Source organism: Terrimonas alba (genome assembly GCF_042434975.1).
GTDB classification, from domain to species: domain Bacteria; phylum Bacteroidota; class Bacteroidia; order Chitinophagales; family Chitinophagaceae; genus Terrimonas_B; species Terrimonas_B alba.
This window is the reverse complement of sequence record NZ_JBHMQM010000009.1, coordinates 57,672-173,014: the sequence shown is the minus strand read 5'-3', so window position 1 is coordinate 173,014 and position 115,343 is coordinate 57,672. Positions and strand designations below refer to the sequence as shown.

Genomic DNA, 115,343 nt, shown 5'->3' with positions numbered 1-115,343 from the left:
GGTGTCTGGCCAGTCACTCAATAGTTTTATCCGCTTTGTACGTTTAAAAAAGGCGGCTGAGCTTTTGATCAGTACGGAAATGAATGTGAATGAAACAGCAACCATGGTTGGGTTTCAAAGTATAAAATATTTCCGGGCGCAGTTCAATAGCCTTTTTGGATTAAATCCTTCCGACTACATCAGGAAGTTCAGGAAGCCATTTCATAATAACCAGACCCTGGATCATAGCGTGAGGAAATAGATTCCCGGAATTGTCAAAATAGCAGTTATCTCTAAAAATTTCATGCAGTCTGAATCATTTGTTCCCTCAAAAGGGTGATATGGCAATGTTACCAACCTGCTATAAAATCTCATGACCGGACAGCGATCATTTTCCCGTTTTAATTTCTAATACGAGAATGAACCTCTTCCAGAACCCAATTTAAGCGTAAATCTTTCGGTCTTTAAGTTTAAAATTCAGAATTTGTACCCCTTTTTTGGATAATCAGGAACCCAGGCTAACTGATAGCGCAGTCTAAATTTGGTTTTGTATCACTGATATCAGCCAGGAGACGGTAGCAGGTTAAGGAGGATGTTCATTTAGACAACCAATGATTCAATTTTTTAAACTCTGACAAACTGTCGCTTCTTTTCCTACAAACTGTTCTGGCTTCTATCTCCATTTTTAATTTAAAACACGACTGCAAAATGAATTGCTTGCCAACGAATGAGAAAGGCGTTGTTGCGCCACCCCGTAAGCACAAACAGGCGCCGCTTATGCTCTGTTTGTTTTTGTTTTCTTTTTTATCCCTTTCAGCATTTGCACAAATCACCGTTACCGGACGGGTAACTTCGGGCGACACTTCCCTGGCGGATGTAACTGTACAGGTAAAAGGCGAGTCGACCGGCACGTCCACCAATGCGGAAGGAAGGTTTTCTATTACTGCTCCGGCAAAGGCTACACTTGTATTCTCGCACGTCAATTATGGCTCAACAGAGATTGCAGTGAATAGCAGAACTACGATTAATGTTGAACTGACGCCTACCAACGCTACACTAACCGATGTAGTGGTGGTTGGTTATAACAGTCAGCGTAAAGCGACGGTGACAGGTTCTATTTCTACCGTGAAGGGAGCGGAATTGGTAAAGAGTCCGCAGCCCAACCTTTCCAATTCACTTGCCGGAAGGTTTTCGGGAATGATTATCAACAATAGAAGCGGCGAGCCTGGATATGATGGCTCGGGAATTTTAATCCGCGGTTTTGGTACATTAAATAATAACAATGTACTAATTGTTGTGGATGGAGTGCCTGGCCAGATTGGCGGCCTGGAGAGACTGAATCCTAATGATATTGAAACCATATCTGTTTTAAAGGATGCTTCTGCTGCCATTTATGGTAACAGGGCGGCTAATGGTGTTATATTAATTACCACTAAACGTGGTAAAACCGGTAAACCAACCATTTCAGCAAGCTTCAACCAGGGTTTTTCTTCTCCAACCCGCTTGCCCAAGATGGCCGATGCTGCTACTTATGCAACTATTGTTAATGAAGTAGCTTATTATAATAACCAGGCAGGAGGTTTGAATCAACAATACAGCGCAGAGGAAATTCAAAAGTTCGCCAATGGTTCAGATCCGCTGAATTATCCTAATACCGATTGGCAGGAAGCTGCACTCAAGAATACAGCCTTGCAAAACCAGGCGAATGTTTCTGTTTCAGGTGGTTCTGAGAATATAAAATATTTTCTTTCTGCGGGTACTTTATACCAGGATGGGATTTATAAAAACGGAGCGACCAACTACAAGCAATACAGCTTCCGGTCCAACATTGATGCCAGCATAACAAAGGATTTTAAAGTCAGCTTATATCTTTCCGGCAGAGAGGAAGACAGGAAATTTCCTACTTCAGGCGCAGGCAGCATTTTCCGTTCTATCTACAGGGCCTATGCAACCTTACCCGCTTTTTATCCAAATGGATTGCCCTCCCGTGGTATTGAAGGATCGAATCCGGCAGTGATGTCAACCGATATAGGTGGATTGGTAAAAAATCCGGGACAGGTTTTCAATGGAATCCTAAAAGCCAGTTATAATATTCCAGCCGTAAAAGGATTATCAATTGATGGTTTTGCTGCTATTGATAAATCATGGTTTTTCACAAAGACATTGTCAAAGCCTTATTTGCTTTATTCTTATGACAAGAGTACAAACACCTACACACCAAGTACTGTAGGCGGCTCAAATAATCGTGCTACACTTTGGGAAGGACAAGTAAATCAAACCCAAATCACTTCAAACATCAAATTGAATTATCAAAGAAATTTTGGTTTACACAGCGTCAACAGCTTTGTTGGCTATGAGCAAAGTGAAATAAAATCTGAGAACTTCAATGCTTTCAGGCAAAACTTTCCTACTCCTGAAACACCTGAATTATCCCAGGGCGGTACCGCTGCTACCGATAGAGACAATGCGGGGAGCAGTTATAACTTTACAAGACGGAGTTTTATAGGAAAGATAGCTTACGATTATAACGAGAAATACCTGGCTGAAGTGCAGATGCGTGCAGATGGTTCGTCAACTTTTCCTGACGGAAGCCGGTATGGTTATTTTCCTTCTGTTTCTGCAGGATGGAGAATTTCAAAAGAATCATTTTTCAATGTTCCGTTCATAAATGATCTTAAGCTGAGAGCTTCTTATGGTTCGCTTGGAAATGATAACGTAGGATTGTTCCAATATCTCAACAATTATTTATTCGATGACGATTTGGTATTGGGATCATATACTCAATCAGGGGTGGTCCAAAATATTGTCCCAAGTATTGCGCTGGTCAAACTGGCCAATCCAAATATTCATTGGGAAGTTGCTAAAAAAATGGATATTGGTTTGGAAGGAACTTTCCTGAAGAACTTCTCCTTTGAGTTTATTTATTTCCAACAAAAACGTTCCAACATTCTTTGGACAAGAAATGCCTCCATACCTTTTGTTTCCGGTATTGTAAATCCTCATGGATCAGATCCTCTTGTCCCTTCTGAAAATATTGGCAAACTAAACAGCAATGGTATTGAAGCCACACTTGGGTACAATAACAAGGCAGGCGCATTTACCTATGGTATTTCGGGTAATATCACTTATGCAAAAAGTGAGATCATCAATATTGATGAAGCTTCAGCCGTATTGCCTCATCAAAGACAAACAGGGGGTCCTATGAATACCTATCTCCTGTATAATGCAATAGGCATTTTCCGTTCGGAAGATGATATCAACAAGTATCCGCACTTAAGCGTAGCAAAGCCGGGAGATCTTATTTACGAGGATTATAATGGTGATGGAAAAATTAGTGCTGACGACCAGGTGAGAACAAAGTACGGCAACATACCAGAAATCACTTATGGTGTTCTGATGAATGCCGGTTATAAAAACTTTGATTTTTCTGCAGTATTTGCAGGGCAGGCACATGTAAATCAATACGTATTGCCTGAATCTGGAACCATTGGTAATTTCTATAGTAGTTGGGCCGACAACCGCTGGAGTCCTACCAACACAAACGGAACCTATCCAAGAGTTGACACAAGAACTTCTTCTTCTGTAAATGGCGGATCGTACAACAGCACTTTCTGGTTGCAGAATGCTTCATTTCTTCGTTTGAAAAATGTGGAATTGGGCTATAATCTTTCACCTGAATGGCTGTCAAGAATAAGAATGCAATCGTTGAGATTGTATGCGAATGCATTCAACCTCTTCACCATTACAAAGCTGAAAGATGTTGACCCGGAAGGTAACAGTGGCAGCGGCCAGTTTTATCCGCAACAAAGAATTATCAACGTGGGAGTAAATGTTCGGTTCTAACTATTAAACAAAATGTATTATGAAATGAGCCATAAAATTTTCGAGCTATTATTCACATCAGCGATGAAAATTTAACGGCGAATTCCATCTGACATTTTTAAAAATTAAAAAATTTACAGATGAAAAATAAGTTTCTCAATCATATACTTATTGCTGCAGGATTGATGTCATTGGTTTCCTGCAAAAAAGATCTTCTCGATGTCACGCCAACCGACCGGGTTTCGGAAGCGGCCCTGCTAGCAGACTCTTCTATTTTTGAGTCTTTTGTGACGAACAGATATATCGGTATAAGATTACAAGATAAAGAGGGTGATGGAACCAATCCCGGATTTGGACGGGGCTTTGAATATGCTATGTGGAGCTCTTTAACCGATGAATCGATCTATAACAATGACGATAACACCTGGCTAATTCAAAGAGGTTTGCTGGCCCCTGAAAACACGGGTATTGCCGGTACCATCTGGGGAAGAAGCTATCGTAGCATACGTGAATGCAATTGGGCACTCAGTAATCTTGAACAAGTGCAAATGAGCGATGCACACAAAGCACAGCTCAAGGCCGAACTGCAATTCATTCGTGCATTTCGCTACCAGGACCTGATCAGGAACTATGGTGGTGTAGTGTTGATGGGTGATAACGTGTATAACCTTTCAGATAATTTGCAGGATGAAGCACTGTTTAAAAGAAGCAGTATCAAAGAATGCATTGACTATGTGTTGGCACAATTAGACGAAGCAGCAGCAAATCTTCCGGTAAATAATGACGGCTCATGGCTGCTTGGAAGAGCCACCAAAGGCGCAGCATTAGCACTCAAGTCAAGACTTACTTTATATGCGGCCAGCCCTTTATACAATGTTGGTACATGGCAGGATGCGGTGGCTGCAGCACAAGCTGTTATTGGTTTAGGTAAGTATGGTTTGTACACAGGAGGATATGGCAACCTGTTTTTAGATGCCAATAATAATGAAACCATTTTTGCACGACTGTATACCAAAAATGCAGGTCATACCCACCTGGAAATCGCCAATGGACCTAATGGATATGGTGGATGGGGTGGAAACCTTCCATTGCAGAACCTGGTGGACGATTATGAAATGGACAATGGAAAACCGATCACTGATCCTACGTCAAATTACGATCCGCAAGATCCTTATGTAAATCGTGATCCGCGTTTTTATGCAACGATATTATATAACGGTGCTATCTACAGGGGCAGAGCGCTTGAAACATTTACTCCAGGTGGTAAAGACAGTAAAGATGGTAATGACAACTGGAACACTTCTAAAACCGGCTATAATCTGAGGAAGTTTATGAATGAAGCCTATCCGTTGCAAAACCCATGGGGTAATGCAGGCTTTCAACCCTGGTACTATTTCCGCTATGCGGAGATCCTCCTGAATTTTGCAGAAGCTGCTAATGAAGCAGGCGGACCTGATGCGGTTCCGGCGGGTGCTACTTTGTCTGCTCGTGCTGCTATCAACATGGTCAGAAGCAGGGCGGGTGTAAATATGCCTGCGGTTTCAGCCGTGTCGCAAAGCGAAATGAGAACAGCGATCCGTAATGAGAGAAGAATAGAACTGGCATTTGAAGAACATCGGTTCTATGATGTACGCAGATGGAAGATAGCGGAAGAAACAGAGAGCAAACCTGCATTGGGCATTAGTATTACGATGAGTGGTGGTACATTGACCTATGCCAATAAGGTAGCCCTGGATGGTCGTGCATTTAATCCACGCATGTATTGGCTACCCATTCCAAGAGCGGAAATACAGGCTTCCGGAAATAAGATTGAACAGAACACAGGGTATTAATAGTTTTTTCATACGCAAGCAGTCTCTCTGGATATATGGCCCCGCTATTGCCGGGGCCATCCCCAGGGATTAAGCTTAAGTTGCTGACTGAAGAGTTCAATGGAAATTTTATAAAACCTTAGTTATGTATTCTTGCCGTTACCAGGCAATCAGTGATATGAAAAAACGAACTGCAATCCTCCTATACTCCTTTCTGGTATTGATATATAGCTGTTCAAAAAAAGATATAGCTAAAACCGATACAACCCCACCAACGCCAATTCCGGCAACACCAGTTGCAATGGCGGGAGTCAATTGGGCAGATGGCCGTGATAATTTTGTAGATGGATGGGTGATTCCATCCGGTCTTGAAGCAGGCGATGATTACAACATCGTATCAGCAAAAGCCGATGCCGTGTTGAGTGGCTTTCAAACAAACATGCCCGGAGTAAATACCGTTCGTTTACCTATCAACCCTCCATCAATATTGGAAGTATGGTGGAACCGCTACACAGGTGCTATTGATAAAGCAATAAGCAAGAATATGAATGTTATCCTGGCTTGCTGGGAATCGGCATCGTCACGCAACGGCTTAATTGATAATACTACTGCTTTCTGGAATATGTGGGATACTGTTGTAACAAAATATAGCAATAGTGCAAAAGTATTTTTCGAAGTATTCAACGAACCTCATGGCTATTCGCTGCCTGCATTAACCGATATATATGTGCAGTTTCTTTCGAGGTATCCTAATGTACCAAGAGAAAGAATTTTATTAGGTGGAACGGGTTATTCCGAAAACGTAACGGACATTGGAGCAGATAGCAGATTTTCCGGTTGTCTCCTTGCTTTGCATAATTATGCTTTTTGGGCGACACGTAGTTTATCCGATTGGCAATCTGACTGGAGAAGCCGGTTTGGCAGTTTTGCTTCAAGAACAATAGTTACAGAGTTTGGCGCTGGTATGACTACGGGAAAAGATTATTCCGGGTTGGTAAATAACGATAATGAAATTGCTTACATACAGGGTTCAACCAATGTATTCAGAACTGATAAGATATCCAGTGTTTATTGGCCGGGCTTAAGAGATAATGATTCGTACAGTATTCAAACCCGCAGTGGAAGCGGGGTAAATATTGCACTTACTACAACCAATATATCAGGAGTGTCGAGAATAAGATATGGCTGGGGATTATAATAAACTGTCTCATCGTCTTTGTGTTAACTTCGGAACGTTCTGATAATGATTTTCCATGATAGAGTAAATTGAAATGACAATTACATTCAACATCAAACGCATCATTTTATTCGTTGCTATTTTGGTTGCTGTTGATGCACAGAGCCAGGAAAGCAATGCGTCAGTAATAATGTTTGATCCGTCAAAGACATATCAGGCCATTGATAATTTTGCAGCATCAGATGCCTGGTCTTGCCAGTTTGTGGGTAATTGGCCTGAAGAAAAGAAGAATGCAATTGCCGATTTACTTTTTAGTACTGATACATTAAAAGATGGAGCCCCCAAAGGAATTGGATTGAGCATGTGGCGATATAACATTGGCGCCGGAAGTGCCAACCAGGGAATAAAAAGCGGAATCAAAGACGAGTGGCGTCGGGCCGCATTTCTTGAAAATGACAGCAATGAGGCCACAGCTCGTATCAAGGCGCAAAACTGGTTTTTGTTAGCTGCTCAAAAAAGAGGTGTAAATCAATTCCTGGCATTTTTTAATAGTCCGCCTGTTCATCTTACTATCAATAAAAAAGCATTTGCATCAAAAGGCCACACTAACATAGATGGCAATCGTTATAAAGATTTTGCAACTTACGCTGTCGAAGCAATTAGCCAGGTAAAAAAAGCGACCGGTGTTTCGTTCAACTACATTAGTCCCGTAAACGAACCGCAATGGGACTGGAGTGATGGCAAACAGGAAGGATGTCCCTATAATAATGCAGAAATAGGCAAATTAGTAAATGTCTTCAATGGTGAATTTCTTAGAAGCAATTTGACAACCAAGATTATCGTTCCTGAATCGGGACATTTAAAATACTTGTTGAAAAGTGATGATAAGCCGGGCAAAGACAATCAGGTGAATGCATTCTTCAATTCTTCATCTGCTGATTATGTCGGCAATCTCCCTGCGATTAAAGGAGTGACTGCCGCCCATAGTTATTTTTCAACTTCTCCTTATCGGGATGCAGTTGCCTTAAGAACACAGATCAGGGACAGTATTTTCAAAATAAAAGGATTGGAGCTCTGGCAAACAGAATATTGTATTCTCGGCGACAATGCAGGAGAGATAGATGGAGACAAAAAAGACCTTGGTATCGATCCGGCATTATACGTTGCCAAAGTGATTTATGAAGACCTTGTGTGGGCCAATGCATCTGCATGGCAATGGTGGTTAGCAATATCGCCGTATAACTACAAGGACGGTTTAATCTACATTGATAAAAATAAAACCAACGGCAATTATTACGATAGTAAGATTTTGTGGGTGTTGGGTAATTACAGTTTCTTTGTTCGGCCGGGTATGAATAGAATTGAAGCTTCAACTACCGCAAAAGAATTGTTTGTTTCAGCGTTTAAAGACAGTAAAGATAGATATGTAATAATAATTGTAAACCCATCTGCTGAAAAAAAGCCCATCTCTTTTAAAAAAGAAAATGTTGCATTGTCTGCAGATAAAATGCTTGTCACGTACACAACAGATGCAACAAACAATCTTAAAAAAAGTAGCGTACCCATAAATAAATTAATCATCCCTGCAAAAAGCGTGGTTTCGGTAATCCTTGATTGATTACAGCCTCTTGCAGGTGATATTACACATGACCATAAAGAACACGATAGTATTTCTTCTTTTTGCTTGCAGTGTTACAGCCTGCAGACAAACTGCGCTGCAACAGTTCTCCGACGTTTCGGAAAGTAGCGGTATCAGTTTCGCTAATAACATAACCGAAACGGAAAATCAAAATATATTCACCTATGAATACATGTACAACGGCGCCGGGGTTGCCGTTGGTGATATAAACAATGACGGTCTGCAGGATATTTTCTTTACTGCTAATCAAGTTTCCGATCAGCTATATCTTAATAAAGGCAATCTTCAGTTTGAGGATATCACTAAACCTGCAGGGGTAGAAGGTAAGCCAGGCTGGAAGACGGGTGTATCGATGGCAGATGTAAATGGTGATGGGTTGCTGGATATTTATGTTTGTTACTCAGGTAATGGCGAGCCGCAGAGCCGGAGCAATCAATTGTTCATTAACAAGGGCGTGCAGAAAGGTATCCCTGCTTTCAAGGACGAAGCTGTCGAATATGGTTTAGATGCTCCCGGCACCAATAGCACACAGTCACTTTTTTTTGATTATGATCGCGATGGTGATCTGGATATGTTCCTGCTCAATCATGCCACCATGTTTTACTCACCGCTTGTAAATACCTATAAGTTGCGGCATAAGCGGCATCCTTATTTTAGTAATTATTTGTTTCGGAATGATAGCGGGCATTTTACCAATGTTTCTGATTCATCGGGAATAGCAGGAGGTGGAAACAATTTTGGTTTGGGTGTAGTAGCGTCTGATATCAATAATGATGGGTGGCCCGACTTATATATGACCAATGATTATGAAGAGCAAGACTTTCTTTTGCTTAATAACCAGGATGGAACGTTTAGAGAGGTTACCAAAGAGGCATTAAAACATATTTCTAAATACGGAATGGGTTGCGACGTGGCCGATTGCAATAATGATGGCCGCATGGATATTATAGTACCTGATATGTGGCCCGAAGATAATTATCGCCAGAAAGTATTGCGCGGCCCTGATGAATACGATAAGTACAATATACTGGTCGATAGCGGTTATATGCATCAGAATATGCGCAACACGCTGCAATTAAATAATGGTAATACTGAAAATGATTTACCGCGATTTTCAGAGATAGGGCAATTAGCAGGTATCGCTAACACAGACTGGAGTTGGGCATCCCTGTTTGCCGACCTCGATAACGATGGAAGTAAAGATCTATACATTACAAATGGTTTCTGGCGGGATTATTCGAACATGGATTTTCAAACCTACCAGGTGCAGGAATTCAGAAAATTGTATGGCTTTAATGCTCCGCTATGGCAACTAATAGACAGTATTCCGCAAACTAAACTTTCGAATTATGCCTTTCATAATAAGGGAGATCTTACGTATGAAAATGTAACCGCACAATGGGGCTTGCATACTTCTAATGTATCGAATGGTGTAGCGTATGCTGATTTGGACAATGATGGCGACCTTGACCTTGTTGTAAACAATATGGGTGAACGGGCTTCGGTTTATCGCAACAATAATCTTGCAGGTGGAAATTATCTCAACATTCAGTTGAAGGGTATTGCAGGAAATACATGCGCAACAGGCGCCCGTGTTGATGTAGAGACATATACGAGTCAACGGCAGACAGTGGAGCAGCAAACCGTACGTGGTTATCTTTCTTCGGTGTCATCCATACTACATTTTGGTTTGGGACGAGATTCCGTAATCAATACACTAACTATAAGATGGCCAAAAGGAAACTATACCCTACTGAAGAATATAAAAGCTAATCAAACGATAATTGTTGATGAGGCAACAGCCAATAAGGATAGTGTAGCTATTCATCAAGATAGTTCTCCGGTCTTTCAAGACATTTCAGCGACTTCGGGAATTGATTTTTTTCAAACAGAAAATGAGTTTGTTGACTTCAAACGTGAATCATTGCTTCCCTGGCAATTATCAAAGCAAGGGCCTAAAATGTCGAAAGGAGATGTGAATGGGGATGGATTGGAAGATATTTTTATAGGGGCCCCTAAGGAAGGCAAAGCATGTCTATACCTGCAAACGCAAAACGGCCAATTTAAATCCGCCGCTTCGCAGCCCTGGCAACAAGAAAATAATTGCGACCAGGCGCAGTCTATTTTCTTTGATGCTGACGGTGATAGGGATCTTGATCTGTATATCGTGAATGGTGGTAATGAAAACGAGGATAGAGCAGCATACCAGGATAAGCTATACCTGAATGATGGTGAAGCCGGATTTAAATTATCAAAAGATGCTTTACCTGCTATGCACAGTTCCAAAAGCTGCGTATCGATAGCTGATTATAACCGGGATGGTAAGCCTGATATCTTTGTTGGTGGCCGGGTTGTGCCTGGTGCATACGGTATCACGCCAATATCTTATCTCCTGCAAAATCAGTCAGAGAAAGGAGTGGTGAAGTTTGCGGATGTTACTGCTTCCGTGGCACCCTCGCTGCAGTATGCAGGTATGACCACCTCTGCCGTGTGGACCGACCTGAATAAGGATCAATTGCCTGATTTGTTGATTGCAGGCGAGTGGATGCCAATAAAAATATTTATTAATAAGGGAGGCAAATTAACTGATCAAACAAATAATTATGGTTTGCAGGAATCGAATGGCCTGTGGACCTGCATAATACCTGTGGATGTTGATAATGACGGAGACGAAGACTTTTTGTTAGGCAATCTTGCGCCCAACACGCAGTTTAGGGCATCAGCGAAGGAGCCGATGTCTTTATATGTGAATGACTTTTTCCATTTAGGTAAAGTCACACCATTGGTTTTCTACTATATTGGCAGCAAGTCTTACCCGTATGCTTCGCGAAATGAGTTATTGGAAGATATGCCGATGCTTAAATCCAAATTTTTTTACTACAAAGACTACGCGACCGCAGACCTCAATACCATTTTTACTTCAGAGCAACAGAAAGGGAAGCTGGAATTAAAAGTCAATGAGCTACAAAACTGCTGGCTTGAAAATACTGGCAATAGCCAATTGTTGTTGCGCCGGTTACCTGCGGCACTACAGTTTTCGCCCCTGCAGGGAGCGGTTGGTCTTGATGTAAACAATGATGGTGCAAAAGAAATTTTTACAGCAGGAAACTTTTATTCCTTTAGAGTGCAATTGGGACGAGAAGATGCAGGCAGAGGTGTTTTATTGCAATGGGATAAGCTGAAACACCAGTTGGTAGTATCGAAATTACAAATGGGTATCCAAGCTGATGGTGATGTAAGAGATGTATTGTTTGTACAAACAAGCAGGCACGAGCCTATAATTATTATTTCAAAAAATAATGATCGTGTGCAGGTAATCAAAACTGCGGTGAAACAAGAAGGTGATACTAATAAAAAATGAAGATTAAATATAGATTCTCTGCTAATTCAGTCAAATAACCTTAACCTACCTATTTAAACAGGAACAATATGAAGAAATTTATTCCATTGCTGATCTTTACGTTTTTTCTTTTCAATACGCTTTTTGCCCAACAGGCATCGCATACATTCAGTTTAGCTGATTCTGTTTTTTTGTTGGATGGTAAGCCGTTTCAAATAATATCCGGTGAAATGCATTATCCAAGAATACCCAGGGAAGCCTGGCGGGATAGAATGAAGAAAGCGAAAGCGATGGGCCTGAATACCATTGGTACATATGTATTCTGGAATATTCATGAGCCGCAACAGGGTGAATATGATTTTAAGGGTAACAATGATATTGTTGCTTTTGTAAAAACAGCGCAGGAAGAAGGACTTTGGGTTATCCTGAGACCAAGCCCTTATGTATGTGCTGAATGGGAATTTGGTGGCTATCCTTATTGGCTGCAGAATATAAAAGGACTGGAAGTAAGGAGTAAGGAATCGCAATATCTCAAGGCGTATAGAAATTACATCATACAGGTAGGAAAGCAGTTGGCTCCTTTGCAGGTAAATCATGGGGGTAATGTGTTGATGGTGCAGATTGAGAATGAATACGGTTCGTATGGAGCGGATAAGGAATACCTGGATATCAACCGGAGAATGTTTATTGAGGCAGGCTTCGATGGCATATTGTACACCTGCGATCCTGAGCCGGCTATCAAAGATGGTCATTTGCCTGGTTTTTTACCCGCCATCAATGCGATAGATAATCCTGCGAAAGTGAGAAAATTGATCAGCCAGAATCATAATGGCAAGGGGCCTTTTTTTATTGCAGAGTGGTACCCGGCATGGTTTGATTGGTGGGGTACAAAGCATCATACGGTACCGGCGGAATTATATTCGGGCAGATTGGATACTGTACTGCAAGCCGGCATATCCATCAACATGTATATGTTTCATGGCGGCACGACAAGAGGTTTTATGAATGGCGCTAATTACAACGATAAAAATCCCTACGAGCCACAGATCAGCAGCTATGATTATGATGCGCCGCTGGATGAAGCAGGCAATGTAACGCCCAAGTTTTTAAAATTCAGAGAAGCCATCGAAAAAAATTTACCACCCGGAGAGAAGTTACCAGAAATTCCAAACGCAAAACCTGCCATTGCTACTACTCCGGTTATATTTACCAACAATGCTTCCGTTTTTGATTTGCTTTCAAAACCTGTTTCCCATTCCACACCGCTCACATTTGAAGATTTAAAACAAGCCTATGGGTATGTACTTTATCGTACTACAATTAATAGCGGTGGCGGATCAAAGCAGTTATTAAAAATCAAAGATCTGCGTGACTATGGTATTGTATTCATCAACGGTAAACGTGCAGGTATATTAGACAGACGTTTATACCAGGATAGCTTATTGGTTGATATGCCCAAGGGTAAAGCCCAAATTGATATTCTGGTTGAGAACATGGGAAGAATAAACTTCGGACCTTATTTGTTGAAAAACAAAAAAGGCATTACGGAAAAGGTATTGCTTGATGGAAAAGAAGTAAAAGACTGGAAAATGTATTCTCTCCCTTTTGATGATATTAATACTCTTGAATCAAAAGCTGTATCTAAACTGGTAGCAGGTGTGCCCGTCGTAAAGAAAGGTTATTTCACGATTGATCAATCAGCCGATACCTATCTTGATTTTTCCAACTGGGGCAAGGGTGTTGTATGGGTGAATGGTCACAACCTGGGGAGATACTGGGAGATTGGGCCACAGCAAACTGTATATGTTCCGGTTGAATGGTTAAAGAAAGGCAGGAATGAGATCGTCGTGTTTGAGTTGATCAAACCCGGTCAAAATGTTTTACAAGGACTGGAAAAGCCAATACTCAGTAACTTAAAACAGGCATCAATAAATCAATCGAAATAGTTTCGGCGAACCCTATAAAATCAGCGAAGAAAACAGCTTTTACTGTTGTACTTTTCTGTTACCCTTTTCTTTCTAAACAAGAATTTCCAGTGGGAAACTCCCCACGAATGCTATTGTATGGATCAAAAGCTCTAATGTTTTACCATGAGCTGTCAACTCATATTCTACCGTCATCGCAGACCCTGGCTACCGGGTCTTTGGGTTTGTAGCCCCAAGGTACGAAGACTCGAACCAAATCCTGCAAGATTTAAGGGAACTGGGGACATTTCCGGACAATTCAGGTTATTAATGGGGCACCAAAAGTTCGAGGTTTTATGTATCTATCTACTCATTTAGTCAGGTCCGAACTGAAGCTAACTTAACTGTTCAATTCTTTGATCGCCGCTTTTATAAATCCCTCTTTATCTTTTTTCACTTCTTTCAACAATGCTTTTCTATCAGCCGGTATTGAAAAATATTTTTCGGCCCATAAGCTTATTTCAATCATTACAGGAACTAAGTCAATCCCTTTCCGGGTTAACCTATACAGCACTTTGGCTTTACTTTCCGGGTGATCTAATTTTTCAATAAGCTTGTTTTCTTCCAAATTTTGTAAACGGGTAGCTAAAATGTTAGTAGCTATTCCTTCGGGCGATTTTAAAAAGTCACCGTAGGTGCATTCTTTTGCGTCCATCAGATCCCTGATTATCAACAGGGACCACTTATCACCCCATATATCCAGAGAACTACTGATAGGGCAATCCGATCTCTTTTTTGTTTTCATTAAGAATATTTTTTTAAAAAATCACTTGCGTTTTGCAAGTAACATGTATATTGCACTTGCAATCTGCAAGTAAAATTACAAACTATTTAAAAATGAAACAAACAATTTTGATAACGGGGTCTTCTTCAGGCTTTGGCCTTCTTATCGCCAACAAACTTCACCAAAGCGGCTACCATGTAATCGGCACAAGCCGTAACCCTGAAAAGTATACGACGACGTTACCCTTCAAAATGATCGCATTAGATCTTGATTCAGAACAGTCAATTAATACTTTTCCCGAAAGGATATTCAAAGAAATAAGGCGCTTGGATATTCTGATTAATAACGCAGGTTTTTTAGTGTCGGGTATTGCAGAGGAAACACCTATTCAGTTAGGCAGGCAACAATTGGAAACTAACTTTTGGGGAACTATAAAAGTAACTAATGCTGTATTGCCTTTTTTTAGAAAACAAAAATCGGAAAAATAATAACTGTAGGTTCAATTGTAGGGCTTGTTTCATTTCCTAATGCCGCTTACTATGCTGCCTCAAAACACGCATTGGAAGGATATTTTAAATCACTCCGATACGAATTGAATGAGTTCAATATTGATGTGGCGATGATAGAACCTTCGGCCTTTAGAACAAGTATTCTGGGTAATTCATCATCACCTGTAGCTAAAATCGACGATTATAATACGTTAAGAAAAAAAATTGCAAAATTCACGAACGACTTAGTAGAACAAGCCGAAGACCCTTCAATTGTTGTAGGGAAAGTGCTTAAAGTAGTTCAAACTGATAAGCCTAAGTTCAGGAACATTGTTGGTAAGGGCACTTCTGCCTTGATTAATCTGCAGCACTTTGCTTATGGGATTTTAGGAAAAGGTGTTCTCAAAAAATTAAACAAATTTTAAAATAAAATAAAAATTAAAAAATGGAGTTACAAAATAAAACGGTCTTAATTACTGGTGGCACTGCCGGCATAGGTTTAGAAGCCGTAAAGCAATTTTTAAATGCAGGTGCTAAAGTCATTATCACAGGCAGGTCCCAAGCAAAATTGGACAAGGTAAAACAGCAATTTCCCAAGATTACTGCCATAAAAAGTGATGCCGCAAATGAGGTCGATGCTATTTCTCTTTTTCAGCAAGTTGAAAAATCGGGTGGCATTGACATTCTCTATAATAATGCAGGAGTTTTAAAAATATCCAACAATATGGGTATTAAAAGTGATAGCCATTTGGTAGATGCCGAATATGAAATGAATGTCAATTATTTCGGAGTGATCAGACTGAATAATCTTTTTATGGACATGCTGAAATCAAGAAAGGAAGGGGCTATTATCAATACAACTTCACTTCTTGCATATGTTCCTTCTGCAATTGAATCAACATATTCCGCTTCTAAAGTGGCACTGCGTTTCTATACAGAAACGCTTAGGAAACATCTTGAAATTCTTAACAGTAATGTGAAAGTGTTTGAGCTTTTGCCACCTGTCGTGAATACTGAAATGACGGCAACAAGAAACGATAAAAAGTTGACCCCCGAAAAACTTGTAAAGGCTCTTATTGCAGGTCTTAAGAAGAATCAGTTTACCATCAGAGTTGGCGACACTAAGTTGCTTTACATCGTCAATCGTCTTTTTCCAAAAGTGGCTTTTGGTTTGGTTAACTCAAAGAAGAATACAACGCAGTTGCTGCCACAAAATTTTAAGAGTTAAAAAGATTCTCAATTACAGAACATGTCCTGCAATTTTAAAAACCTGAATTATAAACAGGATATATCGAAAGATTTCGAAAAAACGTAAAAAACAATAAAGAATGAAAAAGTATTTTATATCGTTTGCTCTAATTGCTGGAATGATCAGTACATCAGTTGCTCAAACTAACAGTCTAAATATTGATACACTAAAATCAACAACTATAACTTATCAAAATGTAAAAACGGAAACCATTGATGTATGTGGAGTAAAGTTTGTTTATCGTAAGCTTGGCAGTGATGGTAATGGAATACCGGTAGTCTTCATTAATCATCTGGCAGGGGTTCTGGACGACTGGGATCCGGGACGAGATGAGTGAGGCTCATTTGTATTTAGAAAAAGGTAGAGCTGTCGGCAAAATTGCCATAAATATTTAAGTATAATCCAACGCAGATGTGTTGTTTACAAATCCGCATTAGATTTATTTGCATAAAGCACCTGAACCATAGATAAATTTAAAAATTAAGAAAGTGAAAGCATTTATTGTAAGCCGATACAGTAAAAAAGAAAAATTACAACTAACCGAAATAGCAGAACCTGTTGTAAAAGAAAGAGAGATTTTGGTTCAGGTACATTCAGCAGGTGTGAACCTTTTGGATTCAAAGATCAGGGATGGTGAATTCAAAATGATCCTGCCTTATAAAACTCCATTTACGTTGGGGCATGACGTGGCAGGCTTGGTAATCAAAGTTGGTTCAAGGGTTAAAAAATTCAAGGTTGGAGATGAGGTTTATGCAAGACCGGCAGACCATCGGATCGGGACTTTTGCCGAGTTGATAGCAATGAATGAAAAGGATGTTGCGATGAAACCAAAAAATCTTTCCATGGAAGAAGCAGCTTCCATTCCACTAGTTGGCTTAACAGCCTGGCAGGCATTAGTTGAAAAAGCAAATCTGAAAAAAGGACAAAAAGTTTTCATTCAGGCAGGCTCCGGTGGTGTAGGAACATTTGCGATTCAATTGGCAAAACATTTAGGCGCTTCTGTTGCTACAACAACAAGTAGCGCAAACATTGACATGGTAAAAAAATTGAGCGCAGACGTTATAATCGATTACAAGAAGGAAGATTTTGAGACGAGGCTAAAAGATTACGATGTGGTGCTGAATAGCCAGGATACAAAGACACTCGAAAAATCTCTGCGAATATTAAAACCTGGTGGAAAAGTTATTTCTATTTCTGGCCCGCCTGACCCTGAATTTGGAAAAGAAATTAATCTTAATTGGTTTTTGAAAATAGTGTTGAAAGTTTTGAGTGCTGGGATTAGGAAAAAAGCAAAACGTGTTGGTGTAAACTTTTCTTTTCTTTTTATGAGAGCACAAGGCGAACAATTAGGTCAAATCACAAAATTAATAGAGTCGGGAGTCATAAAACCTGTTATGGATAAAGTGTTTCCATTTGAACAGATTAATGAAGCTATGTCTTATGTAGAAACGGGTCGTGTGAAAGGTAAAGTTGTTGTCAAAGTGAGATAACATACTGACAGTATCTTTAATTTCCTCAAATCTCCAATTACGTTAATTCACTTAAACTTCAGACGCTGATCGTCTGCATAGTCTGGGTGCTATGATGATCGCTGTAGTGGTATGGCCCCGGGATTCGAATCAAATTCTACAAGGTTTAAGGGCACTGAGTGCATTTAATGCCTTTTGTGGGCATTTATGAATATTTGTGGGTATTTGTAGCCTCGACAGGAATCGAACCTGTATCTGGAGCTTCGGAAACTCTTATACTATCCATTGTACTACGAGGCCAAATTTTGTTGGATTTGCGTATCTAAATCTTTAAATCCTAAGAACTTATCATATCAACCCGGGTGCATTGCTGGCGAATATTTTCACCGCAATGGCGAGCAATATTACGCCAAAAAATTTTCTTACAGCAAGTAATCCTGCTGGGCCCAACAGGCGGGCAATTGCTCCCAGCGATTTTAAAACAATATAAATAATCAGCAAGTTCATTAAGATAGCGAGCAACAGGGTCGTTTCGCCGTAGTTGGCTTTTAGCGACATGATAGTAGTCAATGTACCAGATCCTGCTATTAAAGGAAAGGCAATGGGCACTACAGTCGCCGCTTTTATATCTTTTTCACTTTTAAAAAACTCAAGGCCCAATACCATTTCGAGTCCAAGAATAAAAATGACTATGGATCCGCCTACGGCAAAAGATCGTACATCCAATCCCAGTATTTTTAAGAGAGCTTCACCGACAAAAAGAAATACGACCATTAATCCACCGGAAATGATGGTTGCCCTGGCTTCATTGATACCACCCATTTTTTGTTTTAATGAAATGAGGATGGGGACCGAACCGATAATATCAATAACGGCAAACAATGTAAAAGTAACAGTAAGTAGTTCGCTGAAATTTATCGGCATGTAGAAAATGTTTCAGCAAATATAAAGGGCTGCTGTTAACATATATACGGTATGCATTCAGGGAGTTGTTTTTTCGCCGGGAGTCTTTCAGCCCCGTTGCGGCTATTAGTTGCTATAAAAAAAGTTAATCAGGCTGGCCGGTGTTGTTCAATCGCAGAAGGAATATTGGAAAGTATTTCATGTTGATAATCGCGGTTATGTAACATAATTTTTACAACGCAACCATAGTGTAATTTGAACACCGAAAATGAATCAATGAGCGGCGTACCGGTAATATAAGACAAAATGCTTCTAATCACACCACCATGCGTGAATATAGCCGCAGTCTTTTTCAGACTTACAATCCTGGTAAAACAATTGACTGTTCTTTCGTATAGCTTCACATAACTTTCACCACCTGGTACCCGGTGGCTTACAAAATCGTTCATCCAGGGATCTATTTCATCTTTGGCGATAGCATCCCAGTTTTTTAATTCCCACTCGCCGCAATGCAGTTCTTTCAAATCATCATCCAGCATCAATTCATGGTGTGGAAATAAACAGGCTGCCAGTTTGTGGCAGCGTTGCAACGGGCTGCTATACACTTGTTGAATACCGGCAGGTAAATAGCGGCGAATGATGGCCGCTTCTTCGTGAAAGGAAGAAGTGATATCCAGGTCAGCCTGTCCGTAGCAAATTCCTTTAGTGACTGCAGGCGTAGTATGGCGTATCAAATAGATCATAGCAGACAAGTTAACCAGTATTTATTGATGATAACAATAGATAACAAAAAAGTTATTTCTGTTACCTGCTGCACGGCGCCAAGACAATCTCCTGTATAGCCGCCGATCCATTTTTTAAAAAATTGCGCCAACCAAAAAGAAACAAGGATCATTGGCGGTATACCCGTCAAATATGGAAGCGGTAAAAAAATCATAGGGACCAGCATTGCCAGGAACGCAAACAATATTTCAACAAAACGGAGTTTGGCGGAGGCCAGCGGTTTGGATTTGGAAACATCTTCCTGGAATACGTAAGAGTAGTTTTGGATCAGCAACAATGGCATCCACCGGCTGGCCGTGTGTGCTGCTATGATGACAAGTGCAGGGTATGAAAATTTTTCGAATGAAGATAAGCCCCAATTGCTATTGGCGATTTGCAGGGTGATATGAACCAGGAGAAAATATTTCAGCAACAGTATCATGATCAAACCGGCTACCCCAAAGGTACCCAGCCGGCTGTCTTTCATAATGGCAAGGATTTTTTCTTTGGTCCATCCACCGCCGAAACCATCACATGAATCCGCAAAACCATCTTCATGAAAGGCTCCCGTGGTCACTAATCCTGCAATAATGCAAAGGACTGCGGCGATAGGCGTGGAAAGAAAATTTCCGGCTGCAAATGTTAATCCGCAAATGATGCCCACCACCCAACCAATCATGGGAAAATACTTTGCCGCTTTTTGAAGATAGTCGAGGTTGTGATCGGTGGTCTTAGGTACAGGCAGTCTTGTAAGAAACATAAGCGCTGTAAAAAAAATGCGGAGCTCTTTTTTCATGAATGTTCAGATAGTCTTTATCTTATTCTTTGTTACTTACACCAGCTGTTTCAAAGCTTGCCATTTCATTTAAAAAATTAACTGATGCCTGGATCAAAGGAATGGCCAATGCAGCACCCGTACCTTCGCCTAAACGCAAATCTAATTGCAACAATGGTTTTGCTTTTAAAAAATTGAGCATAGAGCGATGGCCGTTTTCATCGGAGCAGTGGGCAAAAACAAGCCCCCATTTCTTAAAGGGGGGGAAATCCGTATCATCTTCACCCAGTCCTTTAGCTATCAATAAGGCTGCAGTGGAAATAAATCCGTCCACCACTATGATCATTTTTCTTTTAGCGGCTTCAAGGTAGGCCCCAGCCATCATGGCTATTTCAAAACCGCCAAACGTTTGCAGCACATTGAGCACCTGCCTGCCGGCAGCCAAGGTTGAACATTGAGCAGTGTGCAGTGAATATTTCGTCCTGGCCAGTTTAAGCGTTTCTGTTTTCGTTTTCAATTGTTCATCATTCGCACCTGTTCCTCTGCCTATACATTCTTCAATGGGCATTTGAAGAACAGCACTCATGATCAGCGAGGCAGAGGATGTATTACCGATACCCATTTCGCCAAAGCCTATGCAGTTGCAACCCGACTGATGAATGGTAGCAACAATTTCTTTTCCCTTCTCAATGGCTATGCTGGTTTCTATTTCTGTCATGGCGGGCTCATCCAGGTAGTTTTTTGTGCCATAACCAATCTTTGCGTCGATAAAAACCTCACCCCCTAACCTCCTCTCCGGAGGGAGAGGGAGAACAGATGAATCAAAATCAAAATTTACCCCGGCATCCACAACTTTAAGGGCAATATTATTTTGCCTGCAAAAAACATTGATGGCCGCACCACCGTTTAAAAAATTCAGCACCATCTGTGCTGTCACTTCCTGGGGATAAGGATTTACCAAACCGGTTTTAGCGATTCCATGGTCGCCGGCAAAAACAACAATATGCGGATGGTTGATTTGAGGATTCAGCGTTTGCTGGATGGATCCCACCTGCAGGGCAATTTCTTCCAGTCTTCCCAACGCACCCGGCGGTTTTGTTTTCAGGTTGATTTTATGCTGCAAAGGCTGCTCAAGACTTACGGTTGTTGATTCTGCAGGAGTCATTTTTTAGATGGTTTTGGTGAAACTGTTGATCATTCATCTTTTGGCAGCAGGTCGCAAAAATAAAAACCGTATTGTGATGGTTGGTTCATAGGATTGCAGCTATCCTGCGTGTTTTTTGGTGCATCATATTTCCGATAAACTATTTCTCCTTTTGTAAAAGCTATGGGTTGTTTAAATATCGGCCCGTCAAATACGAAGGAATGGTATTCGCCGTTTTCACCACACAGATCCACGTTGGGCGGCAGGTCCCTGACAAATGATTCATCAATCAGGCGGCCACAAAAACTTTTGTCAAGGAATTTTTCATTTACACAAACAATGATGGCTTTAAAATCCAGTGATAGAAATTCCTGCATCAGTTCTTTGGTGTCTCTTTTCCACAAGGGAAAGAGGCACTGCATTTCTAATGTCTGCAGTTTTTCTTCACGATAGCGTTTCAGGTCTTCCAGGAAAATATCGCCAAAGATGGCATGCGTAAAGCCTTCATTCTTTAACTGCTGCACTTTTGTTGTCATCAGTTCTTCGTATTCATCCATGCCCGGTTGTTCCGGCAATTCAATTTTGTGCAAAGGAAGACCAATAGATGCAGCCTGCTGATCAAGCAGTTCATTTCTTACGCCATGCATAGAAATGCGGTTGTGCACTTTGTTTACACTGGTCAGTAATGCCCGTACCGGTATTTTTTGTGCAAATGCGTAATGCAGGCAAAGGCTTGAATCCTTGCCACCACTCCAATTCATGTATCCCTTAATTTCCTGAAGGGGGAATGAAAAATCATTCATTTCTTAACCTTTAATAGTTTGTGGAATACCGGATACCATGAACACTACCTTTCCCGCTTTAGCTGCCAAATATTGATTGGCCCATCCCTGCAGGTCGGTAAATTTTCTGCCTATTTCTGTTTCGGCATGTACGCCCATTCCTATTTCATTGCTGATGATAATATAGGTGCCGGGTTTTTCATACAGGGCATCAATTTGGCTTTTAAATAAGTCAAGTGATGAATCGATATTGTTTTTGGTATCAATAAAAAAATTAGTGAGCCAGAGTGTTACACAATCGATAATGCATGTTTTATTTTCTATCGGTAGTTCGCTTACATTTCTTTGCTCTTCATAGTTGATCCAACGTTCGTCTCTTTCGTTTTGATGACGCCTCACTCTTTTTTCAAAGTCATCATCCCATATTTTAGCGGTGGCAATATAAACAGGGTTATTGCTTAAAGATAAAGCCAGTTGTTGCGCATAGCTGCTCTTGCCGCTGCGTGCGCCGCCAGTGATCATCCATATCATTTCCAATACATTTTTTCTTTGAACATCCTATAACGATTCTTTAATTCCAGCAGGCAGTCCTTGCAAAGGCAATCATTGTATTTTTCACCAATGAATTTTTTTTCTTCTTCAGTAAAAGAGATGCCGCTGCATTGGCACTGGCTTACATTACCCACTTTGCATTCAAAACTGCGGTCACACCGCAGGCATTTCTTTTCTTCATGTTTACACATTTACCAATTGGGTTTGAAAAAGCGAAGAAATGTTACCCTTGCAGCTGATTTTGCAAGGCCATGTCGCAGATCATTTGCGTAGCTGCGGGAAGGAAGGAACAAACTTTACCCCCATCCGCCCGAAGTAAATTCGGGACAGGCTCTAAAGGAGAGTTATGATTCGTTGACATTCTTATGCAGATTGCAATGAATGATATTTCATTTTCATCCATTCAAATACTCCAAACATCACACCGCTATACAATAAAGTACCGATAAGAAAATTTCTTTCATACGGAATGGCGGCTACAAGGCTGGTGTAATAACCGGCCCAGTTTTTTGGGTACATGCTTCCTTCTAATAGTATACAGGCAGGACTGGTAACGATCCAGTGAATGAATACTGTTGCAATAGAAGCAATCACAATATTTTTAATTGTTATTTTTTTCAACAAAATTTTTCCTGTCAATACCATCAGGGCGAAAGCAGCGTATGTCCAGTACCAGCCGCTGTACATGATGCCAAACTTACCCTGGTGTACAACGGTATTAATAACAATATCACTTGCTAACAAGGTCAGCAGGGGAAACGCATAGGCCTTCCAGTTTTTTTGAAAATAAGCACCGCCAAATATGGCCATTGCACCTATAGGCGTGAAGTTGCTTAAGGGACTCAGTGTGGCCGCACCGGGTATACGCATAGCCGCCGCGGCTATCATCAACAGTAGCAGAATGATAAAGCGGGGGTTGATCTTTTGAAGTGACATAGCGATTGATTTTATTGAAAGTGAAAAAGAAACAGGCTTCTCATTCTGAAGCCTGTTCAAGTTACTATAATTTAAAACTAATACCACCCATTACATTAAATCCCTGTGTGCTGTATCCATACACTTCCTCGTAGTCCGCATTGGTGATATTCTTAAAGTCAACAAATAATTTCAGCCTGTTTGTTATCACCGCATACTCGGCGTAGGCATTCCATAACAGGTAACTTTTCAACTCCACTTCCCTGGCAGGCCAGCTGGTGAAATCCATGTCAGTCCGTTTACTATAGTTATACAAGTTGGTACTTACAAACAATTTTGGTGTAAGCTGATAACCGGCATTGATGCCAAAAGAATGTTTCGGTCTTCTTAGCAGGTTGAAATAGGATGTGTCTTTGCCCGCATTATTTGTAGTTACTTCTCCATCTGTAAAAGCATAATATAATTTTAGTTGGAGGTCTTTATTGATATGAAGTGTCGGCTCTATTTCTATACCCTGATCTTTTTGTTTATTAAGATTAATATAGCTGAAGGCAGGGCCATAGGCAATCACATCTTTGATATTCCTTGAAAAATAAACTGCTCTTGCATCTAATTTATTATCCAGCAAAGAAACCTGCACACCTCCTTCATAGGTTTTAGATTTTTCGGGTTTCAAATCAGGATTGGCCCCCCATTGGCCATACAGTTCGCTCAGGGTAGGAGCTTTGAATGCAGACGCTACATTGACAAACAATTTTACCTGTTCATTTAAAAGATAGGAAGGATTGATACTATACGTAAAATTGTCGCCAAACTTAGAATGCTTATTGTAACGACCGCCTATTTCCAAATTGAAGCCTGCAAGATTTTTTATAAAAAAAGAAAGATAGGGACTGGTGATATGAAACTTGGGTTTTTTTGGATTTGCATTGGTATCAAGCGATTGTTGTTTGCGGTAATCAAGACCAGCCAGTAACTGGAAGTGTTCCGCCAGGTTTACATGACCGTATAGTTCTGCGTTGTTACTCCGCCCTTCAAAAGTTGACGGGAAGGAACTTTTGAAATCACGGAAAATTTCGTCATAACCATATTGCGCTACCACAGCTCCTTTGCTGAAATCATATTGAGCGGCGGCACCAGTAGAAAGCAGCGATGATTTGTATTTGTTGTCGGCGTCTTTATAAGAATCATCATCGAAGCTCCCTTTATAAAAATTATAGCGGAAATAAGGCTTGATGTGTAGTCCTTTTATCACTTCACCATCTATGTTCAGGTACAAGCCATTTTGAAGAAACCCGTCCTTATCAAATGATTTTGCTTTCGTGGTATCTTTTGCTTCAGAGATCCCTTTTGTTTCGTGGTGCATAAAACCAATATTGTAGGAGACTTTATTAGCACTGCCACTCAATCCGGCATTGCTCTTAAATGTACCAAAAGAACCACCGGAAAAATTGCCAAACAGTTGGGCCGGCTTGTCAGCACCTTTGCGGGTAATGATATTTATAACACCGGCGATGGCGTTAGAACCATATAAAGTTGATTGGGCGCCTTTTAATATTTCAATACGTTCGATTTGTTCGATCGGGAAAAGGCGAAGATCAAAAGCGCCACCAACACCTGAAGGATCGGTAAGTGGTACGCCATTTATTAATATAACTGTGTAATCATTTTTGGCTCCGCGAAGAAAAACAGATTTGTCTTTGCCCGGGTTGCTGGTAGCACCATTGATCACGATGCCGGCCTGCTCGGTAAGTAACTGCGCCAGGTCCTTTCCCATACTTCTGTCCAGTACGGCACGGTTGATCACTGTAACTACTTTACCGGTCTCTGATGCTTTTTTAGAAAATTTGCTGGCGGTAACGATTACCTGGTTTAATGATTTGTACGTACTGTCTTCCTCCTGGCTCGTGGGGGCAAGTTGAGCAAATAGCTGGCTGCTGATACTGAGGGCAGCCACTACAAAAAAATTCTTTTTCATTTTTAAAAAAAGTTTTGCGTGACTGCTTCCGTGTAAGAGTTGTTGGCCCTTCGACTCTTCGACAAGCCTGTCTGCCGACAGGCAGGCTCAGAGCTCAGGATTAACCAACAACGGCGTGATAGAAATATAAACGTCCTGCGACTTTTACATTTCAAGCCTTTCACCCGAAAGCATTGAATGATTATTAACCAGCCTGGCAGGTCTTCTGGCTCACCCCAATCTAATTGCCTTCCCGTGTAAAAACAGTGGCACTCAGAATTAGATTTCCTAACTCCCTCCTGAGCTATGTCGAAGGATAGGGGTTAGGGGGTTTACAGCTACGGGGATAGCACCGGACTTTCACCGGTTTCCCTTTTAATGCCGACATTTATCGTCGGCAAACCAAACTGGCCGCAAATGTAGGGAGAGTAAGCTGTTATGCAATCAGAAATATTTCAAACCGCAAACCCGTTCAATTTTAAGTTGTCGCCAGCATAGTTCTTCTTTTCATCCATACAAAATCCCCACATACCGATACATTCAGCTATTTTTAAGGCAAAGCATGTTTTTTTGTATATGATCCAGTCAAAGAGCTACACGATTGTTACTCATATTGCTGCCTGGATATTATTTCTAAGCTTGCCTGTGTTATTTGTCACAAGTCAATCGGGTTATAACGGCATACTATCGACACTCGCTTCACCTTATACCTGGCTATTTTTCAGTACTTATATTTTTATTTTCTATCTCCATAGCTGGTGGTTGATACCGAAGCTTTACCTGAAGAAAAATTTTTTCCTGTATTCGAGTTCCCTGTTTATTATATTAATCGCCGTATGGTTGCTGAAGCCTTTTGACCGCATGGTGAGTAATCTTGGTCCGGGTACAGGGTTGGAGATGCCGAATCCCGGGCCACCACCACCTGTCGATGATTTCAAAGGGCCACCCCCTATGAGGCAGCCCGGCGATAAGCCACCCGGTTCACCAATGAATACAAGGGGTTTGCAAAAAATAGATGTGGTCAGCATATTTTTTTACTTCACCATCCTGGCCATGAGTATGGCCATACAGATCCGGGTAAGATTGCGGGCAACTGAGCAAAGGGCATTGCAGGCAGAAGCGGATAAGGCAAATGCTGAGCTATCGTTTTTGAAGGCACAGATCAATCCCCATTTTTTATTTAATACGCTCAACAATATTTATTCATTGGCAGCTTCTAAAAGCGATAATACGGCTGAAAGCATTTTGAAGCTTTCCAATATTATGCGCTATGTTACTGATGATGTGCGGGAGGAATTTGTTCCCTTGGAAAATGAAATGGACTTTATCAGGGACTATATTGACCTGCAACGATTGAGACTTGGTGATAAAATGAATGTCAACTTCATCGTGTCGGGTAAAACTACTGGTAAGAAAATCGCACCGCTTATACTAATGACATTCATTGAAAACGTATTTAAATATGGCATCAGCAACCGGGAGCCTTCGGCTATCGAGATTCAATTAACAACTGATGATCAGTCAATCCGTTTCTATTGCAGCAATAAGCTGTATGCAACGCAACGAAATGCAGAAAGCACAGGAATAGGTATTGAAAATACCCGGCAGCGATTGGAATACCTGTATGCAGGAAAATATGATCTGTCAATAGATAAGACAAATGGCAGGTTTTCCGTACAATTGGTTTTGCCTGGTTAAATTGCAATTAATCCCATCATTATGTCTTTAAAATGTGTAGCAATTGATGATGAACCGCTGGCCCTGGAGCTGATCAAAACCTATGTGGCCCGGTTTGCTGAATTAGAAATGCTGCAAGTCTTTGATGATGCTATTTCAGGCGCAGAATTTATTCGCAAAATACCGGTTGACATTTTATTTGTTGACATTAATATGCCTGACATAACCGGGCTTGACCTGGTACGGTCGTTGGAGAAAAAGCCGATCATTATTTTTACGACAGCCCATAAAAAATTTGCTCTCGACGGGTTCGAACTGGACGCCATTGATTACTTATTAAAACCGATTTCATTTGAGCGATTCTCAAAAGCGGTGAAGAAGGCGATAGAGTATTCCCGGTATAAAAATCAACAAACCAGTGAGCCCACTGAGAGTTTGTTCGTATACTCGGAATATCGGCTGATAAAAATTCCTTTTGCTGATATTGAATATATTGAAAGCGTTGAGGACTATATTAAAATACATCTCAGTAACGCCAGGCCCATTCTTACATTGATGCCTTTGAAGAAAGTGCTTGAAAAGCTACCCGCCGATAAATTCAGACGGATCCACAGAAGCTATATCGTGGCAATCGAAAAAGTAAATTCTATTCTCAACCGGAAAGTACAACTGTCTTCCTCCACGGAACTTCCAATTAGTGACAGCTATTCCAGCTTTATCAAAGAGTGGAAAAAATAAACCCCAGCGGATTTATCAGCACAAAAAACCGATTCGACGATACTTTTCCAACTCTCACCGACACTGTGTTTTATTTAACAAACTCCTAAAACGATAGGTGAACTTTTTTGCGTTTAGTAAAGGTAGCCGACGTTTAAGCTGCCCTTTACTAACTGCTATATTCTCCACGCCAAATCAAAACCAGGATGAATAAATTATCAAAGCAAGCAGTTAGTATCATTGTAATGAGTGTTGGGTATAGCCTGTTCGCTTATTCCCAACTCAACCCAAAACTTCAATTCGGCATCGGAGCCGGCACTTTCATTTACCAGGGTGATCTGACACCATCTGATTTGGGATCATATAAAACCATGAAACCACAATTAAACATTTTCGCTTCAAGATTTTTGAATTCTTCCTTTTCAGTACGAGCCAATCTTTTTATTGGATCGATAAAAGGAGATGATTCAAAGTATAATAAGCCAGCATACAGGCAGGAAAGAAATTTTAAGTTTCGCTCTTCGGTGGTTGAAATAAGTGGTATTGGAGAGTGGAGTATACTGGGAAGAAACTATGCCGGAAAAGGATTTTCTCCCTATTTGTTTGGCGGAGTTGGTTACAGTTTTTTGAGAATACGGAGAGACTGGTCCGGATTAAATACAGAATATTTTTCTGCCGAATCCTCTTTAATGGAGGGCCTGGCAGAAGATACTCAACATTCAGTGCCGCGGGGTTTAGTAGTGTTCCCGGTTGGCATTGGAACGAAGTATTATTTTTCTGATAAGTTCGGTATCAGTGCCGAAACATCTTACCGGATAAGTAGTACCGATTACCTGGATGGTTTCAGTCGTTCGGCAAATCCTGCTGAAAAAGATCATTACTACAGTCATAGCATTGGAATTGTTTACAGGCTGGGCAAAAAGAACACTTTCGATTGTCCTGTTATCAGGTATTGAAAAATTCACCGGGACAATCCGGTTATATACCGATACAACATACGAAACAGTAATCCGGTTACGTCAAATAAGTGAGTGGCGAAATGAAACAAGCGATACGGGTTGGTTATGTGCAATTGGTTGTTCCCAGGCCCTTCATTTCAAGGGCCTGTTTTTTCAAATAAAAATGATTTATCGGTACAAAAAGCCTGTTCGTCTATCGGAATTGATAACCGGGAGGAATAATTAAAATTCTAATTATTAAAACGAAAAACAATGGAGCAGTCAAGAAAAAAATTCCTGAGACAATTTTTCATTGGAGCTACATCGGTTCCGCTGATATTGCAAGCTTGTAAAAAAGAAGATCTTACTACCGACACAGACACAGGAACTGATACCGGTTCGGGGGGCGGCAGCGGAAGCTGCTCAGTATCGCCTTCTGAAACAGCCGGCCCTTTTCCAACTATCACTCCTTCATCATTGGTAAGATCCGATATCAAGGACGATAGGACAGGCGTCGCTTTTACGATCAAGATAACGATCAGGAATACAAATAATAGTTGTGCGGCATTAGCAAACGCCATTGTTGATATCTGGCATTGCGATAAGGATGGTTATTATTCCGAGTACGGTGGCACCGGAATGCAGTCCGTCAACTACACGGCTGTTCACTTTTTGCGTGGCCGTCAAACGACGGATTCAAATGGACTGGTCACCTTTACATCGATCTTCCCGGGGTGGTACTCCGGCCGTGCTACTCATATTCATGTACATATTTACAATGCTGCGGGCAATTCTTTATTGGTAACACAAATAGCTTTTCCGGAAGGAAGCAGTAGCGCAGTGGCAACGGTGAATGGCAGCGGCGGCGTTGCTTATGGCTATTCGAAAGGAATGACAGGATATACTTACAATGCGTCGGACAATGTGTTCAGTGATTCGGCAAGCGCTGAACTGGCAACTGTAACAGGAAGCCTATCCGGGGGATATACGCTTACACATACTATTAATGTAGCTGCCTGATATTTTTTTCTTAGAGTCAATCCGCAACCATAAGGCGTAAGGTTTTTACCTGCGCCTTCTTTATAATTTTAATATGGGTCAAAAGATCATCCGGCTTTGTTACCGGAAAATAATTGATTCGTCTTCACAAAAGATTTGGGATAAGTATGTCTTTGATAGTACTTATACTGAATTCCTGCTGGAGGCGCAATTTTATAATCAGCAAAAAAAATATAAAACTTTTGGTGAATTGATTCAGCATGTGCCGAATGCTGAAAAATTGCATTTCCTGGTGAGTGCATCGATAACGGGATACCTGAAGCAGCTTAATGAAACAGTGCCTGATATCGTCAATAATCTCGGCAGACAATTTCTGCCTTTCAAAAACTACAATTTTAAAATAATAAATTCTGACATAAAAAATAAGAATGATCACCAGGTGGCTATTAGTTTTTTCAGTGAGCCATTGATCTGGCATGATACCATTGGGGACTATTTACTTGTATCCGATATAAAGAAAAAGGCAAGCGAAGACGGTCAAAATACTGATATGGTAAAAATGCAACCATTTTTAAGCATTTATTCTTTAAAGACAGAACTGATATGATTCAACAAGAAGAGGCAAAAATATTCCTGGCAGATGAAAGAGGTGTGAGTGAAGCAGCATGGTTCCGGAGTTGCAGTACTTTCAATTTTGGCAAGTATTATAGTGAGCATAAACACCCCTTTGCGAATATCGATGTCGTAAATGATGACTCCCTGGATGCTGGCTGTTCGCTTCAAATGTTAGTGGAGAAAGATTATTATATCGTTCTGGTTCCTGTAATTGGCGCTATAAAATATAAAAGCTCCACAGGTGAGTGTAACCTTGTAGCTGCCGGTCAATCACAGTTCCTGGACGCAAAAAAGGGGGACAAGATTCAGATCAGTAATCCCTTTGATGAAGGATTGATCAATTTCCTGCAAATCTGGATCCGGCCCGGTCAGGAGGAAGTCATTCAAAATTCTGTGTTATTCAACTTTGATGTAAACAGGCTTAAGAACGATCTTCAAATTATTTCGCCTATAAGTTGTGCTCATTTTACAGCTTCCATTGGAAAATTTGATGGAAGAGTAGAAACTATCTATCAAGTAAAAAATGAAAAGGCTGGTTTATTTGTATTTGTAATTGAAGGCGCATTTGAAGTACAGGGCCGGCTATTGCATGCACGAGACGGACTGGCTTTATGGAACACAAGTTCTATAGAAATGGAAGCGCTGAGTAATGATGCCATCATCCTGGTCATTGAAACTTCAGAAGGACGATAATTTTATAATTTATTTAGAGGTCTGCCAGGTGGGTGCCGGGTGCTTTATACATATCCTAACAATTTAAACCCCGAATGCTGTGCATATAAACACATAGTGTTTTTCATTATCTTCAACTCATGGCAAAAAACAAGCTGGGTCTTTTCGATCTTACGATGATTGTTGTCGGGTTGGTAATTGGGATGGGTATTTTCAGAACTTCGTCAGATGCTGCGAATGCGGCGATTACTCCTTCTATTTTTTTTGTTGCGTGGTTTGCTGGTGGTATCGTGGCTCTTTGTGGTGCGTTAACTTATGCGGAAATAGGCTCCCGTTTTCCGGCCACAGGTGGCTATTACAAAGTGTTTGCAGAATGTTATCACCCTTCTATAGCCTTTGCCATCAATTGCATTATTCTAATTTCAAATGCGGCTTCCATGGCGGGTGTGGCCCTGATCGGAAGCGAATATATATCCCAGGTTATTTTTAAAACCGTTCCCGATAATACCACCCGGGCTTTCATAGCGATGGTCCCGATTGTTATCTTTTATATAGTAAATCTCTTAGGCCTCCGGCTGAGTTCTACGGCCCAAAATATTCTGATGATCATCAAGATCGGGATGCTGGTTTTACTGATCAGTTCGATATTCTTCATTGCACCGGAAGCTGGTTCTGCGACCTCAGCTGTCGTTAAAGAGTTTACGACGATGGACTACATCACATCATTTGGTGTTGCTCTCATTGCCGTTTCGTTTACCTATGGAGGATACCAGCAAACGATCAATTTTGGTGAAGAGATTCACGAACCGAGAAAGACAATTCCTAAAGGCATTTTTATCGGGATACTAATTATAATTTCTCTGTACCTCGCTGTAAGTTATGCCTACTATAATGCGATAGGATTTGAGCAATTGAAAACTTCCCGTGGTATCGCCTCCGTCGTGGCAGAGAAAATGTTTGGTCCGGCGGGAAGGACTGCTGCTTCTATATTGCTTTTTATTGCTGTGCTGGCGTATGTAAATGTATTATTGTTGAGTAATCCCAGGGTGATGTATGCCATGAGCCTCGACAAAATATTGCCCAAACCCTTTCAGAAAAAAGATGAAAAAAAGGATGTGCTTACTGTGAGCCTGACCGTATTTGCAGCCATGGGAATAATTGTGTTGTTTTTTGCCAACGAGTTTAACCAGATATTGGGATTCACTATTTTTTTAGATTCAATAGGAATGGCCACTTCCGCCGCTACTATTTTTATTTTGCGAAAGCGTACAAAACACCTGGACGGAACCGGAATTTATAAAATGAAATTGTATCCATTGTTGCCACTCATTTTTATCCTGGCTTATGTTTTTGTGGGTATTTCAATTGCATTTAATACGCCCAGGCTTGCTTTGATAGGAACAGCAGTTTTTGCCGCCTTCCTGGTTATTTATTTTTTAGTTACTCACCGGAAAAAAAATTCGAATGTCGCTTCCAACTGATATTTCTTACATATTGAATGAACTGGGCGAAGAAAGGGAAAATTATTTTAATGCAGTATCTCCCCCTATCATCCAGGCCAGCAATTTTACGTTTAAAAAAGTAGATGAATTATACAGCGCTTTCGAAAATGAAATGAGCGGTTATCTCTATAGCAGGGGATTAAATCCTACCGTGGAGATATTGCGCAAGAAATTAGCGGCATTGGATGGGGCCGAAGATTGTCTTATTTTCAATAGCGGTGCTGCAGCAATTTTTGCAGGCGTTTTAGCCAATGTGAAGGCAGGTGATCATATCGTCTCCGTAAGAGCTCCCTACACGTGGGCGCAAAAAATGTTTGATGAAATACTGCCAAGGTTTGGCGTTACCACAACTTATATTGATGGAACTGCCGTAGCAAATTGGCAATCGGCTACACAACCCAATACGAGTTTTTATTATTTGGAGTCACCGAATAGCTGGTTCTTCGAATTACAGGACATTCGTGCTGTTAGCGGCTTAGCAAAGACGAGAAATATTTTCACTTTTATTGATAACAGTTACTGCACGCCCTTGCAACAAAATGTAATAGAAATGGGAGTGGACCTCGCTATGCAAACAGCCACCAAGTATATTGGCGGGCACAGTGATACACTGGGTGGTGTATTGTCTGGCTCACATGCTGTTATCAAGAGGATTTTTGATAGTGAATACCTAAACATTGGTAGTGGTATTCAGCCTTTTAATGCATGGCTATTACTTCGGGGATTAAGGACTTTGCCGATGCGACTGGAAAGAATTAACAGATCTACCCGGAAGATTATTGAATACCTGAAGCAACATCCTTTGATTGAAAACATTATCTTTCCTCTTGATCCTGCTTTTTCACAATACCAATTGGCGAAAAAGCAAATGAAAGATGCGGGCGGATTAGTCACTTTTTCTTTAAAGGCCAGGACAAGGGGAGACATTGTTCTTTTTTGCGAGTCGCTAAAACATTTTATTATGGCCGTAAGTTGGGGAGGACATGAGTCATTGATAATTCCCAAATGCGCCAGTGTAAAGTTGGCCGAATTTGACGTAGCTAATGTGGCTCATCGTTCAGTCAGGATGTATGTGGGACTGGAGGAGCCTGATTACCTGATTGCTGATCTTGACCAGGCTCTACAAAAACTAGTATGATTTTTAACCTCCGTTTATCAAAAATCAATACGACGGCATTTGTTTTCAATTATTTTTGTCGAATGGTAACTCGCAGTATCAAGCTGGTCTTTTTCCTGTTCACATTCACCAGTTCTTTTGCGCAGCAAAAATGGGATTTGCGCCAATGCGTCGAATATGCGATGAAAAATAACATCTCTGTTCGGCAGGCAGATGTGCAGGCAAGAATAGCAGCATTAACATATCAGCAAAGTAAGCTGTCGCAATATCCATATGGCAACCTGCAAAATAGTGCCGGTTATCAATTTGGGCGATCGATCGATCCTTCCACCAACCAGTTTACTAATGATAAAATTTTATTTGCTAACCATTCGCTTAATGTGAACCTTGATTTGTTCAATTGGTTCAGTAAAAAAAATACAATAGCCGCTAACCGTTTCCAGGCGGATGCATATGTGCAGGGGGTTGAGAAGGCAAGAAACGATATTGCTTTAAACGTGGCTAATGCCTATTTGCAAATCGTGTTGAATGCGGAACAAATTAAGATCAGCGATGTGCAGGTAAAACAAAGCCTGGATCAGGCCAACAATATAGGGAAACGAGTAGATGCGGGAGCACTTCCTGAATTGAACCTTGCTGAAATAGAGACTCAGCTGGCCAATGACAGCTCAACGCTCCTTACTGCCAATGCAAACTACACTCTCTCAGTTTTACAATTAAAGGCACTACTTAATGTCGATGCCGATGTGCCGTTCGATGTAGAAATACCTCCCGTAGAGTTAATCCCTGTAGAGCCTTTAGCTGATTTGGATCCGGCTGCAGTTTATCAACTGGCGACGACCAATATGCCGCAGCAAAAAATCAACGAATTGAATTTACAGGCTGCTATAAAAGGCGTGGCAGCCGCCAAAGGAAATTTGTATCCCTCTTTCTCCTTATTTGGCGGACTGGATACCCGTTATTCAGATGCGCAAAAATTATTGCCTAAAGACTATGCAAGCACAATCATCCCAATTGGCTTTGTTGATATCAATGGATCAAATTATATCGTTCAAACGCAGCAATTGCTTCCTACAGGAACAACAAAAAATACCTATTTCAGGCAATTGAACAATAACTTTAGCCAATCAATCGGGCTGGGTCTCAGTGTTCCGATTTTTAATGGTGGCGTTGCGAGAACCAACTGGAAAAAAGCCCAACTCAATGTTACTAATGTGGAGTTGCAAAAGGAACTGGATTCAAAAACCCTGAAACAGGATATTTACCAGGCACATGCCAATGCCATAGCAGCTTTACAGAAGTTTAACGCATCTTCAAAATCTGTAGAGACTTCACAAAAAGCATACGATTTTGCCAAAAAACGATTTGATGTGGGATTATTAAACACCATTGACCTGATCACGAACCAGAACAATTTATTTCGTGCCAAGATCAACAGGGCTTCAGCGCAGGCGGACTATGTATTTAAAATCAAGTTGCTGGAATTTTATAAGGGGCAGGGATTAAAACTATAAGGCCCCATCCCGATCCCGACACGTCGGGACCACCAACACACAGCCCTGCTTTTCGGAAAGTCTGACAGAATAAGTGTTCTCCGAAAATGTTGAATAAAAGAGATGAAGTTGAGGTGGTGGTAGATATGAAGTTTGGATTTGTAATGCCGTACCATCCTTCTCTTTTAGAGGATAAGGGGATGAGACCTTATGATTAGCGAACCGAACCATGAACGGAGCGTCGCAAGGGACGATGATAGTAGTAATGTTGCCAAAACAAAAATATTTTTTAACCATTCCGGGCAAGAGAAGTTTTTTCGATTGCCGGAGACTAAATAGTCCGCCGCGGCGGATTTAGGGTATGAATAAAACTTTAAAATGGATATTGATAATTGTAGCTACGCTGGTTGTGGTGGCAGTAATTTGGGCGCTTATAGCCGGTAAGAATAGTGGAGCTGTAAAAGTAGCTGTTGAAAAAGTGACGAAGAGAACCATTATCGAAACGGTCACTGCCAGCGGAAATATCTATCCGGAGGTTGAAGTAAAAATTAGCCCGGATATTTCTGGTGAGATCACCGAATTGAATGTGCAGGAAGGGGATAGCGTGAAAAGGGGCCAGGTGCTGGCCCGCATTTTTGCCGATATCTATGCTTTGCAAAGGGATGAAGCCGCTTCGCAGGTGGGGCAATCGGAGGCAACAGTTAGCAATAGCCAGGCAGCATTGGAGGCTACCAAAGCTTCACTGGACCAGGCAAAGCAGGCTTATGACCGTAACAAGTCTTTGTTTGAACAAAAAGTAATTTCACAATCAGAATTTGAGCAATTTGAAACAACTTATCGTTCGGCGCAGGCTAATTATAATGCGGCCTTGCAAAATATTAAAGGCTTGCAGGCGAATGTAAGGACGGCTGAAACCGGCCTTACCAAAGCCAACAAAGATCTTGGCCGTACCACGTTGGTGGCCCCGATGAGTGGGGTAATATCTTCTTTGAAGGTTAAAAAAGGAGAACGGGTCGCTGGTAATAGTTTTAATGTAGGCACTGAAATGATGACGGTTGCTGATATGAGTGTGATGGAAGTGCGAGTGGATGTAGGAGAGAATGATATTGTAAAAGTAAATATCGGCGACTCGGCAGATGTGGAGCTGGACGCCTATAACAATCGCAAATTCAAAGGAATTGTTACCCAGATCGCCAGTAGTACCAAAACAACCGCGGCATCAGCTGTCTCCAATGAAGTAACCAATTATGAAGTAAGGATAAGACTTGACAGGGAGTCATATAAAGACCTTATTGATCCGTCAAAACCAAAGAGATTTCCGTTCAGACCCGGGATGAATGCCAATGCAGACATTAAGACAAAACGGATAGACAATGTATTGGCGGCGCCGATCACTGCCGTAAATGCCCGGGTAAAAGGCAGCGATAAAAGTATAGCAGATAAGAAAAAAGAAAATGAAGCCGGCAAAGAAGAGGATAATTTAAACATGACAGAAACGGCTATAAGTGATGAATTGGAAGAAGTAGTGTTTGTGTTACAAAAAGATGGGACAGTAAAAAAGGCGGTTGTAAAATCGGGCATCCAGGACATTAATTACATCGAAATAAGAAGTGGCTTAAGAGGCGGAGAAGATGTTGTTGTGGGGCCTTACAATGCAATTAGTAAAACATTGAAGGATGGCATGAAAGTAACTGTTGTGCCGAGAGATAAATTGTTTGAAAAGAAATAGTCTGAACTGGGACCTGTCTGCCGGCAGGCAGGTTTGGGAAGATTGTATGGAATAATAAGAAATTGAAAGAGTTTTGTAATTACAAGGCTCTTTTTTTATGGATATTGCATGTCAAATAAGAATGATTGTGAATATTGTTGAGTTCGCAAATAAAGACAGAATGTGATCATGAGAGATAAATTGGTTGTATAGTCTTCAGGAGGCACTATCTTAATTTTATCTCCCTTAATCTTTTAAATCATGGTTCAGACATTTGGCATCATTGGAAGCGGAAGTTGGGCGACAGCATTAGTAAAGATCCTGACGGATAATGGAAACGCCGTCAACTGGTGGATACGTAATGAAAAAAGTATAGAATATATCAAGAGACGCCGGCATAATCCCTCTTATCTTCAATCTGCTTATTTTGATGTTTCACTGCTTTCCATGTCCGCAAAAATTGAGGAGGTGATCGGCAACTCAGCGATTCTTGTGATCGGTATTCCATCTGCATATATTGATGAAAGTATCGGCCATTTAAAGCCGGAACACTTAGCGGGTAAAAAAATTGTGTCTGCTGTAAAAGGAATTTTGCCGGAGCAAAACATCTTACTCAACTACTACCTGCAGCAAAAATTTCAGTTTCCCCTGGAGAATTATTTTGCTGTGTTGGGTCCATGCCATGCCGAAGAAGTGGCTGCGGAGAAATTGTCCTATCTCACATTCTCCGGAATAGATGTAACTGGTGCTTCGCAAATTGCGTCCTATTTTGCAACCAGCTATATTAACACAATAGTTAATCATGACATACTGGGTGTGCAATATGCAGCTGTGTTAAAGAATATCTATGCATTGGGAGCGGGTATTGCGCATGGCCTGGAATATGGCGATAATTTTCAAAGTGTTTATATTGCTAATAGCGCCGATGAAATGGCTTCCTTTTTAAAAGAGTTCGGTGCAGAACATATTGTGGTTGGCGAACACGAGGGGGAAGATCCTGTTACACACCGGAAAACTCCTAACTATGCAGCTTCGGTATACCTTGGCGACTTATTGGTGACCTGTTATTCGCTGTACAGCCGCAACCGTACGTTCGGCAATATGATCGGCAAGGGCTATTCAGTAAAAGCGGCGCAGCTCGAATTAAACATGGTGGCAGAAGGGTATAATGCGGCAAAATGTATTTATAATATTAACAAATCCGTTGAAGCGTCAATGCCAATAGCGGAGTCTATCTATAAAATCCTTTGGGAAAATGTTAAACCCGCTGAGGGTTTTAAACAAATAGAAGAGGTGTTGGTCTGATAAGTAGATAAAAACAAGTAATATGCCGCTATCTTATCACGGTTTCGGGCCCGCCGCCATCTTGCTGATGGTTGCGACTCTCATAATTGGCGAATTGTATAAGTTGTACAAAAACCGCAAACAACACACTTAATCAAAGAACAAATCAGCGGCAATACCGTCAGCCAGCAGTTTGCCCTCTTTTGTCAACCGTAAAAAATTGCCTTCTTTTTTTAAAAGCCCTTTTTCCAAATATTTGCTGCTTTCTGCTGTTAATTTATCCGCTTCTTTTGTTGCAAGCTTTGTAAGATTTAACCCTTCTGCCGTACGCAAAGAGAGCATGATATATTCGTTTAGTTTTTGAGTAATAGTAAGAATTTCCTGTTCAAAGGGAATAACTCCCTGCCCTATTGAACGGATATACGCTGTGTTGTTGGCAACATTCCACCATCGGGTATTACCGTCGAATGAGTGAGCAGATGGACCGATCCCAATGTATTTTTTTCCCTGCCAGTAAGAGGAGTTGTGACGACTTCGGAATCCCGGTTTTGCAAAGTTGGAAATTTCATAATGTTCGTATCCTGCTTCTTCGAGCCACTGCATCAGCATAAGGAATTGTTCCGATTGAGTATCCGGGTTTATATTTTCAGTTTTGTGTTGCCGAATTAATTTTTCAAGCGGTGTTTTGGGCTCCACTGTCAGGGCATAGCAGGATAGATGAGGAATTCCCAAAGAGATAGCCTTATCTACATTTTGTTTCCATTTCTCATTGGTCAATCCCGGTGTGCCATATATCAGATCTATGGTAATATTGCTGAATTGTTCTATTGCCAATTGTAAATTGCCAATCGCCTGTTGCGAATTGTGCGCCCTGTTCATCCATCGCAGATCTTCCTCAAAAAAACTTTGTATTCCAATACTCAAACGGTTAATGCCAATTTCTTTCCAGTCATTAAGTTTTTGAATGTCGATATCATCCGGGTTAGCTTCCAGCGTTATTTCTGTATCTGAAGAAACAGTATAAACAGATTTTATCTTGCCGAGAATGCTTTCTAATTCGGACTTAGTGCATAAACTGGGGGTGCCGCCTCCAAAGTAGATAGTTTCTATTTTTACATCATCTTTAAAATTAGCCTGCTGTAATTCGATTTCTTTCAATAAAGCAGCAACTAATTCGTTTTTAGAACGCAATGAAGTTGAAAAATGGAAATTGCAATAGTAACAAGCTTGTTTACAAAACGGGATATGTATATAAATTCCGCTCAACCGGGTTTCTGATTTAAATAAATATTTTTACCCTTCCCCTCTCTTTTGGAGAGGGGATTAGGGGTGAGGTTATGACAAAATTAAGACTGCAAATATTGGTTACAGCATTTTTGTTGATCTGCATGAAAGTTGCAGGCCAATCCGGTTATCCCCTTCTTATAAATGGTGTTGATAGGGATTCGGCTTTTCTCGTAGAATCAGTAGGTCTTAAAACCAACTTTGATTCCCGCAATGAATGTATTAGTTATATAAATGATTTGCCCGCCACTCTTATAGCCAAGGGGTATGTGACGGCTTCGCTGGATAGTATACTTTATGACTCGGCTTTTGCCAGGATCGCTTTATACCTTGGGGAACAATATCAATGGGCGCAATTGGATGCAAAACAAATTGACGCTTCGATATTGCAGTCTGTTGGCTGGAGAGAAAAGATATTTACTAATAAGCCGATGGATTTTGAACAGGTGCAGCAGTGGCAGGAAAAAGTGCTAAACTACATGGAGAATAACGGCTATCCATTTGCAAAAGTTTACCTGGATAGCATGGTGATAGATAGTGGCAGGGTGAGGGCACAATTAAAATTGGATAAAGGCCCATCTTATAAAATCGACAGCATTCACATCGTTGGCAACGCTAAAATTGCGAATGAATTTTTGCAGCGATACCTCGATATAAAAAACGGCAGCCTGTTCAGTAAAGAAAAGTTGCTGCGAATTAGCCGGCGCATGCGGGAGCTAACCTACGTCGAAGAAGAATACCCGTCAAAACTTATCTGGTTAGGCACAGGCTCTACGCTGGAAATGTATTTGAAGCCAAAGAAAAGCAGCCAGGTAAATGTGTTGGTGGGATTTTTGCCAAATAATGATCAGTTGTCTTCAAAGAAGATTTTGATTACGGGAGAAGCTAATCTTAACCTGAAAAACGCATTAGGAGCCGGAGAAACAATAGGATTGAACTGGCAGCAGTTGCAGGTGAAATCGCCAAGATTAAATATTTTATATCAGCATCCTTACCTCTTTAATTCGCCGATCGGACTTGATTTTTCCTTTGATATGTTTCGAAAGGACAGCACGTTTTTGAATGTAAATTTCCAGTTAGGTGCCCAGTATATTTTAAACATCAACCAGGCTGGAAAAATATTTATCCAACGGACCTCCACGATTGTGAATGGAATTAATAAAAATTTTGTCACCCAATATTATCGCCTGCCGGATGAGGCTGATGTAAGTGCTGTGAGTGCCGGGATAGATTACGAATTCAATAATACCAACTATCGTTTAAATCCCACAAAAGGAAATGAGTTCAGGATCATAACCGCTGTGGGCACCAAAAAAATAAAAAAGAACAATGAGATTCTCGAATTGAAAGATCCCGGGAATCCCTCTTTTGATTTTGGAACATTATACGACACGGTGAAATTGAAGACATATCAGTTACGGATAAAGATTTTGGCGGCCCGGTATCTTCCATTAGGAAAGCAAAACCGGAGCACAATAAAGTTGGCTGTTAATGGCGGTATGTTTCAAAGCGGTAATATTTTCCGCAATGAACTTTTTCAGATTGGCGGCTATAAATTGTTAAGAGGCTTTGATGAGGAGAGTCAATACTTATCCCAATTTGCTGTAGCAACAGCAGAATATCGTTACCTCGTTGGCCAAAACTCGTACTTCTATGCCTTTACCGATGGAGGATGGGGTGGCAACAATAGTCAAAATGCAGACGTTGATTACACCTATTTTGGAACCGGGTTAGGCCTGGCCTTTGAGACTAAGGTGGGAATATTCAACCTGGCATGGGCTGTAGGGAAGCGAAGTGATTTACCCTTTAATTTGCGTCAGTCAAAAATACACTTTGGATTCGTCAACTATTTTTAGCAATCTTGTGCCGGTTTAATTCGGAAATAATCGTGACTATTTTAGTTGTGAAGTTGAATGTCCGGCTGTTATTTTTGCATTTCAATCAATAGTACTTGCTGCGTTTTTTTTTATCCATTGTTATTATCTTATGTGTATCTGTCCGAATCGCTGCGCAGGACACAATACCTGCGCCAACAAATCGCATAGCCGATACGATTTTAAATGCGGATAGTAACAGCATTAGTATTGATTCCGCTACCCTGATATCTTTCGATTCCGTTTCAAAAAGACCAATTATCCGGGATTCGTTGTGGCAATCAAATGGCGATGTCCCTCTTCAGGAACAAATATTGCAACGCCATCCTTTTTTCAATTTTAATACCAGGCCGGTAGTTACTCCACCCGATATAAAAAGATTTAATGGGAAGGAGTTGCTTTTTTATGTCCTGGTGGCATTGGTGATAATTTTTGCGCTGCTAAAGCTGGCCTTTTCCAAATATTTTAATGACCTGTTCCGTGTTTTCTTTCGCACTACCATGAAGCAGAGGCAGATAAAGGAACAGCTGATGCAAACACCTTTTCCTTCATTGGTTTTTAATGGTTTTTTCGTGGCCAGTGCCGGCTTGTATGCAAATTTCTTGTTGCATTATTTTGGGTTTAAGCCGGTCGATAATTTTTGGTTATTGTATTTGTATTGCTGTATTGGGCTTTCAATAATTTACCTGGTTAAGTTTATAGGCCTGATAGTGTGTGGCTGGCTTTTCAATATGAAAAAGGCAGCTGAGTCTTATATTTTTATTGTATTTATCATTAATAAAGTAATTGGTATTGCCCTGCTTCCCTTCAACTTTTTGTTGGCATTTACCGACGGAGCAATGCATTCGATTGCACTTATGCTATCGTGGTGCTGTATAGCCGGGCTTTTCTTATACCGGTTTATTTTAGGATTCGCTGCTATTCGTAATGAGGTCAAATTCAACCTATTTCACTTCTTTTTGTACCTATGCGCCTTTGAAATTGCTCCCCTATTGCTGATTTACAAGCTTTTACTATTCTTTTTGTAAGTAGAATAGCTTAGCTTTGCACACAAATTTAGCCGCACCACAACATGGTAAAAAATGGGGTTACAAAGGCCGATGTTCAGGCCAAAACAATAAACAAAGTTTTGATCACCCAGCCGAGGCCCGAAAGTGATAAGTCGCCGTACTTTGAACTTTCAAGAAAATACAACCTGGAATTGGATTTTCAACCCTTTATCCGTCTTGAAGGAATACCGGCCCGTGATTTTCGCAAACAAAAGATAGATATTCCAAATTATACCGGGGTCATTTTTACCAGCCGAAATGCTATTGATCATTTCTTTCGTACCTGTGATGAAATGAAAGTAAGCGTTTCCCAGGACACCAAATATTTTTGCATTACCGAAGCGGTGGCACTTTATCTTCAGAAATTCATCTTGTATCGCAAACGCAAGGTGTTTTATGGTGCCGATGGGACTAATAAGAGCATGTTTGATGTGATCAATAAGCATAAAGGCAATGAAAAATTCCTTTATGTATGTTCCGAAAATCAACAAGATAATGAGATCGTCAACTGGCTAAAAGCCAATAATTGTGAGTTTGCATTAGCCTTTATGTATCGTACCCAAAGTAATGATGTAAAGGATCTCCTGGCAAAAAATAAATACGACATCATTTGCTTCTTCACCCCAAGTGGAATTAAGAGTTTATTTGATAACCTGCCAAAGTACAAGCAGAACGGTACTTTCATTGGTGCATTTGGGGGCAATACCTCCAAAGCAGCTGAGGAAGCAGGTCTAATCTTACAAATAAAAGCACCCCAGCCGCAAGCACCCAGTATGGTAGCAGCACTTGACAAATTTTTAGCTGAAGCAAACAAGAAAAAATAATTTTTAAAAAAAGATGTTAAGGGGCACTAAACGGTGCCTTTTTTCTTTTTTAGGCCGCATGGTTTCAGCGAACTTTGTTTTTATGCCTACATACAAAAACAAATTAAGCACTGAAACCAGCCCGTATCTTCTTCAGCATGCTCATAACCCGGTTGACTGGTATCCCTGGGGAGAGGAGGCTTTGCAAAAAGCAAAAGAAGAAGATAAGCCCATTTTGATCAGTATAGGCTATGCCGCTTGTCATTGGTGCCATGTAATGGAAAAGGAGAGCTTTGAAGATGAAAGTACAGCATTGATCATGAACGAACACTTTGTCAATATTAAAATCGACAGGGAGGAGCGGCCGGATCTTGATCACATTTATATGGATGCAGTACAGGCCATGACCGGGAGCGGGGGGTGGCCACTCAATGTGTTTCTTACACCATCGACAAAGCCCTTTTACGGGGGCACCTATTTTCCACCTGTCCGGGCTTTCAACAGGGCTTCGTGGAAAGAGACCTTGTTGGGTGTAATAAACGCATTCAATGAAAAAAGAAATGAGATCGAAGAACAGGCTGAAAATTTAACCGGTCATTTGTTACAATCAAACTCATTTGGATTACAAAAACCAGGCGCACAGTCAAATTTGTTTACTGGTAAAAAGTTATCCGAGTCATTTGCTAACATCATGAAAACTGCCGACAAAGAGTGGGGTGGTTTTGGACGGGCACCGAAGTTTCCTCAGACTTTTACCATACAATTTTTATTGCGTTATGCGCATATTAAAAGTCAGCAATCCATACCGCAGGAGCCTGTAGACGAAGAAGCAAATGCTTCGCTGAAGCAGGCGTTACTTTCATTGGATAAAATGATTGATGGCGGTATTTATGATCAAATCGGAGGAGGATTCGCCAGGTACTCCACCGATACGGAATGGTTAGTCCCGCATTTCGAGAAAATGCTTTATGATAATGCACTGTTGATTTCCGCATTAAGTGAGGCATACCAATTAACAAAAAAAGACAAGTACGCTAATGCAATTCATGAAACGATGAATTTTATTCGCCTGGAATTACTTCATCCGCAGTTCGGATTTTATTCAGCTCTGGATGCAGATAGTGAGGGAGAGGAGGGTAAATTTTATGTGTGGTCAAAAACAGAAGTGGAGCAAATCCTGGGAGAGAAGGCGGATATTTTTTGTCGTTTTTATAATATCACCCAAGATGGAAATTGGGAGGGGAAAAATATTTTAAGAGTAAAGACTCCGGTTGAGGATTTTGCCCGGGAGAATAACATTGAGCAATTTGCGTTAACAAGCCTTTTGAAGGGAGGTCGTCAAAGACTTTTGGAAAAAAGAAATACGAGGGTAAGGCCTTTACTTGACGATAAAATTATTTTAAGCTGGAATGCCTTGATGAATACGGCGAGTAGTAAAGCATATGCAGCCACGGGCAAGGAAGAATACCGGGATTTGGCAATTGCCAACATGCAGTTTCTGTTAGAAAGGTTCTGTACCAACAATTCAGAAAGCTTTTTTCACACCTGGAAAAACGAAGAGGCAAAATATCCGGCATTCCTGGATGACTATGCTTTTTTAATAGAGGCGTTAATTCACTTGCAGGAAATAACTGCTGATACAAAATGGCTGGAAAAAGCAAAAAGCACTGCTGAATTTGTTATCGACAACTTTAGTGAACCGGGAGCCACCTTCTTTTTTTATACCGGGCAGGGACAGACCGATGTTATTGTTCGAAAAAAAGAGGTTTACGATGGGGCAGTCCCCTCTGGTAACGCTGTGATGGCTGAAAATCTTCATCGCCTTTCTCTATACTTCGACAGAAGGGATTGGAGTCAGCGTAGCCAGGATATGGTGCTTTCACTTGGCCAGGTAATAACTAAATATCCCACCTCTTTCGGATACTGGAACCGCCTGTTACTGGAGTCAACAAGCGGAACAGCGGAAGTAGCAGTTTTGGGAACCGAAATAAAAAAATTCCATAAGGAACTATTGTCGGAATTCATGCCTCAACGGGTTCTAATGGCGTCATCAAAAGAAAATGATGAGTTCCCCCTACTAGCCGGAAAGGCAGTTTCAAAAGTCCCATCTGTTTATATATGTAGAAATTTTGCATGTTTAAAACCGGTCAGTTCCATAGCCGAAGCACGGAAACAAATCAGGTTTGAAATAGCCAATTAATTTTATGTTAATACAATAATTTAGACTTAATATGCGTTAGAATAATTACGTCGTAAAACCCGATTTGGACATACTAAAATAAATTGTAACGTTGTGGTGATGAATAAACCTAAATTTTATATTTGCCCCAATACCCTTAAGAGTATGAAAATGAAAAACCTTAACTACGCATTTCTTGCAATTGTTTGCATTTCAATGCTATCCAGTTGCGGAATACTGGGAAAGAAAAATAAAGGCAGCAGCCTGCCTAATGATGGCCAGGTGCACGGAATTTCTCCGGGCAACAGGTATACACTGCCTAAGCCTCCGGGTATGGTTTATATACCCCAGGGAACATTCCATATGGGACCCAGCGATGAGGATCCTGCATATGCCTTTAGCTCCCGCAATCGTTCCATCTCAATCAGCGGCTTCTGGATGGATGCTACTGAAATCACCAACAACGAGTATCGTCAGTTTGTTTACTGGGTGCGTGACTCTGTCGCCGCCCGAAAATTAGGTAAAGTAAAAGCCGGTGCAGACGGGAACGAGTATGTTGATTGGGCAGCCATGAAACAAATGAAATGGGATGACCCCAAGACGGTTGAAGCTCTTGGAAACACTGATCTCATTCTGGTTCCAGAAGAAAGGATTTTTGGAAAGAAGGAATTGGATGCGTCCAAACTTGTTTTTCATTCCGAAACCTTTGATCTGAAAGAAGCCGCTAAAAAAGAGAATGCGGGTAAATCCCGTTCTAAATTCATCCTGAAAAAGGACATTCCTATCTATCCTGATACTTTGGTTTGGATTCGTGACTTTGCTTATTCTTACAACGAGCCAATGACCAAACGTTACTTCTCGCATCCTGCATTCGGTAACTATCCGGTTGTAGGGGTAAGCTGGAAACAGGCAACTGCTTTCTGCGAATGGAGAACAATGTATTTGAATGCATTTTTGGATAGCAAAAAAAGAGTGCAGGAGTCCGATTTCCGCCTTCCAACTGAAGCACAGTGGGAATATGCGGCTCGTGGTGGACGTTCACAATCAATGTTCCCCTGGGGTAACTATTACCTCCGTAATAAAAAAGGATGCTTAATGGCAAACTTTAAGCCTGGTCGTGGTAATTATCCTGAAGATGGCGGCTTTTATACAGTGCGTGCAGACGCTTATTGGCCAAACGACTTCGGTCTGTATTGCATGTCAGGTAATGTGGCAGAATGGACTTCCTCGATTTATTATGAAGGACGTAATAACTTCCAGCATGATATGAACCCGGATGTTCGCTGGAATGCTAAAGATGATGATCCCCCGCTGATGAAGCGTAAAATAATTCGTGGAGGAAGCTGGAAGGATGTTGGATATTACCTGCAAACAGGTACCAGCACTTATGAATACCAGGATTCTTCCAAATCTTATATTGGATTCCGCAGCGTAATTGACTTACCAGCTGCTCCTCAAAAAGCACGTCGCAGATAAAAACTTTCTCAAAGAGGTATTTTTCTGCGACCTCTTTTTCTATACAATTTTTTTCATATTCACATCGTTTTAGTTAAAATTTAATAATCTATAAAAACGAACCCTTTATGCTATTCTTTAAAACCCCTAAAGGCCAGGTAGTTCTCAATTTCCTTTTTAGCTTCTTTGCCGCGGTTGTAATCTTTGCGGCGATGATGAAAATCCTTCACTGGCAAGGTGCTGACATCGCAATCATGGTTGGCTTGATCGCTGAAGCTATTGTGTTCCTGGTAATGGCCTTCTTAGTGCCTCCTCCTGAAGAACCACATTGGCAGCGTTATTTCCCTGATATCAACGTTCACCCCGACCTTGATCCAAACTTCAAACCGACGCCATTGGCTCTTAACTCTGGTGGTTCTGGTAACCCTGCCCTGAACAAATTGGACGACATGTTGCGTGAGGCAGACATTACTCCGGCTAACTTGGGTCGCCTGGGTGATAACTTCAAAAAATTAGGTGGAACTGTAGACAGAATGGCTGACATTACGGATGTAGTAGCAGCTACTGGAGACTACACAGCTAAAACCCGTGAAGCAGCTAATGCCTTAGGCACTATGAAAGATGCTTACCTGGGTGCAGCAAGCAGCATTCAGCATTTCAACAATGCCGCTGAAGGCACAAAACAATTCCACGATCAGGTAACTGTATTGACAAAAAATCTCGCCTCTCTGAATACTATATATGAATTAGAGTTGCAGGATACCAATAATCACCTGAAAGCAATGAACAAATTCTATAGCAACCTGACGCAAGCTTCTGAAGCTATGCAGGGTAGTGTAGAAGATGCTCAAAAAGCAAAAGAACAAATTTCACAATTAGCAACAAACCTGGGTCGCCTGAACAATGTTTATGGCAATATGCTCAGCGCTATGCAAGGTCGTAGCTAATAAAATTTTTAATAAAGGGTTCGTTTTAGATTTTAAAATTGAAATCCCGTATCCTAGATTTTTTGATAAGCACCATTAACTAAAATAAAAACCAAATCATCATGGCTTTACCTCGTGAGCCCCGGCAGAAAATGATCAACATGATGTACCTCGTTCTCACAGCCCTGCTGGCGCTGAACGTATCATCTGAGATATTGAATGCCTTCAAAACGGTGAATAAAAGCTTGGAGAATACCAATACTACTGTAAATAAATCTACAGAGACTATATTGGCTTCTCTTCAACAAAAAACCTTAGAACCAACTACAGCTGAAAAAGCCAAAATATGGAATCCTAAGGCTATCGATGCAGAAAAATTCAGTAAAAGTGTATTTCAGTTTATTCAAGGGCTGAAGGATCAGATTTTGACTGAAGCAGGCGGTAATCCTAATGACCCTACTCAAAAGTTCAAAGAGGACAATCTTGATATCGCAACGCGCATCATGGTAGAAAAGGGTCAAGGTCAAAAACTTCTTTCAATGTTATCTGACTATAGAAAAAATATACTAGGGATTGATAAGTCGATTGATTCGGCCTTTAAAACATCTCTTCCTATTAACCTCGATAAGCCAGCCTCTACGAATAAGGCAGCGAAAACTTGGGAGGGGGCATATTTCCATATGGTGCCGACGGTAGCCGCTTTAACGATTCTCAGTAAATTTCAAAATGATGTAAAGACCGCTGAAAATAGAGTCGTTGCATTTTGTCATGAACAAGTAGGGAAAGTTGAAGTGAGATTTGACTCTTACGAAGCAATAGTTGGACAAAATTCGAAATACTTGATGCCTGGGCAGGAAATTGAAATCACTGCTGGTTTAGGAGCATTTAGTAAAACAAAACTTCCAATGGTATCGGTTGGAGGCTCAAATGTTCAAGTAAATGAAAAGGGTATGGCTGTTTATAAAGCACCTGCCGGTGGAATTGGCGCTCATACGCTAAATGTTACAGTTTCATTTAAAGATCAGGATGGTAAAGACCAAACCAGAACTTTTCCTGTGGAATATACAGTAGGTCAGGCCAACGCTTCTATTGCTCTTGATGAAATGAACGTTCTTTACGTAGGATACGACAACAAAGTAACTATCGCGGCAAGCGGTGGTGGTGATGATAAAGTACAAGCATCTATCAGCGGCGGCGGCGGTTCTTTGGTTAAAGTTGGTGGTGGTAAATATATTGCCAGGGTTAATTCAGTAACTGATGATTGTAAGATCACAGTATCTGTTGATGGCAAAGTAGCCGGTGTTTCCCAATTCCGTGTTCGTACTATTCCTCAGCCTACTGCAACTGTGGGTGCTTACCCGAGTGGTGAAAGTATAGCGGCAGGTGCATTCAAAGCACAATCAGGTGTGGGCGCCTACATCAAAGACTTCCCTCTCAATTTGAAATATTCTGTAACCAGCTTCACCATCGCAGCCGACAATGCTGAAGGAGATATTGATGAAGCTGCTTGTCAGGGTAACCTTTGGAGCCCTAAAGCCCTTCAAATTGTAAGAGGCCTTGGTCCAAACAGAACAGTAACGATTGACAATATTCGTGCAGTTGGCCCCGATGGTAGAAATCAGAAATTACCTTCGCTGGTATATTATATAAAATAAATTTTGAAGAGATGAAAAGTTTTGTTGTAAAAGGTTGTCTACTCGCTGTGTGTGCGTCAATATTGGTAGCTGAAGCTAATGCCCAGCGTACCGGCCGCAGAAGGACAAATGCTCCGGCAAATAATGCGCAGCAAAATCAGCAACAGACCAATATAACTACGCCGCCTTCGGGTTACAATCCTTACGGCAATATTCCCATCGTTGTTGACTCAGCAGGTGTTTCTGACACGGTAGTTAAAAAGTCGCTTCGTAATGACAATGCTTTTGATAAAAGCAGCTTGAATGCCCGTACACCATTAACTTATGAACATTTAAGGGCGGACGATGCCTTATTTGCTGAAAAAGTATGGCGTGAGTTGGACCTGCGTGAAAAAATGAATGCTCCCTTCCGCTACGAGGCTGAAAGTGATAATGGCAGCCAGATGTTTGTAAATATGCTGCTAAAGGCGGTTAGCTCGGGCGAGGTGACAGCTTTTTCGGACGACCGGTTTACCACACCTGTTACTATTGCTGATCTTCAGCAGCAAACGGTGGGTACTGCAGATACTGTTCCCCAGGTCGATCCTAACGATCCCAGCAAGGTGATTCGCTATGTGGTGACACGAGCCAGCTTTGACGCAAAAAGTGTGGTGAAACTCCGAATAAAAGAAGAATGGGTGTTCGATCGCGAAGCCAGCAGATATTTCGTCCGTATTCTCGGAATTGCGCCGCTTAAAACACAATTTTTCCCAAATGGCCAGGAAAGACCCGGAAGCACCCCTATGTTTTGGGTTTACTACCCGGATATGCGTCCTATCCTGACCAAGTACGAGGTATATAATCCAAAAAATATGGGTAATAGCCGGATGACCTGGGAAGAATTGTTTGAAAGCCGTATGTTCAGCAGCTATATTACTAAATCTACGTTGGATAATGCTGCTAACCGTACAATACGTCAATACATTAAAGATCCCATTCTGGCGTTGTTAGAGGGCGAGAACATTAAAGAGAAGATCTTTAATTACGAACAGGATCTTTGGTCTTATTAAGTTTTTCCGCGAAATTTTGTATAAAAAGCCCCTTATCAAAGGGGCTTTTTTATTGATAAACAATTTCTAAGCAATAAATAAAAAGCAAAAAATATCTGTCTCCACTATTAGGATTATAGGAAAATATTTGTATTTTCGTCTCGGTTTTTCATAGGATATTGGATTTTAAAAACGGGGCTGGATTTCTATCCTGGCCCCATTTTTTATTTAATAACCTTCTTCTTTGTGGTTATTAAAATAGTTAAATACCAGTAAAGCCTTGGCTCTTCCAACAGTTTTTTCTAACTCCTCAGCCGTCAATCCCCGGATATTTTTCACTGATTTATATTCTTTTAGCAAGATATCAGCGGTCGCTTTTCCAATACCAGTAATATCCTCCAACTCATTTTTAAAAGTGCCTTTGCTTCTTTTATTGCGGTGAAAAGTGATTCCAAAACGATGTACTTCATCCCTGATCCGGCGAATTAATTTAAGACTATCACTATTATAAGGGAGTTTCAAAGACTCTTTGTCACCTACAAAAAAGAGTTCCTCTTCATTTTTGGCCAATCCGACCAGCGTCGTTTTGCCGGTAATAGCCAGTTCATCAATTGCTTCTGATGCAGCGCTTAATTGCCCCTTTCCGCCATCAATGATTACGAGTTTGGGGAAAGGCTTATTTTCTTCTATAAGCCGCCTATATCGTCTAAAAACTGCTTCTTTCATCGAGGCAAAATCATTGATACCTTCCACAGTTTTCACATTAAAATGACGATAATCTTTTTTGCTCGGCTCCCCGTTTTTAAAACATACCATAGCCGAAACAGGATAACTGCCCTGGAAGTTAGAGTTGTCAAAGCATTCAATATGATCGGGTAATTCCGGCAGCTGCAGGTCTGCCTGTAGTCGTTCGAGTATCTTGATTTGATCGGTATTTGCTGAGAGTTTCAGTCTTTCCTTATTTTTCAATTCCCCGATAAAGTAGTCGACATTTTTTTCAGAAAGTTCAAGCAATTTTTTTTTATCGCCGCCTTTCGGAATAGTAATTGTTATTTGATCCTGAGGGTAATCAATAGGAAAAGGAACAACTATCTCCGGAGCATTACTATCAAAACTGGTTCTTAATTGAGCAACTGAGAAGCTTAATATTTCTTCCTCCGTTTCATCCAGATGAGTTTCCAGTTTGTTGGTTTGTGTTTGAACAATAGTGCCATTACGAATCATCAGGAAGTTGACAAAGGCTATATCTTTTTCTTTTCTTAAAGCAAATACATCGAGGTCGCCAGCCTTTATATTGGTAATAACTGATTTTGACTGATAATTTTCCAGGTATTCAATTTTCTTTTTTGTTATTTCCGCTTTTTCAAAGGCCAGATTAGCGGCATGGGCTTTCATTTCTTCTTTGAAGTGACGAATTACCGGCGAAAGATTACCCCGCAGCAGATTTTTTAACTGGTCAATACTTTCCGCATAATCTTCTTTTGTTTGAAGTCCTTCACAAGGGCCCTTGCAATTTCCCAGGTGGTATTCCAGGCATACTTTGAATTTTTTCTGCTCAATATTCTTTTGAGTAAGATTGAGGGAGCAATTTCTTAGAGGTATTGTATGACGGGTGAACTCAATTAGTTCCCGAACTTTTTTTACGGAAGTATAAGGACCGAGATATTGTGAACCATCTTCTATTCTTTTCCGGGTAAGAAAAACCCGGGGGAAGGGTTCATTTTTAATAACGATAAATGGGTAGCTCTTATCATCTTTTAAGTTGATATTAAAAATAGGCTGAAACTCTTTGATCAGCGAGTTTTCTAAAAGAAAGGCATCCTGTTCGGAGTTTACAAGAGTAAACTCGATACGATTGATCCGCCTGACGAGCTCATTTGTTTTGTAGCTGGTAATACTTTTATTGAAGTATGAGCCAACCCTTTTACGAATGTTTTTGGCTTTGCCGACATATATCAGGTCATTCGTTGCGGAATAGTATTTATAGATACCGGGCTGTTGAGGAATGCTTGCTGCAATATGTTGAAATTCCTTTGTTGTCATGCTTATTCGTTCTCACCCCAAACTACTTTGAATGTAGTTGTTTTTTCAGGTTGTCCTGCCAATTGTCGGGTAGTAGTTACCTGGAAGCTTTCATCTACTTTCCATAGAAGCTTTTTTTGCACTGCGCTATCTTTTGTATTAACAGTGGTTTCAATAAAAATGTTGGTTACCTTATCGCCGGATGGATCCGGTTTAATTAATATTTGCTGCCGCTGTACCTGTTCCTTTTCGGGGTCTACAGGACTATAAGTTATCATTACCCGGTTCAATGACTCATCAAATAATTTTTCTTCTTTGTAACGATCTTCATACTTAGGTGAGGCAATGTCAGGAACAGTGAGAAAATCATTCGCAATTACACGAAACTGATCCCGATGAATAAACGTAGTGTCGGTTTGTATGCTATCAATAAAGTCCAGCTTACGGATTGAATAAAGAGAAGTATCCATGGCTGCTATTTGTCCCTTAATAAAAGAAAGGGCCGGGAAGAATTTTTCTCCTTCTTTTTTCTCTTTTTGCTTACAACTATTGAAAAAAAATAATCCAGCGATTAAAAGGCTATAACTTAATTTCATCCGGGTCAATATGTGATTGATAATTATCGGGCAAAATTAATTGAAAAGAGAACTTTTAATAACATTTTACCGCAACTGAATCTGGTAAAAAAATATCTTGTCTTTAAGAAAGACAAGATATTCTGAGAATAGATAGTATAGGAATAGTTTTATTTGTTTAGCGTGACACCTATTTTCAACCCAAAATCAAACAAGTTTTCTTTAATTGGATATGTATTATGAAAGCTTGAAAGAATTTGATAGCGAACCTGTGGCCCAATTTGCCATTTTGTTTTTCCACTGGTGTAATTAACAAAAGTTTCGAATCCAGTACTCAGGTTTACATGACGGATGAGCCTTGGCACTTCAGCATAGTTCTTATAATCGGTCGAAATCAGGTAAGCCCTGTCATTGAGAACGTAGGTGGGTTGTATTGTCCCCGCCACTCCAACGCTGGTTTTTTCATTACCAGCCAATTTCATCTCCACACCAATAGGGGTTGAGACTGAGAAATAGAAATTTTTTAACCAATCAGATTTATAGCCCGCATAATTGCGATAATAGGTCCAGGTAGAAATTGTCGAGTTACTGCCGTTCCCACCATTTAAATCGATAGTGGCGACCTCTCCGTTAAAGGCATATGCTTTTATGTCATAACGATTGATATTGAACTGGAGACCTCCTCTTACTTTCAATCCCCTGGTTATTGGATATCTGCCTGAGAAACCAATTTGCAGGCCTAAGTCAGGCTTATGTGTAACAGCACTGTTTACATCCTGCAAGTAAGCAAAAGGATAATTTGAAGAAGATGGATTGTCAACTGATTTATTTACACTGAGCCGACGATAACTAATAGTAGGAGTTACAAACAACTGCCAGCTAATTTTTTTGGATGGCTTTTTATATTTATAAGAATTTATAACACTTTCGATGGTATACGGAGAATAAGACTCAGTCTGACGAGGTGTTTTTATTACCGCCCCCGGAATAGTTTTAGCATCCGATAGATGATTAGCAACTTCGGGGAGCCGGGAAATTTCAAACGATGCAACGGGATGAAGATTTATGTTCGTAAAGGTTGAATGCTGATCGCTTTTTACAGGATGTTCAATTAGTACAGGATCAATTAAAACCTCATCAACAGAAATGTCTTCGGTTTCCGGTAATACTACAGGAGGAAGGTTGGAAAAGCTACCCTCATTTTTAGAGTCGATTAAAGGGGATGTTTCTTTTGCAGCAAAGGGAAGAAGATCCTCGATATTTTTGGGTTCCACTTTTTCAGTAGAGATATTCGCAACAGGTAAATTGTTGTTGAAAGCTGTGGTGCCATTTTTCCCTGAAACCGGGTGCGTAGTCATTACCCAGGTTACGGCGCCACCCGTAAGTAATAGTAAAACTCCCAGCCAGAATCCGTACCATCTTCTTCTTGTATGAAGGGCATTATTAACTCCCTCCCATACTTTTTCTGACGGGAACATCCGGTATTGATCAGCACTTTCCTTTATATAATGCTCAAATTCCTTATCGTTATAGCTGCTCTCCATAACCAGTTAAAAATTAAGAGTACGAATCATCGATGGCTAACGGCCATAAGCCAATCGATATCTTGTTTTGGTTTTTGTATAATTTTCTTCCGTATCAGAATATCTTCCAACATCGCTTTAGCCCTGGTGTATTGGCTTCGGCTGGTGCTTTCCTCTATATCCAGCATATCCGCAATCTCCCGATGACTGTACCCTTCTACCGCATACAAGTTCAAAACAGTGCGGTAACCAATCGGCAATAGCCGAATGCATTCTACCACTTGTTTTGCCTGTATAATTGCCGGAACACTTTCTTCCCTGATCTGTATACCAGTAGCGTAAATAATATCTACACTTTCATTGAACTTTTTGTTTTTCTTCAGGATATTGATACACGTATGAACGATTATTCGTCTTACCCATCCTTCAAATGCACCGCGATTTTCGAAAGTGTGTATTTGTAAAAAGACTTTTATAAAGCCTTCCTGCAACATATCTTCCGCATCTTCGCGGTTATGCCCGTATCGATAACAAACCGCCAGCATTTTTGAACAATACTTGTTGTAAAGTTCCCGCTGAGCGGCAGCATCATTGTTTAAACAACCTTTTAAAATGGCTTCTTCGGTCATATATGCCGTTTGGTTGTCTGTAATTTAGACATTTTTTACATACAAAAGCTGCATGAAATAGTAAATTTCAGTGGCGATATGTGGGAAATACCTCTTATTTTTTCCTTATAAGACTATCAATAGGGTATTTGGCTTCCATGCTATCCCGGAGCGCATTTGTCCAACTGATTAATTTTTCTTTTTCTGCAGCCGTAAGTATGGCGTCCTTATGCACCCAGGTATAAGATTGCAAAGGCATTTCACCTTCCTTTATTTGTTCTTCAATTTCTTCCAATTTGTGGTATTGGTATCGGAGGCTTCGCTTGGTGTAGTCGTCCAGGTTCAAATGTTTCTTTCCATCGTTCACATGGCCGTTCATCCACCAGTCTACTGGTTGTATGGCAGAATACCAGGGATATTCTGTGTTATTAGAATGGCAGTCGTTACACGCTTTTGCAAGGATAATTTTTACATCATCCGGAACGGGATGAGCGTTGCCGATATAATTGGCCTGAGGACCGGTAGCCTTGTTCTTTTCAGGATGAATAAATTGAATAATGATCAGTATCACCAATAAAAACAGGAAGATCTTTTTTAGCATGGGAGATTTTTGTGAAAATTATGGGTTGTCAATTAAAATTTCACCACTCATTTCTTTTGGAATTGGTAAACCCATCATGAATAATATAGTGGGGGCGATATCTCCCAGTTTTCCGGGCTTAATTGTTCCTCTCCAATTTTTGTCAATAATAAACAAAGGAACCGGGTTTAATGTGTGGGCTGTATTAGGAGACCCATCTTCATTAATGAGGTAATCTGAATTTCCATGATCTGCCGTCAAAAAGATGGTGTAACCGTTAGCAAGTCCCGCGGTTACCACTTTTTCGACACATTGGTCCACGGTTTCTGCCGCTTTTATTGCAGCTTCCCAAACACCCGTATGGCCTACCATATCTGCATTGGCATAATTGAGGCAAATAAAGTCGGCAGATTTATTGTTTATTTCTGGTAAAAGAGCATCAGTCATTTCATAGGCGCTCATCTCTGGCTGAAGATCGTAGGTGGCAACCTTTGGTGAAGGAATAAGAATTCTCGATTCGCCTTCAAAAGGTATTTCGCGGCCGCCACTGAAAAAGAAAGTTACATGGGGATACTTTTCTGTTTCGGCAATCCGAATTTGCTTTAACCCATTTTGCTGTAGTATGTCACCCAATGTATTTTTTAAGTCGTCGTTATCAAAAACTACATGAACATTTTGAAAACTTTGATCATACTGTGTCATGGTTGTATAATGAAGAGCCAGCTTCTTCATGTTGTATTCAGGAAAATCTTTTTGCGTTAGCACCTCCGTTATTTCCCGGCACCGGTCGGTGCGGAAATTGAAACAGAAAGCGACATCCCCATCTTTTATGGTCGTTACCGGGCGGCCATCCTTATTGGTAATAACAACCGGCTTTATAAACTCATCGGTGATATTATTGGCATAGGAGTTTTCTACAGCCGTAATGGCATTATTTGATAACTCACCAATGCCATTTACCAAAGCGTCATAAGCCAGCTTTACTCTTTCCCAACGCTTATCCCTGTCCATAGCATAATAGCGACCGCTTACCGTTGCGATTTTGCCCACAGTTTTGTCCAAATGTAGCTGCAGCTCTTTTATAAATCCTAAACCACTTTTTGGATCACAGTCACGACCGTCCGTAAATGCATGCACATACACGTCTGACAAACCTTCAGCCTGGCAGATCTCAATAATTGCTTTCAGGTGATTAATGTGGGAATGCACACCGCCGTCACTTACGAGACCAAGCAAATGAAACGGCTTGTTATTTTGTTTTGCAAACCGGATTGCTTGTAACAATTGTTCGTTCTTTGCCAAAGAACCATCTTTAATAGCAACATTTATTCGCTGCAACTCCTGGTAGACAATGCGGCCGGCTCCCAGGTTTAAGTGACCCACTTCAGAATTGCCCATTTGCCCATCGGGTAAGCCTACTGATTCTCCGCAAGTTATAAGAGTAGTATTCGGGTAAGCAGCATATAAAGATTTGGTGAAAGGTACGTTAGCATGCTGGATGGCGTCAGAAGATGCAACTTTTCCGAGTCCCCAGCCGTCCATAATAATTAAAATAACTTTTTTTTGGCCCATTAGATGATTAATTGTTTAGTATAAATTCATTTGTTATAGGGTAACAATGCGTTGTAAATCTACAAATCATTCATCTATTTAAGCCTTAAAGATATTTAACAACCGGTTTTTATTATTTTAGTATTCCGGTGTCAATGGCGATTATCCTATGGCACATTTTTAGGACTATATTGCCTATGGAAAACAAATTAAATATGAAACTTTTATTTACTTCTTTTTTGGTTGCTTCGCTTATTGTTTTTTCCTCGTTTGCGCAGTCAAGTAATATTGACGGTGTAATCGGAGCTTTACGCATAGGTAATGCTTCTGAACTGGCTAAGTATTTTGATGATAATGTTGAATTGACGTTGCCTGTAAAAAGTGATAGCTATAGTAAAGCCCAGGCTCAAGTAATCTTAAAAGACTTTTTTGCTAATAACGGCGTAAAGACTTTTGTGTTAAAACATAAAGGTGATTCACCCGGCGGAAATTATTGTATCGGTACCCTGCAAACAAAATCGGGCAACTTCCGGGCTCATGTTTTTATGAAAGTGAAGGGGGGAAAAGAAGTATTGAAAGAAATTCGTTTCCAATCCATCGAGTAAATATCATTTAAAATATCAGGTAAAGCCTTTCCACTACCGGGCAAATCGAAGTACTGGGAAGGCTTTCTTATTTTTGCTCCATGAGTTTTGATAGTCAACTTAACCACCTGATAGATGAAGCGCTAAAAGAAGATGTTGGTGATGGAGATCATAGCAGTTTATCCTGTATTCCTTCCAATGCAAAAGGTAAGGCGGTCTTAAAAATAAAGCAGGAAGGCATATTAGCCGGCGTAGATGTTGCACGCAAAATCTTTACCTATAAAGAGCCGACATCCATCCTCACTCTCTATAAACGGGATGGGGAAAAGATGGCTTTTGGTGAAAAAGCCTTTGAAGTTGAAGCCTCTGTCCACACAATTTTACAGTGCGAGAGACTTGTACTGAATTGCATGCAAAGAATGAGCGGAATTGCTACCCTGACAAAGGAATATACAGACAAATTAAAAGGTTCTAAAACCCGCCTGTTAGACACCCGTAAAACAACTCCCAATTTTCGGTTATTGGAAAAGGAAGCGGTGAGAATTGGTGGCGGGGTCAATCATCGTTTTGGATTGTTTGATATGATCATGTTGAAGGATAATCATATTGATTATGCCGGTGGAATTGAAAAGGCCATCGAAAAGGCATATGAGTATGTACTAAATAAAAAACCCGGGTTAAAAATTGAAGTAGAAACCAGGAGCATCGAAGACGTAAAAAAGGTTGTCGCCATAGGAAAAGGAAAAGTGTTTCGCATCATGCTCGACAATTTTAACCCGGAGCAAATAAAGGAAGCCGTGGCATTAATTGGCGAGGATTTTGAAACCGAGGCTAGCGGAGGAATCGATCTTGAAAATATCGGGGAATATGCTCAAACGGGAGTGGACTTTGTTAGTGTAGGGGCATTGGTACACCAGGCAAAGAGTTTGGACCTGAGCCTTAAGGCCGTCATCGCCTGATAAATCTTAAGTTTTAAAGTTGTAAAATTCATGTCAAAAAAAAATAAGCCTGACAACAGGGGATTTGTGTACAGTACAGATCCTAACTTCAAGTTTGAAGAGAATCAGCAAAACTTCGAAACTTTATCTGCGTCACAACAAAAATTGAAGATCCGGTTAGATACAAAGCATCGTGGGGGTAAGGTCGTTACGCTGATTGAAGGGTTTATTGGGGAAGAAAGTGCCCTGGAAGACTTGGGAAAAAAGCTAAAATCATTTTGTGGAACCGGAGGGTCAGCCAAGGATGGCGAAATTATAGTACAGGGTGATCAACGGGAGAAAGTGCTGCAATGGTTAATAAAAAATGGGTACAAGCTGGCTAGGAAAATTTAAGTAATTATAATTTGCTAAAAATGAATAACCCCTGGGTACTATGTGGTATTGGTGTTTTGTTCTGCATTGGTGGGGTATACTTTTTCTTCCGGAATATATATGAAGAAGATCAATCAGTGTCCTGGGCTGTAACAATTATGATTATGGGAGTCATATTAATTGCAGCAGGAACCGCCAAATATTTTAAGCTACTTTGAGTTTTGGTTTTCTTTATTGTAGATATAGCTTAATGCTTCCCCTGGACATTTTCTTACCGGTTCAATGATCTTTTCGGTTGAGGCGCCATCCGGGGTAGATCAGCAAAAAAGGAAATGAGCTTTTCATTTCCCCCCAATCCATAATAATCATATCAATCGTGGTTCTCTATTGCCCCTGCGACAAACTATAGGCTTTTTTATCTCCCCACATATTCAATAACTCTAACGAACATATTTTAAAATTGCCACTCAGACTGACATAGAGGCCGATTATGTCCTGCTGATTTAACGGAGAACCGTCAATACTTTCAAAGCGGACATTGTATTGATTCACCAGGTTGGTAAATACTGATCCGGTAGGCCATACCTGTGTACCGCGATTGCTGACATTAACGATATTAAATTTAACACCGCCATGCCGCTGACATTTGTGGGCAATTATTTCTGGCTGTTCATCACTTTCGATAAACATGTCTACACCGATTATGTTTTCCTGCTCCATTTCTGCAGAGACCATCATCGGGTTTTTTTCCAGCTTAAATACCGTTTGCAATGCTGGTTTATTGGGTAAAAGCTCCTTCGCATTCAACTGTGGTTTTTTTCCAAAGTTGCTGATAATGGTTTCAGCAAATTGTGTTGTATTTAACGGCGGGATGCTTTTATCCCCAAAATCACCGGTTCTCGTTCCTGTCTCTAATGTATAAAGCAAAGCATTTTCAATTTCCGCCGCGTTTTGCATATAGCCGAGGTGACGAAGCATTGCAATCCCACTCAGAAGCAGGGCAGTGGGATTAGCAATATTTTTTCCGGCGATATCCGGCGCTGTCCCGTGCACAGCCTCAAATATGCAAATATGATCGCCAATATTACCAGACGGAGCAAACCCTAGTCCACCTACTAAGCCAGCACAAAGGTCAGAAACAATATCTCCCTGCAGGTTGGTTAAGACAATCACATCAAAGATATCCGGCCTTGTTACCAACTTCATGCATAGATCATCTACAATTACATCATCAGCTTTCAACTCAGGATAGTCTTTGGCCACCTCATAAAAACAATCCAGGAATAGACCATCTGTAATTTTCATAATATTGGCCTTATGGCCGCAAGTGATACGACGGGCATTTTTTTGTCTTGCCATTTCAAACGCATACTTGATCACCTGCAGGCTACCTGGACGAGTAATAAAACGACGGCTCAGTGCCACGTCATGGGTAAGCATGTGTTCTATTCCTCCATAGGTATCCTCGATATTTTCTCTAACAACTGTTATATCAATAGGAATTCCCGCCTTGCTAAAAACAGTATCTACGCCGTGCAGCGTTTGGAATACCCTTTTGTTAGCATAAGTGTTCCAGGTTTTTCGGGCGGTAACATTTACACTTTTTACGCCTTTACCTTTAGGAGTTTCCATGGGACCTTTGAACAGGATGCCAAGATTTTCTATCGTAGTTTTTGCCTCAGGTGTCATTCCATTGGAAAAACCTTTGTCAAAAACCCATTTTCCCATTTCAACGTATTCAAATTCAAGTGGAGTTTTGTTGGCTTTAAAAATGCTAAGAACGGCATTCATGATCTCAGGCCCTATTCCGTCGCCCTGCGCTACAGCTATCTTCATAGTGGAAATTTTAGAGGTGTTTTGAAGGCGCAAATTTAAGCCTTGAGGAGTAAAATCCGGCAAGATTTACCGCCGTCAGTGTTTTTCGTTATTTTTACGTAAACTGATTGGTATGAATAGTCTCATTTCTGAGGGTGTGGAGGTAAGTGTAGAAACATTTTACCAGCCGGATTATAGCAACCCTATTCAGTCAGAATTTATGTTCGCCTATCGCATTACGCTGGAAAATCACAACACTTTCCCGGTAAAACTTCATCGTCGCAGCTGGAATATTTTTGATAGCAATGGAAGTACAAGGGAAGTGGAAGGTGAAGGAGTAGTGGGGGTTCAGCCGACCATTCAGCCAGGCGAAACTTACCAATACGTCAGTGGTTGTAATCTTCGTACCGAAATGGGTAAAATGAAAGGGACTTACCAAATGGAAAACCTGAACAATAAGCAGATGTTCACGGTTGACATTCCTGCATTTGAAATGATTGTCCCGATGAAGAACAATTAGGTTATTTCATTCTTCCTAAAATTCGATTTTTCTTGTTCTCTCCTTCATTAATGCTATAGCCTGTTCCCGGCTTGTAAATATGTTATTGATGTTTACCAAATTGTCAGCCAGCTTATCATATCTTTTTGTAAGCAGGTACAAAAAGACGTGCAGATAATGAATGCCATCAAATATGATCGCTTTGTTATTGGCAAATTCATCTTTTCTTCTCAATAGTTCAGCCGGCATATCCGTATAATGCATTCCAGGCCTAAGGTGATGTATGATATGATAGCCATCATTCCAGCAGACATGATTGTATTTTGTATTGATACAGTTGATCGAGTTAGTATATAAATTATCCGGATTGGAACTATCAATAAAAGAATGCTGTGTCCAGTTGCCCAGCATCATCACCAACCGGGCAAACAATAAAGGAACAATAAAAACCAATAAAGTGGCTTTTAGGTTCAAAAAACACATGCCGATGCAAAAGAAAATGAAAACATATTCGCCAAATGTCAGGCGCATGTAGAGTTTTTTTCTTTTTCGATAATAGAGATACAGTATGGTATTCTTAACGCCAACAAGAAGGAATTTCAGGAAATAAACGAGAAAATCTTTGACACTATCTCTTTGATAGGCCATCGTGCTGCTGGTATCATCCTCGGTATTGTTTTCTATGTGATGCATCCCCAGATGATGGCTGAAGTATCCTTCGGGGGCATGCCCAAACAAAGGGCAAATGATCCAGGTAATATAAGTATGGATCCATTGATACGGTTTCTTAAAACACTTGCGGTGACAGATACAATGAAACATTAACCCAAACCTGCCTTTGAAATATAGTTGTGAAAAATAAAAATAAGGAACTACTATCAGCCACCACCACCATCCCTGCAGTACCGGTGTAAATAATAGGATGGCAACAGGTAAAATGAAAATATGAATCCAGGTCAATAAATAAATAAAAGGGAGATCCCGCTTATCATTTATAATGTGAAGCCAAAGTTTATCATACCAGGTAAATTTTTCCTTCGGAACATAAGTAGGGTCAGTAAGGGTGGAAAGTGTCTTCATGCTACTAAATAAGTTTAACGACTAAACCACAATATAAGCAAATAGAAAGCAGGCGGAACAAAAGAATAAATTTGCAACTATTTCGGCTTGTACTTAGATTCATCCAGTATCTGTTTGGCAGACGCCTTCATTACTTCTTCAGGTTTTATACCAGCGTGTTTTTCGACAAACTTTTTAACGATTTGCCACCCTATCCACGGGCCGATATTACCGGGCGAGTTTTCCTGGGAAAAACCTTGTGTAAACGGAGCTTCACCTATGTAGTTTTGAATCGTTACCGGGTCTACAGTGTACAAATTTTCATTCTTCACAATATAGGTCCAGATCAGGCCTTCGTTCTCCTGGCACCAGTCAATTTGCTCCCTTGTATAACCTGTTTTGATATAATCAGGCGTTTCTGGCAAAAATTTATCAATCAGCCACCATTGCTTGCCCTTTTCAATCATCTGTTCTATCAAAGGCCTGGTACTGCTTTTATCAGGGAAAATATCATCAGCCACCAGTTTCATTACGTCGGCTATGATATATTCCTTTGAAAACCTGCGGCTGCGATACAGCGGCACAACGTTGTTGATAAAATATTCCTGGTTATAAAGTGAAAAGTTTTTTCCAAGGTAAAACTGGAGACTTATTCCTAAGAAATCGGGGCCGATAAAATTAGGCGTCAAATCCCCGTTACTCATTTTTGCCATATCGTTCAGCGAATTCATCGGGCCCACTACGGGGATGATTTTCCCAGGTGTTTTATAGGCAGGAAAATAATACTTCACGTAGCGAAATGCCCTTTCTATCTCAGCTTTTTCTGAATTAAAGTCTGTATAAATTTTTTGGGATGAATCAAACACTGGTTTATATAACCGGTAGAAGCTGTTAATGCCTTCCTGGCTGGTAACGCCAACAATATTTTCCAGGAACACGGGTAATAGTACGGGATATTTTGCCTGCAAATTCGCCAGCCCTCTTTGAACGTTTGTTGTGTCTAAGGAAAAAAAATCTTCATCAAATCTTTCAACTGCGAGGTTCACTTTAATACCGGAAATATCGGGTGTATTTTTTTGATTTTTGCAGGCAGCAAAAGCAATAAGTGCAAACAAAAAAGGGATGGCTTTTTTCATAGCTCTTGTAAACGAAATGAGTGTTTAAATGTTGTTTGCGAAGATATAGAAACGTTAGTGGCTCATCAGTGCCGGTTTTTATCCGGGTGTTCAGGCAGTGATTGCTATTGTCAGGCAGATTAGTTTTTTACTTTTCATTTGGCAGTGGGGAGTTAAATTTGTAGTATGAAGATTGCATTAGCGCAGCAGAATTATCATATCGGCAATTTTGAAGATAACTCAAGCAAGATTATTGACGGCATCAACTGGGCAAAGCAACAAGGTGCTGACCTGGTGGTTTTTTCTGAGTTATGTGTTTGCGGATATCCTCCCAGGGATTTTCTTGAATTCAGTGATTTTATTAATAAATGTTATGCCGCCGTTGACAGCATCCGGGAGCATGCGGATACAATTGGTGTATTAATCGGCAGCCCTGCCAGGAATCTGCAAAAAGAAGGCAAAGACCTTTTCAATGCTGTTTTTCTCTTGCATGAAAAAGAGATAAAGGCCGAGGTTCATAAAACATTGTTGCCAAACTATGATGTGTTTGATGAATACCGCTATTTTGAACCAGCATTTGAATGGAATGTAATAGAATTTAAGGGGAAAAAATTGGCAGTTACTATTTGTGAAGATGTCTGGAATATGGGTGACAACCCCCTTTATCGCATCACGCCCATGGAAAAGCTGGTATTGCAAAAGCCGGATGTGATGATCAACCTTTCTGCATCACCTTATAATTACGCACAGGATATTGTGCGAAACAGTATTGTCAAAGCTCATACGCTAAAGTATAATTTACCGATGCTTTATTGTAACACGGTGGGTTCGCAAACAGAAATTGTTTTCGATGGAGGTAGCCTGGTGTATGACGATTGTGGCAACCAGGTCAGAGAGATGAAGTATTTCGAAGAGGATTACCAGGTATTTGACTTAAAAGACCTCACCCAAACCCTCTCCAAAGGAGAGGGCTTAGCCAACGCACAAAGCCAGCTTGTCGAAAATGCTTCAGTTGATGAAAAGATTTCAAAACGGAGGGAATATTCGTCAAGCGAGGCAGGTGCGCAGGTGGCCTTTCCGCCGGTTGGCGGAGAAGGAGGGGATTGGGCCGGGCCTGTTTATTTCTCTGCTACCGATGTTGGCGTAGGAGAGGATACAATCCAATACCTGACCAATGAAAAAAACATGGATGAGATTTACCATGTTTTAATACTTGGTATCCGGGATTATTTTAAGAAAATGGGCTTTAAAAAAGCTATACTGGGATCATCCGGGGGAATTGATAGTGCGGTTACCCAGGCATTGGCTGTTGAAGCGTTGGGCAAGGAAAATGTGAGGGCCATCCTGATGCCCTCTCATTATTCAACATCGCATTCAGTGAGTGACGCAGAGCAGTTGAGCGAAAACCTGGATAATCCTTATGACATTGTTTCCATCAAAAATATTTATGACGCTTTTATTACTGAATTGAGGCCGATTTTCAAGGATACGCCTTTTGGCGTCGCTGAGGAGAACATTCAAAGCCGTACAAGGGGAAATTTGTTGATGGCAATTGCAAATAAGTTTGGGTATATTTTGCTAAACACTTCTAATAAAAGTGAACTTGCAACAGGGTATGGTACGTTGTATGGTGACATGGCAGGCGGTTTAAGTGTACTGGGTGATGTATACAAAATGCAAATATTCGCACTCGCCAGGTACATTAACCGTCATAAAGAAATCATTCCTGTCAATATCATAACAAAACCTCCTTCTGCTGAACTAAGGCCCAATCAAAAGGACAGTGATAGTTTGCCGGAATACGATACACTCGACCGTGTTTTATATGAGTATATCGAGTTGAGAAACGGACCCAAAGAGATAATTGCAAAGGGATTCGATCCGGCATTGGTAGCACGGGTGCTAAAACTGGTTAATACGAATGAGTATAAGCGAAACCAGTTTTGCCCCATCATTCGAATCAGCTTTAAAGCATTCGGTGTAGGTCGCCGGGTTCCTATTGTTGGCAAATATCTCTCCTGATCCTAATGAATAAAAGTGATTACAACATTTTGTGTTGAACCAGCTATCGTCATATTTTGAGACACCACTAGTTCCGTTTCTGTCAAACTCACAATGGTGAATGAACTGCTGCCACCGGTGAACAAAGGAGTAGAAATAAATAGAATGGTCTCATTAGTTTGAAAATTCCAGGTAAAAGGAGTGGTTTGCGGATCAGATGCATCACATTTTGTCGGGCCTTCATCAGCAGTACCTGTACCGGCCGTTGCAAAGGTTGCTATATTGTCTTTTTGACAAGCTTGCAAAAAAGCGGAAACGGATGTGCCACCAACTTTTGCATCGCTGAATTTCCAGGAACTTTTTGCCAATAATTCTGTTCTTGTCTTACCAGCCGGTGAAGGATCATCATCTTTGCTACAGCTGGTATTCAATATTTGCAATGTAGAAAATAGAACTACTGCTAATAAAAATCGTTTTTGCATAGAAGGGATTTTTTTAGTAAAAATAAGCCCAGATTTTTATCACTACAAAGTAGAAATACTTAAAAAAAGAGAACTATTTCCCCTCATTTACCATATCGGCAAATAATTTGCTTAAATCAAGTTCGTATTTTGTGATACCATAAATCAAGCCAATGTATAAAACCGCAGAAGACATCCGGCAGTTAAATGATCGAATCAGCCATGCCGGCCAGTTTACAGATAAGTTAAGAGAAGAGGTAGGCCATGTCATAGTTGGGCAAAGTCATATGCTCGATCGTTTGTTGATCGGGTTGCTGAGTAACGGACACGTTTTATTGGAAGGTGTGCCGGGCCTCGCAAAAACGCTGACTATAAAATCCCTTTCCCAGGCCATCCATGCGCAGTTTAGCAGGATCCAGTTTACGCCTGATCTTTTACCTGCAGATGTGATAGGAACGTTGATTTATAACCAGCAAAAAAATGAATTTGTTGTTCGCAAGGGACCCATTTTTGCCAATTTCATTCTAGCTGATGAAATTAACAGGGCCCCGGCCAAGGTGCAATCGGCCTTACTGGAAGCCATGCAGGAACGACAAGTGACTATTGGTGATACGACTTACAAACTGGAGCAGCCGTTTCTTGTGCTGGCAACACAAAATCCGCTGGAGCAGGAGGGTACTTATGCTTTACCGGAAGCACAGGTGGATCGCTTTATCATGAAAGTGGTAGTAGGCTATCCAAAAATGCACGAAGAACAATTGATATTGCGTCAAAATACACAAGGTTTAACTACTCCGACAATAAGGCAAGTGGTTTCAATCCAGGAAGTGTTGAATGCAAAAGAGCTCACTCGTCAAATATATATGGATGAAAAAGTGGAAAAGTATATTCTCGATATTGTATTTGCAACAAGGACACCTGAGAAATACCAGTTAGAAAAATTGAAACCCCTGATCTCTTACGGAGCTTCACCACGGGGCAGCATTAACCTGGCGTTGGCGTCAAAGGCCCAGGCATTTTTAAATAAAAGAGGTTTTGTAATACCGGAAGATGTACGAAGTATTTGTAATGATGTCTTACGACATCGCATAGGCCTCACTTATGAAGCGGAGGCAGAGAACGTAAAAGTGGAAGACATTATTGAAGATATTTTGAAACAGGTCAATGTACCCTAATAAGTTTTAAGTTTAAAAATTTAAATGTTTAAGGTTGTTAACAACGGCTGAAATATTAAAGAAAGTTCGACAGCTCGAGATTAAAAGCAAGAAGCTGGCCAGTGACCTTTTCACGGGTGAGTATCACAGCGCTTTTAAAGGGAAGGGCATGTCGTTTAAAGAGGTGAGGGAATATGCAGCCGGTGATGATATTCGTTTTATTGATTGGAATGTATCGGCAAGGTTTGGTCATCCTTTTAGCAAGATCTTTGAAGAAGAGAGAGAGCTGACCGTAATGCTATTAGTGGATATAAGTGCCAGTTCATTATTTGGGACCGTTCATGCCCGCAAAAGAGATATTATTACTGAAATAGGGGCGGTGCTAAGCTTTTCCGCCGTCAATAATTCAGATAAAGTTGGCGTCATATTCTATAGTGATAAAGTGGAAGCCTATATTCCGCCTAAGAAAGGGAGGCAGCATGCCCTGTATATTGTAAGAGAGTTGTTGAGCAAGGAGCCAAAAGGCAAAAGTACCCAGGTGAATTCGGCGCTTCGCTATTTTAACAACTCTACTAAACAAAAAAGCATTGCTTTTATCCTGAGTGATTTTTTGGACGGTAATTATGAGGATGCACTGCGGATCGCCGGGAAAAAACATGATGTGATCGGTATAAAAATATATGATAAAATGGATATGGAATTGCCCAGTGCGGGTTTAATCCAGGTGCAGGATGCAGAGTCGGGAGAAATAAAATGGGTAGACAGCAGCAGTGCATTTGTGCGATACAGTTATCAGCAGGAGTTTTTTAAAATGACAGACTATAGCACCCAAACTTTTAAAAAAGCGGGTTGTGACTTGTTACATGTGCGAACCGGGGATGATTATGTAAAAGTGCTGCAAAGGTTTTTTGTAAGCAGGAATAAATAAACCACCTTTTTACCCATTCCCGAAAATGGTCGGGGTTGGAACGAACACAAGCCCAGGATTTTGTTTAAATGAGGAATAACTTTTTTTATAGAACCGCTATAGCTATAGGTTTATTTTTTGTCACTGCAACTGTTGCGGCGCAAAACAAGACTGTAGTAAGAGCGGTAGTTGATAAATCAAAGATTTTAATTGGTGAGCCTTTGCGAATAACATTGGAGGCTGATATCCCCGAGCATGAAGCTATCCGTTTTTTCCAGTTCGACTCGATTCCACATTTTGAATTTTTAGGCAGACCAAAGATTGATACGTCGAATACGGGCAGAGGAACTCTCCTGAAGCAGGTATTAATGCTTACCAGTTTTGACTCGGGTCATTGGGTCATTCCTGCATTTCTGCTTACTGATGCTATTGCCACCGACTCAATACCGGTGGATGTTGTTTTTTCTCCTTTCGATCCCGCTCAACCTTATCATGATGTGAAAGACATAATTGAGGTAAATCCGCAGGAGGAAAAAAAGGAAATCAAATGGTGGTATTTTGTAGCCGGAGCAGCAGTGTTGTTATTGCTGATCATTCTTTTGTTCAGAAAAAAGAAAAAGCCTGTTGTCGTTGTTGTTGCTGAGCCGGCAGACCCTTACAAGGAAGCAATATTAGAATTGCAAAAATTGCAAGCCGAAAGACCCGAAATCAAGGAATATTATTCAAGACTGGTAGATATTTTCAGGGTGTATGTATCAGCCAAAAAAGGAATTCATTCTTTACAGGCCACTACGAATGACCTGGTAAGGCAATTAAAAGGCCTCGGCCTTCGAAATGATGAATTTGATAAGTTGTCCCATACCCTACGGCAAAGCGATTTTGTCAAGTATGCAAAATATGTTCCTTCGACCGAAGATGATAAAAATAATTTTGAAAACATAAGCCGCTCTATCCAACAGATAGAGCAAATGCAATAATGTTGTACGATTGGATTAAAAATATCGACTTTGCTTATCCCGAGAATTTTTTGTTGCTCGGATTGGTTCCCTTCATGATATGGTGGTATATAAAAAAATACAACAAACGCCAGTCCTCCGTCAGGGTGTCTTCAACGAGATCTTTTACTGTATCCACGGCCAAAAATTATTTCCGCCATGTACCCTTTATTTTGCGCTTGCTCACTGTTACGGCGTTGATCATGGCCTTGGCAAGGCCGCAAAAAAGAAATGATCAGCAGCAGACCCTGGGTGAGGGAATTGATATTGTGTTATGCATGGATGTAAGCGGTAGCATGGGCTCCCGCGATATTTTGCCATCCCGGATGGAGGTGGCCAAAGAAGTCGCTATTGATTTTGTATTAAGCCGGCCCATTGACCGGATAGGCCTGGTTATTTTTTCAGGCGAAAGCTTCTCCCAGGTTCCTATTACAACTGATCGAAATACATTGGTCAGTCAAATACAGTCCCTGGAAAGCAGGCGTTATTTAAAAGACGGAACTGTAATAGGTGAAGGATTAGCTACAGCCGTGGATCGTTTATCAAAAAGTGAAGCCAAAAGTCGGGTGATCGTATTGCTGACAGATGGAAAGGAAGATGCGCCGGATACCAGGCTAATTGACCCACTCACGGCTCTTGAAATTGCGAAGTCAAAAGGTGTAAAAGTGTATTCTATCGGGATGGGGGCTTCTCCGTCTACGATCGTAGAGATAACCGGCAATGCGCCGAGGCAAAAAACCGCTGCTATCGACTTTATTGATGAAGCACTGCTTCGGCGGATAGCGGAAGAGACAGGTGGCCGTTATTTCAGGGCAAGAGATAAAGCGGGTTTACAAAATATCTATAAACAGATAGATCAGCTTGAGAAGTCCAAAGTGGAGTACACTTCCTATAAGCGTTATGAGGAATTATTTTTGCCGTTAGCCCTTGCTGCAATTTTCTTTTTGCTAGTTGAGATAATACTTCGCTACACCATTTTTAGAAGATTTCCCTGATTAATTATGAGGTTACCGGTCCGAATTAGTACCAATTCCTGAAATTCGCAACACAATGAAAGCACTGGTTTATAAATCAACGGGCAGCTGGTACACTGTAAAGGACGACTCGGGGCAGTGGCACAATGCCCGGATGAAAGGCGTTTTTAAAATCGATAATATTACCAGTACTAATCCCGTTGCTGTAGGTGATGAGGTGGAAATAGATATGAACGGAGAACCGATGATCGTTGAGATTCATCCCCGCAAAAACTATATCAACCGCCAATCTCCGCGGGTAAAATTTCAACATCATATTGTAGCTTCTAATCTGGATCAGTCTTTATTGGTGGCAACACTTAAAGAGCCCAAAACATCGCAGGGTTTTATCGACCGGTTTTTGGTAGCCTCGGAGATGTTTCATGTAAAAGCATTGATTGCATTTAACAAATCCGACCTTTTTAAAAAGAAAGAACAGGAGCGATTTGAAGAAATGAAGGAAATGTATGAGGCAGTGGGGTATAAAGTTTTTTTAACCAGCACAAAGGAAAACACCGGCATCGGGGAATTAAAGAAGGAGCTCAAAGATAAAACTACCCTAATTAGCGGCCATAGTGGGGTAGGTAAGTCTTCATTGCTGAATATTATATTTCCCGGGATGAATTTAAAAACGCAGGGTGTAAGTGGCTGGAGCGGTAAAGGACAGCACACTACTACTTTTGCTGAAATGTTTGACCTGCCATTCGGAGGCAGGATCATCGATACGCCGGGTATGAGAGAATTCGGCCTTGTTGATGTTTCCAAACAAGAAGTATCCCATTATTTTCCGGAAATGCGGGAAAGGCTGAATGATTGCCAATTCAACAATTGCCTGCATGTAAACGAGCCGGGTTGCGCAATAAAAGAAGCCGTAGCCAACGGTGAGATCAGCGAAGAACGGTATGTCAGTTATGTGAATATAATGGAGTCGATAGAAGAGAGGAGCTACTAAATGCAATGTAGTTACCGGTTACCAGTTTCCGGTAACTGGCAACTGGTAACACTTCGGTTATGCTATATTTTTTACCTGGTTAAACAATTTGCCCTGTAAAATATTCGCCAGTTCCACTACTGCCAGGTTATCTTTTGGCTGGGCAGCATTAGTCTTTGTCGGGTGGACAGAAATGCCGTTATAAATATTGTAGCGTAATGTGAGGGGATGGCCTTTGTATTTAAAATCCCAGTTTATGGAATCAAATTCATCTTCCTTATTCAGAAATTTGATACGGAGGTCGTCATTCATAATGCCAGCAATCTGGTAGAAAAAATTTAAGCCGCCATCATCTGCCAGTACTGCTTCGGTGCATCCTAAAGAGGTACGTAAATTGAGACTCATAGTAAAGAGTTTAGGGTTTTAATGGTTTTTACTATAAGACTTGGATATATTAAAAAAGGCTGCTCGGCCTTTGTTAACTTTTAAACTTTTTTGCTTTCCTCGCAGCTTTTTCTGCAGCAGGATCACCAGCGGCTAATTTTTCGGCCCCGATATTCTTACCATTCGTTGGACATCCATATTTTGGCTTAAACATATTGCAGGATGTTATGGCCATCATCAAACCAGCCAGCACCATTATCGTAAGAATATTTTTCATAATTGCTTTCTTCGTATAACGAAAGTAAAAATTAGAAATTGCTTCTACTATAGTAGAATTACGGACAGTTGTTTGCCTACTTCATAAGGCACATCAATTCAGAAGGTTGAACCGACCAAATTTTTATAATAAACTACAAAACACCTGAACTTTTACACTTTCTCCCGGAACCAATCTGCATACTTGATATAATTGTTGGCAATCCGATCGATTTCACCATGAATCAGTTCCTGCGAAATGGCCTTAATCTTCTTTGCCGGAACACCTGCATAAATACTGCCAGCTTCGCAAATGGTATTTTCTAGTACCACCGCACCCGCTGCAATGATCGTGTTACTATTTACGATACAATTGTCCATAACGATGGCTCCCATGCCAATTAATACGTTATCATGGATGGTACAGCCATGTACGATAGCATTGTGACCTATTGAAACATTATTGCCGATTGTAGTTCCAAATTTTTGATAGGTGCAGTGGATGCAGGCACCATCCTGTACATTCACCTTATTACCCATTTTTATAAAATTGACATCTCCCCGGATCACCGTGTTAAACCAGGCACTACAGTCATCTCCCATCACTACATTCCCAACGATAGTGGCATTGGGAGCAATAAAACAGTTATTTCCCCACTCGGGATATTTGTCTTCTACCGGAAGTATTACAGGCATAGTAAAAAGTTTAAGGTTTGAAGTTGTTGTACCTATTCTTTGTTGGTTTCGTCCACCGCAAAGTATCAACGCTCTTTTCTTTGCTCAATAAATGTTGCTTGCAAATTAGCCAATTTCTTTTGCGTGTTAACCAGCCTTTGCGTTCTTTGCCTCAAAATATGAATCAGCGGGAGCTTTTTTTACGTCATATAGGCCAAACCTCGCCTGCACCACTCTCTCTTGAGATTGTAAAAGCTGAAGGTGCGTTGCTGTATGACGTCGATGGAAAAGAGTATATTGATCTTATCGGGGGTATTAGCGTCGCAAATACCGGTCATCGGCATCCCAGGGTGGTAGCCGCCATTCAGCAGCAGCTTGACGCTTACCTGCACATTATGGTGTATGGTGAATTTGTAGAAAGCCCGCAGGTACAATATGCCAAATTGTTGACAGATCATCTTCCGGCATCACTTAATTCAGTTTACTTCACTAACTCTGGTGCTGAAGCGGTGGAAGGCGCCATGAAGCTGGCTAAAAGGGTCACCAATCGTAGCCAGATCATAGCTTTTAAAAATTCTTATCATGGCTCCACCCAGGGAGCTTTAAGTATTATCGGCGATGAATACTGGCGCAATGCATACAGACCTTTACTGCCCGATGTTCTGCACCTCAATTACAATTCTTTTGATGCAATCGATGAAATATCGGAGCGAACTGCCTGTGTGATCGCTGAAACCGTGCAGGCGGAGGCAGGCGTCAAAGCACCCTCCAAAGAATGGATGCTGACATTAAGAAAAAAGTGTAGCGAAACAGGAACGTTATTAATTCTGGATGAGATACAAACCGGTTTCGGTCGGACTGGTAAACTGTGGGGGTTTGAACATTTCGGGATTGTTCCGGATATAGTTTTATTGGGTAAGGCATTAGGTGGAGGAATGCCTCTTGGTGCGTTTGTAGCTGATAAGCAGCTAATGGATGCATTTACTGAAAATCCAGTCTTAGGTCATATTACCACATTTGGCGGCCATCCTGTTTGTTGCGCAGCCGGTATGGCGGCCATGAAAGCCCTGATCGACGAAGGAATGATGAATGATGTCGAACAAAAACTAAATCTATTTAAATCCCTATTGGTTCATCCGAAAATAAAAGCCATTCATTCATTCGGCTTGTGGCTGGCTGTGGAATTTGATTCGTTTGAAGCCAATAAAAAGGTGATCGACTATTGTATTATCAATGGAGTTTTAATAGATTGGTTCCTATTTGCTGCTAATTGTATTCGTATTTCACCACCACTAATAATTTCGGAACAACAAATTAAAAAATCAGCCTCCATAATTATTAAAGCACTGAACTAAATTTTTGATCACCACCACATGAAAAAACTACTGCTTCTCCTGTCTATCACAGGCACCTCCCTGATTTGTTTAAGCCAGAAAATTAACTCCTCAAATTCCTTGCTTTGGCGCATCTCGGGTAATGGCCTTACAAAGCCTTCATACCTGTATGGTACTATGCATTTAACCGATAAAAGGGTTTTTTATTTTAGTGACTCGTTGTACAAGGCATTAGAGCAGTCTGACGCCTTCGCTGCAGAACTTGATATAAACCGGATGGGTGCCCAGTTGATAAATAGTTTCATAAATGAAAGGGAACAAAGGGCAGCTAGTGAGCCTGTTAAGGTCAAGGATGCAGTCTCTGTGGAAGTATGGGAAAAATATAAAGACCTGCTGGCAGAGAAATTTTTTAAGCCCGCCGAGAAGATTACGGTAAATGATCTGGATGATGTGGAGTCAGCTCTGCAATCGGAATTGTTTAAAAAAGGGGAGATGCCGACCTTCCTGGATGCATATCTTTTTGGGCTTGCCAGAAAACAAGGTAAATGGGTTGGTGGAATCGAAGATTTCCAGGAACAGGTCGAACATATAAATGCAGAAAGTGTTGAAAGCAAAATTCAAATGGCTTTATATGATGATAAAAATTATCGCAAGGCAATAGAATGGATGATCAAAATGTATACAGGGCAACGACTTGATAGCATTGAAGTCCTATATACAGCAAGTAATGGACAAAAGGATTTTATTATGACCAAGCGCAATCTGAAAATGGCGACTCGTATGGATAGCATGTCTGCCATCCGGAGCACTTTTTTTGCGGTAGGAGCTGCTCATCTGCCCGGCGATTCGGGAGTAATAGCGTTGTTGAAAAATAGGGGATTCACCGTTTCTCCTGTGGTTTCCTCAAAAAAAATCAGCCCCGAAAAATATACAGTAAAAAGAGTGGGTTGGGAATGGGTGCCGGTTGGGATTAAGGACAGCATATATTCACTTTTAATGCCGGGCGAATCCGGGGACTTCGAGATACTCCGATCTATGGGAATAGACTCGAAAATCTTTTTTGACATGTCCTTCATGCGAATGTATATGACGATGCGGATAGAAATAGGTAAAGAACGGAAAAAACTGGGCATTGACAGCTTGTATGCAGCCTTTAAACAACAGTTTTCTAAAAAAGGAAAACTAGTAAAAGAAAAAAAAGTAAGAATGAATGATTTGGAGGGGCGGGAATACCTGATACAGGCTGAGGACGGCGATTTTCATTTACAGATATTCCTTCCTGAGTTGGAAAACGTTATTATGAATGCTGTTTTTTCTATGGGCAACAAATCATCCGGTGATACAGAAGCGGAAAGATTTTTTCAATCATTTGCGTACAACAAAAATTATAAGAAGCCTGAGCCCCGACAGGCTCAGTGGTCAAGCATTGCATTTGTCAATCACGGTTTTTCAATTGAGATGCCTGTTCAACCCAGAGAGACAAAAGATGTAAATTCAGAAGAAGGGAAAATTATATATAACTACCAGGCCATCGACCTTAAATCGCAGATGTTCTATGGTATGCGCATAAGCTCCGTGAAAGAAGGACTATATGATCCGGGAATTGATAGCAATTTTTTTATTGGTGTAAAAGACAGGTTGAGGGCTAATTTTGGTGAGGGCAGGATATTAGACTCTTCCTATCTTACCATTAGTGGATATCCTGGTTATAGTGTCACTGCTGACGGAAAATCGGAGGGTACTCTTCTTGAAACGAGTATTATAACAGTTTCCAGGGGCAATCGGAATTTCTATGTATATGCTGTATTTGAGCCCGGCGAAGAAAACCGCATCTCTGCCAGGCGGTTTTTAAACTCGTTTAAAATTCTTCCCTACGCCTATAATGACTGGGAAACTGTTTTGTCGCCCGATAGTTCATTTTCTACAATATCACCGGGAGTTATTAAAAAAGTAGAGATTGAAGAAAATGGATTTCATGAAGGATCCGAGAGATTTATAATATATGACTCAATTGGTTCAACATCTACTTACATTGACAAAACGCAAATCCCCGGATGGGTTTGGTTTAGTTCTGATACAGCTTTTTTGAGAAATCGGGCAGAACAATATAAGGGAGTAGGTGATTCAATTGAAGGATATAATGTAAACAAGTCTGATAAAGGTGCGGTTGCTGAATTTTTTGTACGGACTCCTCAAAGCCAATTAGTAAAAAAAGTAAAGTTTGTTTTAAGCGGCGCAGAATTATATGAACTTTTTTCTCATATCGCACCACAAGACTTAAACGGATTGTATGAAAGGTTATTTAATGGATTCATCAGCCGGGAGCCAAAGTCAAATGAAAGGGGTGGTCAATCTCGTGCAGAAGAACTGTTAAATACATTGGAAGCAGCAGATGGCAAAGTAATCCGGCAAATAAAATTGTGGTGGAATGACCTGGATTTTACAAAAGCTGATTTGCCTGCCCTTCAAAAAATGAGTTTTAGACTATATCCAGATTTTGACACACTTTATAACAGCGATGCGTTGAATGGTAAAATAATGGATAAGATAGGCGAGTTAGATGATGATCATAATATGATTAGATATATAAGGGACCACTATCAATCAATCCAGGCAAATGATGAATATGTAAAGCCGTTCCTGGTTTCCTATTTATCGGGTATTAAATCGAAGGAGTCTTATTCGGTTTTGAAAGAAATTTTAATCAACTACCCGTTAAGAATTCAACATCCCATATATTTTAGCAACAATTTTTATGACTCACTTTCTCTTACCGCAACGCTATATCCTGAGCTATTTATTTATGCGGGGAAAGATGTTTTATGTCACCAGGTAACCAGTATGGCTGCTTCCCTTTTGGATAGCAACCTTATTTCAAATACTTCGATTAAGCAAAATGCGGCCGGTTTTATTACATCGGCGCAAAGGATTATCATAAAGGAAAAAAATGATATCGAGGAGTATGGATATAATTATTATGATTGGATTAGGATGTTGGGAGTAATAAATACGCCTGAATCAAATGCTTTGCTGAATAAATTTTCAAAATTTAACGATAGGGGAGTTCGTTTCAAAACTCTCATCGCTTTATTGAAGAATAATAAACCTGTTGATTCGAAGACAATTTACACCCTGGCAACGACTGATGAATATCGGCATGATTTATTTGAAGAATTGAAAAAAATAAAAAAGCAGGGACTTTTTCCACTTCAATATCTTTCACAAAGGGATCTGGCGAAAAGCAAGATTTATGTCTATGCAGCAGATGAAGATCAACCCGGGATAATTAGTTATGCGGGTGAAAAAATCATAGATTTTAAAGGTAAAAATCAAAAGTTTTATTTATTTAAGGTGCCGATTTCAACTGATTTCGATGCTGAAACTTATCTTGGCATAGCCGGGCCGTATAGTGTTAATCCCAAAGAATACCTGAGTACACATGAACTAACCGGTATATATTGGCAGGAGGAGTTTGATGCGAAGAAAACTGATTTTTTTTTCAAAGAATATATTTCTTCTTTGGAAGAAGAACCGACAGGACAGGAGCAGGCCCCGACTAACGTACAAACAAGCAATTAAGATATGGCGATGAATAGCTTCCGGGGAATTTCCTGAGCGTATAGGCAATTGTATGGAGTAATGGTAAGGACTTGCGGTGATTTGTCAGAGACAAATTGATTAGAGACTGCGAAGCCGGAGACTTCGCAGAACCAGGGCAGCAACGTAGAAGTACCCGGTAGTTTTCCGTAAACAAAATTCTACAGGTTTTTATTAAAATCTATTACCCCGGATAGATAAGTTGTTCTATTTTTTTCGGCCTTTAGCGGTCGTTTCTTTGTATCAGCAAGCAATTAATAAATCCGTACTCCTAAGAAAATTGATCCGTCCCATTGAAAGGTTTTAATCCGTACCCCGGCAAAGGAAATTATTTAACCCTTTAAAACTCATCCAATGGAAAATCCGAAACCAACGCAGGTCAACAAACTTAATGATGTAGTTGACCGGCTGATCAACACCCTTTTACCCAAAGCCAGCATTAACAGAAGTTTTTTTGTTAATGACATTCCTGACCACCTCCCGTTGAAAAAGGAGTCGCCTGTAATTACATCTGTATTGGGCGGCTTGCTTTCAACAATAGTTTCAAATGCAAAAGATAGTTGCATCTGGCTATCTGCGAAATTGTATGGTAATGTTGTTTTAGTGCATGTAAAAAACGCCCACGGTTTCAGTCCGCATGCTATCCAGGGCCAGCTTCAGCAATTGCAGCGACTTGCTGAAAAAAACAGGGGCACTATTGGCTTCACAAGGCACCAGAGTACCATCACGTCACTGACTTTCGGCTTTTATCCATAAAGCAGGAGTGAAACAAAAGATCCGTGTCCAATTTATTTTATGAAATCAATCTATAGTTTCTTAATACGGCGAGTGCCACGAAGCTATGTCCATTGCCTTCTGACACTCGCCTGATAAATAAACCAGAGTGAAACACAACCATCTGTAACCTATTTACCTTATCCTATGAACCATCAATCCGTACCGGCTGCCGGTTACGCAGACCTCAGGGAATTAATAGCCAATCTGCTAAAGGCTATGTTGCCCCAGACCGTTAACAACAAAAGTATTTTCATTAACGAAATCCCTTCAAAGCTAACCCTGAGTACGGACCTGCCTCTTGTCAGCGCCGTGCTCAATGGCATGCTATCATCGGTAGTAAAACATACCCGGGAAACTTATATCTGGCTTTCAGCCAGGGTATATGGGCATGTCGTGCTTGTGCATATAAGGAGACAAGGAAATATCAATACTTCAATTCAGCAGGAAGTGAGCAAGCTGCATGCAATGGCTGAAAAGATATTAGGTTCTGTCAGTTTTAATGCTGAAAGAAAGGACATGGCCACATTAACTTTTGGTTTTCCCAACCTTCCGCCGCTTGATTAGAGATTGCACATTGCCAATTGACCGGCTATGAAATGAAATGTTTCAGGGTGAAAGCCTGTGATGATTTGCCAGAGACAAATTAATTAAAGACTGTGAAATCGGAGAGTTTGCAGAAAGGGTTATTTAAAAGAACTATCAATAACAAAAAAACCGGGAGTTTTTGCACTGACAGAACTTCCCGGTTCTTTTAGAAGATAAGTTGTTACGAAGTGGTCAGGTTTTCCTTGTATTTTGTAAAATCCTTTTTTTTGTTTTATCCATTGCTTCATCCAGGGCAGCTTGCCTGTCGGTATTACTTGCCCTTGCGATAGTAGCTCCGGGATCGGCATTATAAATATGACAATAGAACGTATCACCAATCTTGTAAACGGTTCGCCGGACAGGGATGCCTTCCACCTCTAATTGCTCTTCTGTAAAATTTTGTGTGTGCATCATGCCATTTCTTTTTTTGGCTGAATAATGACATCTTTTTCTACGGCGGCGCCTACCAGGTTGCCCCATTCGGTCCAGGAGCCATCATAGTTGCTTACATTGGGATAGCCTAAAAGATACTTTAATACAAACCAGCTATGACTCGACCTTTCACCAATGCGGCAGTAGGCAATTACGTTTTTCTCCGGTACTACGCCCTTGCTCATATAAAGCTCTTCCAATTCTTCTTTTGATTTAAAAGTACCGTCCTCACGGCAGGCTTGTGCCCATGGAATATTTACCGCCCCGGGTATATGGCCACCGCGTTGGCAGGTTTCAGGTAAGCCGGGAGGGGAAAGAATTTTGCCGGTGAATTCATCAGCAGAGCGAACGTCTACCATGGCAAATTCGGGGGCCAGCATGGCCTGTTGTACCTGGCTGAGATAACTGCGCAATGATTCATTCCGCTGGCCGGCTTTATAGGTAGCTGCAACCGGTTCGCGAACATCTTTGGTGATGACCCGGTTTTCAGCCAGCCATTTTTTTCTTCCGCCGTTCATGATGCGAACGTCTTTGTGTCCATACATTTTCAGTTGCCACAGAGCCCAGGCGGCAAACCAGTTATTGTTGTCGCCATACAGGATTAAAATGGTGTCGTTGTCAATACCGCTTCTGCCAAGAAGGTTTTCCAACTCAGTTTTACTGATGATATCGCGGCGCACCGTGTCACACAGTTGGGTTTGCCAGTTCCAGCCCAGTGCACCCGGAACATGGCCTTCTTCATAAGCCTGTGTGTCTACATCAACTTCCACTACTACTACGTGTGGATCAAATTTGTGCTGATCTACCCAATCCGTGGAAACCAGCACTTCCGGATGAGCATAGTCAGACATGACTCTGAATTTTAAGGTTAAAAAAAATTGTGAAGGACATCCAAGGTACGACTATAACATACCGTTTCCCAAATCATTTTTTTAATACTATTATTATCACTGGGGCATATAAAAACTGCGGGTTGGGACGTTGCAAAGCAGGCTGTTCATTCGTTTGGTTTGGGAACGACTGACTGCGGAGGTTTGCTTACTCTGAAATAAAATAGCATCATTGCATGTGATGGTGTATTGATAGATTGGTTTTGTTAAGTGCAAACTGTTTCCATATTTCACCTCTGATTATTTCCGAAGAACAAATTAGAAGTCCCCTGCCTGGTGCGTTATTGATGAGGTTAAATAATTGAAAACTTTATTCTGCTGGTTTTTGCTGACAGTTGAAAGTAAGTTTTCTTTATATTTAAGAAACCTTTAATTAATCTTCAAAAATCACCACATTATGAGAAGAATCATTTTACTCTTTGTAACGATTTGCCTTTTTGTAAATTCTTATGCAGCCTTTGCATTGGAAGCGCCACCCCTTAAGGCCAATGAAGTGTATATAACGATTGGTAAGAATGGAGAAAAAGTATCCTTATTAGATCTTTCCCGGATGAAAATAAAAGAGCTGCAGCAGCTAACAGGGAAAAGAATGAAATTGATTGACAGGATAGGCTTCTCACTAGCCCAAAAACAATTGCGGGAAAGTATCAACAACGACGGTACTTTCAACAGCAAGAAAATGCAGAAAGCGTTAAAGAGAGCCGGGGACGGAACAACAGGCTTTCATATTGGTGGTTTTGCTTTGGGATTTTTATTGGGATTAATTGGTGTATTGATTGCATACCTCATTAAGGATGACAAAAAAGCGAACAGAACCAAGTGGGCCTGGATCGGCGTGGGTGTTGCAGTACTTCTTTATATTTTGCTGTTGATTTAATTGCTGTATAATTGAATTCAATAAAAAGGTTGATTCTTTAAGAACCAACCTTTTTATTTGAACAGGGCAGAAAAATAGTGCTGCAAATTATTCTTTTGCAGCGACGATATATCGAACAATATCATCTTTTATAGTCACTTCGTATTTGTTGTTTTTTGTTTTAATATGAGTGGTCAATTCATCTATGGTAGGATAGTCATGTTGCCCATCGAAGCTGCTTGCATCATCTACCAATAAAATATGATCGATATTTTTAAACCTGAATATAGCGTTTACCTCTTCAAGTATGGGACATTCCTTTTCGCCTCTTGCAGTTATTCCGCCAGAATAATGACCATCCAGCCAAAAAATGGCGGGCTCATTCAAATCGCTCGTCACCGTTTCTAATACTTTCCCGCTATCTCCCTGCAAAATGGTAACATTCGCATCGTGGCGAAATCTTTTCACCGCCTTTTTCCAAATATCTTTCCCAAGTTCGATTGAATATAACCGGTCGAAGGTTTTTTTTTGCGCTTCTATCATATCTCCATAGGAAGTACCAGTTTCAATAAATGTTTTGATATTATACTTCGACTGGTAATATTTTATAATTTGTTGCTTTAGATAATGTGGAGGTGGAGCAGGGCTTCCGTTATTTTTCCAGTTTCTGAGCTGTACTTTCCCGATAAGAGTCCTGATCCGGCTTCTGATTGAGTAGGGTAGAAGATTGAGAATATTTTTGGCAAAAATTTGCAACATAGGTTCTGCAAATTATCGCTTTTCTTATAGGTATAAAATTTACACCAGTTTAAAAATCGCAGCCGCTAACAACCCGCCAATTATTGGCCCTATCACAGGCACCCAGGCATAACTCCAATCGCTATCTCTTTTATTTTTTATGGGCAAAACAAAATGAGCTATTCTTGGCCCCAGGTCCCTTGCAGGATTGATAGCATAGCCGGTAGGCCCGCCCAGCGATAAGCCAATCCCCAAAACCAATAGCGCTACCGGCAAAGCGTCTAAAGCTCCCATAGTAGCCGCTGACTTCGAAATATTTAAGGCGCCAAATAAAAGAATGAAGGTGCCAATGATTTCCGTAAGTAAGTTATGCAAGGGATTGCGAATGGCTGGCGCCGTGCTAAAGACAGCCAGTTTCAAATCCTTGTCTGCTGTTTCATCAAAATGTTGTTTGTATGCAAGCCACGCAATAAATGCACCGCTAAAGGCGCCTGTAAATTGTGCTAACAGGTAGATGCCTAATAAGGAAACATCAAAATCGCCAAATACGGCCAGGCCAATGCTGACAGCTGGGTTCAAATGCCCGCTGCCACCCAATTTATTAGAAGCGTATACACCTAAAAAAACAGCCATTGCCCAACCGAATGTAATGACGATCCAGCCACTGTTTTGTCCTTTTGTTTTGCTGAGTACGACATTGGCTACTACGCCAGCACCCATAATGATAAGAAGGGCAGTGCCAATAAATTCACCGATAAATGGAGACATCGTTAGAAGTTTAATTTGTTTAAATTATTGTTACCAGTTGCCGGTTACCAGTTACGGGTAACTGGTAACCGGCAACATTTGTTTATTGTCTGTTGCTAATTGTCTTCTTCGGTCCACGCTTGTGCCGCTTTCACTGCTTTCTTCCAGTTTTTCTGCAAGTCGTTTCTTTTTTCGTCGTTCATGGAAGGAGTAAATGTTTTGTCTTTTTGCCAATACTGTTGCAGTTCATCAATGCTTTTCCAAAAACCTACAGCAAGCCCCGCCAGGTATGCAGCGCCTAATGCAGTTGTCTCTGTTACTTTTGGTCTTATCACCTCCGTATTGATAATGTCGCTTTGAAATTGCATCAGTTGATTGTTGACCGTAGCGCCGCCGTCCACTCTTACTTCTTTTATCGGCAAACCCGCATCGGCTTCCATTGATTGTAAAAGATCCATCGACTGGAAAGCAATACTTTCAATAGCCGCTCTTGCTATATGTGCATCGGAACTTCCCCGGGTGAGACCAACAATTATTCCTCTTGCATGCTGGTTCCAATAAGGAGCGCCTAAACCTGTAAAGGCCGGTACAACGTAAACACCCCCATTATCCTCTACTTTTAAAGCTAACGCTTCTACATCACCGGAGTTTTGGATGATCTTTAATCCATCCCGCAACCATTGTACTACAGCCCCGCCAATGAAAACACTTCCTTCCAATGCATATTGCACCTCACCATTTACTTTCCAGGCAATAGTCGTCAACAAATTATTTTTTGAATCGACCGGTTTGGTCCCTGTATTCATCAACATGAAACAACCGGTACCATACGTGTTTTTAACCATACCCGGTTGAGTACACATTTGACCAAATAAGGCCGATTGCTGATCACCTGCGATTCCACTCACTGGAATATTTGCTGCTGTCAAAATATTTTCAGTATGTCCATATACTTCACTGCTCGATCGTACATCGGGCAACATACTTTCCGGTATGCCAAACACGGATAACAATTCTTCATCCCATTTCAACTCGTGAATATTATACAGCAACGTTCTTGATGCATTAGACACATCCGTCGCATGCACTTTACCATTGGTCAATTTCCAAAGCAGCCAGCTGTCTATCGTGCCAAAACATAGTTCGCCCTTCTGCGCTTTGTCTCTTGCACCTTCTACATTATCTAATATCCATTTTACTTTGGTACCGGAGAAATAAGCGTCTGTTACCAGGCCGGTTTTTTTGCGAATTTTTTCTGCCAAACCATCTTTTTTTAATTGATCGCAATACTGAGCGGTTCTCCTGTCCTGCCAAACAATGGCATTGTAAATGGGAAGATGTGTATCTCTATCCCAAACAACAGTAGTTTCTCTTTGATTGGTGATGCCAATGGCTGCAATATGATTGACGGTAAGACCTGCTTTTAAAATTGCCTCAGTGGCTACTCCTAACTGTGTACTCCATATTTCATTGGCATCGTGTTCTACCCACCCCGGCTTGGGAAAGATTTGGGTGAATTCTTTTTGTGCTGTGGCAACTATATTCCCTTTTTTGTCGAAAATTATAGCTCTTGAACTCGTTGTTCCCTGGTCGAGGGACAAAATAAACTTATCCATGGCAATCGTTTAATCGTTTTTATAAAATTAAATATATAGAAATTATAGTCTCATCTGGCCTCAGCGGGCCTCATCCCTCTTATCCCTTTTCCCAAGGAGAAGGGACGATCTGCATTGCAAAATCCAAATTTCATCACTACCACATCGGCCTCTCCTTCCTTCTTCCTCTCCGGTGGAGAGGAAGCGGTGCTTCACTCCAACGCCAACCGACATATCTACCACATCAACATTATATCTCTACTCAACACTTTCGGAGATTACGATTAATAGCAGAGTCTTCGAAAGGCGAGGGCCGTGGGTTGGTGGCTTCCCCTATTGGGGGAAGTCGGAAGGGGGCCGTGGCTTACAGCTCTGCAAAGAAATTTGGATAATCCGTGATGATGCCATCAACCCCTAAATTTTTCAACCGTTTCATGTCTTCTTTTGTGTTCACAGTCCACGGAATTAGTTTTATGCCACGCTGATGACAAGCAGCAATCAATTGAGCATTTACGAGTGAATAATGCGGACTATACATCGCAGGTATATAACCCAATTCAGCCAGTTGCTGCTCAAAAGTTCTTTTATCCTTATCTGAAATGAGTACCGCAGTCACGACAGTTGGATATTTTTTATGCAGAATTTGCAATGGCCGGAAGTCAAATGACTGCAGGTAGCAATGATTTTCTATCTTTTTTTCTTTTACCACCTGCATTACGAGATCTACCGTTTCTTCTACCGGTGGTTGCTTACTTCCATCATAGGCAGCGTTTGTCTTCAGTTCGATATTATACATCACCTTTTTCCCCTTCTTTTTTGCATACCATTCAGTAGAATCAATCAGTTCGCTCATTAATGGTTTATAAGCCGCCATTTTCTGCTGTTGTGGAAATTCTTTATGGGGTTTTAATCCAACATCATATTTTTTGATGCTGTCATAATCCATTTGATAAAGCAGGTGGTTTTGCGCTTCCTTGCTATCAAGGTATTTGCCATCAGGTGTTGTGGTGATCTCCGGGTGAAAATAGATATCGTGAGAGATCACTACCTTTTTATCTTTTGAAATAACCACGTCAACCTCCACAGTATTTACATCGTAGTCGATGGCCTTGTACATGGAAGCAATGGTGTTCTCCGGCATCAGTCCTCTTGTGCCGCGATGTCCTTCCTTATTAAAGGCGGGCAATTGCATTTTCGGATTGGTAACCGCATTCATCTGAGAAGATTTGCAGCCACTCAATAATAACAGTAATCCTGCTGAAGCGGGGCTAATCAGTTTGATCATTTTTTATTTTTTAAATAGGGTTTTAAAATAGCCGCCCATTTCTGGTATCCATCCATGTCCAGGTGAAGGCCGTCGTAGGTATATTTTTTATCCAGTTTTTTTTCTGCATCTAAAAAATGCGGATGGATGTCAATAACGGTGATCTTTTCTTTAACGCCTAATTTTTTCAATTCATCATTGATGTATAATATATGCTCATCTTTATTAAAATGGTCCCTGGCGGTAAAGCTATTGTTGACCGGTAGCAATGTGTTGAAATAGATCTTTGTTTTGGGAGATTCTTTTTTAATGCGATGAATTATTTTTTTATAATTATCCAGTATTACAGTGTCGGGAATATTGCGTGAAATATCATTGATGCCGATAAGAACAAAAATTTTCGCTGGTTTTCCTTCTGTTACTTCATCCAATCTTTCCAGTACTCCAAATGTTATATCACCGGAAATGCCACGGTTCCTGGCTTCTTTCAACTGCAGCAATTCGTTCCAATCAGTAAAGTCCGTAATGCTGTTGCCTAAAAAGACAATATCAGTTGATGCATTGGGAAAAGCCCGGAACTGTTCCACTTTCATCGCATAAATACCGGGGCGATAGGTGCTATCCCATTGTGGTTTTTGTGCAAACATAATTTGTGAAACAAGCAGAGATAGAAACAGCAAGACAGTTTTCATAATAGTTATACTTTATAGGTTGCAGAATATTTTTTACCAAAACGATCTGTCGCTACCACTTTTATTTCACTGAAAGATGACGGAACAGCCGCTTTAAACATATGTTCTGTTTTTCTTGGTTCAGCAAAACCTCTCGGTTTGGGCAGATCAGGACCAAGAAGCGTAGCATAAGCGACGGGATCAAATGCTTCTGTTTGTTGCAGGCTGCCTTTATTGTTTCCATCTATCCAGTATTCGGTTCTCCATTCCGGATCGTAGTTCCAGATGTTAACCTGCACTTGCTTTTCTCCATTCATTTCATCTACAAAAATTTTCATTTGGTGATCGGCTGATTCACCAGTAGCCTGGTAGTGCCAGCTAAGTTCTGTGCCTTTTACATTGTAAACTCCATAACCGCAAGGAGTGCCATCGCCACAAATCGGCCCCGTCCACCAGGCACCGCAAACGGTACCATGGTTATGTTCGAAAATATTTTCTTTGATCACATTGCGATGGTAATGTGTGTGACCCGACATGATATGCGCTTTTCTGTCTCCGAGCACGGCATACAATGCTTCGCTATTTTTTATTCCATTATGTACAGGTATATGCACACATAAAACGATCAGATGTTCTTTAGGAACAAACGAAAGGTCTTTCTGTAACCAATCCAATTGATTTTGCGAAATATAGCCGTCATATTCCCTGTCCTTTCCCAAATATCTTACATCATCCATCACTACATAATGCACTTTACCCCGGTTGAATGAATAATGCGTGGGGCCATAGTGCTGTTGAAAGGTTTGATCCGATGTTTCGTCGCCCCCTTTATTATAATCCATATCATGGTTGCCAATGCACTGGAAAAAAGGAATACCGATTTTTTCTACAGCGGCATTATAGGCAGGAAAGAGATGTAATTCATCCCACACAATGTCGCCAACAGTTATGCCATGTAATAATGCGCCGTTACCCGCAGCTGCCACCCATTTTTGCACATCAGGTACTGACTGCGTCATCAACTTATCTACATCGTTTTGATTCTTTACCTGTGGGTCGGCCCAAATAACGAATTGATGTTCGTTGTCGTCTTTGATCAACGGGATCAATTCAAAGTCGGCATTTTTTCTATTGATATCTGACAACGAATGATAATGCCTGGCAATACCATTTTGATTTTTGAATTCATAACCGGAGGGAGTTGAAATAAAGATATTACTGGCGGAAGGATGCGGTATTAATTCGTAGCGTCCCTTTGCATCCGTTGTTATCACAGTGTAACCATCGCTTACTACTGCATCTTTTATTCCCTTTCTATTGGCGGTGACCTTACCTTTTATTTTTTTACCTGCTTCAAAGGTTTCAGCTGGCAATTGGCAGGCGGCAATCGTCCCGCCGGTCAACCATGTAATATTTTGAATAAAGAGTCTTCTTTTCATTGTTCAATTAGCTGGTTTAATAAAAACAAGGAACAGGATTACATATCCCTGTTCCTTGCCCTGCTTAGGAAAATGTTTTTATTGGTGCTGTCATTATTGATCCCACCATACTTTTGAATTGATATTATCGCCTCCCATTCCGTCGGCTGCCGCTTTGTATTTATCAGGATTGCTGATGCGAACAGATAAAGGATATTCAAGGCGGGATGGCATGATACCATTATTCAGCATACCTGCTTCAACCGGTAGTACAGGGAAGCCCGTACGGCGATACTCGGACCATTGCTGAAAGTCTACAAAGAATAAAGCGAAATACTTTTGGAGCATGATGCGTTCTAAGGTTCCGTCAAATGCGGCTGTTATGTTGGTGAAATAATCAGCCGGCATGGTAATTCCCCATTGTTCAATTGCAGCCTTTACACCTTTTTCGTAAGCTGTTTGTGCCGCAGCCATGTTGCCGGCTTGCCATTCCACTTCTGCTTTTATAAATTCTATTTCAGCATAGGGTAGTATAGGAACAATCATTGGTGCAGTAACGAGGGCTTGTAAAAAATTGGATGGGGTGTATTGAAACTGCGACTCATTCCCGGTGTAGCCATGGGGGATGCCTTTAAAACCAATCGTAGGGTTGGGTGGTGTCAAACTCCTTGCTTGTGACAGAAATTTGGCGCGGCGTGGATCGTTCATTGCATTTAATGTATCAACAAAAAATTTACCTGCTGCCCGGAATGTGGGAAAATCAACAGGGCGGCCCCACGGTGATACCAATGGAGTGATACCGGAGAGACTTAGTATAGCTGATTCTGCATTGCTCGTGAATATTGGGTATTGAACCGGATCACTAATCATCGTCCTGAGTTTTGTATAGACATCCAAAATGGTTTTATTGGATAATCTTAACAGCAGGCGCATTTGAAGCGAGTTGCAGAACTTTTTCCATTTGCTGACATTGTTTGCAAAAAGAATTTCTGTACCATAAAGCATCGATTTGGAAGTATTGAACAACCGGTTGGCGGAGTCCAAATCACTCAGCAATTTTGGACAGATATTCTCCTGCTTGTCAAAAACAGGATAAAATAATTGCTCATCGCCGCGCAAAGCTTCTGTCATCGGTACATCGCCAAAAACGTCTGTAAGATTGGACGCTACCCAGGCATTTAATGTCATCGCTATCGCCTGGTAGTTGGGATCTTGTGCTTTCACCGAAGCATCATACATTTCTTTGATGTTCTTGAGCCAGCGATAATATGTATTCCAGGTGCTGCTGCCGGTATTTTCTGTTATCTCATAACGATGTATCCCGCCGGTTGCGCTGGGAAAAGGAAGCATCACCTGCATCAGGTCAAATGTGATCACATCCGCCCTGTCCATATTAAAGGATGCTACTTCATAAATGATCGGGTTTAGCAAAGTGCCCGGGCTTATCTGCTCAATCCGGTTCGGATCAGTATTAATCTCTTTAAAATCCTTGGTACAGGATGCTAGAAAACCGCTTAGTGCGATAATGCTGGCTAGTATTTTATTAGATGTTTTCATCCGTATATTTTTTTAGTGCTCTTATTAAAATTTGAAGGTAAGGTTCAGGCCCATCGTGCGGGTGGAGGGCAATTGACCCATTTCAACACCCGGTAATAATGTAGATCCGTTTAATGCCGCAGTTTCTGGGTCAAAGATGGGGAAGCTGGTAAGCATTAAAAGATCACGGCCATAAGCGGCTAACGAGGCTTGCTTTATAAATGTTTTACCCAATACCTTCTTAGGCAACGTATATTCTAATCTCGCTTCTCTTAATTTCAGGAAAGAAGCATCAAATGAATTTGATTCAACATTAGCCCGGCGATAATAATCCGAATAATAATCAGCGATGAATACTTCTTTGGTATTAGGTACATAATGGCCACTTGCATCCAGCACTACACCGTCTCCAATTATCTTATTGGTTTCTCTTCCGCGAAGTGTGTGCTTTAATTTTCCCTGCTCAGTCATTTTGTGGTGTGTTTGGGAATATATGATACCACCATACTGGCCATCAACCAGGAAACTAAACCTAAAGTTTTTGTAGGTAAATTCATTTTGAATACCACCTTTCCAATCGGCAAAGGCCGAACCGATATATTGAATATCATCAGGGCGGGCTGGTAAGCCATTAGAATTATAAACGATTTGACCATCAGGAGAACGTACAAAGCCAAAGCCATAGATATCACCAGTGCTGCCACCAACTTTGGCAATGAGGGTAGCATTTCCGCCTACACCAATTATTTGATTATCTTCTCCACCCAACTCTTCAGCCAGGGACAATACTTTGTTACGATTTCTTGACCAGTTGATCGTGGTATTCCAGGTAAAGTTTTTATTGGTAAAATTCTTTGAAGTAACGACAATCTCCACACCACGATTTCGCACCTCACCTGAGTTAAGAAATGCAGCCGAATACCCTGTAGACCAGTTCATCGGAACCTGTACGATCTGGTTACGGGTAACGCTATTATAGAAGGTAAAATCAATACCAAACCGATTTTTTAGAAAACGAAGATCAAGACCGCCTTCGTAGCTTGTTGTGATTTCTGGTTTCAACGCGGCATTATATAAAACCGCTTCTACCGATCCGGAGCTGGCAAACTCGCTGGCACCATAGTATTTCTGAGTTTGGTAGGGATCAGTGTCGTTACCTGCTTCTGCTGCCGACAATCTCAGTTTAGCAAAAGAAATAGCAGTAGGTAATTTAAAGATATCACTCAGAATAAAGCTGGCGTTAACAGAAGGGTAGAAGAATGACCAGTTGTCTGATGGTAATGTACTTGACCAGTCATTACGGGCAGTAAAATCCAAAAAATATTTATTCTTATAACCAAATGCAGCCAGCCCGTACAAGCTATGTACGTTAAAATTTTTGTCGGTCACTTTTACTTGTGGGGCAGCTAAACCGTTGTTTAGTTTATATACCGCGGGAATAACCAATCCATCTATATAGCTATCTACTCTGTTATAGCGATGTACCATTTTGTTGCCGCCTACAGATGCTGTAACCGTAAGATCGCTGATGATTTTATCTTTATAAGAAAACAGGAAATCTGTATTGGATTCGAAATCCGTTATTGCCTGTTCTTTGTAATAACCTTTCAAAAAGTTAGCCGTGCTGAAAGGACGTCTTTGTTGCCTGTCTTCATCCATCATATTGATACCCGAGCGAAGCATCAGGTCAAACTTTTTAGAGATCTCATAAGTTGCGGAAATACTACCCACCACTGTGTTATTATTTACAGAGTTGGTCATTTCATAAGCGATGAGATAAGGATTGTCGATAAACGAGCTGAAAGGATGGATTTGATCTATTTGCTCCTGTCCTCTTTTCCACCTGTCTTTATACCAATTCAGATCCACGTTGGGATTCTGAAAGATCATAAAGTAGGCAATGGACTGGTTGTTATAGCCAGTAGCCGGTAGGTTATCGCTTGACTTATTTGTATAGTTTATTTTGGTATTTACTTTTAGCTTATCAGAGATCTTATAATTCAAACCGGTTTGAGCTGTTATTCTTTCATAACCCGTGTTGGGCATGATCCATTCATTCTTTGAATGCGTGACGGAAAGGCGGGCAGTTCCTTTATCACTTCCACCTTCCAGGGCAACGCTGTTGGTGATTGTGCTTCCTGTTCTCCAAAATCCTTTGATATTATCTTCATAAGGCCTCCACAAAGTACGTTCGTCACCACGGCCTTGTTTTTCCGGATCATATTGATAATACATTTGTCCTTCGAATTTTGGTCCAAAGGCGCTACTTGTACCACTGGTGCTGGCGCCATCGGCTGTAGCACCATATGAATAATATTTTTCACCACTGGCATTAAATGCTCTTCCGGTGCCTTGTCCATATTCATATTGGTAATCCGGCCAATGAAGCACCGTGTTAATGCTTGCATTGGAGTTAACAGTCACCCCAATACCATTATTTTTTTTGGATCCTGACTTGGTAGTGATGATAAGAGCGCCATTGCTGGCACGGCTTCCATACAATGCAGTAGCACCGGGTCCTTTCAAAACAGTGATGCTTTCAATATCATCAGGATTGATATCATTGATATTATTTCCAAAGTCAATAGGCACATCATTACCTGAGCCAGCGCCATAGGCATTGGAAACACCGGATGAAGTTGCGTTTTTGTTGCTCATAGGAACTCCATCCACGACGATCAGGGCATTGTTATTATTTGGATTTAATGATACGTCACCACGAAGGGTAATCCTGGTTGAATTAACAGGGCCGGAGCCAGATGATAATAATTGCAAACCTGCAACCTTACCGGATAATGCACTTGACCAGTTATTGGAACGGGCATCGGTTAATTCTTCAGCAGTTACCTGTTGTGCTGCATAGCCTAATGCTTTTTGCTGTCGGCTAATACCCAGAGCTGTTACTACAACGGCTTCCATTTCTTTTGTCGCAGCAGTCAAAGAAATAGTAAAGGATGATGTTGATCCTACTTTTTGCTCTACAGGAGCGAAGCCAATCGCAGAAATTACCAGTGTTTCATCGCTGGCAGCCTGGATGTTGAATGTTCCATTTTCATCTGTGGTGGTACCACGGTTGGTTCCTTTTACCTGCACAGATGCTTTACTTAAGGGAGAGCCATCAGTGTTATTCTTTATAACACCACTGACGGTTTTTTGCGCAGACACCGTTGTAGAAACCATTGCCAGTAACAGGCCAATCAACAGTTGCCTGGCTGCTTTGGTTTTGCCGGTTAGTGTAAATGTTAGCGATCTCATAAGTCTTAAATTATTGAGTTGATTAAATGACGAGGTATTTGGGATGACAAGCTTATCAGTAATGAAAGCTCAGATAAGGTATACGCAATGGAATTTTGCTAAATGCATTTTTATCAGCCGGCGGCAAAGAAAAAGCAATTTCATACAAGCAATCTTGGGTTTACGTTATGCAATCATTAACTTACTGTGATCATGCATGCAAAATTTTTACATGCGTGATGCTGCAGGTTATTATTTAAGTATATAATGTTCGGATAGTTTAGTAAAACTTTCCAATTGTTCTGCTTTCCATTGTTCGTTCTTACCCAGCACCCTTGCCATAATGGAAGCCACCTCAGGTGCGATGCGAAGGCTTTCTTTTGCATTCAGCAATAAGGCTCTTGTTCTTCTTGCTAATACATCCTCAACTGTTCTTGCCATTTCATGTTCCACCGCCCACACGATTTGTTGCCGGTGTATTTTTAATTCTTCACTTAACCATTCATTCGCACTGCCATTCATCTGTTGTTTCATTGCCGCCGCATCACTTCCGTAGAAGTACAAGGGATCACTCCAGTTAGTAGTAGCCGTATAGCCATGAATATGCAGCGATGCTGTAGCAGACTTTTTATGCTGCCACTTCAATTCTTTTTCTATTCTGTTCACCATATCTTCTCCCATCTTTCTATAAGTAGTCCACTTGCCACCAAGGATGGTAAAAAGTTGTGAGGGTGAAACAATGATTTTATGACTGCGGGATATTTCTTTTGTTTTTTGTTTATCATTATCAGGAACAGCTAATGGACGAAGACCGGCAAACACACTTAAAACATCGGATCGTTTGGGGTGAGTAGATAAATAAGTGCCGGCAGTTTCCAGGATGAATGAAATTTCTTTTTCAAGTGCCTGCGGCTCCAGTGAGGCGGCGTCAACAAGCGTATCGGTAGTGCCCACAACTACTTTATCATGCCAGGGTACGGCAAACAATACACGGCCATCACTTGTTTTTGGGATCATTAAGGCATCGCTGGAAGGATAGAAACTTTTATCCAACACCACATGAACTCCCTGGCTTACGCAAATGGTCTTTGCGCTACCCGGCTTATCCATCTGCAGAATATTGTCTACAAACACACCGGTCGCATTTACAACGGCCTTGGCTTTAAAATCATAGAGCTTGCCGGTTTCCATATCCATTGCGGTGACGCCTGCTGTATTTTTTGCTTCGTCTTTCAACAGGTCGGTCACCTGCATGTAATTCACAGCATAGCCACCATTTTCAATAATGCTTTGTGCAAGGTTGATGGCAAGCCGTGAATCATCAAATTGACCATCGTGGTATAGTACACCTCCTTTGAGCTTGCTGGTCTGAATGGCCGGTAGCTTTTTGATTGTTTCTTCTTTTGAGATAAAAATCGAAGAGCCAAGACTCAGCCTGCCAGAGATCCAGTCATAGATTTTCAAGCCAACCGTATACTTTAGGCGATCAAATAAGCTATAAACCGGAACGATGAATGTTTGATCTTTTACAAGGTGTGGTGCATTGCGATGCAATAATCCTCTTTCAATGCTCGCTTCACGAACCAGGCGAATATCTCCCTGGGCTAAGTACCTGACACCACCATGCACCAGTTTTGTGCTGCGGCTGGATGTGCCTTTAGCAAAATCAGACTGCTCGATTAATAATGTTTTATAACCACGAACAGTGGCATCCAATGCTATCCCGAGCCCGGTAGCGCCACCACCAATTACTACTATATCCCATTCCGGCGTGGCGGCAAACATTTTCTCTAAGTAGGCTAATCTATTGTTTAGTTTCTCATTCTTCATTTCAAATAGTTTCGGTATATTTTAAAACGAAACTAAAAAATAATAAAATGAAACTAAATAAAATAATTGTTATGTTAAGAAAAAATATTTCGAAATTCGACCGGGGATAACGATTTCAAAATGTTTCGAAAAAACGAACACATGTTTGCAGTATGACTTTAAAGTTTTGAAATTCAGTTACATCTATATAAATTGAATATGAAACAGCACAGGCAAAGCAACGTTATGGCAACTTTGGCCGAAAGGCATCAATACATATTATCAAAATTGAAAACAGAGGGCAAAGTAAATGTGCTTGACCTTTGTCATGATTTGAACGTGTCTTCCGTTACTATTCGCAAGGATTTGAAACTTTTGGAAGATAAAAATCTTTTATATCGTACACACGGGGGTGGTACGTCCAGTAACCCTTACACAGTTGATCGTCCCGTAGATGAAAAGGAAAAAATAAGGTCAGAAGAAAAAATGGATATCGGTGCGGCCGGCGCTGCATTGATTGAGCCAAATGATTGTATCATCATTGCATCTGGTACGACCGTTTTATCATTAGCAAGAAATATAAAACCTAAGGCCCATCTTACCGTTATTACTGCAGCCTTAAATGTGGCAACAGAGTTGAACCGTCATGCTGAAGTAGAAGTATTAGTGTTGGGAGGCGTGTTGCGCAAAAGTTCTTCCTCCGCTACCGGCATGTATGCGGAGAATATTTTAAATGATTTTTCCTGCAGTAAATTATTCCTCGGCGTGGATGGAATCGATATTGATTTTGGATTGACTACTACTCATGTCCAGGAAGCGCAGCTTAACCGTAAGATGATCGCTGCATCTCAAAAAACAATTGTCCTGGCAGATTCCAGCAAGTTTGGCAAACGTGGCTTTGGCAGGATCTGTGGGCTGGAAGAAATAGACCAGGTGATCACTGATAAAGGTATATCTGATCATACCGTCAAAGCGTTAAAGGAAATGGGAATTGAAGTAACGATTGTGTGAGAGAGTTTTGAAATTTGAAGTTTGACATTCACCTAAAAGACCTCCGTCTATCGTTTTATAGCATGGTACATGAAGTAGATTATCTTTCGATTTTAACTTCAGACTTCAAACTTCGAATCGCAAACTTCAAACACTCAAAAACTCAACCTGAAACTTCCAAACACTCCAAACTTCTTTGTTGTTCCATTGGGTAATGAATTGGGTAATACACGCCAGATAAAATCAACTCTTATTACTTTCAGAATATTGTCTACACCGGTTCCTATTTCCATATACGTTTTGCCATCCAATGTTTGAAAGGTATTTCCTTCTTTGAAATTCAGCGCCTTGTTTGCATCGGACAAACTTCCCCATAATGTTTTAATAGTATAGAACTGGCGAAATTTTAATTTGGGAAACAAACGGAAAATGCCATTCCCAACATTGTGTTCGAAGTTGATTCCGGCGAATTTATCATGGATGAATTCATATTTGTTCATCATGTTAAATGCATACTTGTTGTAATAATACAATTCATTGCCAGGGGCGATATCCAATAAAACATAAGGTAATGTCCCAAATGTTTTTCCTCCATATAGCTGGAAAGAAATATTTCCAAAGGGGGGGATTTTTATATAATCAGAAATACTGCCGGATAATTTGGTGTAATTATAATTGCTTTTTAATATACCGGAAATACCTCGGGAAATGTAAATTTCACCAATAGGATAGGGGCTTCCCAAACTCGTTCGGAAAAATTGATTCTCTAAAAATTTCTCCAGGTAAGCAAAGCGAAGACGAAGCGACACTTCGAATGTCTTAAGTGGAGAGCGGCCGTTATAGGTAGGGAAGGAATCTTTTACCGGGATATTTCTTAAGGGTGTGAAGCCTTTGTGTGTGACCGCTATCAGTTCGGATAAACCAAAGCGGTGTTCATTAAAAAACTCAAACCGCTTTTCTTCCACCTTCATGAATTTTACCGGCACATTTTGTTTGCGTATGGCGAGGGCAAATATATTGTCCGATGAAACTTCACCGTAATAGTTTTGGCCATAATCCAGGTCATTAGTATAAGATCCATACCAGTAACGACGCGGATGTTTGTTGGGCAAATAAAATAATTCCGCCTTGCCTTTAAATTTTTTATCACCGAATCCATAAGCCAGGTACCAGTGATACCACCAATGCTTATCAAATTTTTTGTTGGTACCAAAGTCAAAGCGTAACCGTAATCCTTCCCATGAATTGGCCGTCACCCAATTATACCAGGGGCCCAATTGAAAGTTGCCGACATTCAAATAACCTGTTGCAATAAAATTGATCTGTCGTGCCAGCCGCTGGAAAGTGGGTGCATTCAGCAACGTGTCGATCATCTTTATAATGCCTGCTTCGGTTTTCGTCAGTTCTTCATGCCTGGTTTCATTCCAATACGTTTTGTCCTTCGCACTTGCATCAGGAAGTGTGATAATTTCCTCCATCACCTTATTTTCATTCAGCGCTGCAACAACGGAAGCATCATTCACCACAATATCACGATAGGTAGTTGTCTTTCTGCCTATAAAACCCGGATTGTTTTTACCAATTGGAGTTACATCTGCCACAAATTTATCTTTTGACAAAAACCAGGTCGAATCATTGATGAGTTTATATTCCTGTATCAGGCTGAGGTTTTCAACAAAATTTACATTGGCCTCTTTACCCAACCGAAGGTTCATCTTTTGAACAGCGAAAGTGCCCGCATGTACCCAGCAATCGCCTTCAAATGTATTGGTGCCTTTGCGTCTTGGAACAAATACAAGATGATAAAATCGGTTATTATTTACCTGTTGGGTATCCGTCACCCGGTAGTTGTAGTACAAGTCGCCATTGTCACTGGCAGGACTTATAAATTGTTTGTCAAATACAGTAATGAAATTGTTATAGATGTTTACATTTTGATCCATGCCGCCCAGGAACTTAATAATACTTTCATTCTTTACTCCATTTGTATTGGCAGCTTTTATGACCTCGCGGCGTTTGAGTGGTTTTTTCTGGTAATAGTAGTTAGAAAGTGCTTCGGTTAAATAAGTAGGGAGGTATTTTATTCCTTCCGAACTATCCAGGTTTTGATTGATCAGTTCACCAACAGCCCGCAACGGTTTAAATTTTGTGATCTTGCCGAAATTGACATTTTTGATATCCAGTTCCAGCTTATTATATAGTTCGTAGGAGAAATTGGAAAAGCGATAGCGATCGTTGGAAGGTTTATGCTGGACGATCTTTCGCCAAAGTAAAAGCCCTTTGTTTACTTTGGTTTTTACTTTTACACCTTCGTTAAATGTTCCTCTTTCCAACGGAACATTAAGCAGTATGGAGTCCTTGTTTTTATCGATCGGAAATAAAAATGGCTGGTAACCAACACAGGTAATGACGAGTGTATCAGCCGGCCAGGTTTCCAGCCTGAAGGAAAATCTACCTGCAGAGTCGGTAAGCTGGCCAACCGTGGTATTTTGAAAGGCCACGGAAGCAAAGGGCACACCCTCTTCGCTATGGGAATCTTTAACTACACCACTGATCCTCTTGCTTTGTGCAGCAATATCATTTATGACAATAAAGAAAAGGAAAAAAAGGTATAAGGGGATATAGGGACTTCGCAAACTCATAAAGTACAAAGGTATTGACTGGAGACGAGCCGCGAAAGGGTAATTGGTAATATGTGTCACCATTTTGACAGAAACTATTTGGAAAATAAAAAAGGAAATATTTACTTTGTATTTCAAAGTGCTTTTTATGAGCAATCACAACCAACCAACCGATAGTTTGCAAGATGTAAAGGATATCCGCAAGCTGATGGAACGGTCCAGCAGGTTTATTTCGTTAAGCGGCCTGAGCGGCGTGGCTGCGGGCCTTTTTGCTTTGATCGGCGCAGCCATTGCGAGATATGTAATATTCGATGGGTATTACATAGATTACAACGAACGGGGCTATTTTCAGGCAGGAGATTTCAGAACACTGAAACTTCAGTTGATTGTGTTAGCCATCGCTATTTTTGCGGCTGCTTTTTTTTCTGCATTTTATTTTACGTGGAAAAAAACAAACCAGGATGGTCACTCTCTCTGGAATCCCGTTTCCAAAAGACTTTTTTGGAATATGTCTATTCCCCTGGTGGCTGGCGGGCTTTTTATACTGGGTATGCTCCAGCACAATGAGTGGCGTTTTGTAGCACCGGCTTGTCTTTTGTTTTACGGACTAGCCCTTGTTAATGCCAGTAAATATACCCTCACAGATGTCCGTTACCTGGGTTATTGCGAGATCGTTGTTGGATTGATCAATATGTTTTGGATCAGGAATGGTTTATTTTTCTGGGCTTTTGGTTTTGGTATTTTGCATATTGTGTATGGCGTTGTTATGTGGTGGAAATATGAGCGGGGTGTAAAAAGTGTAATGCTTTAAAAAGAGTAGTTTGAAAAATCCGATAACAGGACTAAATAAAGTGTTTGACAACCGCATCCGGTTAGGTGTGATGAGCATTCTTATGGTCAATGATGAAATCAGTTTTAATGACCTTAAGCAAATGCTGGAAGTAACCGATGGTAACCTGGCAACGCATTTGGTGAGCCTGGAGGAAAATGGGTATCTCAAGGTGCACAAGGGATTTATCGGTCGAAAGACGAATACAACTTATTCGGTTACAAAGAGTGGGGAAAAAGCTTTTACCGATCACATCACGGCATTAGAAAATATGATCAAGGGAGTAAAATAATTTTTTTTGTCTTTATACTTTGAAATACAAAGTGCTTTTTAAAATGAATAACAAACTAAAACAAATTCGCGGCTGGATCATCTTCTTTATGGTCAGCCTGTTTTTAAGCGGTCTGACTGCGATTCCTCTCGAAACGGAACTGCAATTTCTTTCCCGCTGCATATCATCCCAAACCCGCCTGGGTGCCTGGATAGAGAAAGTTTATTTGGCCATTGTCCATACAAACAGGCACTATCCTTTTTTGAGTTATGGGTATGATTGGCTGGCCTTTGCTCATTTCGTATTGGCAATTCTTTTTATCGGCCCGCTAAAGGATCCGGTAAAAAATAAATGGGTGGTTGAGTTCGCGATGATCGCCTGCCTGCTCATCATTCCGTATGGTTTTGTTGCAGGATACTTCCGCGGCATCCCCATTGGCTGGCGATTGATTGATTGTTCCTTCGGGGTAATCGGGCTGATACCCTTAAGTATCTGCCTCGCCAAAATAAAACAAGTGGAAAATTTCATTACACAAAATCAAGTTGTATGAAATGAGTCATAAAATTTTCGAGGTATAATATATCAATCACCGATGAATCCCGACTTGTCGGACCATGTGGCAAAAAAAAATAAAAAATATGCACATGAAACAGTATATAAAACAAAATGCAGTCACTGCTCTTTCCTTTTTGCTGGCTCTGCCTGCAGCGTATTTCATTACCATTTCAGTTTTGAAATACGAGTTGGGTATCAATTCCCCATTTGATTCAGTGGCTCCTTTCCTCGAGAGAATGGGGATCAAAGAAACATTAGGCTGGAACATCAATTTACTTATTCTCTTTGGGCCAATTGTCGCTTTTTTGTTAACGGTTTTCCAGGTATTGAAGATCGATTGGCAGTTTACCAAAGAAGAATTTCTTTTTCATTTTACGGTGATAAAAAAATGGTTTCCACTGCTGGTAATTGCTTTTAGTCTGAGTCTTTTGGCTGTCCTCACGCTTTATATGATTGGAGAAAACTGCTGGTAAGTGTTTTTTAATGACCAGGGAAATACATCTGATATGAAATGAGCCATAAAAATTTTGCGAATGAAAATTAAAATGATACTTCCGGCCTTAATGGAAGCAAAGAGCCCTTATTGGCGACCTATAAAGTATTCTTTGTTTCCTCCGCTTGGGTTGGCAACATTGGCTGCTTATTGTTCGCCTGATGATGAAGTTGAATTACAGGATGAGCATATTGAAGAAATAAACACAGATGATGATCTTGACATTGTAGTGATACAGGTTTATATAACAAATGCTTTTAGGGCATATGAATTAGCCGATCACTACCGAAAAAATGGAAAATATGTTTGCCTGGGTGGCCTGCATGTCAGTTCACTTCCTGAAGAAGCTTTATTGCACGCCGACTCTATTTTTATTGGCCCAGGCGAAGATACTTTTCCTCAATTCTTAAAAGATTTTAAAGCCGGGGTTGCGAAACAGATTTATAGAAATGGCATCCGTGATATTATTAACATACCTCCTATAAGGCGTGATCTTATAAAAAGAAATTTATACCTCGTACCTAATTCTATTGTGGTTTCAAGAGGTTGTCCCCATCATTGTGACTTCTGTTATAAGGATGCCTTTTTTGAGGGAGGAAAATCATTTTATACCCAAAGGGTTGATGAGGCCTTAAATGAAATCAACAGGCTGCCCGGTAAACATCTTTATTTTTTAGATGATCATTTACTGGGTAATCAAAAATTTTCTGCGGCTTTGTTTGAGGGGATGAGAGGTATGAACCGGGTATTCCAGGGTGCATCAACCGTCGACGCTATTTTAAGAGGTGATTTGATTGAAAAGGCTGCCGAAGCCGGGCTGCGGAGCGTCTTTATTGGTTTTGAAACGCTGAGTAATAGCAATCTTTCGCAGAGTAATAAGAAACAAAACATGGGCAAAGATTACAGGGAAGCAATTCAACGGCTTCACTCGCTGGGCATAATGATCAATGGCAGTTTTGTCTTTGGACTTGATGACGATGACAAAGATGTTTTTAAACGAACCGTTGATTGGGGTGTAAGGCAGGGACTTACTACATCAACCTACCATATTCTTACTCCTTATCCCGGAACAAGACTTTACCAATCCATGAAACAGCAAGGAAGGGTGTTGCATGATAACTGGAGTTTGTATGATACACGGCATGTTGTTTATAAAACAAAAGGCTTGTCTGCTGAAGAATTAAAAGCAGGTTATGACTGGGCATACCAATCTTTTTATAGCTGGTCAAACATATGGAAGGCAAGCTGGCAGCACGAAGAGTTTAAACACACTGTCAAACACTTTGCTTATGCCGGTGGCTGGAAAAAATTTGAACCCTTGTGGAATTTTATGATTAAAACAAGAGGCCTTAACAAGATGCTTCCTTTGCTCGAAGCCATTTTGTCAAAAGTGAAACCAGAGAACGAAACCATCAATAAATCTCCTTTTCCCGCAATCGCCTAAAATCAAATACACTTTTATGTTCAATCACATATTTAATACCTGGCTCTTATCAAATTTATTGCATCCAATATTCTTTATAACTTTTGGAATAATAAAAGCTGGATTTACTGGTCCTATCAATACGGAAATTTTTACACTTGCCGGATATGTTTTTTTAATGTCACTTTTTATATCAATTCCATGTTTGTTTCTTGGATGGTTTAGTGTAAAGCTGATTATCGGTTCAACTGCAATCAGTGATGATTTGAAATTTATAATATGGTTGTTTCTTGCGCCATTCCTTGCGTTTGTTGAATTTCTGATCCTTTTGATAATTCTTGACTCGTTCGAAAGCGATTTGTTATTGTACTCATTGCCTGGAACATTTGCTGCAGCATTCTCTGTCCTTATACGATATCCTCAATTCAATAAATTTATTTACACCGCCCAAATTGATAATCATGAAACAAATCTGGTTTAAAAGAGCCGGCTGGTTTTACCTGCCTATACATGCCATGGGAATGTTAATTACCCTGGGTGCAATCATCTTTATGCTTACGGTTTGCATCGCTATACTCAGAAATGGACATTCCGTAACTGATGATCTCTATAAAATGTTCGTCTACCCCACTTGCACAGCCTTTTGGTGGAAATGGATCGCCGATAAAACTTCAGCATGATGAAACAGGGAACAATTTCTTTCAGATCAAGACTGAACAGCTTTGGCTTTGCCGCCAGGGGAATACTAAAGTTTTTTCAACAGGAACCCAACGCATGGATCCACCTGGTGGCGACGATTGCCGTATTTACCAGTTCGGTTTACTTCGGCATCTCAGGGTTTGAGTTGCTTGCCCTGATCATTGTCACGGGCTTTGTATGGGTAGCTGAAATGTTTAATACCGTCATTGAACGGGTAATGGATTTTATTTCGCCGGCCTATCATACCCAGGTGGCCTTTATTAAGGACCTCGCAGCAGGAGCGGTGTTAGTATCCGCGATAATTGCTGCCATCACCGGTCTCATTGTATTTATTCCAAAATTCTTTTAACATGTTTCCAAAATATTTTTCAGCAAAGAAAACGTTGACAACATTGACAATACAGGATCTGCTGTTGATCTCCTGTGGCTTTAGTTGTTTACTGTTAATTGGAAGGGCGGCTGTAACAGGTCTTATTACGTATGCCTTCCTGTTGTGGAATCTATTTCTCGCTTTTGTTCCCTATGGTATCACCCAGTGGTTAAGCGGTCAATCCCCGCTGTGGAAAAGCAAACCAAAGCTGGTAATAATAATTCTCGGCTGGCTGGTTTTCATTCCTAACTCTTTTTATATTATCACTGATCTTTTTCATCTTGATACATTCGACTCAGCTCCAAAATGGTTTGACCTGCTGTTGTTATTCTCGTTTGCGTGGAATGGTTTACTGCTTGGGATTCTTTCTGTAAGAACACTGGAAAAAATTATTGAAGCTGCATGGGGAAGAGATTTTTCATCAACGATGCTGGTTGTTGTAATGTGGTTAAATGCTTTTGGCATTTATATCGGCCGGTATCTGCGCTTTAACTCATGGGATATAGTTGCGCAACCGTTTTCTTTATTCAGCGAAATGTTTGAAGTAATCTTTCATCCCATCAAAAATAGAATGGAATGGGGGATGATCACCGTATATGCAATCTTCTTGTTATTGCTCTATACAACCCTTAAAAAATTAAGCGAAAATTTTAATCAAAATCATAAATCAATTTAAACATGGACACTATTGTCGCCAATACTATTTGGCAAAAAAGTAAAGTACTCATTAAAGGGTTACCGATCGGTGGATTAATATTGCTTCTGCTGATACCTTCGTTCTTTGTACAGAATATAATCAGTGAAAGAGAAGCAAGACAGCAGGAGGCATTTAAGGAAGTAAGCAGCAAGTGGGCCGGCCGGCAAAACATCACCGGGCCTGTACTCGTGTTGCCGTATGCGGAAACAGTAACAGGAGACAAAGGCCAGACAACTGTTTTAAAAAAACTGGCTTATGTGTTGCCGGATAATTTGATCATTGAGTCGTCGGTAAAACCGGAAGAAAGGCATCGCGGTATCTTCCAGGTCATGCTTTATTCATCGCTGGTGAAGATGAGTGGTAAGTTTAATGTAGCTCCGCTGCAGCAATTGAAGATCGATCCTTCGGTAGTCTTGTGGAATGAAGCCTACATATGCATGGAACTGGGCGACAGTAAAGGATTAAAAGAAGAAATAAAACTCAGCTGGAATGATTCGGTGGTTACTTTAAATCCATCTGCTGTTAATAATGGTGTGATGAAGGAAGGTTTTGTGGCGCCTGTAGCCGTGGCGCCTGACAAAGAAATTCGTTTTTCTTCATCGATTGCTATCAACGGCTCCGAGCAATTATTATTTACACCCGTAGGAAAAGAGACAACTGTCAGGCTATCTTCCACCTGGCCTGATCCAAGTTTTACAGGCGGTCAATTACCGGACCATCAAATTACTGACAGTGGATTTGTCGCCACCTGGAAAAGCCTGGCGCATACCAGAACTTTCCCGCAAGCCTGGAAAGAAAATACTTACAATTTGCAAAATGCTTCATTTGGCGCCGACCTTTTTATCCCTGTAAACGGCTACCAGAAAACGATGCGATCGGTGAAGTATGCGATTCTTTGTATCCTGCTCACTTTTGCCGCTTTCTTCATCATTGAAACCGTCAATAAAAGATCGGTTCACCCTTTCCAGTATGGGTTAATTGGGTTGGCACTTATTCTTTTTTATACATTGTTGTTGTCTATTTCAGAATATACAGGTTTTAACACGGCATATATTATTGCCTCAGCAGCAACAGTAGGATTGATAGCCTGGTTTGTAAAAGGTCTGTTACAGTCAACAAAGCTCACTACGGTGTTGGGAGTGGTGCTGGTGCTGATGTATTCCTATATTTTCTCGATACTGCAATTGCAGGATTATTCCTTGTTGCTGGGAAGTATCGGATTGTTTCTTACCCTGGCGGTTATTATGCACTTTTCGAAAAAGATTCAATGGTAATAGATGAAGGTTGACTGTTGGTTTTTCGCTCATCCGCATCTTGTGGACACAAAAAATCCCTCCGTATTGGAGGGATTTTAATTATAAAAAATTCCGGGATTCTGAGTTTAGAAGTCAACACCCATTGCAAAATACCACATAGGTTTATTCCTGAAAAAACCATTCATTTCCCAGGCTGCATCTACCCTGATGAAATAACCGAGTAATGTACTCCTGGCTCCAAACCCATAACCACCGGCGAAAGGACCAATACCGCCGGCTTTTATCCTAACGGTAAAGGGATTATTGGGATCATTGGGATTGGAATACACACTTTGCGGCCGTTGAATATCTTTCACACTTCCGGCCCACGCTGTACCAATGTCAAAGAATTGTACGAGTTGAAAATTGCGCAGGAAAGCATTATTGATCGGCTTATTAAAAAAGGTGGAAAATACCGGAACCCTGATCTCGCTATTAACAACAACGGCGTTATTACCATTCGAAAGATTTTGTTTGAATCCACGAAGATTTACCGCCAGTGACTGGTAAGCATAATAATTGATATTATCATCGGGCCTGGGTTCAGGATTAAATTTAGGTGAGAACCAGTTGTCGACGCCACCGAGGTAATAAATGACTTTTTGATCACCAAAAGAAAAATCACCGCCGGCACGAACGGCCCAAATCAGGTTGCGATAGATAGGCAGGTAATGGCGGGCATCAAATCCTGCATTGAACATGAACTTGCCATCAGCATTCGACTTAGTGATCTCGGTAAACCAATCTGTAAATATTTTGTAACGTAAGCCATGCCAGATATTAGTAGCAGGGTTTATCGTATTGTCGTACACATATTCAAGGCTAAACTGGCCGTATGTTTTTTTATAATCCGGTACTTTAATCGTTTGAGAATTTGTTGCACTCATTACTACTCTTTCAAAGCGTGGGCCCAGGGTTGCCCTTAAACTCCTGATCCTGTCAAACGGATATTTTAATGTGGCCAGGTAGTAACTGGCAAATTGTTTGGCAGTGCCCGATACAGGTGAATTGTTATAAAGTAAGGTTGCAAAAATCTCGTTGCTGCTCCTGTAATACAAAGCTCCCCAGTCAAAACGCTTTCTCTGGTTTTGAAAAGAAAATAATACGTCATTGTCTCTTAGGTTTGGAGCAATACGGATACCGCCGGTAAATTTCACATCTTCCATGAGGTCAGATGTTCCCATACGTATAAGCCCATTAAAATCCCCTCCATTGGAAAGATATATAGGTCCGTTACCACCATTATACGTTTGAAACTTATTCACCGCTAAAACAGAGTTGTTAAAGCCGGTAACTGCATAATCAGCAAAGAATTTAGGCGGTCTGTATTCATACAATTTGGCTTTCCGGAGTATGGTTGGCTCTGTGATTTCTGTAGCTTCCACTACACGGCCAATCTGGGCGCTATCTTTTTTCTCATTGTCAAATTCACTTTGGAAAAAATCATCCTGTTTTGCTTCATCAGGTTTTTTACCCTCCTGTTGAGGAGACAGTTTGTTGCGGCTTCTTTTTTCCTCATCAATTACCTGCTTCATATACTCTGTAGGCCGGGCATTGATATTACGACGACGTAATGCATTCTCATCAACCTTCAACCGGTAAAGTAATTTTACATCACCCAGTTTTACCACTTCACTCACTTGCTGGTTATCACCGGCAGTTCTTGTTTCCAGCATACTGCTTTGATAATTGGTCAGCGGGAAAACATAAGATGAATCGTTGGTAAGAGAAACATAGCCGACGGAATCAATATCCGTCTTATCCCATTCTTTGAGCAGGCTATCCACTTCCGCCAAAGGAGGATTACGCAATACTTCATCACCGATAAAAACTAATGTATCCAACCCCGCTCTTTCAGTACGGAAAAATCCCGCATAGCGGTTATTGACGCCGTTCTCATCACTAATAAAAGTGAAGTGTGATGAGTTGTATTGAGACGGATACCGGGCATTACCATGGTTGAGAGCGGTGAGCTGTGAAATCTGTTTGAACTCTGATTTATTCCAGTTATCAACCAGGAAAATATTAAATCGTTTTCCCGGCAATGAGTCATCACTGGTTGCTGCTGTGGCAGAGGGACGATTGCTCGAGTAAATAATACCAGTCTTGTTGGGAAAGGCAACAAATGAAGGATCCAGGTCATCATACACATCGTTAGTGATCTGGTCAAAAGACTGGCTGTCTATTTTATAAACATAAATATCAGTTTGACCGCTTCGGATACCGCTAAAAATAAGTGTATTGGCATCCAGCATATACTTCATATCCTGGATCTGGTTAAACATGGGTAAATCCTGTTTCACCACCTTGATCCTGTTGATAACATCGTACACAAACATGTGAAGCTTGCCTTCCGAACTATAAACCACCGCCAGCCTGGTGCCTTTACCATCCCAGGCAAGAATGGGATAATTTGGATTTATTTCATCACCCTTCTGACGTACACCATATTTCAGCAGTACTTTTTTATTTACAAAATTTTCCATCAGTACTACTGAATATTTTCCCTGGTGAAATTCTACAACAGCATAAGTGAAACTTCTAGGGTTGGGATTGGCATTAAAACGGATAAAATCTTTTTTACCGATCACTTCACTTACTCCCAGCTGGCCCTTTGGCGCATTGCGTCGGCCGCGAATGTCTTTATAATATTGTTGTGGTACCTCCACCATAAAATCCTTGAGGACCTCTTTAAATTTTTTCTTGGTTATTTTTTGTGAAGCACTATTGAGATTTCGGTAGATGCGGCTCAGGTAAAAGAAATACGTGACTTTGTTTTTACCATATTTATCAGCAATGTATTTCCAAAATGAATGGCCGGCAAGATTTGGCTTTTCAAAAGCGAACTGGTAAAAGTTGGAGTATTTACCAGTCAGCATAATCGAACGAAGATCATCATCCAGCTTTGGCGACCAGTTTTCACCGGCATATTCGATATAGCCATCGGTTAGCCATTTTGGAAGGTCCAATAATGCCTGGTTAGCGGCAAATTCGCCCAGGTCATCGCCAAACAACTGATTTTCCACTAATACCTGTGCAAGCCCCTGGCGAATCTGGCGGCGCAGGTTATCATGATTGCCATCAAAATAAACCAACATTTTATTGTTCACCAGTTTGGTGATACCGCCGGTATTTTGCCAATCGATACCCAATCCAATGTTGGATTGCTGCATTTCATCAAAATTATTATAGGCTACGATATTGATGCGGCGTTGTAAGCCATATTCTACAAACTCTTCAATGCTGGGCAACTCTGTTTCGGCTATTTGGGCAACGTATTTACCAAGTCCCAGGCCATCCTGGCTGAAATAAGTATTAAAGTTTTCGGTTTGATAGTATTTCCATTTGAACTTTTGGTATTGAACCCGGTTTTTGCCAAACTCTACAGTATTGACCTGTGCATGGGTTATTGTTGAGGTAAGAATAAAAAGACAAGCGATCAGGCGTGATACTTTACTCATAAAATCTTTGCTGTTTCTTGTACTGATAAATCGTTGTTTTTTCATCGGGTGTTGCCAGCCGGCATAGTTGAATTCTGAATTATCTTCGCTGTGATTATTAACCTGTTCCAAATCACAAATTTACCGGATTCAGGTTCATATCTAAAAGTACGAATCGTATATGACAAAATTTTCATTTGGCTCGATAAGGAACATGAAAATTTTGGAACGGTAAATCCGGTGGCTGAGAGGGGAATGGATTTGGGAAATGAATTAAAAACTAGTCATGTTAAGCCTTAAAACATTTACATTTAATCCCGTCCAGGAAAATACCTATGTTCTGTATAACGAAAACAAGGAGTGCTGCATTATAGACCCGGGCTGTTATTTTTCGGCAGAGAAGGAGAAACTGAAAGCGGAGATCGAAAAAGCCGGGTTGCGGCCAGTTTTGCTTTTGAATACGCACTGTCACCTTGATCACATTTTTGGTAATAAGTTCGTGCATGAAACCTGGGGGCTCGTGCTGCATATTCATGAAAAAGAAAAACCTGTTTTGGACAGGGGACCCGAGTCAGGACTACGCTGGCAACTGCCATTTGAAAATTACCGGGGACCGCTGACTTATATAAAAGAAGGAACCAAAATTACATTAGGTGATGAAGAACTGGAGATACTATTTACCCCCGGCCATTCACCGGGCAGCGTTTCTTTCTATCATGAAGCCGGTGGTTTTGTAATCGGCGGGGATGTATTATTTAACGGCAGTATCGGCAGAACTGATTTGCCGGGCGGGGACTACGATACGTTGATCAATAGTATTCAAACAAAATTGTTCACTCTCCCCGACGAAACAAAGGTGTATTCAGGTCATGGAACGGTGACAACAGTTGGTTTTGAAAAGATGAACAACCCGTTTGTGAAACTGTATTAACGGCTCCTATTTTGTTTTGACTGCAATATTTCCATTGGCGTCGCCAATAATAACCGTATCGGCCATATTGACAAAAAGGCCTGTCTCTACAACGCCGGGAAGGAGATGTAAGGCTATATTGAGCGCAGCAGCATCATTGATCTTTTCAAAATGGCAATCCAGGATATAATGTCCATTATCAGTAACGTAAGGAACATTATTTTTTCCCCTCAACACGATATTGCTGCATCCCATCGCGGTGATTTTTTTCTTCACCTGCTTCCAGCCGATCGGCATTACTTCAACAGGTAATGGAAAGCGGCCCAGCTGATTCACCCATTTGCTTTCATCTGCAATGATGACCAGCTTGTCCGATGCTGCTGCCACCAACTTTTCCTGTAACAAAGCACCACCGCCACCTTTAATCATATTGGAAGAACGATCAATTTCGTCGGCGCCATCAATGGTGATTGCCAGGGTATCAATATCATTCAGTTCAACAATGTCAATCCCATGCTGCAGGGCCAGCGTTTTGGTAGAAGAAGAAGTAGGTACGATTTTTATTTCAAGACCTTGTTGAATACGATCAGCCAATTCCTTTATCAACCAAAGTACAGTAGATCCTGTTCCAAGGCCTATAATGGAATTGGCGGGAACAAGTCCGGCAGCATAGGCGCCTAATTTCTTTTTTATTTCTTCCTGTGTGAGCATCAGATTTTCATCACCAATTTACCGATAAAGGGTATTCTTTCCAGCTCTCTTCTTTCCACTTTGGCTACAAACAGTCCGAATAATACTAACAAGGTACTGGCCATAATAAGATTGAACCAATGATTGGGCCATAAACTTACGAGACCGCGGTGCAATGCATAGATGATCACCGTCAGAACGAGATAGGAAATGAGTTTTTTGCGGGCATAAGGAACCGGGTAATATTTTTGACCCAGCAGGTAACTGGTTATCATCATAAACAGGTAACAACAAAAAGTGGCAATAGCTGCTCCCAGATAATGATAACGTGGTATCAGCAAGATGTTTAAAACAATAGTGATCGCCGCGCCGCCAAAAGTAATGACAGCACCGGTCATGTTTTTATTGGTAAGCTTATACCAAATACTGAGGTTATAGTAAATGCCAAGAAAAACATTGCCGAGGGCAAGTAAGGGCACCACATTTAATCCCTCCACCCAGGCGGGTTTGTCGATTGCCTCGAAAAACCAGGCAAATACATCTATATAAAGGCTGATAAAAAGAAACATGCAACAGCAGGCGATCACAAAAAATTTCATGATGCGGGCATAGGTACGGGGCGCATTTTCGTCTTTGCTTTGGCTGAAAAAGAATGGTTCGGCAGCCATTCGGAAGGCCTGTATCATGATAGTGATCAGAACTGCCAGGCGGTAAATATTTCCAAAAATACCCAGCTCATGTTTGGCTTGTTCTTCCGGCAGGTCAACCACATGCTGGTAAATCAGCCGGCTCAGCATATCATTTACCATTCCGCCCATGCCAACAATTACCAGCGGGTAGGCATATTCCATCACTTTTTTCCAAAGAGAACCATCGAAGCGAAACTGTATTTGCGAAAATTCCTTTCTGAGAATAAGAAAGGTAAGTATGCTGCCGGCAAGATTACCCAGCAGGTAATAACCAATACCAATATTCTTATCATAAAACGTTCCTAAAAAACTATGCGGGTTGTTTTGAACATATTTTGGAATGATAGCGAGGAACAGGACAACGACCAGTATGTTTAAAAGTACACCGGCGAGGGTAGCAAATGCATAACGTTTTGGCCGGTTCTCCTGTCGCAACCTCGCAAAAGCCAGGGTGCTGATGGCGTCAAAAAAAATAATGGCCGCCATCCAGTTTACATATTCCGAATGTTCATCAAGATTGGCCCAGCCAGCAATGGAGTCCTTGAAGATGAATAATAGCGCCGTAAAGAAAAGGGTAGAACCTAACAGCGACAGGGATAAGGTGCTGTATAAATTCTTTTGCTCTTCATCGCGGGAAAAACGAAAATAAGCCGTTTCAAGGCCGTAGGTAAATAATACATTTAAAAACGGAATGATGGCATAGATCTGCGTAAGGTCAGCTGTTGTGGCGGGCTGGGCAAAAATGAGCGGTAAGGTCAGGTTCATAATATAACCAAGAAAACGCCTTGCTATAGTAGGAACGCCATACCATAATGTTTGCCCTGCCAGTTTTTTTATTCCACTCAAGAATCAGATTTTTGACAAAAGTAACTGGTCGTTGCACAAAAAACCAATATCTGTATCACTGTTGTTGTTTACTCCCTGCAACCATTTTTAGTTTCTTCTATCTTTGTAAAAAATAGTTAATATGATAAGCCGGCAAGGGTACTTGTTTTGAAAATTGTCGTACTATCGAAAAATAAAACACATGAAATAGGTTCATGCCATCCAACTGATATTGACAAACCTCTGAAAACAACCAAAACTCCACAGAACTTAACAATAGTAACAAAATAAACACATGAAAAGTCTTTTACTTATTACAAGCATTTGTATTAGTTCCTCCGTGACTGTATTTGCTCAATCTTATGAAAGCAGTATTGAGTATGGTAAAAAAAAGCAACAGGCAATTGCGATTGACTATGCCTATACGCAGGAAGCTGTCGAAAACGCAATCGTTCAAAAAATTGAAAAGATGGGTTTTAAGGCCAAAGAAGAGAAAGGAATGTTTAATAAGGATAAAGGTTTTATTGTATTCAAAAATGCGCTGATTCCCGAGATCAGTGATTCAAGGATGGATTATATTGTAAAAACAGATCGCAAAAGCAGGCGGGAAAAAGATGAAACGACCCTTTATATCATCATGCAAAAAGATGGCGAAAACGCCTTGTCTTCGATGGATGCCTACAGTGTCGGTAAAGCAAAAGGGTTTGTGAATGGTCTGACGCCGGAAATAGAGGAAGCCAGCCTGGAACTCCAGATAAAGGCCCAGGATAATGAGGTGGTAAAAGCAGAAAAGAAGTTCAAGGACTTGCAGGATGAAAAAGCCGATCTTGAAAAGAAATTGAAAAAAAATACCGAGGATATCGAAAAGCAGCAGAAATATATAGAAACACAGCGGTCAGCCCTGGATGGATTAAAGAGTAAAAGACGGACAGAGATATAGTTAATTCAGGGTTTGCTGAATCTATTATTGTTCAGGAGTGAGGAATCGGTCAGTGTTCTTAGAAAAAGTGCCAGGTTGATAGCTTCGGCATCAGTAAGCTGGATACCATTGGTCAATGAAACATCTAAAGTTGCACTCTGCTGGACACCGGTTCGGTAGTGGTTAATGCATTGCGCTAAGGTGTTGAAGCGTCCATCATGCATATAGTTAGAAGAAATATAAACATTTCGCAAGGTTGGGGTCTTGAATTTTAACGAATCGGCAGGCTTCTTAGTAATGCGCATCCTTCCGTAATCACTTAAAAAATTATCTACCGGCAAGCCAATATTCCGAAAGTAGTAGTCAGTAAATAAAGGTTCTTTATGACAGCTATTACAGTGGACCTGGAATAATTGATAGCCTTTTTCTTCCTCTGCAGAAAAGCTGGCTGTTCCTTTTTTATAGCGGTCATATTTTGAATTAGCTGAAACCATGCTGCCGGTAAATTGGGCCAGGGCTTTTAAAATAAATTCCGGCCTAATAAATTCCGAATGAAAAACCTGGCGGAATCGCTTCCTGTAATCAGCATCTTTTTGGAGTTTATCGATCACTCCATTAAATGTTTCCCCCATTTCAATATGCCCATTGATGGGTTGTGCAGCCTCATCATACAAAGAATTGAATTCTCCATCCCAGTGAAATTTATCCTGCCATGCCAGGTTGAATAAAACAGGTGCATTGCGCAACGTATGCGAATTGTTGACGCCATGGCTTCGGTCATGCTCATAGGTTCCGAAGGCAGCAATTTGCTGGTGACAGGATGAGCATGGGTGGGCGCCGTCTACCGAAAGCCGGCCATCGTAAAACAATTTGCGACCGAGCTCAAAGCCCTCTTTGGTCAATGGATTATCGGTAAATGTGTAAACCGGACTGGGAAAGCCTTGGGGAACTTCCTGGTCAAGTAGTGTCACATTGTTAGTGTTGTCATTTTTACGGCATGAACCCAAACTGTAAGAGAGTGCAACGACTGAAATACCGAGAAGCAGTATAGCCAGGAAAGTTTTTTTCACACTATCTTTTTAATAACTGGTATTAGTTAAAAATCACCCGACCTGAATTTTTTACGACCGGATTTAATTTCTGCCTGTCTTTTTTTAGAATCTATTCTTTTTTCTTTTGCTGCTTTACTGATTTTTGTTGCAATGCGAATTTTCTTTTTTATTAGCGCCGCATTGACCAGTTTATTGATTTTTTCAATGGCCTCTTCTTTATTGGCCAATTGGGTGCGATGAGTTTGTGCTTTGACTTGCAAATAGCCATCGCCGGTGATTCTGTTTGATAATTTATCTTTTAGTAAGATCTTTTGCTCGCCGGATAATATTTGCGAATCGTCAACTTTAAAGGAAGCAATCACTGCAGTCTCCACCTTATTTACATTTTGTCCGCCTTTGCCGCCGCTTCTTGTTGTTTGGAGCGTTATTTCTTTTGCCAGGTCGATCATACAATAGTCAATAGTCAATAGTCAATACATTTGCGAAAAGGATAAAGATACGATGAAAGCAGTCATTCAACGGGTTTCAAGGGCCAGCGTAACGGTCAATGGATCTGTTCATTCACATATAGGTTATGGTCTTCTTGTCTTATTGGGAATAGAAGATGCCGATACTGTTGAAGACATAGAATGGCTAAGCGGAAAAATTGTAAACCTTCGCATTTTTAATGATGAAAATGGGGTGATGAATATCTCACTGAAAGATATAAGCGGGGAGATATTATTGGTAAGCCAGTTTACATTGCATGCGAGTACGAAGAAAGGGAACCGTCCTTCCTATATTAAAGCCAGCAAGCCGGAAATTGCAATACCTCTGTATGAAGAAATGAAAAAGCAACTGTCGAAAGATCTGGGCAAACCCGTTGAGACCGGGGAATTTGGTGCTGATATGAAAGTGGAATTATTAAACGATGGACCTGTGACGATCGTAATTGATACTAAAAATAAAGAATAACTTCTGACACAAATTTTAGTGAATTACACGAAACATGACAGAGATTTTTTTAAAAGAAGAGTCTTATAAGATTGTAGGTGCTTGCATGGAAGTGCATCGCGAACTTGGAATGGGTTTAAAGAAATAGTTTACAAGGATGCTTTAGGAATAGAATTTACCGAACTTGAGATTCCCCATCAAAGAGAAAAGCCATTTACGATAGCCTATAAGGGAAAAATTTTGCCCCGAAAGTACTTTGCTGATTTTGTTGTATTTGATTCTATCATCCTCGAAGTAAAAGCGGCTCCAATTATCGTTAATCCCTTTGTTTATCAAACTATCAATTATTTAAAAGCTTCAGGAATTAAACCGGGTATTATCGTCAATTTTGGAGAAAAATCACTGACTTATAAGAGAGTTGTATTTTGAGATGCTTTCGTGTAATTCGTTTATAATTCGTGTTATTTATTTATTGCACACCAATCTTTTCCGAATAAGTATTCCCATCTTCTAGCTGTACACGGATAAAAAATATTTTTTCATTGACTGTTATGCGGAAGTTATATAATGCGGCATTAATATCCCTTTGTTCATGAACCCGGTTGCCGCCGGATGACCATACCATTACACTTTTAATTGTCCTGGAGCTTTTGATCGTTATTTGTTTGCCCGATGTGAGAATGCGGTAGGGCCTTGCGAAATTTTCAGTTGATTTAGCTGGTATCGCCGACCCTGAGGTTTGTGCTTGCGATCCCAAAGCAATACATACGATCGCCAAAAAAGCCATGCTCTTACAGAAAAAGGTTTGTATCATAGAACACTAACTAATGGGTTAGGAAATCAATTCTGTTCCCAGCAGGTACGGCTTGGTTTAGGGAGGTCTATAACGGCAACAATCATGCTATATTGCAAAAATTATCAAAAAATATTGTTATGACTATTCAAAATGCGCAGCAACAAGTCGATCAATGGATCAAAACAGTTGGCGTTCGTTACTTCAGCGAATTGACCAACATGGCCATCTTAACAGAGGAAGTAGGGGAGCTGGCCCGCATTATGGCCCGTCAATATGGTGATCAATCATTCAAGGATAGTGATAAGAACAGGAATATGGCCGATGAAATGGCTGATGTTTTATGGGTATTAATTTGCCTGGCTAATCAAACGGGTGTGGATCTGACTGAAGCGCTGCAAAAAAATTTTGAAAAGAAAAATATAAGAGATTTCGACCGGCATCAGCAAAATGAAAAACTAAAGGATGGGCCTAACCAGCAATAATTGGCATTATTTTTTTCGGATTATTGGGTATGCGACCGAAAATAATTTGGGGTAGCATTAAGCAGGCCTTTAGTGATTTTTTTGAGCATCGGGTCTTGAAATTAAGTGCTGCACTTGCCTACTATACTGTATTTTCCTTACCGGGCCTTATTATTATTGTGGTATGGGTAAGCGATATTTTTTGGGGTCATGAGGCGGTAGAAGGAACCATTTATGGCCAGATCACTAAGTTAGTGGGCCCAGATGCGGCTGTTCAAATACAGAATACCATTCGGAATGCCTCCCTATCAACGGAGGGAAGTTTTGCCACAATAATAGGGCTGTTGACCCTCATCATCGGAGCTACGAGTGTCTTTGGAGAAATCCAGGACTCGATCAATCTTATCTGGCGGGTGAAAGCCAAACCGAAGAAGGGCAGGGCCTGGTTGAAGCTGATCATTGACAGGCTACTTTCTTTC

The 115,343-nt window shown here is 40.8% G+C and carries 102 protein-coding genes, 1 tRNA gene, 1 pseudogene and 1 riboswitch (2 of these 105 cut by a window edge); of the genes and pseudogenes, 61 read left to right on the top strand and 43 right to left on the bottom strand.

Going from position 1 to position 115,343, the window contains the following annotated elements:
* The 7 genes from ACFEL9_RS23650 to ACFEL9_RS23620 all read left to right on the top strand — a co-directional run.
* On the top strand, positions 1–241 hold the final stretch of the coding sequence (locus tag ACFEL9_RS23650; protein ID WP_385895186.1) for a two-component regulator propeller domain-containing protein. It extends 3,893 nt beyond the left edge of the window; the window shows 241 of its 4,134 coding nt (coding positions 3,894–4,134); the start codon falls outside the window, past its left edge; the stop codon is at positions 239–241.
* 446 nt (positions 242–687) lie between these two features.
* On the top strand, positions 688–3,822 hold the full coding sequence (locus ACFEL9_RS23645; RefSeq protein ID WP_385895184.1) for a SusC/RagA family TonB-linked outer membrane protein: 3,135 nt from the start codon (positions 688–690) through the stop codon (positions 3,820–3,822).
* Between the two features lie 119 nt (positions 3,823–3,941).
* Positions 3,942–5,633 carry a RagB/SusD family nutrient uptake outer membrane protein gene (locus ACFEL9_RS23640; RefSeq protein ID WP_385895182.1) on the top strand — a complete coding sequence of 564 codons (1,692 nt, stop codon included), beginning with the start codon at positions 3,942–3,944 and terminating at the stop codon, positions 5,631–5,633.
* Between the two features lie 157 nt (positions 5,634–5,790).
* Positions 5,791–6,810, top strand: a complete 1,020-nt coding sequence (locus tag ACFEL9_RS23635) for a cellulase family glycosylhydrolase (protein WP_385895180.1) — start codon at positions 5,791–5,793, stop codon at positions 6,808–6,810.
* Positions 6,811–6,883: 73 nt separating this feature from the next.
* Positions 6,884–8,407, top strand: a complete 1,524-nt coding sequence (locus ACFEL9_RS23630; RefSeq protein ID WP_385895178.1) for a glycoside hydrolase — start codon at positions 6,884–6,886, stop codon at positions 8,405–8,407.
* A gap of 28 nt (positions 8,408–8,435) precedes the next feature.
* Positions 8,436–11,789 carry a VCBS repeat-containing protein gene (locus ACFEL9_RS23625; RefSeq protein WP_385895176.1) on the top strand — a complete coding sequence of 1,118 codons (3,354 nt, stop codon included), beginning with the start codon at positions 8,436–8,438 and terminating at the stop codon, positions 11,787–11,789.
* A gap of 68 nt (positions 11,790–11,857) precedes the next feature.
* Positions 11,858–13,714: a glycoside hydrolase family 35 protein gene (locus ACFEL9_RS23620; RefSeq protein WP_385895174.1), complete on the top strand. Its 1,857-nt coding sequence runs from the start codon at positions 11,858–11,860 to the stop codon at positions 13,712–13,714.
* A 358-nt stretch (positions 13,715–14,072) separates the two neighbouring features.
* On the opposite strand, the gene ACFEL9_RS23615 is transcribed toward ACFEL9_RS23620, so the two are convergent.
* Positions 14,073–14,477: a winged helix-turn-helix transcriptional regulator gene (locus ACFEL9_RS23615; protein WP_385895172.1), complete on the bottom strand. Its 405-nt coding sequence runs from the start codon at positions 14,475–14,477 to the stop codon at positions 14,073–14,075.
* Between the two features lie 92 nt (positions 14,478–14,569).
* Here ACFEL9_RS23615 and ACFEL9_RS23610 point away from each other — a divergent pair.
* The 4 genes and pseudogenes from ACFEL9_RS23610 to ACFEL9_RS23595 all read left to right on the top strand — a co-directional run bounded on the left by ACFEL9_RS23610 (position 14,570) and on the right by ACFEL9_RS23595 (position 17,683).
* Positions 14,570–15,369: pseudogene (locus tag ACFEL9_RS23610) on the top strand (SDR family NAD(P)-dependent oxidoreductase).
* 20 nt (positions 15,370–15,389) lie between these two features.
* Positions 15,390–16,172: an SDR family oxidoreductase gene (locus tag ACFEL9_RS23605; RefSeq protein ID WP_385895171.1), complete on the top strand. Its 783-nt coding sequence runs from the start codon at positions 15,390–15,392 to the stop codon at positions 16,170–16,172.
* 100 nt (positions 16,173–16,272) lie between these two features.
* Positions 16,273–16,530 (top strand): hypothetical protein, encoded by a 258-nt coding sequence (locus ACFEL9_RS23600; RefSeq protein ID WP_385895169.1) that lies wholly within the window; start codon positions 16,273–16,275, stop codon positions 16,528–16,530.
* 151 nt (positions 16,531–16,681) lie between these two features.
* A complete protein-coding gene (locus ACFEL9_RS23595; RefSeq protein WP_385895167.1) occupies positions 16,682–17,683 on the top strand; it encodes an NADP-dependent oxidoreductase in 1,002 nt (333 codons plus the stop codon).
* 207 nt (positions 17,684–17,890) lie between these two features.
* Here the strand turns inward: ACFEL9_RS23595 and ACFEL9_RS23590 are convergent.
* From ACFEL9_RS23590 to ACFEL9_RS23545, 10 genes are all read right to left on the bottom strand, one after another.
* Positions 17,891–17,962 (bottom strand) — tRNA-Arg (locus ACFEL9_RS23590).
* A 48-nt stretch (positions 17,963–18,010) separates the two neighbouring features.
* Complete coding sequence (locus ACFEL9_RS23585; RefSeq protein WP_385895165.1) at positions 18,011–18,586, bottom strand: MarC family protein; 576 nt, start codon at positions 18,584–18,586, stop codon at positions 18,011–18,013.
* Between the two features lie 128 nt (positions 18,587–18,714).
* Positions 18,715–19,308, bottom strand: a complete 594-nt coding sequence (gene cobC / locus ACFEL9_RS23580) for an alpha-ribazole phosphatase (protein WP_385895163.1) — start codon at positions 19,306–19,308, stop codon at positions 18,715–18,717.
* Positions 19,305–20,123, bottom strand: a complete 819-nt coding sequence (gene cobS / locus ACFEL9_RS23575) for an adenosylcobinamide-GDP ribazoletransferase (RefSeq protein WP_385895161.1) — start codon at positions 20,121–20,123, stop codon at positions 19,305–19,307. The genes cobC and cobS overlap by 4 nt, the downstream gene beginning before the upstream one ends.
* Positions 20,124–20,145: 22 nt before the next feature.
* Entirely contained in the window at positions 20,146–21,267 is a 1,122-nt protein-coding gene (cobT, locus tag ACFEL9_RS23570) for a nicotinate-nucleotide--dimethylbenzimidazole phosphoribosyltransferase (RefSeq protein ID WP_385895159.1), read from the bottom strand.
* 29 nt (positions 21,268–21,296) lie between these two features.
* Positions 21,297–22,049, bottom strand: a complete 753-nt coding sequence (locus tag ACFEL9_RS23565) for a Dph6-related ATP pyrophosphatase (RefSeq protein ID WP_385895157.1) — start codon at positions 22,047–22,049, stop codon at positions 21,297–21,299.
* Between the two features lie 3 nt (positions 22,050–22,052).
* The gene (locus tag ACFEL9_RS23560; RefSeq protein WP_385895155.1) at positions 22,053–22,559 is read right to left on the bottom strand and encodes a bifunctional adenosylcobinamide kinase/adenosylcobinamide-phosphate guanylyltransferase; all 507 of its coding nucleotides are present in this window, start codon (positions 22,557–22,559) and stop codon (positions 22,053–22,055) included.
* Positions 22,556–22,771 (bottom strand): cysteine-rich CWC family protein, encoded by a 216-nt coding sequence (locus ACFEL9_RS23555; RefSeq protein ID WP_385895153.1) that lies wholly within the window; start codon positions 22,769–22,771, stop codon positions 22,556–22,558. Before ACFEL9_RS23555 ends, ACFEL9_RS23560 begins: the two co-directional genes overlap by 4 nt.
* A 172-nt stretch (positions 22,772–22,943) precedes the next feature.
* Entirely contained in the window at positions 22,944–23,516 is a 573-nt protein-coding gene (locus ACFEL9_RS23550) for a DUF6580 family putative transport protein (RefSeq protein ID WP_385895151.1), read from the bottom strand.
* Positions 23,517–23,580: 64 nt separating this feature from the next.
* Complete coding sequence (locus tag ACFEL9_RS23545; RefSeq protein WP_385895149.1) at positions 23,581–25,473, bottom strand: TonB-dependent receptor plug domain-containing protein; 1,893 nt, start codon at positions 25,471–25,473, stop codon at positions 23,581–23,583.
* 178 nt (positions 25,474–25,651) lie between these two features.
* Positions 25,652–25,874: riboswitch (cobalamin riboswitch) on the bottom strand.
* 154 nt (positions 25,875–26,028) lie between these two features.
* On the opposite strand from ACFEL9_RS23545, the gene ACFEL9_RS23540 reads away from it, so the two are divergent.
* The 11 genes from ACFEL9_RS23540 (at position 26,029) to ACFEL9_RS23490 (ending at position 38,195) form a co-directional block, all read left to right on the top strand.
* Complete coding sequence (locus tag ACFEL9_RS23540) at positions 26,029–27,150, top strand: sensor histidine kinase (protein WP_385895147.1); 1,122 nt, start codon at positions 26,029–26,031, stop codon at positions 27,148–27,150.
* Between the two features lie 21 nt (positions 27,151–27,171).
* A complete protein-coding gene (locus ACFEL9_RS23535) occupies positions 27,172–27,867 on the top strand; it encodes a LytR/AlgR family response regulator transcription factor (protein ID WP_385895145.1) in 696 nt (231 codons plus the stop codon).
* A 185-nt stretch (positions 27,868–28,052) separates the two neighbouring features.
* The gene (locus ACFEL9_RS23530; protein ID WP_385895144.1) at positions 28,053–28,802 is read left to right on the top strand and encodes a DUF6089 family protein; all 750 of its coding nucleotides are present in this window, start codon (positions 28,053–28,055) and stop codon (positions 28,800–28,802) included.
* A 255-nt stretch (positions 28,803–29,057) separates the two neighbouring features.
* Complete coding sequence (locus tag ACFEL9_RS23525; RefSeq protein WP_385895143.1) at positions 29,058–29,804, top strand: dioxygenase family protein; 747 nt, start codon at positions 29,058–29,060, stop codon at positions 29,802–29,804.
* Between the two features lie 73 nt (positions 29,805–29,877).
* Positions 29,878–30,390, top strand: a complete 513-nt coding sequence (locus tag ACFEL9_RS23520) for a hypothetical protein (RefSeq protein WP_385895141.1) — start codon at positions 29,878–29,880, stop codon at positions 30,388–30,390.
* On the top strand, positions 30,387–31,091 hold the full coding sequence (locus tag ACFEL9_RS23515) for a pirin family protein (RefSeq protein WP_385895139.1): 705 nt from the start codon (positions 30,387–30,389) through the stop codon (positions 31,089–31,091). The genes ACFEL9_RS23520 and ACFEL9_RS23515 overlap by 4 nt, the downstream gene beginning before the upstream one ends.
* Positions 31,092–31,210: 119 nt before the next feature.
* Positions 31,211–32,551 carry an APC family permease gene (locus ACFEL9_RS23510; protein ID WP_385895138.1) on the top strand — a complete coding sequence of 447 codons (1,341 nt, stop codon included), beginning with the start codon at positions 31,211–31,213 and terminating at the stop codon, positions 32,549–32,551.
* Positions 32,535–33,710 (top strand): trans-sulfuration enzyme family protein, encoded by a 1,176-nt coding sequence (locus ACFEL9_RS23505; protein ID WP_385895136.1) that lies wholly within the window; start codon positions 32,535–32,537, stop codon positions 33,708–33,710. Before ACFEL9_RS23510 ends, ACFEL9_RS23505 begins: the two co-directional genes overlap by 17 nt.
* A 62-nt stretch (positions 33,711–33,772) precedes the next feature.
* A complete protein-coding gene (locus ACFEL9_RS23500) occupies positions 33,773–35,203 on the top strand; it encodes a TolC family protein (protein WP_385895134.1) in 1,431 nt (476 codons plus the stop codon).
* A 340-nt stretch (positions 35,204–35,543) separates the two neighbouring features.
* Positions 35,544–36,911, top strand: a complete 1,368-nt coding sequence (locus tag ACFEL9_RS23495) for an efflux RND transporter periplasmic adaptor subunit (RefSeq protein WP_385895132.1) — start codon at positions 35,544–35,546, stop codon at positions 36,909–36,911.
* Positions 36,912–37,151: 240 nt separating this feature from the next.
* On the top strand, positions 37,152–38,195 hold the full coding sequence (locus tag ACFEL9_RS23490) for an NAD(P)H-dependent glycerol-3-phosphate dehydrogenase (protein WP_385895130.1): 1,044 nt from the start codon (positions 37,152–37,154) through the stop codon (positions 38,193–38,195).
* 129 nt (positions 38,196–38,324) lie between these two features.
* Here the strand turns inward: ACFEL9_RS23490 and hemW are convergent, their stop codons facing one another.
* A complete protein-coding gene (hemW, locus tag ACFEL9_RS23485) occupies positions 38,325–39,440 on the bottom strand; it encodes a radical SAM family heme chaperone HemW (RefSeq protein WP_385895128.1) in 1,116 nt (371 codons plus the stop codon).
* Between the two features lie 71 nt (positions 39,441–39,511).
* Between hemW and ACFEL9_RS23480 the strand changes: the two genes are divergently transcribed.
* From ACFEL9_RS23480 to porN, 8 genes are all read left to right on the top strand, one after another.
* Positions 39,512–41,314 carry a POTRA domain-containing protein gene (locus ACFEL9_RS23480; RefSeq protein ID WP_385895126.1) on the top strand — a complete coding sequence of 601 codons (1,803 nt, stop codon included), beginning with the start codon at positions 39,512–39,514 and terminating at the stop codon, positions 41,312–41,314.
* Positions 41,315–41,409: 95 nt separating this feature from the next.
* Positions 41,410–42,360 carry a DUF4271 domain-containing protein gene (locus ACFEL9_RS23475; protein WP_385895124.1) on the top strand — a complete coding sequence of 317 codons (951 nt, stop codon included), beginning with the start codon at positions 41,410–41,412 and terminating at the stop codon, positions 42,358–42,360.
* Between the two features lie 44 nt (positions 42,361–42,404).
* A complete protein-coding gene (locus tag ACFEL9_RS23470) occupies positions 42,405–43,205 on the top strand; it encodes a uroporphyrinogen-III synthase (RefSeq protein ID WP_385895122.1) in 801 nt (266 codons plus the stop codon).
* An 82-nt stretch (positions 43,206–43,287) separates the two neighbouring features.
* The gene (locus ACFEL9_RS23465; RefSeq protein ID WP_385895120.1) at positions 43,288–45,384 is read left to right on the top strand and encodes a thioredoxin domain-containing protein; all 2,097 of its coding nucleotides are present in this window, start codon (positions 43,288–43,290) and stop codon (positions 45,382–45,384) included.
* A 150-nt stretch (positions 45,385–45,534) separates the two neighbouring features.
* Entirely contained in the window at positions 45,535–46,839 is a 1,305-nt protein-coding gene (gene porK / locus ACFEL9_RS23460; RefSeq protein WP_385895118.1) for a T9SS ring complex lipoprotein PorK/GldK, read from the top strand.
* A 107-nt stretch (positions 46,840–46,946) separates the two neighbouring features.
* Positions 46,947–47,765, top strand: coding sequence for a type IX secretion system motor protein PorL/GldL (gene porL, locus ACFEL9_RS23455; protein WP_385895116.1), 819 nt, complete (start codon positions 46,947–46,949; stop codon positions 47,763–47,765).
* Positions 47,766–47,866: 101 nt separating this feature from the next.
* The gene (gene porM / locus ACFEL9_RS23450; RefSeq protein ID WP_385895114.1) at positions 47,867–49,399 is read left to right on the top strand and encodes a type IX secretion system motor protein PorM/GldM; all 1,533 of its coding nucleotides are present in this window, start codon (positions 47,867–47,869) and stop codon (positions 49,397–49,399) included.
* 11 nt (positions 49,400–49,410) lie between these two features.
* On the top strand, positions 49,411–50,427 hold the full coding sequence (gene porN, locus ACFEL9_RS23445) for a type IX secretion system ring subunit PorN/GldN (RefSeq protein ID WP_385895112.1): 1,017 nt from the start codon (positions 49,411–49,413) through the stop codon (positions 50,425–50,427).
* Positions 50,428–50,634: 207 nt separating this feature from the next.
* On the opposite strand, the gene uvrC is transcribed toward porN, so the two are convergent.
* From uvrC to gpmI, 6 genes are all read right to left on the bottom strand, one after another.
* Positions 50,635–52,449, bottom strand: coding sequence for an excinuclease ABC subunit UvrC (gene uvrC / locus ACFEL9_RS23440; protein ID WP_385895110.1), 1,815 nt, complete (start codon positions 52,447–52,449; stop codon positions 50,635–50,637).
* 2 nt (positions 52,450–52,451) lie between these two features.
* Positions 52,452–53,024 (bottom strand): hypothetical protein, encoded by a 573-nt coding sequence (locus ACFEL9_RS23435; protein WP_385895108.1) that lies wholly within the window; start codon positions 53,022–53,024, stop codon positions 52,452–52,454.
* Between the two features lie 149 nt (positions 53,025–53,173).
* A complete protein-coding gene (locus ACFEL9_RS23430) occupies positions 53,174–54,547 on the bottom strand; it encodes a hypothetical protein (RefSeq protein ID WP_385895106.1) in 1,374 nt (457 codons plus the stop codon).
* 26 nt (positions 54,548–54,573) lie between these two features.
* Positions 54,574–55,155 carry an RNA polymerase sigma factor gene (locus ACFEL9_RS23425; RefSeq protein ID WP_385895105.1) on the bottom strand — a complete coding sequence of 194 codons (582 nt, stop codon included), beginning with the start codon at positions 55,153–55,155 and terminating at the stop codon, positions 54,574–54,576.
* Between the two features lie 94 nt (positions 55,156–55,249).
* The gene (locus ACFEL9_RS23420) at positions 55,250–55,735 is read right to left on the bottom strand and encodes a heme-binding domain-containing protein (protein ID WP_385895103.1); all 486 of its coding nucleotides are present in this window, start codon (positions 55,733–55,735) and stop codon (positions 55,250–55,252) included.
* An 18-nt stretch (positions 55,736–55,753) separates the two neighbouring features.
* Positions 55,754–57,286, bottom strand: coding sequence for a 2,3-bisphosphoglycerate-independent phosphoglycerate mutase (gpmI, locus tag ACFEL9_RS23415; protein ID WP_385895101.1), 1,533 nt, complete (start codon positions 57,284–57,286; stop codon positions 55,754–55,756).
* A 194-nt stretch (positions 57,287–57,480) separates the two neighbouring features.
* Here gpmI and ACFEL9_RS23410 point away from each other — a divergent pair, with 194 nt between their 5' ends.
* The 3 genes from ACFEL9_RS23410 (at position 57,481) to ACFEL9_RS23400 (ending at position 59,180) form a co-directional block, all read left to right on the top strand.
* Positions 57,481–57,870, top strand: coding sequence for a DUF4783 domain-containing protein (locus tag ACFEL9_RS23410; RefSeq protein ID WP_276499952.1), 390 nt, complete (start codon positions 57,481–57,483; stop codon positions 57,868–57,870).
* 80 nt (positions 57,871–57,950) lie between these two features.
* Positions 57,951–58,808, top strand: coding sequence for a carboxylating nicotinate-nucleotide diphosphorylase (gene nadC / locus ACFEL9_RS23405; RefSeq protein ID WP_385895099.1), 858 nt, complete (start codon positions 57,951–57,953; stop codon positions 58,806–58,808).
* A 30-nt stretch (positions 58,809–58,838) separates the two neighbouring features.
* Positions 58,839–59,180 (top strand): translation initiation factor, encoded by a 342-nt coding sequence (locus ACFEL9_RS23400; RefSeq protein ID WP_385895097.1) that lies wholly within the window; start codon positions 58,839–58,841, stop codon positions 59,178–59,180.
* A 363-nt stretch (positions 59,181–59,543) separates the two neighbouring features.
* Here ACFEL9_RS23400 and ACFEL9_RS23395 read toward each other — a convergent pair whose 3' ends face one another.
* On the bottom strand, positions 59,544–60,995 hold the full coding sequence (locus ACFEL9_RS23395; protein ID WP_385895096.1) for an isocitrate/isopropylmalate family dehydrogenase: 1,452 nt from the start codon (positions 60,993–60,995) through the stop codon (positions 59,544–59,546).
* Between the two features lie 112 nt (positions 60,996–61,107).
* On the opposite strand from ACFEL9_RS23395, the gene apaG reads away from it, so the two are divergent.
* A complete protein-coding gene (apaG, locus tag ACFEL9_RS23390) occupies positions 61,108–61,494 on the top strand; it encodes a Co2+/Mg2+ efflux facilitator ApaG/CorD (protein WP_276499957.1) in 387 nt (128 codons plus the stop codon).
* A gap of 15 nt (positions 61,495–61,509) precedes the next feature.
* On the opposite strand, the gene ACFEL9_RS23385 is transcribed toward apaG, so the two are convergent.
* On the bottom strand, positions 61,510–62,553 hold the full coding sequence (locus ACFEL9_RS23385) for a fatty acid desaturase family protein (protein ID WP_385895094.1): 1,044 nt from the start codon (positions 62,551–62,553) through the stop codon (positions 61,510–61,512).
* Between the two features lie 77 nt (positions 62,554–62,630).
* Entirely contained in the window at positions 62,631–63,668 is a 1,038-nt protein-coding gene (gene gldB, locus ACFEL9_RS23380; RefSeq protein ID WP_385895092.1) for a gliding motility lipoprotein GldB, read from the bottom strand.
* A gap of 165 nt (positions 63,669–63,833) precedes the next feature.
* On the opposite strand from gldB, the gene ACFEL9_RS23375 reads away from it, so the two are divergent.
* The gene (locus ACFEL9_RS23375) at positions 63,834–65,669 is read left to right on the top strand and encodes an NAD+ synthase (RefSeq protein ID WP_385895090.1); all 1,836 of its coding nucleotides are present in this window, start codon (positions 63,834–63,836) and stop codon (positions 65,667–65,669) included.
* Positions 65,670–65,671: 2 nt separating this feature from the next.
* On the opposite strand, the gene ACFEL9_RS23370 is transcribed toward ACFEL9_RS23375, so the two are convergent.
* Entirely contained in the window at positions 65,672–66,130 is a 459-nt protein-coding gene (locus ACFEL9_RS23370; protein ID WP_385895089.1) for a lipocalin family protein, read from the bottom strand.
* A 152-nt stretch (positions 66,131–66,282) separates the two neighbouring features.
* Between ACFEL9_RS23370 and ACFEL9_RS23365 the strand changes: the two genes are divergently transcribed.
* The 5 genes from ACFEL9_RS23365 to rsgA all read left to right on the top strand — a co-directional run bounded on the left by ACFEL9_RS23365 (position 66,283) and on the right by rsgA (position 71,130).
* Positions 66,283–67,284, top strand: coding sequence for an AAA family ATPase (locus ACFEL9_RS23365; RefSeq protein WP_385895087.1), 1,002 nt, complete (start codon positions 66,283–66,285; stop codon positions 67,282–67,284).
* 34 nt (positions 67,285–67,318) lie between these two features.
* Complete coding sequence (locus ACFEL9_RS23360) at positions 67,319–68,191, top strand: DUF58 domain-containing protein (RefSeq protein WP_385895085.1); 873 nt, start codon at positions 67,319–67,321, stop codon at positions 68,189–68,191.
* A gap of 68 nt (positions 68,192–68,259) precedes the next feature.
* Positions 68,260–69,147, top strand: a complete 888-nt coding sequence (locus tag ACFEL9_RS23355) for a hypothetical protein (protein WP_385895083.1) — start codon at positions 68,260–68,262, stop codon at positions 69,145–69,147.
* Positions 69,147–70,160 (top strand): vWA domain-containing protein, encoded by a 1,014-nt coding sequence (locus tag ACFEL9_RS23350; RefSeq protein ID WP_385895081.1) that lies wholly within the window; start codon positions 69,147–69,149, stop codon positions 70,158–70,160. The genes ACFEL9_RS23355 and ACFEL9_RS23350 overlap by 1 nt, the downstream gene beginning before the upstream one ends.
* A 55-nt stretch (positions 70,161–70,215) precedes the next feature.
* On the top strand, positions 70,216–71,130 hold the full coding sequence (gene rsgA / locus ACFEL9_RS23345; RefSeq protein ID WP_385895079.1) for a ribosome small subunit-dependent GTPase A: 915 nt from the start codon (positions 70,216–70,218) through the stop codon (positions 71,128–71,130).
* A 57-nt stretch (positions 71,131–71,187) separates the two neighbouring features.
* Here rsgA and ACFEL9_RS23340 read toward each other — a convergent pair whose 3' ends face one another.
* The 3 genes from ACFEL9_RS23340 to ACFEL9_RS23330 all read right to left on the bottom strand — a co-directional run bounded on the left by ACFEL9_RS23340 (position 71,188) and on the right by ACFEL9_RS23330 (position 72,444).
* Positions 71,188–71,514 carry a hypothetical protein gene (locus tag ACFEL9_RS23340; protein ID WP_385895077.1) on the bottom strand — a complete coding sequence of 109 codons (327 nt, stop codon included), beginning with the start codon at positions 71,512–71,514 and terminating at the stop codon, positions 71,188–71,190.
* Positions 71,515–71,587: 73 nt separating this feature from the next.
* Positions 71,588–71,770, bottom strand: coding sequence for a hypothetical protein (locus ACFEL9_RS23335; RefSeq protein WP_385895076.1), 183 nt, complete (start codon positions 71,768–71,770; stop codon positions 71,588–71,590).
* Between the two features lie 152 nt (positions 71,771–71,922).
* Positions 71,923–72,444 (bottom strand): gamma carbonic anhydrase family protein, encoded by a 522-nt coding sequence (locus tag ACFEL9_RS23330; RefSeq protein ID WP_385895074.1) that lies wholly within the window; start codon positions 72,442–72,444, stop codon positions 71,923–71,925.
* A gap of 158 nt (positions 72,445–72,602) precedes the next feature.
* On the opposite strand from ACFEL9_RS23330, the gene ACFEL9_RS23325 reads away from it, so the two are divergent.
* The 4 genes from ACFEL9_RS23325 (at position 72,603) to ACFEL9_RS23310 (ending at position 78,695) form a co-directional block, all read left to right on the top strand.
* On the top strand, positions 72,603–73,778 hold the full coding sequence (locus ACFEL9_RS23325) for an aspartate aminotransferase family protein (protein ID WP_385895072.1): 1,176 nt from the start codon (positions 72,603–72,605) through the stop codon (positions 73,776–73,778).
* Between the two features lie 18 nt (positions 73,779–73,796).
* Positions 73,797–77,336: a TraB/GumN family protein gene (locus tag ACFEL9_RS23320; RefSeq protein ID WP_385895071.1), complete on the top strand. Its 3,540-nt coding sequence runs from the start codon at positions 73,797–73,799 to the stop codon at positions 77,334–77,336.
* Between the two features lie 372 nt (positions 77,337–77,708).
* Positions 77,709–78,110: a hypothetical protein gene (locus ACFEL9_RS23315; RefSeq protein WP_385895069.1), complete on the top strand. Its 402-nt coding sequence runs from the start codon at positions 77,709–77,711 to the stop codon at positions 78,108–78,110.
* Between the two features lie 165 nt (positions 78,111–78,275).
* On the top strand, positions 78,276–78,695 hold the full coding sequence (locus ACFEL9_RS23310) for a hypothetical protein (RefSeq protein WP_385895067.1): 420 nt from the start codon (positions 78,276–78,278) through the stop codon (positions 78,693–78,695).
* A gap of 213 nt (positions 78,696–78,908) precedes the next feature.
* Here the strand turns inward: ACFEL9_RS23310 and ACFEL9_RS23305 are convergent, their stop codons facing one another.
* Both ACFEL9_RS23305 and ACFEL9_RS23300 read right to left on the bottom strand, forming a co-directional pair.
* Complete coding sequence (locus tag ACFEL9_RS23305) at positions 78,909–79,130, bottom strand: hypothetical protein (RefSeq protein WP_385895065.1); 222 nt, start codon at positions 79,128–79,130, stop codon at positions 78,909–78,911.
* Positions 79,127–79,999 carry a sulfurtransferase gene (locus ACFEL9_RS23300; RefSeq protein WP_385895063.1) on the bottom strand — a complete coding sequence of 291 codons (873 nt, stop codon included), beginning with the start codon at positions 79,997–79,999 and terminating at the stop codon, positions 79,127–79,129. Before ACFEL9_RS23300 ends, ACFEL9_RS23305 begins: the two co-directional genes overlap by 4 nt.
* 436 nt (positions 80,000–80,435) lie before the next feature.
* Between ACFEL9_RS23300 and ACFEL9_RS23295 the strand changes: the two genes are divergently transcribed.
* Positions 80,436–80,915, top strand: coding sequence for a hypothetical protein (locus tag ACFEL9_RS23295; protein ID WP_385895061.1), 480 nt, complete (start codon positions 80,436–80,438; stop codon positions 80,913–80,915).
* An 87-nt stretch (positions 80,916–81,002) separates the two neighbouring features.
* Here the strand turns inward: ACFEL9_RS23295 and ACFEL9_RS23290 are convergent, their stop codons facing one another.
* The 9 genes from ACFEL9_RS23290 to ACFEL9_RS23250 all read right to left on the bottom strand — a co-directional run bounded on the left by ACFEL9_RS23290 (position 81,003) and on the right by ACFEL9_RS23250 (position 93,927).
* The gene (locus tag ACFEL9_RS23290) at positions 81,003–81,653 is read right to left on the bottom strand and encodes a hypothetical protein (protein ID WP_385895059.1); all 651 of its coding nucleotides are present in this window, start codon (positions 81,651–81,653) and stop codon (positions 81,003–81,005) included.
* 39 nt (positions 81,654–81,692) lie between these two features.
* The gene (locus tag ACFEL9_RS23285; RefSeq protein ID WP_385895057.1) at positions 81,693–82,400 is read right to left on the bottom strand and encodes an MIP/aquaporin family protein; all 708 of its coding nucleotides are present in this window, start codon (positions 82,398–82,400) and stop codon (positions 81,693–81,695) included.
* A gap of 95 nt (positions 82,401–82,495) precedes the next feature.
* Positions 82,496–83,995 (bottom strand): glycerol kinase GlpK, encoded by a 1,500-nt coding sequence (glpK, locus tag ACFEL9_RS23280; RefSeq protein WP_385895055.1) that lies wholly within the window; start codon positions 83,993–83,995, stop codon positions 82,496–82,498.
* A gap of 343 nt (positions 83,996–84,338) precedes the next feature.
* Positions 84,339–85,259, bottom strand: coding sequence for a glycerophosphodiester phosphodiesterase family protein (locus tag ACFEL9_RS23275; RefSeq protein ID WP_385895053.1), 921 nt, complete (start codon positions 85,257–85,259; stop codon positions 84,339–84,341).
* Positions 85,256–85,885: a GDSL-type esterase/lipase family protein gene (locus tag ACFEL9_RS23270; protein WP_385895051.1), complete on the bottom strand. Its 630-nt coding sequence runs from the start codon at positions 85,883–85,885 to the stop codon at positions 85,256–85,258. The genes ACFEL9_RS23275 and ACFEL9_RS23270 overlap by 4 nt, the downstream gene beginning before the upstream one ends.
* A 50-nt stretch (positions 85,886–85,935) precedes the next feature.
* The gene (locus ACFEL9_RS23265; RefSeq protein ID WP_385895049.1) at positions 85,936–87,348 is read right to left on the bottom strand and encodes a calcineurin-like phosphoesterase C-terminal domain-containing protein; all 1,413 of its coding nucleotides are present in this window, start codon (positions 87,346–87,348) and stop codon (positions 85,936–85,938) included.
* Positions 87,349–87,441: 93 nt separating this feature from the next.
* A complete protein-coding gene (locus ACFEL9_RS23260) occupies positions 87,442–88,884 on the bottom strand; it encodes a SusD/RagB family nutrient-binding outer membrane lipoprotein (protein ID WP_385895047.1) in 1,443 nt (480 codons plus the stop codon).
* Between the two features lie 24 nt (positions 88,885–88,908).
* Positions 88,909–92,118: a SusC/RagA family TonB-linked outer membrane protein gene (locus ACFEL9_RS23255; RefSeq protein WP_385895045.1), complete on the bottom strand. Its 3,210-nt coding sequence runs from the start codon at positions 92,116–92,118 to the stop codon at positions 88,909–88,911.
* A gap of 231 nt (positions 92,119–92,349) precedes the next feature.
* Entirely contained in the window at positions 92,350–93,927 is a 1,578-nt protein-coding gene (locus ACFEL9_RS23250; RefSeq protein WP_385895044.1) for a glycerol-3-phosphate dehydrogenase/oxidase, read from the bottom strand.
* A 225-nt stretch (positions 93,928–94,152) separates the two neighbouring features.
* On the opposite strand from ACFEL9_RS23250, the gene ACFEL9_RS23245 reads away from it, so the two are divergent.
* Complete coding sequence (locus tag ACFEL9_RS23245) at positions 94,153–94,917, top strand: DeoR/GlpR family DNA-binding transcription regulator (RefSeq protein WP_385895042.1); 765 nt, start codon at positions 94,153–94,155, stop codon at positions 94,915–94,917.
* Between the two features lie 134 nt (positions 94,918–95,051).
* Here ACFEL9_RS23245 and ACFEL9_RS23240 read toward each other — a convergent pair whose 3' ends face one another.
* A complete protein-coding gene (locus ACFEL9_RS23240; RefSeq protein WP_385895040.1) occupies positions 95,052–97,538 on the bottom strand; it encodes a DUF5686 family protein in 2,487 nt (828 codons plus the stop codon).
* A 127-nt stretch (positions 97,539–97,665) separates the two neighbouring features.
* Between ACFEL9_RS23240 and ACFEL9_RS23235 the strand changes: the two genes are divergently transcribed.
* The 9 genes from ACFEL9_RS23235 (at position 97,666) to creD (ending at position 104,128) form a co-directional block, all read left to right on the top strand.
* Positions 97,666–98,328 carry a hypothetical protein gene (locus tag ACFEL9_RS23235; protein ID WP_385895038.1) on the top strand — a complete coding sequence of 221 codons (663 nt, stop codon included), beginning with the start codon at positions 97,666–97,668 and terminating at the stop codon, positions 98,326–98,328.
* Positions 98,329–98,338: 10 nt separating this feature from the next.
* Positions 98,339–98,638: a winged helix-turn-helix domain-containing protein gene (locus ACFEL9_RS23230; RefSeq protein WP_276499982.1), complete on the top strand. Its 300-nt coding sequence runs from the start codon at positions 98,339–98,341 to the stop codon at positions 98,636–98,638.
* Between the two features lie 43 nt (positions 98,639–98,681).
* On the top strand, positions 98,682–99,167 hold the full coding sequence (locus ACFEL9_RS23225; protein ID WP_385895037.1) for a hypothetical protein: 486 nt from the start codon (positions 98,682–98,684) through the stop codon (positions 99,165–99,167).
* A 94-nt stretch (positions 99,168–99,261) separates the two neighbouring features.
* Positions 99,262–99,645: a hypothetical protein gene (locus ACFEL9_RS23220; RefSeq protein WP_385895035.1), complete on the top strand. Its 384-nt coding sequence runs from the start codon at positions 99,262–99,264 to the stop codon at positions 99,643–99,645.
* A gap of 60 nt (positions 99,646–99,705) precedes the next feature.
* Positions 99,706–101,109 (top strand): B12-binding domain-containing radical SAM protein, encoded by a 1,404-nt coding sequence (locus ACFEL9_RS23215; RefSeq protein ID WP_385895034.1) that lies wholly within the window; start codon positions 99,706–99,708, stop codon positions 101,107–101,109.
* Between the two features lie 440 nt (positions 101,110–101,549).
* Positions 101,550–101,768 carry a hypothetical protein gene (locus ACFEL9_RS23210; protein ID WP_385895032.1) on the top strand — a complete coding sequence of 73 codons (219 nt, stop codon included), beginning with the start codon at positions 101,550–101,552 and terminating at the stop codon, positions 101,766–101,768.
* Positions 101,768–102,136 carry a diacylglycerol kinase family protein gene (locus ACFEL9_RS23205; protein ID WP_385895030.1) on the top strand — a complete coding sequence of 123 codons (369 nt, stop codon included), beginning with the start codon at positions 101,768–101,770 and terminating at the stop codon, positions 102,134–102,136. The genes ACFEL9_RS23210 and ACFEL9_RS23205 overlap by 1 nt, the downstream gene beginning before the upstream one ends.
* Position 102,137: 1 nt before the next feature.
* Positions 102,138–102,833 (top strand): DUF1361 domain-containing protein, encoded by a 696-nt coding sequence (locus tag ACFEL9_RS23200; RefSeq protein WP_385895029.1) that lies wholly within the window; start codon positions 102,138–102,140, stop codon positions 102,831–102,833.
* Positions 102,834–102,835: 2 nt separating this feature from the next.
* Positions 102,836–104,128, top strand: coding sequence for a cell envelope integrity protein CreD (gene creD / locus ACFEL9_RS23195; RefSeq protein WP_385895027.1), 1,293 nt, complete (start codon positions 102,836–102,838; stop codon positions 104,126–104,128).
* A gap of 107 nt (positions 104,129–104,235) precedes the next feature.
* Here creD and ACFEL9_RS23190 read toward each other — a convergent pair whose 3' ends face one another.
* Positions 104,236–107,721, bottom strand: coding sequence for a hypothetical protein (locus tag ACFEL9_RS23190; protein ID WP_385895025.1), 3,486 nt, complete (start codon positions 107,719–107,721; stop codon positions 104,236–104,238).
* Between the two features lie 154 nt (positions 107,722–107,875).
* On the opposite strand from ACFEL9_RS23190, the gene ACFEL9_RS23185 reads away from it, so the two are divergent.
* On the top strand, positions 107,876–108,520 hold the full coding sequence (locus ACFEL9_RS23185) for an MBL fold metallo-hydrolase (protein ID WP_385895024.1): 645 nt from the start codon (positions 107,876–107,878) through the stop codon (positions 108,518–108,520).
* Positions 108,521–108,526: 6 nt separating this feature from the next.
* Here ACFEL9_RS23185 and rpiA read toward each other — a convergent pair whose 3' ends face one another.
* Positions 108,527–109,210, bottom strand: a complete 684-nt coding sequence (gene rpiA, locus ACFEL9_RS23180; protein WP_385895022.1) for a ribose-5-phosphate isomerase RpiA — start codon at positions 109,208–109,210, stop codon at positions 108,527–108,529.
* Positions 109,210–110,724, bottom strand: a complete 1,515-nt coding sequence (locus ACFEL9_RS23175) for a lipopolysaccharide biosynthesis protein (protein WP_385895020.1) — start codon at positions 110,722–110,724, stop codon at positions 109,210–109,212. The genes rpiA and ACFEL9_RS23175 overlap by 1 nt, the downstream gene beginning before the upstream one ends.
* A 274-nt stretch (positions 110,725–110,998) precedes the next feature.
* On the opposite strand from ACFEL9_RS23175, the gene ACFEL9_RS23170 reads away from it, so the two are divergent.
* Positions 110,999–111,643, top strand: a complete 645-nt coding sequence (locus ACFEL9_RS23170; protein WP_385895019.1) for a hypothetical protein — start codon at positions 110,999–111,001, stop codon at positions 111,641–111,643.
* A gap of 5 nt (positions 111,644–111,648) precedes the next feature.
* Here the strand turns inward: ACFEL9_RS23170 and ACFEL9_RS23165 are convergent, their stop codons facing one another.
* Both ACFEL9_RS23165 and arfB read right to left on the bottom strand, forming a co-directional pair.
* Entirely contained in the window at positions 111,649–112,692 is a 1,044-nt protein-coding gene (locus ACFEL9_RS23165; RefSeq protein WP_385895017.1) for a cytochrome-c peroxidase, read from the bottom strand.
* 26 nt (positions 112,693–112,718) lie between these two features.
* A complete protein-coding gene (gene arfB / locus ACFEL9_RS23160; protein ID WP_385895015.1) occupies positions 112,719–113,141 on the bottom strand; it encodes an alternative ribosome rescue aminoacyl-tRNA hydrolase ArfB in 423 nt (140 codons plus the stop codon).
* Positions 113,142–113,175: 34 nt separating this feature from the next.
* Here arfB and dtd point away from each other — a divergent pair, with 34 nt between their 5' ends.
* Together dtd and ACFEL9_RS23150 are read left to right on the top strand one after the other, a co-directional pair.
* Positions 113,176–113,628, top strand: a complete 453-nt coding sequence (gene dtd / locus ACFEL9_RS23155) for a D-aminoacyl-tRNA deacylase (protein WP_385895013.1) — start codon at positions 113,176–113,178, stop codon at positions 113,626–113,628.
* Between the two features lie 81 nt (positions 113,629–113,709).
* Positions 113,710–114,036, top strand: a complete 327-nt coding sequence (locus ACFEL9_RS23150) for a GxxExxY protein (RefSeq protein ID WP_385895012.1) — start codon at positions 113,710–113,712, stop codon at positions 114,034–114,036.
* Between the two features lie 40 nt (positions 114,037–114,076).
* On the opposite strand, the gene ACFEL9_RS23145 is transcribed toward ACFEL9_RS23150, so the two are convergent.
* Positions 114,077–114,394, bottom strand: a complete 318-nt coding sequence (locus tag ACFEL9_RS23145; RefSeq protein WP_385895010.1) for a DUF8694 domain-containing protein — start codon at positions 114,392–114,394, stop codon at positions 114,077–114,079.
* Positions 114,395–114,540: 146 nt separating this feature from the next.
* Here ACFEL9_RS23145 and ACFEL9_RS23140 point away from each other — a divergent pair, with 146 nt between their 5' ends.
* Both ACFEL9_RS23140 and ACFEL9_RS23135 read left to right on the top strand, forming a co-directional pair.
* Positions 114,541–114,885 (top strand): nucleotide pyrophosphohydrolase, encoded by a 345-nt coding sequence (locus tag ACFEL9_RS23140; RefSeq protein ID WP_385895008.1) that lies wholly within the window; start codon positions 114,541–114,543, stop codon positions 114,883–114,885.
* Between the two features lie 29 nt (positions 114,886–114,914).
* A protein-coding gene (locus tag ACFEL9_RS23135; protein WP_385895006.1) for a YihY/virulence factor BrkB family protein crosses the window boundary here: on the top strand, positions 114,915–115,343 show its 5' end (the start). Its footprint extends 528 nt past the window's final position; only the first 429 of its 957 coding nucleotides appear in the window; the start codon lies at positions 114,915–114,917; its stop codon lies beyond the right edge, outside the window.

Coding starts and splice junctions, on each gene's coding strand:
- ACFEL9_RS23645 (WP_385895184.1), top strand. CDS start 688: ATGAATTGCTTGCCAACGAATGAGAAAGGCGTTGTTGCGCCACCCCGT.
- ACFEL9_RS23640 (WP_385895182.1), top strand. CDS start 3,942: ATGAAAAATAAGTTTCTCAATCATATACTTATTGCTGCAGGATTGATG.
- ACFEL9_RS23635 (WP_385895180.1), top strand. CDS start 5,791: ATGAAAAAACGAACTGCAATCCTCCTATACTCCTTTCTGGTATTGATA.
- ACFEL9_RS23630 (WP_385895178.1), top strand. CDS start 6,884: ATGACAATTACATTCAACATCAAACGCATCATTTTATTCGTTGCTATT.
- ACFEL9_RS23625 (WP_385895176.1), top strand. CDS start 8,436: ATGACCATAAAGAACACGATAGTATTTCTTCTTTTTGCTTGCAGTGTT.
- ACFEL9_RS23620 (WP_385895174.1), top strand. CDS start 11,858: ATGAAGAAATTTATTCCATTGCTGATCTTTACGTTTTTTCTTTTCAAT.
- ACFEL9_RS23615 (WP_385895172.1), bottom strand. CDS start 14,477: ATGAAAACAAAAAAGAGATCGGATTGCCCTATCAGTAGTTCTCTGGAT.
- ACFEL9_RS23605 (WP_385895171.1), top strand. CDS start 15,390: ATGGAGTTACAAAATAAAACGGTCTTAATTACTGGTGGCACTGCCGGC.
- ACFEL9_RS23600 (WP_385895169.1), top strand. CDS start 16,273: ATGAAAAAGTATTTTATATCGTTTGCTCTAATTGCTGGAATGATCAGT.
- ACFEL9_RS23585 (WP_385895165.1), bottom strand. CDS start 18,586: ATGCCGATAAATTTCAGCGAACTACTTACTGTTACTTTTACATTGTTT.
- cobC (WP_385895163.1), bottom strand. CDS start 19,308: ATGATCTATTTGATACGCCATACTACGCCTGCAGTCACTAAAGGAATT.
- cobS (WP_385895161.1), bottom strand. CDS start 20,123: ATGAAAAAAGAGCTCCGCATTTTTTTTACAGCGCTTATGTTTCTTACA.
- cobT (WP_385895159.1), bottom strand. CDS start 21,267: ATGACTCCTGCAGAATCAACAACCGTAAGTCTTGAGCAGCCTTTGCAG.
- ACFEL9_RS23565 (WP_385895157.1), bottom strand. CDS start 22,049: ATGAATGATTTTTCATTCCCCCTTCAGGAAATTAAGGGATACATGAAT.
- ACFEL9_RS23560 (WP_385895155.1), bottom strand. CDS start 22,559: ATGATATGGATGATCACTGGCGGCGCACGCAGCGGCAAGAGCAGCTAT.
- ACFEL9_RS23555 (WP_385895153.1), bottom strand. CDS start 22,771: ATGTGTAAACATGAAGAAAAGAAATGCCTGCGGTGTGACCGCAGTTTT.
- ACFEL9_RS23550 (WP_385895151.1), bottom strand. CDS start 23,516: ATGTCACTTCAAAAGATCAACCCCCGCTTTATCATTCTGCTACTGTTG.
- ACFEL9_RS23545 (WP_385895149.1), bottom strand. CDS start 25,473: ATGAAAAAGAATTTTTTTGTAGTGGCTGCCCTCAGTATCAGCAGCCAG.
- ACFEL9_RS23540 (WP_385895147.1), top strand. CDS start 26,029: ATGATCCAGTCAAAGAGCTACACGATTGTTACTCATATTGCTGCCTGG.
- ACFEL9_RS23535 (WP_385895145.1), top strand. CDS start 27,172: ATGTCTTTAAAATGTGTAGCAATTGATGATGAACCGCTGGCCCTGGAG.
- ACFEL9_RS23530 (WP_385895144.1), top strand. CDS start 28,053: ATGAATAAATTATCAAAGCAAGCAGTTAGTATCATTGTAATGAGTGTT.
- ACFEL9_RS23525 (WP_385895143.1), top strand. CDS start 29,058: ATGGAGCAGTCAAGAAAAAAATTCCTGAGACAATTTTTCATTGGAGCT.
- ACFEL9_RS23520 (WP_385895141.1), top strand. CDS start 29,878: ATGGGTCAAAAGATCATCCGGCTTTGTTACCGGAAAATAATTGATTCG.
- ACFEL9_RS23515 (WP_385895139.1), top strand. CDS start 30,387: ATGATTCAACAAGAAGAGGCAAAAATATTCCTGGCAGATGAAAGAGGT.
- ACFEL9_RS23510 (WP_385895138.1), top strand. CDS start 31,211: ATGGCAAAAAACAAGCTGGGTCTTTTCGATCTTACGATGATTGTTGTC.
- ACFEL9_RS23505 (WP_385895136.1), top strand. CDS start 32,535: ATGTCGCTTCCAACTGATATTTCTTACATATTGAATGAACTGGGCGAA.
- ACFEL9_RS23500 (WP_385895134.1), top strand. CDS start 33,773: ATGGTAACTCGCAGTATCAAGCTGGTCTTTTTCCTGTTCACATTCACC.
- ACFEL9_RS23495 (WP_385895132.1), top strand. CDS start 35,544: ATGAATAAAACTTTAAAATGGATATTGATAATTGTAGCTACGCTGGTT.
- ACFEL9_RS23490 (WP_385895130.1), top strand. CDS start 37,152: ATGGTTCAGACATTTGGCATCATTGGAAGCGGAAGTTGGGCGACAGCA.
- ACFEL9_RS23480 (WP_385895126.1), top strand. CDS start 39,512: ATGACAAAATTAAGACTGCAAATATTGGTTACAGCATTTTTGTTGATC.
- ACFEL9_RS23470 (WP_385895122.1), top strand. CDS start 42,405: ATGGTAAAAAATGGGGTTACAAAGGCCGATGTTCAGGCCAAAACAATA.
- ACFEL9_RS23465 (WP_385895120.1), top strand. CDS start 43,288: ATGCCTACATACAAAAACAAATTAAGCACTGAAACCAGCCCGTATCTT.
- porK (WP_385895118.1), top strand. CDS start 45,535: ATGAAAAACCTTAACTACGCATTTCTTGCAATTGTTTGCATTTCAATG.
- porL (WP_385895116.1), top strand. CDS start 46,947: ATGCTATTCTTTAAAACCCCTAAAGGCCAGGTAGTTCTCAATTTCCTT.
- porM (WP_385895114.1), top strand. CDS start 47,867: ATGGCTTTACCTCGTGAGCCCCGGCAGAAAATGATCAACATGATGTAC.
- porN (WP_385895112.1), top strand. CDS start 49,411: ATGAAAAGTTTTGTTGTAAAAGGTTGTCTACTCGCTGTGTGTGCGTCA.
- uvrC (WP_385895110.1), bottom strand. CDS start 52,449: ATGACAACAAAGGAATTTCAACATATTGCAGCAAGCATTCCTCAACAG.
- ACFEL9_RS23435 (WP_385895108.1), bottom strand. CDS start 53,024: ATGAAATTAAGTTATAGCCTTTTAATCGCTGGATTATTTTTTTTCAAT.
- ACFEL9_RS23430 (WP_385895106.1), bottom strand. CDS start 54,547: ATGGAGAGCAGCTATAACGATAAGGAATTTGAGCATTATATAAAGGAA.
- ACFEL9_RS23425 (WP_385895105.1), bottom strand. CDS start 55,155: ATGACCGAAGAAGCCATTTTAAAAGGTTGTTTAAACAATGATGCTGCC.
- ACFEL9_RS23420 (WP_385895103.1), bottom strand. CDS start 55,735: ATGCTAAAAAAGATCTTCCTGTTTTTATTGGTGATACTGATCATTATT.
- gpmI (WP_385895101.1), bottom strand. CDS start 57,286: ATGGGCCAAAAAAAAGTTATTTTAATTATTATGGACGGCTGGGGACTC.
- ACFEL9_RS23410 (WP_276499952.1), top strand. CDS start 57,481: ATGAAACTTTTATTTACTTCTTTTTTGGTTGCTTCGCTTATTGTTTTT.
- nadC (WP_385895099.1), top strand. CDS start 57,951: ATGAGTTTTGATAGTCAACTTAACCACCTGATAGATGAAGCGCTAAAA.
- ACFEL9_RS23400 (WP_385895097.1), top strand. CDS start 58,839: ATGTCAAAAAAAAATAAGCCTGACAACAGGGGATTTGTGTACAGTACA.
- ACFEL9_RS23395 (WP_385895096.1), bottom strand. CDS start 60,995: ATGAAGATAGCTGTAGCGCAGGGCGACGGAATAGGGCCTGAGATCATG.
- apaG (WP_276499957.1), top strand. CDS start 61,108: ATGAATAGTCTCATTTCTGAGGGTGTGGAGGTAAGTGTAGAAACATTT.
- ACFEL9_RS23385 (WP_385895094.1), bottom strand. CDS start 62,553: ATGAAGACACTTTCCACCCTTACTGACCCTACTTATGTTCCGAAGGAA.
- gldB (WP_385895092.1), bottom strand. CDS start 63,668: ATGAAAAAAGCCATCCCTTTTTTGTTTGCACTTATTGCTTTTGCTGCC.
- ACFEL9_RS23375 (WP_385895090.1), top strand. CDS start 63,834: ATGAAGATTGCATTAGCGCAGCAGAATTATCATATCGGCAATTTTGAA.
- ACFEL9_RS23370 (WP_385895089.1), bottom strand. CDS start 66,130: ATGCAAAAACGATTTTTATTAGCAGTAGTTCTATTTTCTACATTGCAA.
- ACFEL9_RS23365 (WP_385895087.1), top strand. CDS start 66,283: ATGTATAAAACCGCAGAAGACATCCGGCAGTTAAATGATCGAATCAGC.
- ACFEL9_RS23355 (WP_385895083.1), top strand. CDS start 68,260: ATGAGGAATAACTTTTTTTATAGAACCGCTATAGCTATAGGTTTATTT.
- ACFEL9_RS23350 (WP_385895081.1), top strand. CDS start 69,147: ATGTTGTACGATTGGATTAAAAATATCGACTTTGCTTATCCCGAGAAT.
- rsgA (WP_385895079.1), top strand. CDS start 70,216: ATGAAAGCACTGGTTTATAAATCAACGGGCAGCTGGTACACTGTAAAG.
- ACFEL9_RS23340 (WP_385895077.1), bottom strand. CDS start 71,514: ATGAGTCTCAATTTACGTACCTCTTTAGGATGCACCGAAGCAGTACTG.
- ACFEL9_RS23335 (WP_385895076.1), bottom strand. CDS start 71,770: ATGAAAAATATTCTTACGATAATGGTGCTGGCTGGTTTGATGATGGCC.
- ACFEL9_RS23330 (WP_385895074.1), bottom strand. CDS start 72,444: ATGCCTGTAATACTTCCGGTAGAAGACAAATATCCCGAGTGGGGAAAT.
- ACFEL9_RS23325 (WP_385895072.1), top strand. CDS start 72,603: ATGAATCAGCGGGAGCTTTTTTTACGTCATATAGGCCAAACCTCGCCT.
- ACFEL9_RS23320 (WP_385895071.1), top strand. CDS start 73,797: ATGAAAAAACTACTGCTTCTCCTGTCTATCACAGGCACCTCCCTGATT.
- ACFEL9_RS23315 (WP_385895069.1), top strand. CDS start 77,709: ATGGAAAATCCGAAACCAACGCAGGTCAACAAACTTAATGATGTAGTT.
- ACFEL9_RS23310 (WP_385895067.1), top strand. CDS start 78,276: ATGAACCATCAATCCGTACCGGCTGCCGGTTACGCAGACCTCAGGGAA.
- ACFEL9_RS23305 (WP_385895065.1), bottom strand. CDS start 79,130: ATGATGCACACACAAAATTTTACAGAAGAGCAATTAGAGGTGGAAGGC.
- ACFEL9_RS23300 (WP_385895063.1), bottom strand. CDS start 79,999: ATGTCTGACTATGCTCATCCGGAAGTGCTGGTTTCCACGGATTGGGTA.
- ACFEL9_RS23295 (WP_385895061.1), top strand. CDS start 80,436: ATGAGAAGAATCATTTTACTCTTTGTAACGATTTGCCTTTTTGTAAAT.
- ACFEL9_RS23290 (WP_385895059.1), bottom strand. CDS start 81,653: ATGTTGCAAATTTTTGCCAAAAATATTCTCAATCTTCTACCCTACTCA.
- ACFEL9_RS23285 (WP_385895057.1), bottom strand. CDS start 82,400: ATGTCTCCATTTATCGGTGAATTTATTGGCACTGCCCTTCTTATCATT.
- glpK (WP_385895055.1), bottom strand. CDS start 83,995: ATGGATAAGTTTATTTTGTCCCTCGACCAGGGAACAACGAGTTCAAGA.
- ACFEL9_RS23275 (WP_385895053.1), bottom strand. CDS start 85,259: ATGATCAAACTGATTAGCCCCGCTTCAGCAGGATTACTGTTATTATTG.
- ACFEL9_RS23270 (WP_385895051.1), bottom strand. CDS start 85,885: ATGTTTGCACAAAAACCACAATGGGATAGCACCTATCGCCCCGGTATT.
- ACFEL9_RS23265 (WP_385895049.1), bottom strand. CDS start 87,348: ATGAAAAGAAGACTCTTTATTCAAAATATTACATGGTTGACCGGCGGG.
- ACFEL9_RS23260 (WP_385895047.1), bottom strand. CDS start 88,884: ATGAAAACATCTAATAAAATACTAGCCAGCATTATCGCACTAAGCGGT.
- ACFEL9_RS23255 (WP_385895045.1), bottom strand. CDS start 92,118: ATGAGATCGCTAACATTTACACTAACCGGCAAAACCAAAGCAGCCAGG.
- ACFEL9_RS23250 (WP_385895044.1), bottom strand. CDS start 93,927: ATGAAGAATGAGAAACTAAACAATAGATTAGCCTACTTAGAGAAAATG.
- ACFEL9_RS23245 (WP_385895042.1), top strand. CDS start 94,153: ATGGCAACTTTGGCCGAAAGGCATCAATACATATTATCAAAATTGAAA.
- ACFEL9_RS23240 (WP_385895040.1), bottom strand. CDS start 97,538: ATGAGTTTGCGAAGTCCCTATATCCCCTTATACCTTTTTTTCCTTTTC.
- ACFEL9_RS23235 (WP_385895038.1), top strand. CDS start 97,666: ATGAGCAATCACAACCAACCAACCGATAGTTTGCAAGATGTAAAGGAT.
- ACFEL9_RS23225 (WP_385895037.1), top strand. CDS start 98,682: ATGAATAACAAACTAAAACAAATTCGCGGCTGGATCATCTTCTTTATG.
- ACFEL9_RS23220 (WP_385895035.1), top strand. CDS start 99,262: ATGAAACAGTATATAAAACAAAATGCAGTCACTGCTCTTTCCTTTTTG.
- ACFEL9_RS23215 (WP_385895034.1), top strand. CDS start 99,706: ATGAAAATTAAAATGATACTTCCGGCCTTAATGGAAGCAAAGAGCCCT.
- ACFEL9_RS23210 (WP_385895032.1), top strand. CDS start 101,550: ATGAAACAAATCTGGTTTAAAAGAGCCGGCTGGTTTTACCTGCCTATA.
- ACFEL9_RS23205 (WP_385895030.1), top strand. CDS start 101,768: ATGAAACAGGGAACAATTTCTTTCAGATCAAGACTGAACAGCTTTGGC.
- ACFEL9_RS23200 (WP_385895029.1), top strand. CDS start 102,138: ATGTTTCCAAAATATTTTTCAGCAAAGAAAACGTTGACAACATTGACA.
- creD (WP_385895027.1), top strand. CDS start 102,836: ATGGACACTATTGTCGCCAATACTATTTGGCAAAAAAGTAAAGTACTC.
- ACFEL9_RS23185 (WP_385895024.1), top strand. CDS start 107,876: ATGTTAAGCCTTAAAACATTTACATTTAATCCCGTCCAGGAAAATACC.
- rpiA (WP_385895022.1), bottom strand. CDS start 109,210: ATGCTCACACAGGAAGAAATAAAAAAGAAATTAGGCGCCTATGCTGCC.
- ACFEL9_RS23170 (WP_385895019.1), top strand. CDS start 110,999: ATGAAAAGTCTTTTACTTATTACAAGCATTTGTATTAGTTCCTCCGTG.
- dtd (WP_385895013.1), top strand. CDS start 113,176: ATGAAAGCAGTCATTCAACGGGTTTCAAGGGCCAGCGTAACGGTCAAT.
- ACFEL9_RS23145 (WP_385895010.1), bottom strand. CDS start 114,394: ATGGCTTTTTTGGCGATCGTATGTATTGCTTTGGGATCGCAAGCACAA.
- ACFEL9_RS23140 (WP_385895008.1), top strand. CDS start 114,541: ATGACTATTCAAAATGCGCAGCAACAAGTCGATCAATGGATCAAAACA.